We start from the raw sequence: 115,343 nt of genomic DNA, 5'->3' as shown, positions 1-115,343 counted from the left end.
TGTCAAAGAAGTTGAACGTCTGCAGCTCTCTCTCAAAGTCGAACTCTCCAAGGCTTACCGCGACTACAAGAAATCGCTGAAACAGGTCGAACGTTATCGGGAAGACATCCTGCCCCTCGCTCAGAAAAACCTCGATCTCACCACCCAGGGTTACGAAAGCCAGCAGTTTGACTTCCTGCGTGTCTTAACCGCACGTCGCACGTACTTCGAAACCAACATCAACTATGTCAACTCGCTGATCAACCTGCGACAGTCCGAAGTCCGCGTGAACGGCATGGTCCTCTCTGGTGGTTTAAACAGTGTTCAGGACATCTCACAAGGCGTGGGTGGCACCAGCAACCGCGGACAGGCTTTGAGCGGACAATAAAGCTAACAGAGCAATGTCGACGTGCAACACTACTGTTTGTTCTTCTTCAGAAAGGAGAAATTGTGGTGATGGATAAATTGAGTTAACCTTGCCCTCAACCTTACGTGAGTGACTCTACTCTAAAGTTCGTTCCCACCAGAATAATATTTTGCGCCGTTTCCGTGGGCTTTCCATTCCGCCAGATTGCTTAAATGTTGCCCCGGCGTTTTTTGCTTTTGCAAGGAAAATGTTGTATGCACACGATAATCTCGAGAATGCCAAATTTAGACTCAACCCCCACTTTCCATCCAACCGATGAAATGATAGCCTTGAATATTTAATGTGCATATATTGACTTCATTTTCGTCTTCACAGAAGGGTAGATGCATATGCAGCGGATCGGGTTGATTACTATTCTTATCTTCTCGACAGCGGTTGGGGTGTTACCCTGCCCGTTCCATTTTCAACCCTTCTCGTCATTATTTCTTGGGGTAGCTTCGCAAGCATCGATCGGTGACTTAGATTACGAGCCATGCTGCCCGATTCCGGTTAAGAAGTTACCATCGGGTGGTGGTCTACCCTCTCAGCCCAAGTGCCCGTGCGAATCTCGTGATGAGTTCACAGCATTTCCGGCAACGCGCATTCAACAGACCCATCGAGATTCCCAGGAAAATCCTGTTTTGCCGATGGTCGGTGCCAATCTTTGCTACCAGTATATTGGCTCATCCAATATCGCGCAGCTAATTTCCGATGCACCGGTGTTGTCCCTTAGGGACCGTCTTCATGTGCTCTGCATCCTACTTTGTTGAGGTTGTCTGGGTGATGCCCATCGTCCTGTACTACTCGACGGTGAAGCTTCCCCATCTCATACGAATCATCTCGCATTGACAACGGTTTAGTCACGCGCGTTCACGAGATGGGACACTCATTGGTAAATTGTGACCGTCGTATAAGTTACGTCGTCGGTTATTACTCACTCTTGACATACATCGGTCCCTTAGAGTCCTCTAGGTCACGGATCGAGTCAAACCGGACTAAGTCGGGGCAGTCACAGCCTGTCTGCCTCTGCCCAATCTTGGCGAAGGAACAGGATGTTCACATGAAGAAACTAATTGAGGGGCTGAAACATTTCCAGAACCATGTCTTGTGGGAACGACGTGAACAATACGAGCGGAGCGCCCAGAGCCAAAAACCACAAGCGTTTCTGATTACGTGCTCGGACTCCCACGTCCTTCCCGATATCTTTATGCAGGCTGATCCAGGGAACTTATTCGTTACACGGAATGCGGTCAATTTGGTTCATCCGTGCGATGGTCCGATCGGTGAAATGGCTACGATCGAATACGCCGTTTCCGCACTTGGTGTGACTGACATCATTATCTGCGGGCATTATGATTGCGGTTCAGTTCGTGCAATCCTGCACCCGGAAAAAGCAGTCAATCTGTGCAAGACGAACGAGTGGCTAGCCCGAGTCGCTGAGACTAGCGAGACGATCCGGAGGGAACACCCCAGTATAGAAGGAGTTGCCTTGTGGAACAAAGCAGTCGAGCGGAACGTACTCTTACAGGTCGAAAACCTGGCGAAACATCCAGCGGTCGCTGCTGCTTTGACTGCCGGCACCCTTCATCTGCACGCCTGGGTCTTGCGATTCGAAACAGGAGACGTGCTCGCCTACGATCAAGCAAGCAAAGCCTTCGCGCCGTTAGCGGAGACGCCGGTTGTCCACGCGGACCGGCCTGATTCTGAAACGAGTTCACGGTCGCCCGAAAACATGGGATCGCCGAAGGCTTCGCGAGTCGCTAAGCCTCCGAAATGGTTCGAGGTACTTAAGAGCGACATTCCATCTTCATTGGTGGTCTTTATGGTTGCCCTACCGTTGTGCCTGGCTATTGCCAAGGCCTGCGGTGTTCCAGCGGAAGTCGGTCTGATCACCGGCATCATCGGCGGAATTCTGGTAGGATTGATTGCCGGCAGCCCATTGCAGGTGAGCGGGCCCGCGGCGGGGCTCATTGTTATCCTGCTCGACATTGTCGAGAAACAGGGTATCGGGATGTTAGGAGTCGTTGTATTTCTGGCTGGATTGATTCAATTCGCCGCTGGACTCCTGCGGCTCGGACAGTGGTTTCGAGCCGTGTCACCCGCTGTCATACTTGGCATGCTGGCGGGAATAGGGGCCGTCATTTTCTCCCAGCAGTTCCATGTCGCGTTGGACGATGCTCCCGACCGAAATCCATTGGTGAACTTCGTGAACATTCCACGGGCTCTGACGCATGTTTTCGTCGGCCACGATGGGCACCCGGGGCACCTTTCTGCTGCCCTCGTTGGTGCCGCCACGCTGCTCATTCTGGTGTTCTGGAAGAGGATCGTTCCGGAAAAACTCAGGGCGGTACCGGCTGTCATCGTGTCGATCGTTGTTGTAACGGCTGTTTCCGCCTTCCTGGCGCTACCCATTGAGAGGGTCGAGTTTGACAGTTTGGGAGCGGCTGTCAAATGGGTTAATTTTGGTTCGCTCCCAGAGATTCTCACTAGTCCATCGGTTTGGAAGGTTGCACTGATAGTCGCCTTCGTCACGAGTGCACAAACACTTTTGACTGCCGCCGCCGTCGATCGAATGCATCAAGGCCCTCGGACCCGTTATGACCGCGAGTTAGCGGCTCAGGGTGTCGGCAACGCTATCTGCGGACTAATGGGTGCGTTGCCAATGGCAGGAGTAATTGTTCGCAGTTCGGCCAATGTTGATGCAGGTGCTCGAACCCGTTGGTCAGCAGTGTTTCACGGTGCATGGCTGCTGATATTTGCTCTCTTGTTTCCCCAATTGCTTCGAATGTTGCCTACGTCCGCTCTTGCCGCACTACTCGTGTTAACCGGCGTCAAACTGCTAGGGATTCGTGCGATTCGAGCGTTGTGGCAAGAAAGTCGGAGTGAGGGAATCATCTGTGTCGTCACGGCCTGTGCTGTGGTGACGCTGGACTTGCTCACAGGGGTATTAGTTGGAATCGGATTCTCTATCATAAAGTTAATTTATACGTTTTCCAGGCTTTCAATTTCCCATCGCTGCGACCCGGACGGTGATCGTAGAACGCTAGTGCTGGAAGGTTCGGCGACCTTCATCCGTCTGCCGAAGTTGGCGGCGGCATTGGAAGCAGTGCCGTCGGGTACAGTCCTGCACATCGACTTGAAAGGCTTGAGCTACATCGACCACGCCTGCTTCCAACACTTGATGGATTGGGAAAAGCAGCACCAAGCAACGGGCGGCGCACTCGTGCTGGATTGGGATACATTGCACGCAAGGTTTCACAGCTCCCCCCCGCGGCCGCCGCAGTCGTCTAATTTCCAACAGTTCGAGGACAACGTAGGCGGTGATGACTGCGAATGGTCGAGAGCGGCATAGTTTCTACTTGTCGGTGCTTCGACATTCGTTGTCGAATTTGCCGTGGCTGGTATTACAACGGCGACGGCTTGAAACGGATTAAGACCGGAATGGGCGCAGCATCAGCGAAGAATCAATTTAATAGGACAGTACGATGACTGATAAGATGAGAAAAAATATTGACCTGGTTCTGCCCAGTGTGTCGGATATACGAGATGCCTGTGTTCAGCGACTAACCGAGTTGTTGACCGCAAAGGAAGGTGTCCTTCCGGTGAGCGTGCAAAATCTTTCCGGTGTGATTTTTTGGTGAGCCGGTTGGGAAGCGGGGGCCAGCTGGCGGCGGGGGCTCAAGCAGCGTTGGGGAGTTCAGCGATTGTCTGGCGGTAGTTCCAGGGCAGGAACCGTTCGGGATGGGCGGCGACTTCGCCGGGATGGCGGAAGAGTTCGGTGAGATAATCGAAGGGGTTCGCCTGATTGAGCTCGCAGGTGTGGATCAGGCTCATGAACATGTCGCCGATGCGGGCCCCATTTTGCGTGCGATAGAAAAGCGAATTCTTGCGATGGCAGATCGCTTTTTTCAGAGCCCGCTCGCAGATGTTATTGTCCAGCGGGGCTCCGGCTTTGTGCAGAAAGAGCGTCAGCTTCTCCCAGTGTCTGAGCAGATAATTGACGGCGGTGCCCAGAGCCGAGTTCGGCTCGACGAGCTTTTCGTCGAACTGCCGATGCAGCCAACTCTTCAATTCCGTCATCGCCGGTTGGCTGTGGGCTTGATGTAACTCCAGACGTTCTTCGGAAGACAGCCCCTCCTTCCGGGCAGCGGCATCATTTTTATAGACGATCTTCAATGCTTCGAGCACATGGCCGCACTCTGCGGGAAACAGATCGTGAATCTCCACGAACTGCCGGCGGGCATGGGCCAGGCAGTTGGCGACGATCGTCCCCAGTTCCCGGGGCATGTTCCGCGCGAGCGCATCGCACATCTGGATCGGAGACTCAAGTTCGGCTGCGCGCTGCTTGAGTACCTCGGCCAGATTCTCGCCGGCGTGCCGATGCGAGCTGAAAAACAACGCAATGCGGCGACCATCCCGCGTGGAAATCACGCCGGACGTGAACAGACCGGTGCGGTCCGGATTGTCCACGAAGGGAATCCGGCGTTCCCCCATCAGGGTCAGAATCTTCACGGTTGTGTCGTCGTTGTAGAGAATCGTTCCCTGAGCGGCTTCTCGCATGAGGTCTTCGAAAGCCGGATTGAGTAGAGGGGCAAAAGTGGAAACCACATCCCACTGAGTCGAGGCCGGCAGAGGAATTTCCAGGTTCCCCTGCAGGCCCTGGAGGCGGTTGAAGGGAAGCCCGCTTCCATATTTTAAAAGGCCGATCATCGCACCGGCCCTGGCATCGTATTTCTCGCGGCTGGCTTCCTGGGGAAGCGCGGCCGTGAAGACCTCGCCGCACAGACCGCAGCGGAGGCGTTCCAGTGCATAGGTCCTGGCACCCAGCGGAGCCTGGCCTGTGATCCGCACCACAGTGCGGGGCGGCTTTTGATAGAGGGTTCCCTTCCCGCATTCCGGACAAGGATCGCCGACGTGAAGCGAGCGGTGAGGAATTTCGATCTGCTCGGCTCCGCGATACGCGTCGGCTCCGTTTCGACCGTGGCCTCTGGGAGGTGGTTTGCCGTTCGGCTTTTTGTCGGATTCGTCGGACTCGGTTTCGCCCGCGTCCCCGGTATGCTCCACGGATTTGCCGGAGTTCGGCTCGGCATCGGCCTGATCAGAATTTCCCACGACCTGTCTGGTCTTCTCCGTCTTCGCGCCGAACAGCATCTTCTGCAGCCGGCCGATCGACATGTTCTTTTCTTGAATCAGGCCCGCCACATATTCATAGGATTCAAAAACCCGCTCGATCAACTCCGCATCTTGAAGAGCCAGCGATTGCCTGGCGCGGTCCGCCACATCCTGGAGTCGTTTGTGATCCACTTCCATGACCTCCGGTTTCTTCCGATTCATGATCCACCATCCGTGGCAAACACAGAGCCTCCAAGTCCGTTCGCTCAGTGAAGAAATACCCTGATTATCGCAGCGTGGCAAGAGCAATTGTCTGATGCGACAATCAAGCCTGGGGGCCCACGGGCCGCCAATCGGGGGCAGCTCCCGTTCGCTCCGGGTTGCCGGCCGAGAACAGAACCGACAATTGATGAGCAGCCAGGCGTTGCGTGGCAGCATCTCGCGCATCGGGCCACCAGTGAAGGCGCCCTTCGGAAAAACGCTTGTGACAGAGCCAGAAACCCTGGCCATCATACACCAGCACCTTGATGGCCGTCTTTCTGCGATTGCGAAAGCAAAACACCGTCCCCGCGAAGGGGTCTTCACCCAGGGTGTCTTTGCATAACCGTGTTAGCCCATCGATGCCCCTGCGAAAATCCGCCGGTTGGGTGGCGACCAGGATCTTCATCTGCGGTGTAATGGCCAGCATCAGTTTGAACCTCGCAGGCTGCGTCCCACCACCGCGATATCGGCGGCCTGATAACCTGTCAGTTGGACCCGCAAAATTCCGGCATGGTCCTCCCACTCGATCACGCATGCGGAAGCCGGGGCAGAGACGGACGGTAATTCGACAAATGCCGAGCCGTTCTCCGCTGGCTGCCCTTCCGCCAGGAAAACCCGCTTCTTCAACGCATAGTAGTCAAGCTTCAACGACCGAGCGGTGCGTGTCACACCATATTTGCCAGCCAGCCTGACCGCCATTTTCCACAAGGGGGCGGGAATCCGCGCCCCGGGCTGTTTTGTCTGCCGCCACGCCGCCAGTCGCTCCCGAACCCTGGCCAGATCCGGGGGCAGTGCACGCTGATTCTGATTCGCCATCGCCGACCTCCTGAAAAGAGAAACCGCTCACGATAGCAGAATTTAAAAAAACAATCATGCACGCTTACCGGAAGGACACAAAGGAAGGGATCGAGACCACCCATGCGACGGACAACAAGGGCATGAGTCAGGACCAAATTTGCATCCACTATGATCCTGAACGACTATCCTTGGGGGAGGTGCGCGAGTTGGCCAAACGGTACACAACTCGTCAGACAGCGCGATTGAGCGTCTTTGTCTACATCGAAACGATTTATAATCGCAAGCGAAAACATTCGGCCCTGTTCCGCTACATCGAAACGTTCTACAATTCAAAACGTTTACATCAAACATTAAACTATCAATGTCCCGACCAGTTCGAGAGAATATACACTCAATAACTGGCCGCATAATTCACTCTTTGGGAGTCCGCCAGTCTTGGGCTATCGCAACTCTTAACTCGACTGGTAATTGGGTAGTATCAATCTTAGCAGATATTGTTTTGATGTTTGCATTGTTGCAGTACTGGGGACTCTGCATAATTCAACAAACAACTAAAGTAAATAGCAATTAATAATGAACCGACTGTGCTGTTTATTATGAAATCCTGATATTGTTGCGCGAGTTCTCACGCCTGAGAAAAATGCAGTCCGTTCGGCAACGAAACACAGTGAATCATCACCGTCTGAAATGACTCTTCCATATTGGGAAATTGATTTCGGGATGAATTCACTGTTGGAGATAACGAACTGCGCACGGCCAACCGGTCATAGCTGGCGAGAGAGTGGTTCTACTATACTATCAAGTTGCTCATAATATTTGTGGCAGTTTTGTGGCATTCGTTTTTGCCTTAAATGAATTAATTCCTGATAAAAGTTCTTGACGTTTGATAGAATAAGTCTATTATTATAGTCTCAAACACATGGGAAACCCGGCAACAATTCAGCGGTCAGAGAATCCCCCTCTCTCCGCTTAATTGATTGCCGTTGAGTTATCCTACATAACTCAGCGGCATTTGCTTTTTCTGGACCGCTCCAGAGCTTCTCATTTGCGACTCTTTTTGTGGCACGGGGGTTCTCTGGAAGGTTCTGTTGATGAAGCAATCATCAACAGAAAATCGGAAGTGTCACTCAATCACGGCCCCATTGTTCCACGCCACACTGATCTGACGAATGACCTCGTCGACAATTTCGCCAGGTCCCATGCCGCCTCCGGGGCGAGCTGCGGCTGGCAATAACAGAGGTGCCTGTCCTACGATTTCGCCTGTTTTGAGCTTTACCAGAAAGACTTCACTGGGTAAATCTTCCGTCGGGCGACCGTTTTCGTCATAAATGCTCGGCTTCGCCTCTTGGCTGCGTCCGATGATCAGATACTCCAGGGATAAAGTCTGTTGGAGCTTTTTTTCCATATCGAACCCATTATTCTTGAGCGCGGAAGGGATCAGGGGATTAGCATCGCCCATCCATGCAATCGTATATTGAAACTCATCACCAGAGACTGAAAAACGTTGCCGCTCGTAGTCATTAGCCGTCAGGCGACTCGATCCGCTCAGATCAGGTGTCTGATAAGTTTCCAGGTAACTTAATGAGATCATTGATGTGTTGGACCGTTCCGCATCACCCACAATCAATATCGGTTTTGGATTCAGCGTGAGATCGATTTTCGTCTCCTCAACCGTAGCGAGCCCATTAATACGAGTTACGACATCTTCCAACGTCGAATGCAGCGGCTCATACTGTGATTGATATTTTTGAATCACATCCCCGTTCGTAGGTCCGAACTGAAAACCGTGCCGCACGCCATAGCGCACGAGTGCCAGTAACATAAAGCCGATAACCAATGCTTGAGGGGCATACTTTTTCATACTGTTCTTTCTAAATCCGTAACGCAGGAGGCTATGCAGAAATCACAGCAAAGCATGTGTTCCAATAGGTCTGCTCAGTCTCTTACAGTCATCCATGGTCTGACTCACTCGCTAACGTTTGCCTGGCATCAATTGATCATGCGATATCACTGTCAGCAGCTGGAGCGCGTCACATTTTACCATAGCGTGTTTCATTCTAGTAAACCTGGTTCAAGTGGCCCTGGAGACGCTACAGTAAAACTGGACACAGTCTAAATCCGTGAGAAGTTCCATAACAGTCTGAGCGAATTGATCGTTCAAGCCTCTACTTATTATGAATTGATGTGAGCCAGTTTGTGTAACATCGAAAATCGCCCCGAGTACTCGTCGACGGGTTGCGCGAAGCGTAACCTGTCCCTATGGACGATATACGTTAGCTTACCGTTTCCCGGTGGTGATCTCTATCCTTATTTGCCAGCTTCCAGGACCGTTGGTTGATTGTCCGGCGAACGATGCGGCCTGACCGCATACACTTCTCCAGTATTCGATCAGCAACTTCGTCTCCTGCAAATTGGCAGGTCGTTGAAGTTTCTCAGAAAAAACATGGAAACTTTCTCCCTGTTCAACCGCGTTAGAAATTTTACAGGGGGAAGAGTTCGCCTCAAGCAGAAACATTTCCCTAAGCAGCTAATAATAAACAACTTAAACACATCGCCCAAATTAGATTCACCATGGTAAAACCGGCATATCTTGAAAGAATTCGGTGCATTTTTCCCACAGACGGGGCTGAAAATGTCAGGAAAACTGAAAAAAACTCGTCTGGCGTGTCACAACTCAGAGGGGGGCTTGTAAGGGAATTGTCTCAACGAGAGCAACCTTAACAACACAAACTTTTTTCTTCTGGAGCCTGACATGACATTCAACTTTAACACAAAACTGTTTCGAGAATTCTGCAACAAAACACTGGTTAAAAGCCTGCTTTGCGGACTTGTTGCTTTCAACACACTGGGCGGTCCAGATTTCGCTGTCGCAGCTAATCCGACCTCTCGTGCTTCCGAGTATGAAGAGTGGGGACTTGATTACCCTGGCAAGGGAGCACAGCAGGGATCAGAAGCACCAGTCAAACAACCTGCTCCGCAAAATCCCCCTGCCCTGTCGCCTGCATCCAACCCTTCAGACCTGATGGGGGGAACGGTACCTCAAGATATTGCCAGCTCAGTCGAGCAGGCCACGGTTCAGGTCATTGTGTTCTACGCTGATGGCAAGCACATGGTGATGCCCGGCTGGATTGTCGATACGGAACGTCGCATTATTCTTACATTCGCTCTGCTCAAAAATGCTACCGCGGTTCAAGTTGCCTACCCCCAGGTTCCTTCCCGTGACAAGGATTCGCTGGTTGGTTCTCCTGCTGTGATCCTGAAGTATGACAGCAAGATGGATGTGGCTTATCTGCAGGCCAAATCGATGCCACAGGAACTCGTCCACCTGACCCCTTCGAACGCACCACAGGGTGGGGCCACACCTCAACGCACTGTCAGCCACAAACCAGCTGTCCCAGTTCCTCCTGTCCAGGGTGGTCACAATGGCGGTCAGTTTCAGGGAAATGGAAACGGTGGATACACACCTCCACAGCAGCAGTCAAACCCGCTCGTCGGAAAATGGTATCTGCAGGATAACCTGAACGGGGTACAGATTCAGATCGCCGTCGCCTTCGGTGCTCGTGGGGAGTTTGCAATGGAAGTGGTGGCTGTCGATTCCTACGGCCAACAGAATTATGATTCCGACAATGGAACTTACCGAGTCAACGGCAACACACTGGTCGTAAACACCAGCGATGGTGTGGAACAGTCAAAGTTCTGGTTTGAAAATGGAGTTCTCTATGTGCAACTGGTTGCTAACGGAACCACCATGGCTTTCCAGAAAGTATCGTAAGTCTGGTTGAAAGAGGTTGGTTGTGGAAAGCCCTCGTTCCTTGTGAACGGGGGCTTTTTTTGTGTTCTGAAACATGCTTTGCTGAGCTGCATTCGCCGTCATCTAAAACAGCCACTTGCGAATTTTGCAGGTGGCTGTTTTTTTATCTGATCTCAGCGCCTGATCATCACTTGTCGGCAGGAGTTCTTTCTGGCTGGCCAACGATAAAGAAACTTGCCCAGTAGAACGGGTGGGCCGCTCCGCTTTGATCCCGCCTTTTTAATATGAGTTTTTGCTGGGCCCACTGCATGGATTTGACTTGATCGCCTGATTGAACGAACTTTTGATAGAACAATCCCATCAGTTCGCGCGTCTCTGTGTCCGGTACTTCGAACATACTTGTCAGAAGACTATGAGCTCCAGCTACTAAAAACGCGCGTTGCAATCCCCGGACTCCGTTCCCCAGTTCAGAATCACCCAGGCCGCTCTCGCAGGCACTTAACACAATCAGTTCCGTATTGCGAAAATCCATCGATGAGATTTCCTGGGCAGTCAGCCAGCCGTCCTCGAGATTGATACCTCGTTCCTCGCTGCTCATTGCCAGTTGATTGGCTCCCGCGAGCACGAGCCCGGATCGCAACAGCGGATTGTCAACATATCGCAGTCTTCCCAGAGCTGAACCAGATGATCGCTGAACAGATCGACTCTCGTTATAAGCTCCTGCATTTTCGAGCGGGAGGTAAAACCCATGAGTGGCGATGTGGATGATCCTGGGAGAAACCACTGTCTTGAAGACTTCTTCAGCCGCGTCCCCTCCATAGAAAACCTGCACGGGGCCATATTTGGAATCCTTCAGTTGCGTCTGAACAGATTCCGCTTCTTGCCGGGCACCCGGTAGGGGCCGCCACCGAAGCGATCTCAGTTCCATCTCCCCGGCACCGCGCAGTGCGAGGCTGACATTGGGTGACAAGTCGATTCCCAGTGTTTTCGCTGTCGTGATTCGTTCTTTGCGAGTCGCGTCATAATCCGGATCGGCCAGCACCAGAGTCCCGCGTCCGGGCGCGGCATTTTCACGGAGCAGGTCCCGACCGGAAGAGACATAGCTGATGGCCAGGTCCTCAACCAGATAATGACCATTGGCACGGTTTAATGCGGCAAACGGAATGAAATGAAGCTGTCCGTCAGGAGCGACGACAAGGTTTTCAATGTTCGTTAATTCCTCGTCAAACGGCTGCAGGAGGCTGCGGTACAGACTGGAACTCAATTCCTGATACTGAGACTCCAGTTCTTCCTCGGACATGAAACGCAGTGACCGGGGCACACGTTCAATGTGCCCCCGGAGTTTCTCAATCTGATCATTGATTTCCTTCAATCGCCCCAGATCGACGAGGCGACAGGCTCGCGTTTTATCGGATGGCAGAAAGAAGGCGAGGAGGTGCGGGTCGTCCCCGGCTCGAGAGGCTGGATCTTTCAGATCAATCAGGCCGCTGACAACAAACTCGATGAGAGCACTGCGAGGACCAAGCTTCCCGCGTATCTGCTCGACATCCACACCCGTCAATTGTAATTGCAGACCGGCCCCGCGCATGGCGAGGGCAACCTGTTCCTGCAGTTCCTGTATTCGAATGATGGCTTTGGTCTGGCGGTTCGGAACAAATTTCTCTCCGCCATCAGAGACCTGTTGTTCCTCAAACTGCTCTCCGGTGACGCTCGTCTCAGCCAGCCAGATCCTGAGCTGTTGGATTTCCTGGAGTTTGCTGGCAATGTCGGCATCATGAATCAGGGCATTTTGGGCCGCATTCATCTGACAGGCGATGTCTAATGCCAGCCCCTTGCGTCCCAGGATCCGCGAGAAGACTTCTGAAACCGAATTCTCAGGTAGCTGCCCCGTGAGTTGGAGAGTCACAAGCAGTGAATAAAGATTAAACCGGTTGTTCAAAAGTTTGGTCAGAGCGGCTTCCGGTCGCAAGACCAGATTTGTCATCAAAGAACGTTCGTCAATTTCAAAACAACGCTTCAGGAAATCAAGTGAGGCTGCAGAATTACCCCGGCGCGCTTTAACTTCAGCCAGATTATAGAAAATCAGAAACTGAAGTTCGTTCCCAGTTGCAGTGCTGCCAACCCTGGAGTTGTTTGCCTGGTCCAGATACTGCTCGGCGCGTTCGAGTTCTCCCCGATTGAGGGCCACCGCCCCGAGATTATTCAGGATCTCTAAAACTTGTGGATGATCAGGGTTCTGGTAGAACTTTTTGTAAATCTGCAGTGAACTTTGAAAATACTTTCCAGCTTCCTCATACTTCTTTTGGTTGAAGCTCAACGTGCCACGGAGTTGAAGCGCGTTCGCGTAGTCCTTCGAGTTGGGATCTGTCGACTTCAGTTTCTGGAGAAATTCATCAACAACTTCCTGCAGAAGCGGATGGGAGACGGGAAACTGCAGGAGTTGCCAGCCGGCTGCAAGGATGAATTCGGCTTCGGCACGGAGATCAAGGCCGAGACCATTGACGATTTCCATGGATTCCAGCAACGGATAGATGGCCTGCATGTCATTACCGAGCGCTGAATAAATTGAAGAAAGCGTCTTCAGAGCTTCTGCATTCTTCAGACTCATTTTACCAAAGACGGCTTCAAATCGCTGACACGTTGATTGGGCCAGTTCCAGCGCTTCGGCATACTGCCCCTGATAACTGTGATACTTCACAAGTCGATGATAACTTTCCGCCAGGGCCGGAGAGTTCTCTCCCAAAATATCTGTTTGAGATTGGATCGCCTCATCTAACCATTGCTTAGCCTGCTGAACATCTCCGGCCGCCAGTGCACCGAGTGCGGCCTCCGATTTGGCTTCCGCAGTCGCCGCATGTCGATCGCCCAGCAGATCGGCTCGTATGCGGACAGCCTCGCGATACATCTCCAAAGCACTGCTGATCCGACCAGACTCTCTCTGGAGCTGAGCGAATTCAAGGCAGGTGGTCGCGACATCGCGGTGTTTGCGTCCCAGAATCTCGGTTTTGGCAGCCAACACTTTTTCCAGCTGAGAGATCCGTTCTGCCGTGGCTTCGTTCTCGGACTCATCGAGCGCCTGTGACTCCAGATCTTCAGCCTCCAGCAATTTCTTACGTGCTTCAGGAGAAAGGCCAGCAAATGTGCGTGCTTCACGCAGTTCGTTTTCGGCATCGGCCAGATGCCATGGTTCATTTTGAGCCAACTCCCGGGCATGATCCCTGATGACGGTTAGCACACGCAAGTAGGGCTCTGAATCTGAAAACTGCCCGGTAATTCCCTTCATACTCTGAAGAAATCTCAGCCACCCCTGTGCCGTGTAAATCTGCGGACGTTTCAGTGTTGATTTTGACGAATGGTTATCCTTTAACGTCGTCTCTGAATTCGGCGGGAACGTACCCCCTGCCAGCACATTCCATAATTCCTCAAACTGCTGAACTGCTTTGTGTTGATTTTCGTCGGTCTGCTCAAGCGAGATCTGTGCCAGTCGAATATCGCACCAGAGAGAGGAAATTTTCTGATCCTGCTGCAAAGTCCGATCCAGCTGGTCGAGTAAGCTGCGTGCCTCCTCATACCGTTCCTGCTCCTGGAACATGGATGTGAGATTCAACACGGCATCAACCTGTAACCCCCGATCATATAAACCGGGTGTTTCGACCATTTTCAGAAATCGGCGAAAGAAGTCTTCCGCGGACACGTATTGCCGCTGGTTGCGATAGAGTCCCGCAACGTTTTTTAATGTGATCAGATGGGCTTGGGTAGGAGGGCCCGCCAGTTCATCGAAAATATTGACCGCTCGTAAATAGTTCTGAAGTGCCTCATCGGTCCGACCCAGAGTTTCGTAAATCGTCGCGATCTGATTGCAGGTCTGGGCGGCAAGACCACGATCGACATTCAGAAGTTCCCGTGCCAGTTTTTCTGCAATTTCGCAGTAAGGAATCGCTTCAATCAACTGACCTTTACTACGATAACAGAACAGAAGTTCGTTCACAGTGATGAGATATTCGATGCCGGTGGTGAGGCGCAGTGCGTTCAGGACATCTTCCGCTTTGAGTAGCGCGTCGAGGGCATCATCATGCTGCAGAGTATTTCGAATCCGACCGACAATTCGCAGAGCGTGTGCGTATTCCCAGGTCTGGTGCCAGGAATTCTGCTCATAGATCCCGGTAGCGGTCTCGGCCTGTTCCAGTGTTTGTGCGGAAGCCGTTCCTGTCCAGTCAGCAATTTCTACAAGAAGTTCTGCGTAAGTCGGATGGTCATCTCCCAGCACCGCGCGCATGGGCTTAAGAAGTGATTTGTACAAGGTAAGCTTTGCATTAAGTTCCTGCGTATTTTTGGCGACCTGAAACTCCGCACGGATGGCAGATGGAGTTTTCTCCCCGAACAACTTCCGGATCAACCCGTAGTACTCACGACTCAATTCCAACGCCGCGTTTCCGTCTCCCGCATTTCTTTTTGTATCAATCTGTTTTTGCAGAACCAGGCAGCGGTCCATATCCTGCAATGAATCTTGATTCATGTTTCGACAGCGCTGCAAAACCTTCAGTTCCCACTCGATATCCCGTATCTGGTACTGACTTTTCCCGGTATCGGCTTCAATCTGTTTCAGGGTAGCAAGGCTGTTTTCGAGGTAGCTCTGTGAGGTCTCCCATTTATGCTCCGGCAAAGCCTGTTGACTGAGATATTGCTCGAGACTGACGAGGTTGTACTCAAGCAGTTGTGTCTGCGAATTGATGAGACCGACTCGATTTCTCAAAAGATGGCAGGCTTTCTTCAGCACGTGATGGGCTTCTGCATACCGGCCGGTCTGGATCAGAAACAAACCGTAGTTGTTGAGAGTAATCGCATAATCCGGCTGGAAATCCAGGTCGGACTGCTCGTAGATTCCAACGGATTTGCGGAAATGATCATCGGCGAGATCGGTGGCGCCAGTATGCAGTGCCTGATTGGCCCAGACTTTATGTAAGTAACCATGTACAGGATGCGGAGTCTTCGTGACCTGAGGAATCAGTTGATCGAGCCGCTGTATTTGAGTGACCGAGGAACTCGGATCATTCATCACTGTCAACAGTTCCTGGCTTCTTAACAAAGACTCGATCACGTTGAGATGGCGATCTCCCAGCAGTTCGAGCAACACGCCGGCACGCGGGCGATTCGCCTCTAAGGCTTCACGATAGTCGTTTTTGAGCAGAGCATTCAGGAAGTCCCGTTCTGCATTCAGAAATTTCATACGTTTTGTGAGAGGTAGGTCGGAAATCGCAGTCAATGTCTGTTGAAAGCGAAGTGCGTCTTCCGTTTTCCAGGACTCGGGCTGATGCAGGCTATTGACGATTTCCAACGACTGGTTTGCATACTGTAATGCGGCTGTAGCCTGATTGTTCTCCAGAGAGTATTTGGCAAGATCGCGAAGCCTCCACGCTGCCTGGTCTGACCTGGAACCATAGATCTGCTGTTCGAGGTGGTAGACCTTCTCGGCGAGCGTGATCGCTTCCGCGAGATTCCCTTCGAGCCAAACCGCTTCCATCTCTGTCAGCAGTTTGCGTCTTTGCTTAGCAGCACTGGTATCAGAAATGATTGCAGGCCGCGGTGCAACAAGCGGCTGATCTGGTTGCTGGGCTCTTAGAAGCTCTGGTTGAAGTGCTACTCCCGGACCGGCAAACCAGGCGCAAAGCGAGAACAGGAGAATGAACCCTCCCATGCCCATGGCAGAGATTTTTGGGGATGCTGGCACGTACTAGACTCCCAGTGATTGCATCTCTGGCAGGTGTCCCATCGTTCTGAAGACTCCGCAATCGTCAAACAGTGAGAATCCGAGCTGATAAATTCATTATCGCCCTGCCTTGAACAGAGGTCAAGTTTATTTAGTCCGTCAGAATGTCACACCACAATCCAAATACCGTTTCCAGCAGAACGTCCCCGACTCAACTCCGATTTCCGGTCAACTCCCAACTTTTCGCGGAAACGCTGTTCGTTACCCGGAAAAGCACATAGAAGAACGGAAATGTGAAATCATTTCAGGGCAAGCAGAGGAGCGTTTACTCATTCTCAAACAATTGTTGAACCTCCAGAAGTCCCGCTGCGTAATTCCCGATGGCGTCTTGACTACAAAGAATCGCGACCACATAATGAACGGGAGTATCAGCCCCCCGCTGTGTTTACAGCAGGTTGCGTTCTTCGGGGTTTTGATATGATTCCAGCACCCATCGAACCACAATTCTCTCTCTGACGTTGGAACAAAAAAGGAAGGTAATATCACAAACAAACACCGGACTCAGACAATTCCGATCGAGATGGATTCTGATTTCCTGTGTATTAGCTTTTTTCATTATTTTTTTGCAAATCACCTGTCACAACTCGAGTCATCCGCTGTACGGGAGAGTGCCTGGTGCAAAGTCGAAAGTTCATACTTCGAAGTTTGCACCTGATGTTTTGCGAAATGTAAACTTCATTAACACGCAATACTGTTCCACAGCTGGAGAACATGAGCAACCCAACAGGAGATTACGATGAAAAAGATGAAAAGTTCCATTCTGACTGCATGTATCGCCGGTAACCTGGTCTACGTATCCCTGAACCATGTTACTGCTCAGGAAATTAGTTTCCCCGATGCATCGTCACGAATCACAGACCCCGTTTCAAACCTGGAAGTCTCAAAGGCTTCCGCTTCCGGAACCATTGCGAAACCGCAAGGAGCCACCTCTTTGGGGCGGCAAGATACGGCCACCCAAATGGCGGCTGGTTCCCTGAGCCGGAACAATCAATCAGACAATCGAAACGCCGTTCTGAACCAGAATGAGGCGATCGGTCAACTTGGCCGGACAACGTCGTCCATGGCGTCGACTCCCAAATCGGGTTCGTTGAATTTTTCGCTAAACACCACAAAAGCCGGGAACCAGGGCCAGATCAGTCTACCTGTCTCCCAGTCGGCAAGAAATGCTCCCGGTGTGACAGGCAAAGAGAATTCTTCGATCAATCTGGATGTCTTCTCACAATTACGTCTTGTGGACTAGTGCTACGGGCACCTTACTAAGTAAAGGGAAGACAATGATTAATCTGACAAAACCGCTGTTTTGCATATTGTTCCTGGGGATTTTCCTCGGGACGCTCCCCGAACGATCGTTCGGGGAGGTGACCGATAAGCACCGTGAGGTTGTGGATCGGGTAACAAAAAGATTGCTGGCCGTTATGGAGCAGCCAGAAGGATGGGAAGTCTGGCCGCCCAAAGTCACCGTCATCGATCCCGGATTTGCCAACGCGTTTGCGGGATTTCGAACTGAGAACGGTGTGGATGTCCCGTTTATTGAGGTGACAGTCGATACGATCGAAAAGATTGCCAAGTTTGATGAAGAAACTCTGGCATTCACGATTGGCCATGAACTGGGGCACCTTTACCACCGTCACAGTCATAAGAAAATGGAGTTTTTCCAGAAATTTGGAAACGATCTACAGGTGGTCCGACTCGCGACAGATCGCGAGAAAGAACTCGAAGCAGATCTATTCGGGATGCAACTGGCATTCAAAGCCGGTTATACCCGTCGCGGACTTGTAAGCGATCTCAATGGATGGCGCGGTAGCGGTCCGCCTTACTGCAGTTTTGAAGGTTTGAAACTGAATCACCCCTCCTGGGAAGATCGTGCGGCTTACCTGTTTGACGATGAGCGGACAAAGGCCTTATGGCAATCACTCAGTTCGTTTCAGACCGGCGTGATGTTTCTGGAAAATCAGCATTATCCGCACGCCGAAATCTGTTTTCGAAACGTCACAGAGGAGTTCCCGGAGTGCTATGAAGCCTGGGCCAATCTTGGTTATGCATTATTGATGCAGTACTGCGATGGGCTCGATGAGAAAGACTTGCGAAATTTTGATGTCGGTCATCTCGTTGTCGGTGGTTTCTATCGACGTCCGGACTCACTGGAACCTGCCGTTCGCGGTGTGGACGAAAAATTGTGGTTTGAAGCAGTCGGTGCTTTCCGCGAAGCTTTGCGGCTCAAGGAACGCTTGCAGCTGAAAGACCCATTTCTGATGGTCAAAGCCAATCTGGCAGTGGCCTATCTGATTCATCCGGGAGGAAAAGATGTTGGCCAGGCGGAACGCTGGTTTGATGAAGTCTTCACTGCACTCAAGGATGAAGACCAGGCAAAGACACTCGATCCTCTGGTCCATGCTTCCATTCTGATCAACTCCGGGTCGGCACGCGGTTTCAGTCCCGAACTGACAGCTTCGACCTTAAAGTTACTGGCAAAAGCCAGAACGGTGCGTGGCAATGGGGAAGCCGTAAAAGCGATGGAATCCGCATTGCGATTTAACCAGGCACGAACTCTTACCGTCAATGCGGAACCTGAGAAGCAACAGACGGCCCTTAAGCTGTTCGAAGAATATCTGAACGGTATGACTGCATCCAGCTCATGGTGGCCAATCGCTTATGATGATTATGTCAATCTCGCAAAAGCCGCAGGGGTCAAACCGAAAGCAAAGTCCCAGTTTCGGAAACCCGGGGTTAAGGACTGGCGACCGGTAACGGCTGTCAAACTCCCTGACGGAAAAGTGATCGGGCTCAGCCAGAGCCTGAAAATACTCAAGGATGATTTAGGACCGGCTGACGTCGAAATCCCCGTCGTCGAAGGAACGAATCTGAAGTACTACAAGTATAAAGATCTGGGCATTACCGTGCTGGCTACACGTGAAGTACTGGCAATTATTCTGGATGGTAAGGCAGCTCCTGCCATCACAGTACATCGTCCGGGACTCGGCGGAGAATCGATCGATGTTTCCGTGGGAATGCCCAGTGCTGAAATCAAGAAACGATTTGGGGATGACTGGGATGTCGAGCTGGCACATCTGTTCGACGTCAAAGAGTATCACCAGTTGTATCGCGATCTCGGGCTTGCAGTCCAGTACGATAAAGGAGTCGTTAAAGAACTTGTTGTTGCGGTCGTACCCGTCAACGAGTCGCGCTGAAGCAATACAGTTTCACACTACTATTCTTAGTCAATTTATTAAAATCTCACTTAACCTGCTCAAGAATTTACAGATTGGAAACTAAAATGAACTTGCACGTAATGATTCGATCACTGCTGGCTTTTTCCCTGATGTTTGTTGTCATGGCCGGTGGAACAGCCTTCGCTGATGAAAAAGACCAGGAAGCGGAAAAAGCACGGGAGAAGGCGTTAGAAAAATTAAAAACGAATCTGGAGAAGATGTCGAACGATGTTTTTCTGCGTGAGCAGACTCTGGATAATGGAAAGAAATTCTACCAGTTGATCTGGGAGATGGATGGAGAGACTTCCAAAATCACCTTCGAACTTCGCGAACTGGGTCATTTTAAAGGCGAACTGGTTTTCGGCATCCTGGCATACACGGTCGTCGCTGGAGTTGAGGAAGGTTCTCTGCCTCCCGCGGTCATCAAAGCTGTTGCCACGAAGAATGAACGAACCGGCCTGGGTTATTTCAGTATGCCCGAAAAGTTCGACATGGTGTTCATGAACATGACCACCCCTTCAGATACACTGACCCCCTCCCAGCTCTGGATGATTTGCGCCTACATGCATCAGAACCGGGTCGGATTCAAAAAAGAGATCGAAAATTTATTGAACGCTTCAGGGAATTAGTCCGCTTGCCGTAAATCCAGCGGTGAACATTTCGCAAAGGTTTGGTCGATTGATCAAACCTTTGCGAAATACTTTTTTGGGGTGGGGGATGAAGCCGAATTCAGAAAATCAAGACGAGAGAGAGTTACATGCTGAAACCACTTTTCTGGGTACAATTTCGGATCAGCAGACAGCCCCCCGAAGAATGGGTTCTCCCGCTCCTTTACCTGAGATTCCCGGATTCCGTCTGATCTCAATTCTCGGTCAGGGAGGCATGGGTTGTGTCTATCTCGCTCAACATCTGGACCTGGAACGGCTTGTCGCGATCAAGGTTGTCGCTGCGGCTGGCGCGGCTTCCCCTGCCCTGTTGTCGCGCTTTCGAGAGGAATCGAGAGCAGTCGCGGCAGTGACTCATCCTGGTGTCTGCCAGATCTACGAAGCCAGCGAGACAAACGGTCTGCCTTACCTGGCGATGGAATACATCGAGGGTGTGACGTTATCCGAATCTCTGCGAGAGCAATTGCCTTCCCCCACTCAGACGGCAAAGTTGATTCTCGCGATCTCCGAAGCGATCGAAGCCTGCCATCGGGCCGGAATTCTCCACCGGGATCTCAAACCCTCCAATGTCATGCGGGACAGGGACGGGAACATCAAAGTCATGGACTTCGGTCTGGCCAAACGCCTGCACGGCGGCGACGAACACAAAACACAAACCGGTGAAATCATCGGAACCCCCAGCTACATGGCACCGGAACAGGCAAGCGGTGTTGTGAAGCAGTTTTCCCCGGCTACCGATGTCTATGCCATCGGAGCGATCCTCTATGAACTTCTGACCGGACGTCCTCCCTTTCAGACCCCCGACCTGATGCAGACGATTATGATGGTCTTGACCGAGGAACCAGTCAGCCCGCGCAAACTACAACCGCGGGTTCCGGTCGATCTGGAAACCATCTGCCTGAAGTGTCTGGATAAAAAACCGCAGAAACGCTACGAATCTGCTGCCGCGCTTGCCGAAGATATTCAACGGTTCCTCGATCATCGTCCCGTTCAGGCACGGCGAACGCCTTATTGGGAAAAAAGCTGGAAATGGGCGCGCCGACATCCGGTCTACACAGTATTGGCAACGGTTTCCATCCTCACACTTGCTGCGGCAGTCCTCGGAGTCTCATTTCACGTCGAACGTCTGGAGGTTGCTTTAAACCGATCCGAACGACTGTTTCAAGGGAGCCAGGAACTCGGTCGCTGGCTGGTGAATGAGCATATTCCTCAAATCGCACGACTGCGCGGTGGCAGCACGCAGCAGGAAGAACTCGTCTCGAAAACACTCGAGCATCTAAAACAGTTGGAACAGGACGTAGCCGCCGACCGGACACTCGCCGAGTACATTGCGCAAGCCTACCTGAGAATCGCCGAAATTCAGTCCGATCCGTTCTTTGCAACCGATGTGCGACTCCAGCAGGCTGTTGAAAGCTATCGCAATACATTGCAGTTATATCAAGATCTGGAACAGCACGCGGGTGCCGACGCATCCAGTCTCAGACAACCCCGTGCCGAAATATTGATGCGGCTGGCGCAATTGAACCAGCAACTCGGCCAGGGCAGTGCCGCGCAGAAAGAGGTCCAACAGGCGACTGAGTTACTGGCTGCCATTCAGAATCCCGATCGCAATACTCGTCTTCTGATCCTGAGTGCAGACTGGTTGACGGTCCTGCTCGATCTAGATCGCCTTTCCAGTCAGGAGTCCTTCGATCGCTGCCGAAAACTGATGGATGCCTGCCGCGAACTCCAAAAATCCGGTGATGATCCTGCCGTCGATGAACTGCTGGCACAACTTTCTCTGCTGATGGTAGATGTGGTTGAAACGTCTCCACAAGGGACCTTCGAAAACAGTAAGCGTCTCGTCAGCGAATATCTGGAAGATGCCATCTCCAGTTTCGAGCAACCGGCCCAAAAAGATTTGCACATTGTCTGGCAGCAGGCCAAAACACGCTCGCGTCTGGCTCAAATCCTCGTTTCAGAGAACCAGCAGAAAAAAGCAGATCAGCTTTTGGATCAGGCCATCGAAGAACAGCGGAGCCTTGCCAGCGAAATTCCGGAGAGTCCCGTTATCATCTTGTCCCTGTTGGCGTTTCTGGAACAACGTCTGGCTTTGGAGATCGCCAGCCCCGATCTGGATGCCGCTCTGGAAACGGCACAGGTGCACCAGCAGTTTTCAGAAAAACTGTTTTTGTCTAACCCGAAAGAATTCCGGGAACAATCCCAGCACTCTCACAAACTGATGGCTGACGTACAACGGCTTCGTTTGCGCTACGAAGCAGCTGCTGACCATCTGCGTGAGGCGATCGACCTGGCCCGAAATGATGGTTCCCGACAACAAAAATTGATTCTCGCAGGTTTACTCAGATCGTACGCTGAACTGCTCGTCGAAGGCGATCGTCAGCATTCCACCGCTCCCGAACAGCTCAAATCCCTGCAACAGGCAATTGCGTATTTGAACGAGAGCCTTGAAATTTACGAAAAGCTGGACGCAGCAACCCAGAGCAGTCCCGGTTCACCTTACTGGAAAACGGTCGCATTGAAACATCAACTCGAAACAGAAATGGAACAGCTGAAAATTCGCAGTCTGGAAAGAGGACGGACTACAATACCGCCGGCAACGCTGGATGCTCCGAAATCAGTGCAACAGAAATAGCAGTATCCTCAGCCTGAAAACAAAACGTAACATTATCAACAAACAGCCCCCGGAAAATTGAGATGTCAGATCTGGAACCTGAAGAATTTGTATCCCGTTTCGATGCACAGCCGACCCGCTGGAGCGTCATCCAGCGAGCCCACGGTGAATCGCTCGCCGGTGGCGCCGAAGCAAGACAGTACCTGGTGATGAGATACTCGCCTGCAATCCGACGCTATGTCCGGGCCATTACCCGTGACGAACATCTGGCAGATGAGATTTCACAGGATGTCATGGTCCGGTTGCTCCAGGGTGACTTTGCAGGAGCAGATCCCCAGAAAGGACGCTTCCGCGATCTGCTCAAAGTAGCAGTTCGTAATATGGTTCGTAACCTGTGGGCGAAACAAAAAGTCCGCCGTACTGTCGATTACGATCTGGACCTGAATGAAGACAGCTCAAACAATGAGACCGATGCGGCCTGGACCGAGAGTTGGAAGGACCAGATCCTGAGCCTTGCCTGGACTCAACTCGAGCAGTATCAGCAGAACCACACAGGAAGTGTGGCTTACAGCATCCTGAAATTGCGGACCGATGATCCGGATTGCTCTTCCGAAGAACTCGCCGAGCGTCTGAGCCAGGAAATCGGAAAACCGGTCCGCGCTGATCAGGCACGCCAGCAGTTGCGCCGGGCACGAGTCCGGTTTGCAGAGTTTCTCGTAGCGGAAGTCGCAGATGTGGTTAACGTAACAACGCCAGAGCGACTTGAGGACGAACTGGCTCAGTTGCAGCTGTTGGATCGGATCCGCGATGTTCTGCCGGCAGACTGGTCTTCGAATTCCAGCTGAGGTCAGGGAAAAAAAGCATGCGACTGCCACAATTGCTGATGCATCTTCGTGACAATCGCACACCTGACTCTGGTAACACAGAGTTCTGAGCCACCGCAAGCAGCCCTGTTAGATCGCATCACATTTAACCATAGCGTCTCTCAATCTGATATACTCGGTACAAATGGCCCTGGAAACGCTACAATAAAACTGGACACAGTCTAGGGAGCCGCCTGCAGCGGATGCCAGTTGCCCCCAAACTGATCCTGACTCGGATTGTAGAGCGGATCGTTTGTGATGATATACTCACCCAGCCCATTCGAAAATGCATATTCATAGTTCTGAGGAAGTTCCACATCATAACCGGTTGCCGGGTCATGATAGGTTTCGACTTCACGAATGGATTCGCTGAACTCACGTGCGACATGATCGATAGACTCCTGCCGATATTCCCAGGATTCCTGCTGCGATTCTCGCATTTCTTCATACATTTGATTCATGATTTGCTGACGACGAACTGCTCCCTGCTGACGAATCTGGGCCATTTTCCTGTGGAACTGGTTGATTGCTTTGAGCCAGGCGGGATTCTGTCGCATCGAACGCATCGCGGTAGCATAAATGAGTTGATTTTCCTCCCATTCTGCTGCAGGTGCCTTGAAGAGGAACAGATTCGAAGCCGTAAAGGACTGCATGCCGGTAGAAGGAAAGTCGGACCGGAATAACTGGACCACTGCCGACTCCAGGTACCGTACTCCGTTTTGAGTGTACGCGATTTGTGCTTCGACAAAATCCAGAGTCACCCGGCATCCATTGGCTTCCAGTCTGCCCAAACCCAGTTTAATCAACTGCTGGCGAAGTGCATTGGTAAGGTCGGGACGCGGTTTTACCGAAACGATAACAGCGCCCGGCCGGTAGTTCGGGATAATGTATTCCTGCACAACTCCCGTTGCATCAAGCGGCGACGCCAGACGTGAGGCATTGCCGGTCTGGATCATCATCTGACGAATGCCAGGATCCGTAAACCAGATCCAGGAATAGGCAGGCAGCATATCAAAGCTGACCCGTCCATCAGGACTCATCGCGGAAAAACTCTCGAAATAGGCAGGCTGGTTCGGATCGTAGTGCGTGCTCCACTGAACTCCTCCGGCAACCTGCCAGTCAGCGGGCATGAGAAAAGACCGGGCGACAATTGGTTGTCCGAAGCCATTCGCATCGTAGAGTTTTATGTGTTTCATGTGAATTTTCTGGCGATAAGGAGCCGCGGTTGCTGTGTAATAGAACGAGTTCATAATCGTGACGGATACCAGGCATACGAATACAGCGAGTCTCGGTATTCTCATACAGGAAAGAGTTTTCATGGTCGTGTTCCTTAAAGAGTGAAATGTGAACGTCTTCCCATACCGGTCTGAAGGCGGTTTGTGACACGGTTCGGACAGATTTTTTTGTAGAGAAGATCTTGTCTGGATAGAAAAAAAGCCCCCGTTCCCGAGGAACGAGGGCTTTTCAAGAACAACCTCTTACTCTTTCAACTCCTTTCATGATGCCTGCTGGAAGGCGAATGTGGTTCCGTCTGCAACCATTTGGACATACAGGACACCGTTTTCAAACCAGAACTTTGACTGTTCCATTCCATCGCTGGTCTTCAGAGTCAGCGTGTTTCCCTGAATACTGTAGGTACCACTTTCTGAATTCTGATTCTGCTGGCCGTTAGCATCGACTGACATTACTTGCATGGCAAACTGTCCCTGTGCACTGAATGCTACGGCGATCTGAATCTGTGTCCCGTTCACTACATCCTGCAGATACCATTTTCCTACGAGCGGATTTGACTGCTGCTGGGGAGGAGTGTAACCACCATTTCCCTGCTGATGACCACCGTTGAATGATCCCTGCTGTCCACCGTTAAATCCGCCACCATTGAACTGTCCCTGCTGTCCGCCCCCCTGGAAGCCACCACCAGGGAAACCACCCTGCTGACCACCATTGTGACCACCCTGAGCAGGAGGCACTGGTGCAGTCGGCTTGTGGCTGACAGTACGCTGAGGAGCGGGACGTCCCTGTGGTGCATTCGATGTGGTCAGATGGACGAGTTGTTGTGGCATCGTTTTGGCCTGCAGATAAGCTACATCCATCTTGCTGTCATAATTCAGAATGACGGCCGGGGACCCTACCATTGTATCTTTTTCATCGGAAGGCACCTGCGGGTAAGCAATGTGAACCCTGGTGGCATCTTTCATCAGAGCGAACGTCAGGATAATGCGACGTTCCGTATCAACAATCCAGCCCGGCATCATCATGTGCTTGCCATCACCGTAAAACACGATCACATGAACTGCAGCCTGCTCAAAGGAGCCAGCGATGTCCTGAGGGACAGCTCCCCCCATCAATTCTGCAGGGTTCGATGCAGGTGCTTGAGAAACAGGAGCCTGCGACACAGGTCGTTCTGCTGGAGCTTCAGATTCCGAAGCGGTTCCCTTGGAAGGAGTCTTACCGGGATAATCCAGACCCCACTCTTCATACTCGGCAGCTTTAGAGGCGGGATTAGCTGCGACAGCGAAATTTGGACCGCCCAGCGTGTTGAAAGCAACAAGTCCGCAAAGCAGACTTTTAACCAGTGTTTTGTTGCAGAATTCTCGAAACAGTTTTGTGTTAAAGTTGAATGTCATGTCAGGCTCCAGAAGAAAAAAGTTTGTGTTGTTAAGGTTGCTCTCGTTGAGACAATTCCCTTACAAGCCCCCCTCTGAGTTGTGACACGCCAGACGAGTTTTTTTCAGTTTTCCTGACATTTTCAGCCCCGTCTGTGGGAAGAACGCCCTGAATTCATATTAGAAAACCACGTTACTCAGCTCATCCCCAGACCAACCACAATACGTAACCTATTACGAAATAACCATTTAGGAAACCTTACCTCGTCATAACCAACTCCCTCCCTGCAAATTTAATCAGCCCGCACAATTTATCCTGATTTCTGTCCCAGTTTCCCAGGTGCCATTCCCAGTCAGGTTCTACCTTGGTGGCACTTTTGCGGCACGGGGGTTCTCTTGTACCGAAGAGCTGCTTTGTTTTGAACGGGGCAATCGCGGGTTAGTCAAAATACTGACAGCAACAGGGAGGAAATCGGGGGCTACGAATCGTGGATATTTTCACACCATCCATTTTCAGATTGAATGTCTCAAATAAATCAAAACAATATACGAACAGTACCCCCGCGGGTGTTTCGATCTCTTTGACCTCAGCAGTTTATGATTACTGGAAACCACATCGACACTACCAGTTTGCTTTTGTTTTTTGTGAACACTGACCCTGGAGACTGCAAACCCAATTTTAAAGGGAGGGTTTAAAACTTTCGAAAATAACCATCTCCTTTTGATCACGCTCCGACAAATGAAACAACCTCAAAGGAAGTATCGAACGCCTGCTGCAGAAGTTGAAGAGCCTGCATAAAGGAGGTCACTCCGCACACTCATTATGCAAAACTTGAACGTTGATCATCGTTGTCGAAACATCTTTTCCCCTCGAACTATTTTCGCTTACCTGTCATCACGTCATACTCAGCAAATTGTCCGTTGGTCGCAGAAACTCGAACCGTTTTCCGATCAGGTGACAGATATAAAGATGGATTCAGTGCTGCCCCGAGATGATTAACCTGCACCTGCCACAACGGAGCAGGAGACTCGACTCCCCTTTTTATAAGTGAACAACTGAGGATACCCTGATCCCATTTGAGGTATCGCCCACTCTTTCCATCTAAGGGAACCGGCTGTTGATATGCCGTCCAACCTCCACTCGATTTGACAGAGGAAGAGTTACTGGAATGATTCGGTGGCGTACTGGCTGGCGCGGAACCTGGAACTCCCGTCAGCGGTATCCCACCCCCTGGCATTCCCCAGATCCAGATGGTACCGTCTGTGTGCCCTGTTGCTGCAAGCCAGCCATCAGCCGTCATGTCCGAACAGGTACACCAGCCGTTCTGAGTCAGAAACTTGTGAGTCAGCTTCCCCAGACTCAGATCCCATATCCTCAATGCAGACTTGTCCTGCTCAATTTTTTTTCCATCCGATAGATCGCCAAGATTTTTAAAAGCTTTGCTGACGGTTAAGTTCTCATAATAACTTGAAACCAGGATTCTCTGTCCGTCAGGAAATACAGAGATCCCACTCACCCAGGAATCCTGAGTATAAGGGCTGAATGCCATTTCTTCTGTTTTCAGTTTTTGAACCACACGCCCAGTATCGATATCGCAGTGAAACAGAGCTGTCTGAATACAGCGACTGGTGCCAAACACAAACTGCTTTCCATCCGGTAAGCAGGCAATAGAAGAAACATTTCGGTTAAAGCGTGGCCCGAAGGCATTGTCATCGTATTCTGCTGAAAAACTGTGTAACGGCTTCAACGTTTTAAGATCAAATACACTCACACCCTGACCATAGTTACCAACACCGGAGACCAGCAGATTCTTTCCATCAGACGTCATTTTCAGTTTTGATTGTCTGAACTGCTTTCCATTCATACGGTGGTACTCGTCTCCCGTATCAAGATGAAACCAGATCAGACTCTCTGCCGTTCCTACGATGACGCTACTGGAATCGGGAGTTGCCAGAATAGACGAAACATGCGAATTGTAGTTGTGAAAGGTATGAATCTGCTGTCCTGTCTTCATATCCCACAGTCGCAGTCGGTCATCTTCGACCACCTGATTCTTCACCTTACCAGCCAGCATATCACGAAAATCAAGAGACATCACGGCGTTGGATGGCAGGTCATCAACACTACCACTGATCAGCCGCGTTCCATCAGGAGTAAACTCGAGATATTCAACCATCAGTTTGTGACGATCCTGCATAGTGACAGAGGGGAGCCCCGTACTGACATTCCAGACAGAGATCCTGCCACTTTCATCGCCAGCTGCCAGAAGCTTACCATCCGGGGAAAACTGTAGGCATCTCACTGCTGACCCCCGACTTTTCAGAGCCAGCAGCTTTTTACCCACCATGGCCTGCCTGAGTCTGATTTCTTCCTCTTGCTGAAGTAATTTTTTCTTCTTGTCGATCTCTTTCTGCTTCTGTTCGGCCAGGATCCTCTCCTGTTCCATCTGTTTCTGCTTCTGCCTGTTAGCTTCCCGTAGTTGAACCGCAGCGGGAATCTGGTCCTTTAACCTGTCCTCGAAAAAGGCCAGCAGAGTTTTGTTGGAGATTTTATTGTTCCTGAAAGCAGCCCCCTTCTGAAACTGATTGAACTCTGTGTCTGTCATTTTCTCTAAGACGAGCAACGGGCTGTTGGGATCTGTTACGAATTGCGCTTCATCAAGCAAACTCTGCGCCTGATCGTGACAGCTGCCTTTCTCATCCGCCAGGTATTGAACCAGTTCTGTGATGGCCTGGGAAATCTGCCGTTGTTCCACTGATTGTTTTGCCGTCTCGAACAGAGCATCTGCCTGGAAAATTGCATTGCGATTCTGAAGCTGAGTGAGTGTTTCCTGAGCCTGAGTCGTATCCGTGACATGCGTGTTCTGCATAGCCGCCAGCAGGCTTTCCTCGACAGATTGAAACTGAGCAGGTGATCCGTTTTTAATCCAGTCTTTTGCACGATCTATTTCTGTCTGCAGATGATTGTCTGCGATCAAATCCTGCCTTTCAGCAGATCGCTGGCTGGTGCTGTAAATAACGAATCCTGAAATGACTACTGCGACGATGGGCGCCACCCAGAAACCCCAGACCCAAAGCTGAATCTGCTTCGCTGGTACCACTGGTTTAGATACTGCTGCCGATTCTATCGTAGATACCGGTGCTGCAGGAGGCAGAGGAGGAGCAGCGTGCGCGGGAGGAGGGGGCGGAACAGGTGGTGGATTGGCGGGGAACTTTAGTGGTCTCTGGCAGAAAGGGCATGGCGCAGTCCTGTTAAGCAGATCACTACCAAATCCGATGATACTTTGACAGCCAGGACATTTTGTTCTGTATACAGGATTCACTTACGGCTTTCCCCATTCATCAGAACGTCTTTTTTGAAGCCATCCCTGCGTCATTTTGTAAAGTAGACGACTTGTAATCACAGCTAACCAGAGTTATCCCCCGATCTATATCAACAGCAATGGAAGTGAACTGAACACAAATGAACAACCAGCCACCATACTTCTCCACATACTACCGGCTTCCCTGACTCGATGTAAAACAGAAAAAGGGTTGTTTCGAAAAACAACTGAAGCATCACCTAAATCTTTTCAATGAATGATTGCAGTATTAAAGCCCCCACGATGCAGTATGTGAGTACTTTGAAAAGTCAAATCAAAAGAAATTACCGGCATCCATATCAAGGTAAAAATCAGCGTCCGTTTTTAATTCTGGTCGGGGGAAATCTTCACTCAGCAATCCTTTATCATCAGACAGGACTTACTTAGAGATTGTCTGGTAATTAAATTGATTCACCTATCTTGATCTGGCATAATGTGTACTTAATTGCGCTAACAACTCAAAATGTCCAGTGATAAGGTGTAAGGCAATCAATGCGTTCAACGCAAAAAGATGCGCTCAAACTAGGTTTGCGATCACGAATCACCTGTCCTCACTGCTGGCAGGAATTTGCTCCTCACGAAATTCTCTGGATCGCCGTTCATCCAGATCTATGTGGTGACCCAGTTGCTGGTTCAGATGAACAACTCCGGTTTCTGCCAACCCGCTTTAATGTCAACGGACAGGCAATAGATATCAAAGGAGTGCCCTGTAATGATCTCGCCTGCCCTCACTGTCATCTGAAAATACCACGTGCGCTGCTGGAAATGAAACCGTTGCTCTTTTCAATTCTGGGAGCACCAGGTTCGGGTAAATCCTACTTTCTGGCCTCCATGATCTGGGGATTGCGGAACATATTGCGACGTTCCTTTCATTTAGCTTTCTCGGATGCAGATCCCCTGGCGAACCAGCTGCTCAATGACTACGAAGAGAAGCTGTTTCTGAACCCGGATTCGCATGAACTGGTCGCTCTGCCGAAAACGGAAAAAGAAGGAGAACTCTACCAGGGGGTTTCGATTGACCAGCGGTCCGTCTGGCTGGCCAAACCGTTTGTCTTCTCCTTACAGCCCGATAACAACCATCCGCTCAAATCAAAATCCACCCAGCTTTCCCGCGCTGTCTGTCTATATGATAATGCGGGCGAACACTTTCTTCCTGGTGGCTCAAACGCGAATAATTATGGCACTCAGCATCTGTCGCTTTCGCAAGCTCTGTTTTTCCTGTTTGATCCAACGCAACATCCCCATGTAAGAACCCGGTGTGCAGGTAAGACAGCAGATCCGCAAATGAAAGATCGTGCCTGGACTCATCGACAGGATCAGGTTTTGTTCGAGGCTGCCAGTCGCATTCGAACTCAAGCAGGAACTGCGCAGAATGCCAAATACGAACGCCCGCTGATTATCGTCGTTACGAAATACGACGCCTGGTGTTCTCTGATTGGCTGCCCTCCTCTCAATTCCTCGCATCTTATGCAGGAATCAACAACAGGGGGTTTTCAGCTTGATACAGAGCGCATTCAGAAAGTCTCAGATAAGATCAGATCCGTTCTTTCTGATCTGACCCCTGAATTTGTATCGGCCGCAGAAAGCTTTGCCGAGAACGTGACCTACATCCCCGTCAGCGCACTGGGATCGGGTCCGGAACTCTCGCCACAAGGCGGACTGGCGATCAGGCCATCACGGATCCGGCCGATGTGGACCGAAATCCCGTTTTTATTTGGACTCCACAAAGCAGTCCCCCATCTGGTGCCCTCCCTTTCCTCCCCGGCCCGACAGACCCAACCGGGAAATGGTCAGGTTTCTGAACAAGACGCGCATGTTCAGCCACAAAATCATCGAGAGGCAGGAACATGACCCAGGAGATTATCTACACTTCAGCACCGGAAGGACTCAAACCCGGCAGTCATGGATTCTGTACGGTCATCAGCACGTCTGGAATGGCACGCAACCTGGCAATGAAACTGGAGTCGATGAGTGCCTATCGACATGCTTTTCCCCCTCACACCACTGCAGCCAGATTTAATCCGGTCAATTATTCCCACCTCAAGATTCAGATTGGTGGTCGAGGTTATCATGTACTCTCCCGCATCGCTGATGCAGGTCAGGATTACACACAACGCTCGAATAAGCTTGCGCATCATGTGGCCCTGGATCAATCGGAAATCATACCTGTCGGACCAGCGGCTATCCTTGCGACTGAAGGATTTTCGTGTACACAGTGGGACGGGAAGGTCCAGCTTGTTCCCCCGCGGAAAGTGCCTGCGCCCCCGATCGCTCCTTCTGGCCCCTGTCAGGCGTGGAAACAGGTCAGTGGCGACGCCGGCTGGGCAGGTGTAGTAGCGAATCAACTACTGACAAATGCCGATAAGCCGGTCTCAGTGATTTTTCCTAAAGGAACCGATACGCTGTCACTGGTCTGTGAAGTTTTTTCCCTGCTGCCGGAAGACAAGCGGTGGCGGACCACGTTCAGTACTTACTTCACGAAACTGCCGGCAGGCCTGGATTGCCAGTTGCGATTTGTACTGGATGAGACTGGTGAAGCGACTGCATTGCGACGGCACCCCCATGCCCTGGTGATTGATCTGGCGAAACCTGCTACGGTCTCGGAAAACAATCCTTTAATTTCCCTGGCACGAACCGGCGAGATAGAACGACCGCATCCTCCCGTTGCGCCCCGACCGTCCACAGCTGCACCAGCGGTATCCCCACATACTCATTCCCCCGAAGATTCAGTTTCTCTCGAAATTACGGAAGAAGATCTGGTGTCGGACAAACCCCCTGCACCACCGGAATCGGCTGCCGGTGTCTATCATTTTCCGAACCCACAGGCTGTCACCGGCGGTCAGCAGACGCCTCACACTGCCTCATGGCAAGCGCGGCAGCAGGCAGATTTTTCGAACCGGAAACGACGGCGGACGAAGATCATCTACTTCGTGGCGGGGGGAAGCGGACTGATACTGCTCCTGTTGCTGACCTTCCTGATTGGATCCTGGTTCGGGAAGAATCAACAAGCCAGTGTGCCGTCTGAAGAAGATAAGAAAACAGCTCCAGTAACGATTGCAACCATTGAGGAAGCTGTTCCAGAGCCAGCCGCGGTGGAGACCGAAGAACAAAGCCTACCTCCCGTTGCGCCTGAGACCAGTTCAAGCGAGGAAACAGCGAAGCCCCCAAAGGCAGAGATGAATTCAGCTAAAACCAAAGAGCCGGAACCAGCAACACCACAACCCAATCCGAAAAAGCAAGAGAAACACAATCCCTTTCAGGATCCGGCTTTTCAGAAGCGGGTTCTCGCACTACCGGAATGGGAACAAAAACAAACTGGAGATCTCAGAAAGTCTGGTAAAAATGAGAAATGGTTCCCTCTGGCTAAGCTTAATCTCCTGCCGGAAGAGTCATTATTACTGGAAATTATTGGGGGCAAAACACTCTTGTCCAACAGTAATTCTGATTTTGAAGTGGTACCTGATTCAAGATCAAATGCACCTCGCAATCGTTGGATTATTCAATATCCACTACCTCCATCATCCCTAGAAAAAAACACGACGCCAATTGCAGAATTGAAATTGAATGAAGGAATTCTTTCATTTAAGTGGAATAGTAAGAATTTGCACGACGATCTCTTAAGATATGCCTCGCTAAAACTTATGGTAGGCGACCAGAGTCTTATTTGCCAATTGAGAAATACAATTAAAACTGAGCCACTCCAATTCGGAAAAGGCAAAGACCAACAACTTCTTGAAATAAATTTTCCATTTGAGCAACTCAGCACATTTAAAAAGATTGGATACAAAGTATTCATTGAAATAATTTCATGTGATTCTCAAAAAAATGGACCGGTTGCATGTCAATTTATGACAGATCCACCACACATTTTAGAATCACAATACAAACTTATTTTTCCAATGGACTTTAATCTTGATACAGATGACTCATCATTGAAAGCTCCTCCACAATTTAGAGTGGAGCTTAGCCTTGAGGAAAAAAAGAAGAAGGAATACACCTTGCTCTGCAAACTTTACGGTGCTCCCAAGTATCTTCAAAGTTCCTTTAATGAAGGTTATGACATCATATCGGCTGGAGAGGGACAGCTATGGACTAGTGAGTATGGGGATGAGGTCGTTAATCATCGTCTTGGCAAAGACAGGGAATCGAGTATAAAAAAATCTCTCGACGAAAAACGAAAACAGCTAAATGACGTATTTAAAAAATTAAATAATTCAAATGCTAACAACAAAAACGATCTTCAGAAAGAGTATGACAAAAAAGAAAAAGACCTGAAAATCGCAACCTCGATGCTTAGTCACTATCCGGAACAACGTAAGTTTTTCGAAGAAACTTTTGGTCCGGAATCGACCGGTTGCCGGATTCATTATCGACTCTTTCTGAAACTGGAAGACCATGAGATCGATTTATACCGATCACGAGAAAACTGAGAAGTACCGGCACAGCACACTGGATTCCCAATGATGCATCGTAAAAGAATATTGAATTCATGAATGAGATACAGCAACTGGTAGAACAGATTCAGACATTGCTGACCGAATCTGCCCAACCACAGTTCAAAATAATAGAAAGGCTGAATCAGAGCCTGATCGAGATCGTTACGGGCATTAACAGCCGCCTGCGCCGCTGCGACTCTCTGCTGGAGCAAGGCTTACGCTCTGAAGCCATTCAACTCGCAGAACAGGAACCGGATGTTCTGACCGCGGTCTCCTACCTGGATTTTGCAGAATGGGAGGAATGGACAGACCTCGTCCGACAGGCTGGACTGCAAGTGGCGCCGGAACCGCTGCTGGAAACCGCTGCCGAGTTGAATCAGTCTTACACGGTCGAATCGGCTCTGGAAGGTCATCTCAAGCAACACCGACTACTCGCACTCGCCCGGGCACCGCTGTCTAAACGCCTGATGGTCATGCGAAAAATCATGAATCTGGATGCTGATAATCCCGTCTGGCAGGACGATATTGAAGTCTTCGAACGGCAGCGTTTTGAACAGATTCGCGGCGAACTGCAACAGGCGTCGCAGCAGGGAGATGCAGACTGTCTGGCGAACCTGGAGCAGGAACTGACTACCACTGCCTGGTTCACTCCACCTCCGAAAAAACTGCTTTCCCAAACCAGAAACACTCATCGACAATGTCGAATCCAGAAAGCCGAACAGGAACTGAAGGAACTGGAACCCAAGCTGACAGAAGCCTTCGCAGAACTGGATCTCGAAAAAGCGCGTCCGTTAAGAAACCGCTGGAACGCACTCCTGCAGATTGCAGGTCAGAACCCCAGTGAATCATTTCGCAAAACAGAGCTGTTAGTGCAGCCGGCATTGAACTGGCTGGACGAGGAAGATCAGCTGCAGATCGAAGAACAGGCCTACCAGCAAGCCCTGTTCAATCTGGAACAGGCGATCTCCGAACAGCGCTCTGCAGAAGATCTTCAGGAACTGTATCACGCAGCCACCCGGACGGGACGGGATCTGCCGACACATCTGTATCAACGCTACACCGACTGCATGCAATATCAGGAAACGCGCTCTCGCAGACGCTTTGTTCTGATGGTAAGCAGCACGATTGTTACATTACTTTTGGTTGGCTTACTGCTGGGATATCTGATCCAGAAATCAAACCGGCAACAGGAAATCGCCACACATACTGCAACTCTGGAAGAATTGATTTCCAGAGGAAAATTGCCTCGCGCAGAAGAATATCGGACGCAGTTGCAACCTCAGGCATGGATCATGGAGAGTCCTGAAATCCAGCAGCTTTCCGTGAGGCTGGATGGCGCGCTGGAGCAGGAACAGGGAAGAGCCCGCCAGTTTCAGGCAAAACTGAATGAAATTACCGAACAGATACACCCCGAAATGAACTGGGAACAAATTTCTCAGGCCGAATCGGCAACTTCTAAAATCAGCCCTCTGGCAGTGACAGCTGAGGAAAAAGTGCAACTGGGACGAATGAAACTCTCTCTTTCCCGGGAACGTTCTCAGCTCCAGAAACAGGTAAACGATCAGTTCAAGCAGGATGTGGATAAATTCACCAGTCAAATTCAGTCACTGAATACAGAGGAAATGGTCAATATTAATAATGCCATGACCAGTCTGGATGAACTACTGGTACGCAAGCATGTTTCTCCATCACTGAAGAACGATTTACCTAAACTGAAAGTCGTTCTGCAAGAGAAGCAGAATCTCATCCGACGTAACGAGGATCTGCAGAGACAATATATGCAGATCAGCAATTCGGTTGGAAATTTCGATCGATATCAGAAAAGTCTGGAAGAGTATATCCAGAAGTTCCCCGGAACGAATCAGGCGATCGGATTCAAAAAAATCATCGAGAAAGAGCTACCGCTCTGGAAGCAGTTGAAACAGTGGGAACTGCTGCAACGCGACTGGAACCAGATTCAGATCAGGCAGCTTACACCACAGTTAGCCAGAAGTCTGCTCGACAGACTGAAAAAACTGGAAGCAGAAGAAAAAGCGTTCCCCGTGCCGGATACGATTCAACAACTGCGTCCCGCAGTCGAAGCGATCAGCGCACGCACTGATATGAATCAGGAACCAGCATACAGCGGACTTCTGGAAATACTGGAAGGCCCCCTGTATTCCAATCTGAATATGGTCCAGACTCTGGACGATAAGCGATATTACACGCTTCTGGCCCCCAGAGAGCTGGGAGCCCGGTTGATCTTTGACAAATTTAACAACATCTCATTAACCAGATCTGAGAATTTTTCCATCGATAAATCGGATGTACTACTGCCTGGAAAGCTGCCGGATAAAAAAGATGAGCTGGACTGGTCGTCTCCACAAAGTAAATTCACAAGAAAAATCAACGAACAAATTCCCCATGCACTGGATAGATCCTGGGAAACGACATTTCTCAATCTACTGGAAGAGCTGTATAACGATAAACAGATGGAACCGATTCTCAAGTATCAGCTTCTGCGTAGTGTTCTGGAAATTGGATGTCAGGGAAGCCTGCCTCTGCAACAGGTATTTGCAGCTGATTTAAAAGCCCTTTCGGACGTGAATGTCGATCCCGCAGCCAACTGGATTGATCCGGAAGATTCCCGGTCTCAGTTCTCCAGAAAACAGGTCATCAATAAACTGAAAACACTCTCGTCTCCCCTGAAAAAACAAGCGGAGATCGACAAACAACTGGATCAACTGAGCGAACAAAAACAAACTGTAGATTACGAGTGGATTGGCTGGCTCAGCCATAACGCGCAGGGAGAGCCTTTGGTCCGCTTCGATATCAGTCATCCTTCCCGTGAAACGGGAGATCTGTTGGTTATCGCAGCCGAGCCGGAAACAGATCAGATTTTTCAAACGGTGGGAACGATGACTCAGGGAAAAATCAAACTCAATTCCCCCCGAGTTGGTGCAGACATGAAACAGCCGCTCCTCTTAAATGGGCGTGCTGTTTTTTGTCAGGTTTATGTCAGCCAGGATAAATGAGTGGGGTCATGGAGCGCCAAAGTGGATGAATCACAATATTATATACGAAATCGTGGTCGCATTCAGGGCCCGTTTGACCCTCTGACCCTACAGTCGCTGGCTCGTCGGGGTCGCTTTGCGCGACATCATGAAGTTTCGCAGGACAAGCTGAACTGGTTTCAGGCCTCCGAGTACCCGGAGTTATTCCCTCAACGCACCACTCCACGGGCCAAAACGCAGGAAGCCGACCTCGAACCCGATCATTCCGCATCGGAATATTCCAATCTGTCAGACGAACCCGAAGTAGATTCCAGTGCTCCCGAAACGGTTAGTGCCGAGCCCCCTCCGCCCGTTGCCGATACGCAGGATCAATGGTATTACCTGTCTGTAGATCAGCAGGAAACAGGCCCGCTTCTGCTTTCCGACCTGCAATCGCGATTAAGAAACAATCACTTACCGGAAGACACTTACGTCTGGAATCCCGACCTGCCAAACTGGGTGCAAGCGAATACGATACCGGAGCTGTCTTTCTCACAACCAGTTCTTGTTTCGCCAACACAGCAAACTTATACATCGCCTGGTCTGGTCTGCCATCAGTGTCAGAATATTCTGGATCATTCTACCTCCTTTTGCCCGAAATGCGGCGCAGCACAACATACTAATTTCGCTGGTTCGGGTACCTCAGCGAGAGTACTCCCCCGTCGCAGCGCCACAGCTGCCCTCCTGCTCTCTATCTTTTTGGGTGGATTTGGAGCTGACCGTTTCTATCTGGGATATATCGGGACTGGCTTTTTAAAACTGATCACCTTCGGCGGACTGGGAGTCTGGGCATTGATTGATCTGATTTTAATTGCGACAGGAAAATTGAAAGATGCAGATGGTTACCCATTGGAGTGACATCGGTCAATCAATTAAGTAAGTTTCAATATCGAAGGTTCGTTGTCTGAATACACGATCGATTCAGTTTAGAAAGACATCATGCAATACAGAGATCATCAGAATTCCCCTCAACGGCTTTCCTGGGTACAGCAGGATATTGAACAGCGACTGATGTTCAAAGGAGGCAGATATACCCGCGTCAATAATTTTCTTTCTTTCCTGATCGGATTATTAATCACCATTCTCATCTACGCTGGCCTGTATTCAGTCCAGCAATCTGCCTTCGCCGTCATGTTCATACAGCGGGGCCCTATCCCTTACTTCATTATCTTTTTTTCTGCCTGGTCGTTAGTCATTCTGTTTTTGAAGTGGCGAAAACTGAGCTTTCAGAAAAAATGCCTGAAAATCATGGTGGTACCGCCGGAACATGATTTTATTCTCTCTGCTGCGTCAGTCGATCAGGTAATGGAACAGATTCAGTCTGCCGTTGATGATCCGAAACAGTTTGTACTCTTCAACCGAATCGTAGTTGCGCTTTCGAATCTCAGAAACCTGGGGCGTGTGACCGATGTCGATGATATCCTGAGGTCGCAGGCTGATACCGATGTTTCATCAATGGAGACGAGCTACAGTCTTTTATCGGGGTTCGTCTGGGCCATTCCCGTTCTGGGTTTTATCGGTACAGTGATGGGTCTCTCCGAGGCGATTGGCGGTTTCGGGTCAGTGCTCCGCTCGGCAGAAGATATGGACAAAGTGAAAGCGGCACTTCAGGATGTGACTGCAGGGCTGGCGACCGCTTTTGAAACAACTCTGGAAGCATTAGTAGCAGCACTCATCATTCAACTGCTGGTCACGTTTATCAAAAAATCCGAAGAAGAATTTCTCGATCATTGTTCTGAATACTGCACTCAGCACATCGTGAATAAATTGCGGATTATGCCCTACGAAGCAGATCCCGCACACTGATGAATATTTCTTATTGCCTATTCAATAAGACAGACAGGCTCAGATAGAGTTACTGGCTGCGCATCACGCGGGAACTGGCGCCATAGGACAAGCGTTTCTGATCGGGAAGCAGGATCAATTCATACGGATTACCACGCTTGACGAGAGCCTCTCTGACCAGATTCCATTGGATATGCGAATCCGGTGACACCCAGACGCGGATCAGATGCCGCCCGGGAATTTTCTTGGAATCAAGCCTGTCTGTTACGGGGCTGATGTCGGTTTGCTTTTCAGAGATTTTCAGACCGGCTGAAAGAACGGGGTCCAGAAACTGGGTGCCGCTTTCAGTGGATCGCCGCGACTCCGCAGGGTCGGTGAGATTACACAAGACCCCCTGTTTCAAAATGAAGTAAGCATCAGGAGCGCCGACTTCCTTTTGAGCAGTAGGCAAACGGGATTCACGGGAATTTTTGGCGACCACCCCCTTCAGCTTCACAGATAGATTCTCCAGTTCCTTTCGTAAATCTTTGAGCTCTTGAGACTGCTGCTCCAGTTGTTCGTTGATCTCATTGATCTTCTGCTGCATCTCTGCTGTCTCTTCCCCGCTTCTGGTAGTGGAAATGACCGTCTGAGAAATGTTGAGCTCAGATTCATGCAATTTTTTCGCAAGCACAATAGATTCCTGGTTGGTAAATTGCGCCTTGATCGTTTCCATCTGGGATGCTGTTTCATTCAGAGTCTCCAACTGCGATCGGGCCTGCTCCAGGTCGTGTTGCAACTGCAGCAGCTCGAGATCCTGTTGAGCACGGGACTTCTGCGGAATCTTGTTGACCTGCCTGCTGCTCATGTTTACCAGCACGATCACCAGAATGGCTATAAACAAGACACCACCAAACGTATTACAGATCGTGTCCAGTAATAGTTCCAGACTGCTCTCTTTAGCTTCAGCTGAGGCTCGGCGTGCCATTATACACCTGCCCCATCCTGAGGATCGATCACGACTTTATCCTGATCAATCGCATCATATCCAAATGAGATTCCCCGCTGATCCAGCATCTTGAAGACTTCTTCGTAAGACTTTGCCGCATCAGGTCTCAACAACAGCATGCAATAATCGGCAGAGGAAGACAGACCGGAGACCCAGCTCTGAAACTGCTGATAATTACTGAATTTCAGAGGTTTAGATATCACCCCCATGCGTGCGACCTGCACGTTCTGTTCGGAAACATCTACCAGCCATTGCGTTTTGGGTGTATTTTGAGCCGGGCGAAAAACCAGTCTCTTTCCGTCCTCCATCTTCTTAACCTGTTCCGACTTATGCGCAATTTCTTTTTTCAGTTTCTTGATCTCTTCGGCATCCTGCTTGCGCTGCGCAGCAGTCTGACTGGCAGTGTTCAGACGCTGTTCCGCCTTAGATTTCTGATCGCGCATCGACTGTGCATCTTCGGTAGCTTCCTGCTGCACTGTTTCAGCATCTGCAAGTTTCTGCTTGAGGCTGTTCGCATCCAGAAATGCATCCGGTGTGAGTTCCTGATTTTGAGTATCGATTTGCTGCTGGAGCATCTGGCTTGCCTGTTGCGCCTGAACCAGTTGCTGTTTCAACTGTTTGATCAGTTCAGCACTGTCGGCTTGAGCTGACATGGGATGTCGTTGAATCAGTTCGAGACTCATTAACAGAGTGATGAAAATGACGATTCCGGTCACGGACGTAATGATATCCTGAAATGCAAACAGCGAAAATTTATTCTGTTTTTTTCTTCGATTCATCTTGCTGGATTTTCAGTCAGGGTACGAACCGGTGCTGTCCGGAATTTTCCTGGGCGATCCGTTTTAACAGATTCTCGCCAGAACGACTTTGAAAGACAATCGTATGTATTGCGACTTTGCCGGCATTTTGTGTTTTGAGCAGGTCTGCCACCTGGGAATCAAAAGCACCGTCTGTCATCAGGAAAATCGAATCTGGTGCAAGTGATAAGGCACGTAATAAAGCAGACTTCGGATCAGTTCCTCCGCCGCTCCGAATTCCATCAACCCATTGTTCCAGTTTCATCACATTTTGATCTGTAGCCGGCAAAGGCCGTGGAGATGCTTCACCCGGATAAAACATGGGATAGTCAGTGTTTGAGAAAAAAATGACATAAAAACTCTGACTGAGATTTAACTGATTGATCGATTTCTTCAGTTCCTTTTTCGTCAAATCAATCCGTGGCCCTCTCATACTTGATGAAGAATCTACGACATAGACAAATACAGGCCCTTCTGCTTCGATACCAAAAAATCGAGCAGTTCCCACCGAATAGGCAGGAGGTGGTTCGGACGAGTTCATTGTCCCCTGCTTTGGGTCTGGTGGTTGAGACGACATCCCTGAACTGGATCTGGAAGACTGTGGTTTCACATCGGGCTGGGGAGGAACAGGCTGGCTTGACTGCTGTTGCGTTGAGCTGGATTTCTCTGTAGCAGACGCGGATTGTGGTGGTACCTCATCCTGAGACTTTCCCTGTTCGGCACCAGAAGTTTTGGAATCCGAAGACGAATTCTGATCTCCCTGGGCTGCATGACCACCTTGCCCACCACCTGCATGACCACTGCCAGCCTGGCTACTGAAAAACAACCAGTAGAGCAGACATAATATTATCAGTAACAACAAGGCTATCGCCGCTGCCAGAAGCAGCTTTTTTCGTTGATTCTCCTCAAGGGGTTGGTGGACTGTACTCGGACTGCGTCCCGGTACGATTGTCTCCAGGTATTGCGGATCAGACGAAGTCGACGTGCAGGATGTCGCATCCCCCTCAGGTACTGACTGAAGTTCGGAGGCAGGACGTCTTTTTAAACCTGTGATCTCCCGTTGAGTCTTCGGGGATGATGAAGGTGAAGTTTTCTTGCGCTGCCTGTTGTTTCCCAACAATTGAGTGGCTGGCATCCAGGTTCCCTGTTCTCCTTCCCGAACCTTCTCATCAGGATGCAATTCTCCCTGGCTGAGGAGATAGACCAGTTCTCCATGGTCATAAGGCCCCTCAATGTTATCATTTTTTTTCAGATAGAAATGTTTCATAGGAATAACATAATATCAGGTACGGTACGATCCAGATCTTTTTATTATATCTTCCCGGGTTTATGTTTCCCAGAATTGATTTCATATTCTGGATCAAGCCATTTAGAACTTTCGAAAGGGACTTCCGAATACCAGGAAACCGCTGAAACAGCTTGTGATGATAGTTTCGATACCGCTGTTATACAGACAGGCCATATCCGTCATGCTATGACTCATTACTGGATTGAAACACGGAAATTTACAGTGCCCCGATGCTGTGTTTTCCAGGAACGAATGAGAGCGATGAATCATTGGCGTTTGAGTGTAAATTCGCCGATCTTCTTTGAATGTTTAAAATTGCGATCGATAAATTCGTCGAGGCGAGTCACTCCGCTTGATTCCTTACTTTGATTTGGTTCCTCAACAAATTTTCGATTCCACAACACGACCGTATCGACCTGGTTCGATTCCAGGTCCTTTATTATTTTTTGCTGTACTGATCTGGTTGTTGTGACGCCTGGATCAAGATGGTGATAGAACGTGCCGCTTCGTCTACCCGATAAAAAGTAAATCATGATTGCATTAATAAACACTTTATCGTGACGCGGAGACCCTACGAATATCGGAGACTGCTGTTTGTCGTTTTCAAGCTCATGGACAAGAGCAACGAGACCATTAATTTCATTTTCTGGATTGAAAATCATCCCTTGTGCCCGATCGATTTTAACAGGCAAACCTTTTTGATAATTCACAACATTGATAACAAATGTCCCAGTCAGATCCAAAATAAAAAACGAAATAAATAAATACATGATCGGTCGTAGAAGTGAGGCTGCTTTTCTGAAACAGGAGATATAGAAGTGGATCAAAATCACCCAGATGGGAAGGGACACAACGAAAACAGGGAACAGATGCCAGAAATCACAGCGGTTAAAGCCATAAGGAATGAACAGGATAGACAATGCGATCAAAAACAGAAAAAGCGTTTTCTGCTGGTTGTTTCGAAATAGTTCTCCCCGTTGTTTTCGTTTTGCCAGCGGGGCCACCAGAAACAAAGTCAGAATTGGCGCGATGAAGACCAGCAATTGAGAGATCATAAATAAAGCATACGCACAACCCATCAAAATATTGTTGCTAAACAATAACGAGACTATTCCCCGGGTATGGGTGACAACAAGATCAACGGGATATGGAAGCACTCGGGATGTGAGCGCCATTGCAGGATATATAACAAGATTCTCGAATACAGAATGGAATCCCACAGTCAACAGTGCCCCGTAAATTGCCCCGGCAACGAAAATAAAACCAGTCAACAAAGATACAAATGATCGGAATCTTTCTTGAATTCCCTGTGAGTTTTCTCGGGGGCATGCAATCACTAAAACAGACGCCACAAAACCATAGACACCAAAATCATGTCTGAACACAGCAGACAGGCCTAATAATATACCCGGCAAATAGGGGCGTCGATTTTGACTCACATCCGCCGAGAGCCTCAATCCTGCAGCCAAAATCAACATCAATGCGGGAGAGATCATTTTCAGAGGAGAGCCATCCAGTGCCGCCAAATACACCAGAGGTGCAATCAGAGACCAGCGCTTTGCCAATCCAAAGATACGGCAGATCGTAAAGATCATTGTGCCCGACAAAGCACAAATAACTGCATCGTTCAACCGCGATACAATGAGTTGATCTCCAAAGACTTTAAACAGAGCAGCCAACCAGTAAAATGTCCCTGGACCATAAATGCAATAAAAATCATGGTAAGGCATGTCTCCGGCCAATACTCGCTGAGCTCCAGATAATTGAAGGCCTTCATCATACATGTCTACCACCCCGAGAGTAGTTATTGTGGGTAGTAGATAAATAAAAGCGAATAAAAACACTACCACCCCAGAAAGTAACATTGTCTGCTTCTTATTATTTTCCGAGGCGTGTATGTCTAAACCGGAAGCCTCTTGCAACTCTTCCTGATCTTGATGTTCCATGAGACTTTCGTCGCTTTCCCGCTCTTCTGAGGTTTCTAAATTTCTGCAATATCGTATTTCCAAATCAATGGAGATATGACATTTGTGTTTTGAAATGAGGATCGCCGGAGACGTTGAGTACGAACCCACTCTGCTGTGAATTCAGACTCATTTTCAATAAGCAGGTTATGGAGAGTTGAGTTGAGTATCATAGGAGGAGAAACGCTATGGATATGTGGGATCCAGTTCACTGAACTCTACAATACAATCAGATCTATCTCTTCCGTCATGGTTGAGAAGAAATCGTCGATCTCATTTTCTGGACGCAGAGAGACTTCACTCAGTGCTTCATTAAAACCAGGCAGTTTGCGAACTCCAGGATCCAGTGTTTCCTGCATCACGCCCTCAGCTTCGTGATCGACACCGAGAATGTGCCCCAGTTCGTGCAATATTACAGTCCAGAGATCAATCTGATTTGCAGCCGGTCCATCTTCTAACGCTATTAAAGTTAAATCACTGGAATATTCAAATTCGGAGTGATCGAACGGAGTCGCGTCGATAAACCATCCATATCCTGCCGCATTCACATCAATGTAAATCGTGTTGGCAAGAGCATGTCCGAGGGCATCTCCCTGCAGGTCCACAACCTTGATACTAACCTGCTCCACTGTTTCCTGCTGAACTGGGTCGAGTTGTGGCTGAATCTGATCCACGATCGAATTCAGTGTATTCTCGGCAGCTGATTGAGTTACTGTTTCAGGATCTGGCTTCGCTTCAGTCAGAGGATTAACGAGTAGTTTTTGATTCCAGGTATTGGGATAATTGGCAGGATAGTTAACACTGTTATTGTCATTTTTTCTTATGCCGTAATTGCCGACCAGCATAATTAGATCGCGATAATTGACCTTGTCGTCCTGATTCAGATCGGAGATCCAGGCAACTTGTGAATCAGACTCGCTGGGCATGTGACCATAAACGCTAACCATTAGAATCAGGTCTCGGTAGTTGATAATATCATCGTCATTGAAGTCAAACGGGTTGGCCCAGATACCGGTTTGAGAAGAGGGCGCGACTGAAGTATTGACGGGAACGCCTCCACTCAAGGACACCTCCTGAGAGCTGATTTCAAATCCCAGGTTATAGGGACCGATACTTTTACCGTTCAGGTCGACGCTCACCTGATCCGTTGTCAGTGGCTCAAATTTCAGCCGGGCAAAAAGCAGAAATCGCTCTGAACCGAGATGGTCTGCATTCGTTTCCGCATAGATCCCCGAGACAATTCCCGCCTGATCATCAATGCTTGCTGACTGATTGCTGCTGAAACCGTCTCCGAACTCAATTTCTGTGGCGGAAGTCAAAGCCGTCTCATAACGCAAATCCAATCCAGCCGAGAAAATACCCTGGTTTGCTGGTGCGCTGGTATCAATCCATAATTCTACCCAATAGGTATCCCACTCCCTGAGGTGAGTTAAATGTGGAGGTAATGCGTCCGCTTCTCCGGAGAATTCTGTAACGGTAGGTGTATCGACGACGCGAAGTTGAAGCTCAGCAGAGGCACTTGCGTCATCAATGATGGTTACTTCACCCAGACTGTCTTCTAACAGGATGCTGAAACCATTAGCATGGAGTTGCGAAAGCTGTACCTGAAAGGTTTCGTCATTTTCGTAATATTCTGAGTCGATGATTGAAACACTAATCGTTTTTAGCTGTTCCCCGGAAAGAAAAGTCAATGTGCCTGTAGTATCAAGATAATCAGAAGTACTGAGGGCTGTCAGATCACTGAGTGTGTAATCGAGACTGAAGGTACCTGCAACTGCGTGATCCAGTGTTACTGTCAGAGTGGCCATTCCCGCATCTTCAAAAACAGTGATATCATTAATGGACACCTTTGCCTGACTGTCATCCTGAATAGTGACCTGCCCCTGCGAGTCGGCAATGACAACATCCAGATTGCCGCTTTCCAGATTGGTGAGGTTGACCAGGAATGTTTCGTCCAGTTCGATTAAATCCGACTTGGTGAGGGAAACGGTAATAGTTTTCGTCTGCTCATTTGGATTTAAAGTGAGTGTGCCCGAAGTGGCCTGATAGTCGTCCGGATCACCGGCGGTCTGGTCAACTGTTGTGTAGTCAAAGCTGATAGTATCTGTCACCTCTCGGTCCATGGAAATGGTGAGCGTGGCGGTACCGTCACCTTCATTTACGATAACATCGTTGATTGAGATTTGGGCCTGATCATCGTCGAGAATCCAGACGTTCATGGAGTTATCTTCGAGGGAGACATCTCGACCATTGGCCTCAAGGGTGCCAATCGAAAATTCAAACCGTTCATCCCGTTCTACAAGATCCGAATCAACGATTGGAATGGAAATCGTTTTTTGCTGTTCACCGGGATTGAAGATCAAAGTGCCATATGAACTTAGAAAGTCATCTCTATCATCGGTCGTCACATCTTGTGCAATGTAGAAGACAGAAACCGTAGTGTCTACCGCCTTGTCCAGAGATACAGTGACCAAAGCATTTCCGACATCTTCTCTTACATAGAGATCATCCAGGACAAATCTGGCCTGATCATCATTGAGTATCGAAACCTCACCCTGGAAGTCACCCAGAATGACATTACTGTCGCTGGTCTGCAGGTTGGATAGATTGATGAAAAAAGTTTCGTCGAGCTCAACCAGATCGGAATCAATAATTGAAATATCTATGGTCTGCAACTGGACTCCAGGATCGAAAGTCAGAGTGCCGTTAACACTGGTGTAATCGGAGGCGGAGTCTGCAGTCTGATCGGCGGTCGCATATTCGACACTTACTGAACTACTAAGGGGCTGAGACAGGTAGACCGTGACTCTCGCGAGGCCGGAGCCTTCATTGATACTGATGTCGTCAATCCAGAGTGTAGCCTGATCATCATTCTGAATGGTCACTGTTGCCTGCGGATCAGAAATCTGAGCATGGCCTGTCACATTCAGTAATTCAATGCCGAATGTTTCGTCACTTTCCAGCAATGTATCGCCATAAACGCGGATGGAGATTGTCTGAGTCTGACTGGAAGCGTCCGGATCGCTATCAAAAGTAATCGTGCCAGTTGTGCTTTCATAGTCACCATCTACGACTGTGGCAGTGCCATCAACGGTACGGAAATCGACGGTTGCTCCGTAAATCAGATCACCTGGTTTTGTGGCGGTACGTGTGACACTGGCTGTGATCAGACGGGAACCATCGTTTTCCTCACTGACGCTGACATCCTCAATCGTAATGTCAGGGTTTTGGGGAAGCCCATAAACATAGACTGAACCAGCATTGAGGGCACCGTCATTATCGTACTGGGCACCAATAAAAATGGTATCATCGGCAATAGCAAAATGACGGCCGAACTGATCCCCGGTTTCTGCATCAGGGGAGCTGATTTTCTGCTGTTCGACCCAGGTCTGATTCTCCCGTTTAAAAAGATAGAGCGCACCATTGTTTGATGGTCCAGTTGGGTCAGCACCACTGTTGATCAAGATCTGCCCCTCCTTGATTTTAACATCTGCTCCGAAGAAGGCATTCTGAGTGGCGTCTGATGCTCTCAGTGTCTGGATCGGATTCCATGCACCACTCTCGAGGTCATGTCGGTAAAGTATGGCCTTACCGGCACTTGCGAGCTGATTCGTACTGGATGTCGCCCCCACCAGCAGTAGTTCACCTGCCAGGCTGACTGAAGAGCCGAATGATCCCAGATTGCTGGGAGACGTATCTTTCAATTTCAGAGTTTGTGTCCAGGAACCCGCCTGCTCGGAGAAGATGTAGACGGCACCACTGCGGTACTGCGTTTCTGAATCGAAGCGGGCACCGATGACAATTGTCGAATTTTCGATGTCAATCGCATTTCCGAAGTTTGCTGATTCGGCAGGATCGTCAGCCACAAGCTTGGCTGTCTTCGTCCAAACTCCATCGGTTCTCTGAAAAACATAGGCAGAGCCGGTATAGTTTTCTGTGGCTCTGGCTCCGACAACGATTGTGTCACCTTCGATGACAACGACATCACCGAAGAAATGGCTGTCAATCGTATCATTCACATTCAGTTCCTGCTGTAAAGTCCAGCTGCCGTTGGAACGGGTATAGACATATACCGAGCCCATGTCCTCAGCGATTCCGTCACCCAGGGGAGCTGAGACAACAGCAGTGTCACCACTGATAGCGACTGACCAGCCAAAGCGATCCGGAATATTGTCTGCATCAGGGGCCAACAGGGTGTCCTGGTAATTCCAGGTATCATCTCCCGTATATTCGGGAGTTCCCTGATCGTTTCTGACATAAATAAATGCACTGCCCTGGCCGGCATAAGTCGCATTCCAGAACAGAGCACTGGAAATCATCGTATCGCCATCAACAGCAACGCCGTAGCTGAACTGATCATTCAAATCCTGAGTTCCGACAGGATACAGTTTATGCTTGAATTCATAATCCCCGAGATCGTCGTCTTTGAGTGTGACGGCAGCCCGATCATCTGGGATGACTACATTCAGTCCGCCCGCCTGCAGGTTACTAAGTTGCACATCAAATGTTTCCGGGAGTTCTACCTGGGCGCTATCGACCAGATCGATTTCTATCGTCTGATGCATCGTCCCTGGAGCAAAGGAGAGAATGCCAGTCTGGCTGAGATAGTCGTTCGGGGAGGTAGCACTCTGATCGATGGTGCTGAAATCCACAGTGACGGTACTGTCAACCGGCTTGTCGAGGGAGACCGTCATAAGTACTTTTCCGGCTGCTTCATTGACGATCAGATCCTGTAGTGAAAGTGTAGCCTGATCATCATCCACGATCGTGACGACTCCCTGATTACCAGCAAAGACAACGTCGGCTCCCGACTGAAGCTGGCTCAAATTTACCAGTAGTGTTTCATCTGCTTCGATCAGGTCAGAATCAATGAGGTTGACCGTAATCGTTTTCGTTGTTTCACCGACGTTGAAGGTGAGGGTGCCGCTAATGTTGAGATAATCAGTACCGTCTGAGGCGGTCTGGTCTGAAGTGGCGTAGTCAACCACCACAGTTGTTTCCACAATCTGATTAAGAGAGACGGTCAACCGGGCGGTCCCCGCATTTTCGTCGACAGACACATCCTCAATCGAAAGTGCGGCCTGATCATTATCCTGGATACTGATTTCCCCCAGTGGGTCAACCAGAAATACCGAGGTTCCTGCTCCCTGCAGGTTGGACAGTTGAACCTGCAGGGTTTCGGCCGACTCGACGTAATCTGTATCCAGGATGGAGACCTGGATCGTTTTGGAAACATCACCCGGATTGAAGGTTAGCGTACCACTACTTTCGAGATAGTCAGAATTCACAATCGCGGTGCCGTCGTTTGTCTGGTAGTCGATCGAAAAAGCAATGTCCAGGGCCTTTTCCAGAGTCACAATCAGAGTAGCTGTCCCGGTAGCTTCGTTGACTTCGGCATCACTAATAGACAGGTTTGCATAATCGTCATCGAGAATCGTGATTTCTGCCTGATCTGTGATGAGATCGACTGGTGAGCCATTCGTTTGCAGGTTGGTGAGTTTGACGAAAAATGACTCTGACTCTGGCAATTCGCCGATGGTGTCATTCAGGATTGTCAGAGTGATGGTTTGTGTGGTCTCGCCTGGATCGAATGTCAGTGTTCCTGATTTAGCAGAATAGTCTGAATCGACCAGAGCCGTACCCTCAAGCGTTTCAAAATCGACCGTGATGCTGGTCAGCAGAGTCTGATCCAATGAGATGGTCAGCAAGGCCGTCCCGGCATCTTCATCGACGGAGATATCCTGGATAGAGAGGCTGGCCCGGTCGTCGTCCTGAATAGTGACCACTGCCTGGGTATCGGGGAGGCTCACATCCAGACCCGCTACCTGTAAATTGGACAAATTAACCAGGAAGTTCTCGTCGGTTTCGACCAGATCCGAATCGATCAGTGTGATTGCAATCGTCTGTGTGGTGTCACCTGGGTTAAAAGTCAGGGTGCCTGATCGGGACTGGTAGTCAGAACCACTGGAGGCAGAATCGTCAGCGGTGGCGTAATCAATGGAAATTGCCTTTGATGCTGCATGATCAAGAGAGACTGTTAATAACGCGATGCCTGCCGCTTCATCGACCGTGATATCATTAATGGAGAGGAACCCCGGATCATTGTCCTCGATCGTGACCACAGCCTGGCTGTCAGCCAGCGTGGGCTGGAACCCGGCGGACTGCGGGTCGTACAGATTGACTAGGAACGTTTCGTCCAATTCAGTCATATCAGAGTCATTGATTGTGATCTGGATGGACTGCGTGGTTTCACCGGGATCGAATGTCAGGGTACCTGTGTTGGACTGGTAGTCGGAACCACTGGAGGCGGAGCCGTCTGCGGTTGCATAATTGACAGTCAGAGCTGAAGTGAGTGCCTGATTGAGCGTCACGATGATGGTTGCGGTGCCCGCGTCTTCATCGACTGTGATATCATTGAACGACAAAGTCGGTTGATTGGCATCGACAATCGTCACCTGAGCCTGGCTGTCTGTGAGAACCACTCCCGGGATGGAGGTCTGCAGATTAAAGAGGTTCACCAGAAACGTTTTATTGGCTTCGATCTGGCTGGGGTTCAAGACGGGTATGGAAATTGTTTTTGATGTCTCGCCCGCGCTGAATGTCAGTGTGCCTGTTATTGCCTGGTAGTCGACAGTATTGAAGGCTGTCTGATCGACGGTGGTGAAGTCGATGGAGACCGGGACATCAATTTGTTTGTTTAATGAGACCGTTACATTCGCAGTCTGCGCATCGCTGTGGACAGTCAGATCATCGATAGTGATATGAACCTGATCGTCGTTTTCGATGGTCACTTTCGCTTTCCGTTTCCTTAACAAAACGGGAACCGAAGGATCCGAGAGCGAAACAAAGAAGTACTCATCCGATTCTGGATTGGTATCTCCAGTGATGTTGATCAGGATAGTTTTCGTGTACGAGGAAGCACCGGAACTGGTGTCGAAAGAGAGGGTGCCTGTTTGGGACTGGTAATCGTTGTCGGCGGTGGTTGCTGTACCATCAGAGGTCGCGAAGGCTAACGAAACATTATTCCCGGGAAATAGATCGAGGCTGCTACCTGTGAGGGTGACGGTTAACTGTAGCGACTGAGTACCAGCATTGCCTTCCACAATAGAGGCATCCTCAATCGAAATTTCAGGAAGCGGGCGCCGATTGATTACATACACTTCTCCGATGGCGCGAGGACTCCCGGTCGATGCATAACTGACGATATTATTTCCACTGACAGCAAATTCGGAGGCAAAGAATGAGCGGTACTCTCTCGCGTCGGGATTTAAGGAGAGTCTGGTTCCGTTCAGACTGTCCCAGCCAGATGATCCGTCATAGATATAGAGCCCTGCCCGGGATCCAGTAGAACCATTGCCGACAACCAGCGTTTGCCCGGAGAGGTCAATGTGATCTCCATAGTAAAGCGTAAGGTTTGTCTCGCTGGCGCTAAAAGTAGTTTGCACAGGCTGATCCCAGCCGGTACTGCTATCGAGTAGATACACGACTCCGTTTGGGGTTGAAACATCGTCATATTTAGCAGCAACGGCTACCAGGTCACCTTCAATGGAGACTGCTTTCCCCAGGCGCTCATAGGTCAGCGGCTCATTAATCGTCAACCTGCGCTGCGTGGCTGTTGTTCTCCAGCTGGTACTTCCCTTTTCGAACAGGTAGACGGCACCTGTGTCCCCTTTTTCCGGAGCGCCAACGATGATACGGTCCCCGTCGATATCGATGCTCTGACCAAAATAGTCTCCGTATGAGCCGTCATCGGCGTAGAGAACTGTTTCCACGGGGCTCAAAGTGGACCAGTCTGATCCGCGTTTGGTATAGACGGAAATCACACCCGAATTAGAAAAGTTGCCGGTCGCCTTTGGTTGACCGATGACAATCGTGTCTCCACTGACGGCCAGGGTGAATCCGTCACTGTTTTTATAATTGTATTTCGACAGTAGCGGACTGACTTTGGGGGGAAGCAGCGTCCAGTCAGCTCCGTTGCGTTCGTAGATATAAACTTCATAATTCCCTGAAGTCAGTCTCGCACCAATCAGAATCGTTCCATCGTCGATGGCGACTCCGAGTCCAAATCCAGTGACTGCAGAGGGATCGGGAGGCAGCAGGCTCCTGACAAAATCCCAGGTATCATCGCTGTCGACATCGGGAGTTCCCTGGTCGTTCCGGGAATAGAGATAGACTATTCCATCGGGAGCAAGGGATGAATCAGTGCCCGCCGCCGAGACGACCATATAGTCACCGTCGATGGCGATGTGGTTTCCGAAAAGATCATCGCCATTATGTGATGGCTGATTTTCACCTGGGAGCAGTTCATCGGACTGGGCCCAATTGTTACTGCCTGTTTTTTCGTAGGTAATAATCGAACCGCTGTTGCTGCTGACGGAATCGTCTCCCGGCGCACCAATGACGATAGTGCTGCCGGAAGTAGCCACTCCAAAACCGAATTTGGTGTTTGAACCGACTCCATGTGAGATGACCTGATCAAGCGTGGCACTGTACCAGGATGATGTGGTTTTATGATAAATATAGGTTTTCGAGTCGCCAGTGGCCCCCAAGATGTCGCCAGTGGCCCCCACGATCAGTCTGTCTGCAGTCAGTGCCAGATCACTGCCAAACTCATCATACTGAATTCCAGAATAAAATTTCACTTCAGTGGGGTCGAGAGTACTCCAGTCTGTTCCATTCCGGGTGAAAATCTGAACGGAACCGATAGCATAGCTGTTACTGTCTTTCTTAACACTGCTGATTGCCACGTCCACGCCATTCGTAGCCACCTTGGAGCCGAATCTGCCGAGTTCTGTGCCGTTTCTCGGGAGGAGTTTGGCAATGGTCGGAGACAAGGTGGACCAGTCGGCACCATTTTTGGTGACGACATAAGCGGCACCACTCCAATATCCATTCGGGCCTGCATACCTGGCGCCGACCACGATCAGGTCTCCGTGGATAGCCACGGCATTCCCAAAAGCATCTGATGAATGCAGATCAGACGGCTTTATCTCCGAGATTTTCGGGGCCGCCCAGGTCTCTCCCTGTTTTTCCAGAATGTAAGCTGCGCCGCTGTTCACAGTGCCGGTCCTGCCGCCTTCGGCTCCCACCACAATCGCATCTTCGTAAATGGCGACGGCGCTGCCGAACTGGGCGGTATTGTACAAGTCCTGGATGGTGACCGATTCCACCTGTGGGGGCTGAGAAGTCCAGTCACTTCCCGATCTGGTGAAGATGTACACGGTTCCCGCAGATTCGTGTTTGGCTCCCACGACAATGGTATCGCCCGACATGGAAATGGAACTCCCGAAGGAGAAATGATTTTCCTGAAACGGATCTGGGGTGAGTGCCGTCTGGAAGTCCCAGGTATCATCGGTCTTATCAGTGGCGGTTCCGTTTTGATTCCGGGTGTAGACATACACGGCCCCTGGACCAGAATCGGGATATATCGTCGTGCTCGACAGCAGGAGATCTGGAACTCCCACCACCATTGTATCTCCGTCGATGGCGACAATGCGTCCGAAATAATCTTGGGAGTGATTGGCATTAGCCGGATCGGCAGACAGGCGCTGCTGTAAAACAAAATCACTGTCATCACTGATTTTCAAGGGGGGCGTATCATCGTCTTCGATTTTTACAAATGCCTGGTCATCCTCGAATTCGATCAGATAATCTAAAGACTGAATGTTCTCGAGTGAAACCAGAAAGATTTCATCCGGTTCGATCACGTCATCATTGACGAGGGGGATCGTAATGACTTTTGTTGTTTGTTGGGAAGCAAAGAAGAGAGTGCCTGATGTTTCAGTATAGTCACTTGTGGGAAGCGCAGTATGTGAATCTGTATGGAAGTCGACACTGAAGGGGCTGTCGATCGCCTGGTTAAGGGAGACATACAGGGTCGCCGTTCCCTCGGCTTCATCGACCATGACATTGTCAATCGACAACCTGAGCGCAATGGAATCGATGATGGTGACCTCGGCCTGGCTGTCTGCGATCGTGACGATCATGCCGTTCGACTGCAGATGGCCCAACTTCACCAGAAACGATTGGTATGCTTCCAGGGGGGTCGAATTGACAATCGGGACGGTAATCGTTTTCACCTGCTCGCCGGCGTGGAATTGCAGCGTGCCTGTGGTCTCTACATAATCGTCTGAACTGGTTGCAGACTGATCAGCGGTTGCAAAATCCACAAACACATCTCCATCGACCGGGGCACTCAAGGTGACCTGCAACACAGCGGTACCTGCGTCTTCGTTGACTGTAATATCATCGACCGAGATCGTGGCCTGGTCATTGTCCCGAATCGTGACCCGGGCCTGACTGTCCAGTACACCCACATTGAGTGAGCCGTCCTGCAGATTGAACAGGTTAACCAGAAACGATTCATCAACCTCCACAAGATTATCATTGGTCAGAATGATCTCAATCGTCTTCGTAGTTTCTCCGGCTGCAAATGTCACGAGGCCGGTGGAAGATTCAAAATCGGTTGTTGAATGGGCGGAATCGTCGGCGGTGGCATATTCGATGCTCACTGCTTCTGCCTGGGCCTTCGACAGGTTGACCGCGAGTGTAGCGGTGCCCGCACCTTCATTGATCGAGAGATCGCTGATCGTCAGTCGCGGCCGGGTTTTTTCCAGAATCGTAACCAGTGCCTGATCGTCATTCATCAGGACCTGATAGACTCCCGACTGAATGTTGTCCAGAAAGACAAAAAATGTTTCGTCGTCTTCGACGATTGCCGAATCGAAAATGGGGATGGTGATCGTTTGGGAAGTTTCCAGGGGATTAAACGTGACCGTACCGGACCGGGCCAGATAGTCATTTGAGGAGACAGCCGTGCCATTGGCCGTGATATAATCGACCGACACAGTCGTAGGAATGGCTGAACTGAGCGAGACATGCAGCGTGGCGGTTCCCGCGTCTTCATTCACAGCCAGATCATCGATTGACAGGAGCGGGATGATTGTCTGGTCATCATCCTGGATGGAAATCTCGCCCTGGCTGTCACTGAATGCGACATTTGCTCCCTCTGACTGGATATGGCTCAGGTTCACGTAGAACGATTCTTCCGCTTCCACCTGACTGTTATTCACAATCGGGATTGTGATGGCCTGTGATTGCGTACCCGCGGTAAACGTAATTGTGCCCGATAAGCTGATGTAATCAGCTGTGGCATAGGCGGTGCGGTTGGCAGTCGAATAATCGATATTGACCGTGGCATTGACCGGCTTATCCAGTGAGACGTAAATCGTTGCCGTACCGTCATTTTCATGGACGCTGATGTCGTCGATCCGTACCAGTGACTGGTCGTCCTCGATAATGGTTATCGTTGCTGTTCTTTCCAGTAATCGAGCACTCCCCAGTGAATTTGAAAGCGTGACCAGGATCGTTTCATTTTTTTCAACAAATGTATCGCCGAAAATTTGAATTGTGAAAGTTTTTGTTTGTGAAAGAGCATCGGAGTCACTTTCAAAAGTCAAAGTCCCCGAATTTCCCAGATAGTCCCCCGTCGTAATTTTGGCATCACCATCCATCGTGGCGAAGTTGACCTGCGCAGGGATACTCAAGTCGCCAGGAGTTGTACTGGTGCGAGTGACCTCGATCGTCACGTATTTCGAACCCGTATCACCTTCTGTAAAACTCATGTTGTCAATGGAGATAATCGGGAGGTCTGTCGGGCGGTAGACGTAAATGGCCCCTGCCGCTTCAGCCTGTTCACTGTCTCTCATTGCATTGATCATGATCAAATCATTGGAAATTACTGAATCTCGACCATAATACGAAAATGCGTCGATATCTATATCTCCCAGACGATCTACCTGAATCCAGGTCTCTCCCCCTTTTCTGAAAACATAAGTTGCACCATTATAGGTTCCGGTAAGATAAGCCGGGTCTCTTTGTGAATTGACCAGGATTAAATCATCCTGAATATCGACATTGAGTCCGATTCCTAAACTAGCTTGAAAATCGTCAGGCAGGATTGTCAGCATCTGGGTTTCCTGCCAGACATCATCGACCCTGGTAAACACAAACGCGGCACCAATATTTTCCAGCTGGCCGAGCTCAGGATGTAACACATCTTGAGAGTCTGCACCAATAACCAGATTGTTCCCATCCAGCGCCACACTGCTTCCGAAGTTTGCGAGATCCTGTATCGAACTGGCATGTAACTTTTGGACTTCGATCCAGTTCCCATCCTGGAGTTCATACACATAAACAGCACCACTGGCGTAATGCGTTTGATCATTTGAATCAGAATCTGCACCTACAACCAGAATTGAACCTTCAACATCTATCGAAGATCCGAAGTGTTTTTGTTGTTCAGGATCGGAGGCAGTGAGTCTGACAGATTCTGACCAGGTGTTTCCAGAGCGGGTAAAAATATAGACTGCCCCCTGTTCTTGAGTAGAATAGGGATCATAATAACCCGAGAGATTTTCTCCACTCGCAGTTTCGACACCGACGAAAATAGTGTCGTTTTCTACCACCAGTGTAGTACCGAATCTGGAATATTCCTCGGGATCTGACGCTTTAAGTTTCTGCTGGAAAGTCCAGACATTATTTGAACGTGTATAGACATAAATGGCACCGCTGTTTTCGGCCCCTTCATCATCGAGGTAATCCGTGACAACAGCAATGTCACCAGCAATGGAAACGGTAAATCCAAATCCATCTGTTGTATAGCCGGCTGGAGGCAATAATGTCGCTTGATAACCCCAAGTGTCATCTGAAAAAACAGCAGGGGTTCCCTGGTCGTTCCGAGTATAGATAAAGGCAGCGCCTGCATTCTCTCCCGCTTCATCCCAGCCTCTACTACTGACAATCATAGTGTCATTATCGACAGCAAATGATCTTCCATATTCATCATAGGAATTGGATATTCCCGGCGTAAAGAGTTTTGACTGCAGTTCAAACTGATGAACAAAATCATCATCCGGTTCAATTGTGACGACTCCGAGATCGTCAGCAATGAAAACATCGTAAGTGTTAAACTGAAGACCAGTCAGTTGAACCTGAAAAGACTCTTCCGATTCATATAGTTCATCATCAGTAATATTAAAGGAGAGAGTTTTTGACTGTTCTCCGTTATCAAAGTTAATAAATCCAACCTTACCACCGAAATCATCGTTGGTTGCTGTGTCTGCAACAGTCGCATAAAATACTCTAACAAAATTATCTACAGGCTTATCAATTGAAACAGTCACTTCAACTGTCCCGGCAGCTTCATTGACGGTCACGTCGTTAATCGAAATCCGTGCCTGGTCGTCATTCGCAATCCGTAGATCCCTGGTCGACGAACTGATCGTTGTACCCGAGCTATTATTCGAAAGGATACCCTTAAATTTTTCTTCTTCTTCGACCAGAAGATCTCCATTGATGATCACCTCCACGGTCTGGGTCTGTTTCAGGGATGATGAATCTGCTCCAAAAGTGACTGTGGTCGAGACCGGAACGTAGTCACCCTCTCCGGACAGGGCTGTGTCGTCTTGTGTATGGAAATTGACAGAAGCGACTGAATTGAGGCTTCCGGCATAACTGCCTTCTCTCGTAATAGTGAAGGTAGCAATTGTGTCTCCTGAATCGCCTTCATCAATCCTGAAATCAGCACTGATAGAAAACTCCGAAGTCAGCAGCGTCCGATCTTCCAGCACTTCTGTTTGAGTGATGGATTCCCGGGTCGACAGCGCGTGTGACAGGGAGGCGGCGGACAGACAACGCAACCTTCGTTGCTGTGATGTTTTTCGTTTGCGTAAGGGGCGACAACGGTTTGAGATCGACCTAAGCCAGTTCGTCAGGAGCATGATGCAAAAGACCTTTAGCCAGACTGAGCAGGTTCAGTTTGATTATCGAATTCAGTGATTTCAAAGATTGAAATTTAAGGTTGGATTGAGTTGAGAATTGGATTGGGTTGAGTGTTCGCGTACAGCATCTATACAAAATTACTATTGAACACAACGGTACCAGAGTAATGACTGTAAATCCAGTTAATTAATTAAGAATCAACAGGAATTGGCATTTTACAAAAGAGAGGAAATGCCACGCATTTATGGTTGGTCTCGGGGAGATAAGTGTGTAGATCCGACTGAGACTTTCGAAAATGTATTTCTGGTGATCGAGACGTCTTTCCAACAGCCTTGTCATGGTGACATCTCCCCGCAAAAGGTCATTGTCTCAAGACATGACCTGATCACTGGTTCAAACGATTGTAGAACCAGGAAGTGACAAAGTGATAGAGATACTGACCGATCGAGTAATTGTTCGGTTGGCAGGTAACGTCCAGGCGCTGTCCTGCCCACAGTTCTTTGGAATTGCCTTCTGCAATGGATAGAATGAGATTGAAGTGAGGTTCGAGCAACTCGTAATCGGATTCTGAATCTTCGGAAGAAACAGGTTTGACCGGCAGTTCACCGCCATAAGCGGCTGCCAGTGCTGGTTGATTTAAGGTCACAGTGGCGCGGGGAATCACTTTTTTCACTGGGCAGGGCAGCAGTGATTTCTGGAGGACATGGACCAGCACCTTCTGCTCCGGCGCATTCATAAAATGATCCAGATCATACTGTGAAACAATAACGTGCAGTTCCTTCTGACTGTCATCACCAATGGTAATGATCGTCTCCCCCTGCCTGACAAAAGTGCCGCGTTTCGATTTGAGGTTCCGCGTTAAGACGCGGCCATTGATTTCGGATCGAACCGTCAGCTGTTCAAAGAGGTTCTGCTTTTCCTTGAGTCTGGTCTGCAATTCTCTCAGGGTTTCCTGTTCGACCTGCTGATCGGCAATCTGTCGTTTCTGTTCGTGCTGATGGACGCGTAATTCCGATTGCTGAATCTCAATTTTAAGCTTCGCAATTTCGACTTCCAGTTCTCGATTTTGTAACTGGATGAGCAACTGACCCTCCTGGACTTGCTCGCCACTCTCCACATATATCTCTTGAACAAATCCGGGAAGCTCCGCGTGCTTAATACACAAAGGAGCAAATTCCACAATCGCAGGTGCATGGAATTTTCCAAACCAGGGAACATCCAGCAGTATGAGAACAGTCAGCGACAGCGTTGTTCCCGAAACCAGTATGAATCTGATGCGATTAGGAACTTCGCCGGCATTTCCCAGGAGGATATATTTTGCGCAGCGGCAAACGGGTTGAATCACCCAGAGCCCGATCGCAAAGAGAGAGAGAATAAGGCCGGCCCCCTCGAATAACGTTGCGGCTGTCACAATCAGACTGATACAGACAATGAAACGCCAGAGAAACGATGCGATTCCAAAGGTGGCTATGATCAACCGGATGCGCAAAGACCAGTCAGGGAGCATTGTCTCGACGCCCAGGAAAATCCGTTTCAACCACTGCCGTAACCAGAGTTGTCCGTTTGTGTAAAGATTAGGAATACCGAGAAGATCTACCAGAATGTAATAACCATCAAATTTCATCAAAGGGTTCAGATTAAACAGCAGGCTTGTGACGCTCGCCGTGAAAACAATATTAAAACAGACATGATTCAGCCATGCCTGTGTCGACTGCCCCCAGAGACAGGCAGCGATCGCCGCGATCCCCAGTTCGATATACAGTCCCGCAGCAGCGACGCGGATTCGTGCCCATCGAGAAGGAAAACTCCAGCTGGAGGTCACATCAACATAAGGGAGCGGTGCAAACAGAACAAACAGGAAACCCGCTTCGCGAACGGTCCCGTTATTTCTTTTACAGACGATCGCATGCGCAGACTCGTGGCACAATTTGAGAATCACCCAGCAAACCGCCAGCCAGAACCAGTTGTCGGTAGAGAGAATCGTCTTTGATGAATCATAGAATTCAGTGTAATGCAGGCCGATGCGAAATAGAGCCCACACCAGCAGTAATCCCCAGACGAGAACTGCCGGCATTGAAAACAGCCAGTCCCAGATCCGTTCCATCCGGGAGAATAAACGGTTCGGATTGCCGATCGGACAGCGAATCACGATCAGATTCCATTTGGAAAAGAACGAAGCCGCTTTGTTGTTATTGTCATTCTGAGGGCGGAGACGTTCGTCCTGGCTGTTGATCAGATCGCTTCGAAATGCCCATTGGCAGAGGCTCACGATGTCAGTCTGTGACAATTGATGAAAGGGGAGCGCCGTTGAGAGTCTGCTATAACATTCCTGTACCGTGGACCGTCCGTCGAGCAGTCTCAGGAACGTATACTCCGTCGATCCGACTCGGTGATAACGCGAATGCAGCGAATCATTTACCGTATAGTAATCCTCTCCATTCGCATGCTGAAATGTGAATGTAAGATCCTCTCGCAATTTGAAATAGCTACTGAAAAATTCGCGGATACTTAAATCAGCATTCATGATCTACCTGAAACATGAGATAACGACAGTAATTTTTGACCGCCTCTCTCGAGCAGTCTGGTCAGAACAGATATTTCCTGATCAGATTCCACGGTTTGTGAAACAGAATCCAATAAACGGGTTGATCGACCGTCGTGATCCTGGCTCGTCCTTTCATGCCGGGGCGAAGAACTCCAGCGTCGTTTTCCAGCATGGCTTCTGCGATGAAGATGTTGGCCTCATCTCGAATTTCTGCGCGGGGATGAATTCGTGCCAGGGTGAGTGTCTGATCGGAGTCTGGTAATGCTTCCAGTCGTATCTGGACGTTCTGGCCTTCCCTGACATGGCTGATTTCAGAATCAGGCACCGCCACTTCAACGATCATCCTGTCCAATGGCGCAATCTCAAATAGTGCTTCACCGATTTCCAGTGGAGCGCCTTCAGTCCAGTTCAAAGAGCCGGCAACAACAATACCGTCAACAGGACTTTTAATCTCAAGATGATTGATGCGATGGTCGATCAGTTCGAGTTCCAGACTCACTCGTTCGGCTTCCAGACGCGCAAGTTGCTGTGTAGTGTAATCACGGACGGCCTGTGCAGAATCTCTGCGTTTGACTGCCTGATTCCGATCCGCAATCAGACCGGAGCGTTTCCACTGCAGTTCCCGTGGATCCATTCTGGCCAGGACATCACCTTGATGGACAAGATCACCCGGTTCCACCAGCATGGTTTCCAGAGTTCCCTCAAAAGGAGCCACGATGAAACGCTGCTTCACCGGCTCCAGCTGGCATTCGCATGCAACCTGATAAGGCCACGGTACAAACAGGATTGCGGAGAGAATAAGACATGTCCCAAGAACTACAAGCCGGATTCTGTCCTGCAGCAGTTTGCGTAACGCCGTCTTCCAGGTCCCTGTCATCCCGGACTGTCGTTGAGACGCTGTAAACGTATTCGCCAGTGGTGTCGCAGCAGCTTCGAGCAGACGGCGGGTCTTCTCCATTTTGTCAGCAGCGATTTCAATGGCGCACAGTGCGCCTCGTAATTCGTGTTCCGTACAAGTGAGTGGAACACAGATTGCGGACTTAGCATTCTGCTGCGTACAAACGGATCGAAGTGACAGGGAAACAGAATCTTGTCCGTTTTCCTGCTCCGACCAGCAGGCTGTTTCATTTCTCTGAATGGTTTCTTCCAGCGCAGTTTCGATCGCCTGAGCAGCCGGAGAGGCTTTGTCGAAATGTTGAGTGTCTGAAATTGCGATGAGCCGACATCGTGAGTTCGGCGTTGATTTGATTCCAATGGCGATCTGGCGACAGCCCAGATAGTCAGCGAGTTCTCGGGCAGCATGTTGAGTAGCCTGAATCAGGTCTGTTTTCCGGGCAATACCTGAAAGTAATTCGACGATGGCGGCAGAATCCCGGGCCTGTTCCTCGCTCTGCAATCCATCCCGTAGAACGCGCCACAATTCAATATGACTGACCAGTGTCTGCAGCAGCAGAGAAAAGGGCTCGGTCGAGCTTGAAGAGGGGTAGACCACACCCAGCGCTTCAGCTTCCACTCCCCTGATAGTGACAGGAGCCGCATACAGCGTTAATTGAGCATCGATGCTTGCCTGAATTTCGACTTCCTTACTCTGCACGCTTTTCGTGCAGGCCAGTTTCAGCTGAGACAAGATGCCAGCATCGGGAACAACTGTCGTCTGCTGATAGAAAAGACGCCCGTTATCGAGTTGGCTGGATGCATCTCGGCTGTAATAGACGATCGCAACCGGCTGACAGTGGTGTGTCAGTTCTTCGATAAGTGAATTCAGCAGCTGGTCATGCGTCAGAGAAGTTAATGTGCAGCGCAGCATCGACTTATGCAAACTACGATGTCGACGTCCCCTGTTCGTGTGGACGCGAATCTGCTTAGTTTGTGTCGGGCGAGTGCTATCCGAAGGCATGCGAATTAACTTTCGTGTTGAATCGTACAACGTTCGCCGCTGCGAAATTCGCCATTGCGATTATCAATCCGGATTTTCACCAGTACCGTTCCACTCTGCGCGTCTGTGACAGGCGAAATGTATTCAATGGTCCCCTCAGTTAAGGAATTGTCATGTTTGAAAGTGACTTCCAGTTTGTCATTTATTTTCAGTTGAGAGGCCTGCTGGCTGGTCAGCGTAAAGTAAGCCAGCAGCTGGTCAATCTGCACAAGAGTCAGTGTTTCCGGACTGTTGGGAGCGACAAATTCTCCCTGTTCTTTTTGAATCAGATGGACGACTCCTGTAATGGGAGCACGAATGGTTCGTCGACTGATTTGTGTTTTGATTTTCTGATATTCGAGCCGACGGGCGATGAGATCTTCCTGGACAGTCTGCACGTTGGCTTTGGCGACGGCGGCTTCATACTTTGCCCGATCAACTTCTTCCTGCCGCGCGTTACCTTCCAGTCTCAGCGATTGCAGAATCTTGAACCGTTCATTTTTTAATTCCAGTTCTGCTCTGGTACTCTCCAGACGGCCCTGGGCATTCATGTTCTGTTCTGCTACCGCCAGTAATGCATTGTGGACATCGTTATTGAGTCGCATCAGGGGAGCCCCCTTGTCGACAGCCTGCCCCTCGCTGATAAAGATTTCGTCAATGATTCCCGTTTCGTCCGTCGCAACTCGAATGGTTCGATAAGGCTCGGTATATCCTTCCAGCTCAAGAGCCAGCACTGATGGTGTTCTCCACAGCAACAGAACTGCTATGGTCATCATCCAGAGTCTGGTTTGTTTTACGTTCATCTGATCTCAACCTCAATCGGGAATAGAAATCATAGTGCTTTAAAACATTTACTTTTCAATCTCAGGTACCACAGGTAGCAGTACAAAGCCAGTCATCATGCTGCACGAGATGCTTACGTTGATTTCTATTGGTCCGTTCGGCTTCGTGTTGCAATTTTACAATCCTGTTAAGGATCTGCTTCGTCACGTAAATTTCTCCATTTACATCTGCCCGTCGTTTCCAGGACCGGATTCCATACGACCTGGTCTGCAGAAAGAAAGGATCATCAATTGCTGCAAAGATCTGGCTGGAACCCGGCTCTCCCTTTCGTGCAGCACGTCCGATCAATTGCCGGTCGATGCGTGCCGAGAGTTGAAATTCCGATGCGATAACATGCAAGCCCCCTGCCCGAACGGTATCCGGATCCAGTTTGATATCAGTGCCACGGCCTGCCAGATTGGTGGCGATCGTGATGCTTCCGCGTTGACCGGCAGAAGCAATGACAGTTGCTTCTGCTGCATCCTGCAAGCCATTGAGCAGATGATGTTCAATCTGCCGCTCATGTAGTTTTCGCGAGAGTCGCTGGCTGCTCTCTATGTTAGAGGTTCCCACCAGTACCGGTCGCTGAGTGGAATGCAGCTCCAGGATCGATTCGATCAGTGCCAGTTCCCTGGACTTCTGGTCAACAAACAGACGGGGCGGGAGTTCGTTTCGCTGACAGAGCCGATGCGGGGGAACGACAGAATAATCAGTCCCATAGACTTCATAGAATTCCTGATGACATCCCTGGACCGTGCCTGACATCCCGCAAAGCAGGTCATACTTTTGAAAATATTTCTGTCGTAAGATTCGCGCAAGTGGCTGGCTTTCCCGCGTAATCGTTTTACCTTCTTTGGCCTCTACAGCCTGATGCAATCCATTTCGCCAGTTTCTGTCCGCAAAAATACGACTGGTATGAGGATCGACAATCTGAACCCGGTTATCAAATACAACGTAATGAATATCGCGGTGATAGAAGTATTCAGCCCGCAATGCCTGATCGACATACTGCAGCCACGGGTGATCGAGCCTCTCGTTGGGAATATGACTGATATCGGTCGACAGACGAAGGATCCCCAGATCCGTGATTAGTAGATCGGAAATGCGATCATTCACGACAAAGTCCCGATCAGCTTTGAGCGTGAGCGCAACCTCACGCGCAGCGTGATAGACGTCCGGATTGTCAGCAGGCTGCCCTCCCCGGGATGAGAGGACCAGCGGTACCGTTGCCTCATCGATCATGACACTGTCTGCCTCATCGATAATCGCGGCCGCATGCGATCGCTGGACGGTTCGCGGCGGTTCAACAGTTTTACTGCCACATAAAGTACTGGCAAATTGATTTCCCAGTCGGGAGGGCTGCTGAGATTGCAATGCCATCTGATCTCGCAGGTAATCGAATCCGAATTCGTACCCCGGGCCATAGGTAATATCAGCAGCATAAGCATCTCGCTTCGCTTCAGGTGCGAGACCGGTTTGATTCAGACCAACAGACAGCCCCAGTCGTTCGTAAACCGGAGACAGATCCTGAAAATCACGTTCCGCAAGATAACTGTTGACTGTCATGACATGCACGCCACAACCTGTCAGCGCAAACCAGCATGCGGGAAACACAGCCGCTATCGTTTTTCCTTCCCCGGTCTGCATCTCGACAATCTCGCCACGGATCATCGCCAGTCCGGCCAGCAACTGTTCCGGGTAGCAGGTCAGACCGAGTACCCGGCGTACTGATTCAAAAGCCAATGCAAATGACCGGACGATAAGTCCATCTAGTCCATCGCCGGGATGCTGACTTAATATTTTTAACCGGTGACACTGATTTACCAGATCGGCATCGCTCACATTCACGAGTGACCGGGCAATCATATTGATTTGTGATAGCAGTTGGCGGTCGTGATCTGGATGTGGTCTCCTTGACCAGAGTTGCTGCAGCTTCATCAGTTTGCCCCCTGTTGACTGTTCTGTACCGCAGGTGGCAGAGGTATTGTCTGATCACTCGCCCGGCTGAGAACAGGTTCTTCAGGCATTGGGTCTAAATCGGAGGGCAGGTTGAGTTGCTCCTGTCGGAGAATGGTTCCAGTAGCCCGATTCAGTTTTGTCAGGCTCATGACATGATCAACCTGAGCGGTGGCAAATGCGTGTTCTGTTTCTGCGCGACGATCCTGTGCATCGATGAGATCCTCAAGCAAAAAGCTGGAAGAGCGATCGAGGCCAGGCAGCATTTCCCAGCGACGCTGCAGGAATTCAACATCAGCATTGGCGGCGATGAGCGACTGGTACTGACTCTGTAAATTTCGATTGGCTGTTTTAACGTAACGCACCGCAGTTTCGACTTCTGCGCGCAGATTATCGACCGTGAATTCGAACTTACTGATTAAGCGGCGCAGTTCCACGGTACGCTGAAGATGACGCGATCTCGCCTGCTGCCTGTATAACGGGACTTCAAAGACAATCCCGGCTGTATAACTTGGCTCTCCCACACTGAACTGATCAACCCAGGCCCTGGAGACATCAAAATCCCCTTTCAAACCACTCAGGTAGGTTTCCAGTACCAGGTCAAGTTTGGGGAGCAGGTCATTACAGGCAACTCCCAGGCGAACCCGGGCTGCCTGTATTTCCCGGGATGCAATATCGACTTCTGAACGGCACTCCAGCGCGGTGGCAACCGCATCTTCAATCGTCACGGGAATATTGACATCAACCGGCTGCTGCATGGAGATTAATTCCAGATTCGGCCTGGAATCCATCTGAGGCGAATTAACCAGAGCACGCAGTCGCGTTTCGGAATTACGAACAGAGGCTTCCGCCCGGATCAGTTCGGATCGTCTTCGGGCAACAGCAGCACGAGCCCGGGCAATCTGACTCTGAAGCGAATCGATGTTGTAGCGTTTTTCCAGATAGGTCAGAATCTGCAGGCCGTCCTGGAGGTGTTTCTGTTTCTGGAGAAACAGCACCCGGTTCAAATAAAGTTCCCAATAGGCTTCCGTCACATTCAGGAGATGGTCCTGTAATGCGGCCTGGGTTCGATCCGAGGCAATGTCAGTATTGAGTTCCGCCAGAACAATCAGACTCTCATTATAGGCTTCCCCTCTTCCGTTCAGGAGAGGCTGGTTGAAACTCAATGTGAGCCGGGCATCGCCCTGATTGGGTGGGACGAAGAAAATCGAATTGCTGGTATTCATGCCAAACTGCTGCGAGAGCTCAATCTCACCCCCCTGCAGATTTTTTCGTCGAACGCCGAAGTTCGAATTCCAGTCGTTTTCTCTCAACCGACTGAAATTTGTCCCCGTGTCGAGAGTACTGCTGGAAGGAATGCTGATACGGTTGAATTTCGACTCGATAAACAGTTTGGGATCGAATTCTGCCATCGCCTGGGTAATGGCAGTTTCAGCAATGATGGGATCGTCGTTGATGATCCGAACCTGTGAAGAATTCTCCAGAGTTTCCTGGATCAGCATATTCACATCAACCAGGCTTTGAGGTGCCCCGGGACGAAACTGCGTTGTGACGATATTGGACCACCACGGAGAGAAATTCACGGGAATGACCTGAGCGTCTTGCGGTTCTCCTGCTACGGCATCGGGTAAAGGAGAGGGAGTTTCCAGTGGAGGCGGAGGCAACGGTGTGTAAGGGACAATCGCCTGGGCTTGCTGGTAATGCGGGCTCACAGTGGTATATGCCACCTGCTGTATCGGTGATGTGTCCAACTCCGGAGGTAACAGTTCAACCGGGGTGTTTGCACTCTGTTGAGACCGGAATCGGGTCTCTCCTGTGACATCCGAGAGTAGTGTGGCTGCCTGATCGTATCTCACCGGCACGTCTGGCTCTGAATCGCTGTGTGACGCAGGCAACAGATTTGAGGGAGATACCTCAGACTTAACGGCTTCCCTTTTGGCTAACGCCTTCAACTGCACCGTGTTCGGCAGCGCGCACCCGGAACATCCCCAGACGACCAAGGCAAAAACTGGCCAGTATCGACTGAATAAGTTTAGTTGACAGGAGGGAAAAGCCTTTTGCATTACGTTACACCATAGGCATAAAAGATCATGTAATCGTTATCTCTCATTTAAACTCCTGAACTTAATCTCTTCACCTCCCTTTCCAGTCACTTAAGGTATTTGTCCTACATCTGAATGAGGGAATAACAATGCAATGCACAAATCTGCGCAGGGGGGACAGTCATTGGTTCCGACCAGTCAGAAATGCGGAACCTATATTTGCCGTGTTGAGTTAAAGCATCTCATACCGGCTGTCATTGGTCATCAACCTGCAGGACGAAGAGATTCGCCTGCAACGGTACTAAGCCCCAGAGAAGGTTCTCAGAAGTGTGTTGGAATCTCTTTCCCTACTTTAAGAGAAGGTCTGTTAAGAAGCGCAATCTCGGCGGAGCAGTCAAGGCATTTCAACTGGAGGAACTGCTGATGTTGAATGCGTCTCCCGTTGCAGCTGCGGTGATTGACCCGAACCTGACATCCGACGCCGGCATGATCGATTCAGGCAGCCCCCTGTATCCCACGGCAGAAATGACAGCAGAATCGACGACTCAGGTCGTTGATGTACCCCAGGATAATTCGCCCCCTTCCAGCGATTCTGAAAGTGATCTCCTTCAGCAGTTTGGTCTGACGGAAGCAACCGATGAAATGCAGCAGAATCTGGATCTGGTATTCATTGATGAAGCGACTGATAACTACCAGCAGTTGATAGAAGATCTGATTGCGCAGGGAAATGAGCAGCATCGGATCGAGATCATTTTGCTGGACAGCGAACAGGATGGGATTCTCCAGATCAGTGAAGCGTTGGAAAATTATTCTGAGATAGATGCAGTCCATTTCGTCTCTCATGGTACCGATCAATCTGTCAAACTGGGACCAACCTGGCTGAGGCTGGACAACCTGGAGCGATACGTGAATGAAATCAACGGTTGGAGCAACTCATTCACTGCTGAGACGGATCTCCTGTTTTATGGATGTAATCTGGCAGGCAGCGACTCCGGACAGGAACTGCTCAAGCAGATACAGATACTGACAGGAGCAGACCTTGCAGCAAGTACTGACGACACCGGTGCAGCAATGCTGGGAGGCGACTGGGATCTGGAATATGAACTGGGAGAACTGGAGACGGGGGCACTATTTTCATCGAAGCTGCAAGACGAGTGGCTGGGACTGCTTGCCACTGAAACGGTGCTTGATCAGTTCAGTTCCCAATTATACAGTAATAATGATGGCACCCAGAACTGGAGCAGCAACTGGGTGGAAAATGATAATTCCGGTAGTTCTCAGAGTACCACTTCCGGGGATGTCAGGATTACAGGGGGAGAGTTGAGGATGGTCGGCGAAAGCGGGGCATCCAACAGTGTGACTCGTGAAGTCAACCTTTCCACAGCCCATGATGCCACTTTGTCATTCGATGCGTTTTCCTCCGGGACGGAAGCGAATGACTCCTTCTCTGTTCAAATCTCCGATGATGGCGGCAGTTCGTGGACGGTCCTGGATGTCCTGACCGATTTTAGTGGAACTTACAGCCAGGATATTTCAGCATGGATGGCTGCCGATACTCAGATCCGCATTCAGATCGACACCGGATATGATGGCGGCTTGCTGGGAATTCTGTTTGTCGAGTACTTATACATCGATGATGTGCAGGTCAGCTATACGGTCAATAACCTTCCCGTCATCACTTCAGACGGGGGAGGCTCCGCAGCAGCAGTCAATGTTGCAGAAGATACGACCGAAGTAACCACGGTAACAGCGACCGACCCAAATCTGGATACACTGAATTATGCAATCACAGGTGGAACTGATGCCGGAAAGTTTTCTATCGACAACGCGACGGGGGCTCTCTCCTTTTCAGTCGCTCCCGATTTTGAAAATCCGACGGACAGTAATCTTGATAATGTCTATGAAGTAATCGTCGGAGCCAGTGACGGTTTTGGGGGAGCTGATTCACAGACGATACAGGTTACCGTGACTCCGGTAAATGAAGCACCTGCAGCAGCCAATAATACTGTGACCACCAGTGAAGACACACCTTACACTTTCACCGCAGCCGATTTCAATTTCAGTGATATTGACGGGGATACGCTGGCGAGCGTGAAGATCACCGCATTGGAAACAGTCGGTGCGCTGCAGCTGTCCGGCGTGGATGTAACTTTGAACCAGGTGATCAGCAAAGCAGACTTAGACGCCGGTAATCTGAAATTTGCGCCCGTATCCAATGCTCATAGTACAGCTTATGACAGTTTTGGCTTTTCCGTCAACGACGGAACGGTGGACTCTTCTTCTACCTATACCATGACCGTTGATGTGACCTCAGTGAATGATGCACCGACCGCTGCAAACAACACGGTAACAACCAGTGAAGACACCCTTTACACTTTCACGGCGGCCGACTTCAACTTCAGTGACATCGACGGTGATACGCTGGCGAGCATCAGAATCACAACGCTCGAGACCGTAGGAGACCTGCAACTCTCTGGAGTCGATATCACGTTGAACCAGGTGATCAGCAAAGCAGACATCGATGCCGGTAATCTGACTTTCACCCCGGTTCCGAATGCGAACGGCACCAGTTATGACAGTTTCGGTTTCTCTGTGAATGACGGGACCGCAGACTCTGTTTCGGCCTACACGATGACCGTAGATGTCACCTCACTGAATGATGCACCGACCGCTGCTAACAACACGGTAACAACCAATGAGGACACACCTTACACTTTCACCGCAGCAGACTTCAACTTCAGCGACACCGACGGGGATACGCTGGCAAGCGTGAAGATCACCGCCTTGGAAACTGTTGGTGCGCTGCAGCTGTCCGGCGGGGATGTGACTTTGAACCAGGTGATCAGCAAAGCAGACATCGATGCCGGCGATCTGACTTTCACCCCGGTTCCGAATGCGAACGGCACCAGTTATGACAGTTTCGGTTTCTCTGTGAATGACGGGACCGCAGACTCTGTTTCGGCCTACACGATGACCGTAGATGTCACCTCACTGAATGATGCACCGACCGCTGCTAACAACACGGTAACAACCAATGAGGACACACCTTACACTTTCACCGCAGCAGACTTCAACTTCAGCGACACCGACGGGGATTCGCTGGCGAGTATCAGGATCACAACACTTGAAACCATCGGAGCTCTGCAGCTCTCTGGACTCGATGTCTCCCTGAACCAGATCATCAGTAAAGCAGACATCGATGCGGGCAATCTGACTTTTACTCCGGTTGCAAACGCAAATGGGGTTAGTTATGACAGTTTCAGTTTCACTGTGAATGATGGTATCACAGACTCTGTCTCCACATATACCATGACCATTGATGTAACCTCAGTCAACGATGCACCGACTGCTGTAAACAACACAGTCACAACAAGTGAAGACACGCCTTACACTTTCAATGCAGCCGACTTCAACTTCAGCGATATTGACGGTGATACGCTGGCAAACATCAGGATTACAACACTAGAGACCGTAGGAGACCTGCAGCTCTCTGGACTCGATGTCTCCCTGAACCAGGTCATTAGCAAAGCAGATATCGATGCCGGGTATCTGACTTTCGCTCCTGTTGCGAATGCGAACGGTACCAGTTACGACAGTTTTGAATTTACAGTCAACGACGGTGCGACAGACTCTGTCTCCGCCTATACGATGACTGTCGATGTCACCTCAGTCAACGATGCACCGACTGCAGCAAACAACACGGTGACAACCAGTGAAGACACGCCATACACTTTCACTGCAGCCGACTTCAACTTCAGCGATATTGACGGTGATACGCTGGCAAACATCAGGATTACAACACTAGAGACCGTAGGAGACCTGCAACTCTCTGGAATCGATGTAACACTGAACCAGGTCATCAGTAAAGCGGATATCGATGCCGGGAAACTGACTTTTACTCCGGTGGCGAATGCAAATGGCACCAGTTATGACAGCTTCGGGTTCACTGTCAATGACGGCACAGTAGATTCTGTCTCCACATATACGATGACGATAGACGTGACTTCTGTAAACGATGCGCCAACCGCCGCGGATAATACAGTTAGCACTGTTGAAAATTCGATTTATACTTTTACCGCTGCTGATTTCAGTTTCAGTGACATCGACGGAGATTCACTCGCCAGTGTAAAAATCACATCTCTGGAGATGGTTGGTGCGTTGCAACTGTCTGGCGCTGATGTCACTTTGAATCAAGTGATCAGCAAAGCGGATCTCGATGCGGGCAACCTGACGTTTACTCCGGTTGCTGACACGAATGGTGTCGCCTACGACAGTTTCGGGTTTGTGGTGAATGACGGTACCCTGGATTCGATCTCGGCATATGCGATGACGATCGACGTGTCACCGGATCCCGGGAACATGATCCTTGATCAATTCGGATCTGTTTCTTACGGCAATAATGATGGCACAATTAACTGGAGCAATGACTGGGTTGAATTTGACAACGCGGGCAGTCCTCAGAGTCCCGGCAGTGGCGATGTGAGAATTACCGGCGGCGAACTGAGGATGGTTGGCGATAACGGCTCGAACAACAGCGTAACCCGTGAAGCAGATCTTTCTACAGCACACGACGCCACACTCTCTTTCAGTGCATTGTCCAGCGACACGGAATCCGGTGACACATTCTCCGTTCAGATCTCAGATGATGGCGGCAGTTCATGGACGGTCCTGAATGTCCTGACCGATTTTACCGGTAATTACAGCCAGGATATTTCATCATGGATGGCTGTCAATACACAGTTACGCATCCAGATCGATAGCGGATATGATGGCGGACTGCTGGGGCTGCTGTTTGTCGAATATCTCTACATCGATGACGTGCAGATCAGTTATACGGAAAACATTCCTCCCGTCATTACAACGGATGGAGGAGGAGCGACGGCCTCGCTGAATGTGGCCGAAAACACGACCGCAGTAACCACGGTTGGCGCCAGCGATGCCGAGCTGGATACACTTCAATATACGATTACGGGGGGAACCGATGCTGGTCTCTTCTCGATTGACAATGGGACCGGTGACCTGTCTTTCATCTCCCCTCCCGACTACGAAAGCCCCCTCGACAGCAACCTGGACAATGTCTATGAAGTGACAGTAACAGCGAGTGATAGTTTTGGTGGATCTGATTCACAGACGATACAGGTTACCGTGACTCCGGTGAATGAAGCACCTGCAGCAGCCGATAATACCGTGACGACCAGTGAAGACACGCCTTACACTTTCATGGCTGCTGACTTCAATTTCAGTGATGTCGACGGTGATAGTCTGGCAAGCATTCAGATCACCACATTGGAATCGGTCGGTAGCTTGCAGTTATCGGGTGTCGATGTGACTTTGAACCAGATCATCAGTAAAGCGGATCTCGACGCCGGTTACCTGACGTTTACTCCGGTCGTGAATGGCAGTGGAACCAGTTACGACAGCTTCAGTTTTACGGTGAATGATGGCACGACGGACTCTGCCTCTGCTTATACGATGACGGTCGACGTGACAGGCTCTAATGACGCACCGACTGCATCAGACAACACGGTGACGATGAACGAAGACACGCCGTACACGTTTACTGCAGCCGACTTTAATTTCATTGATGTCGACGGTGATACGCTGGCAAGCATTCAGATCACCACCCTGGAATCAGTCGGTAGTCTGCAGTTATCGGGTGCGGATGTGGCTTTGAATCAGGTCATCAGCAAAGCGGATCTCGATGCCGGTTACCTCACCTTTACGCCGATTGCGAATGCAAACGGCACCAGCTATGACAGCTTTGGCTTTACGGTGAACGACGGAACGTTGTATTCATCTTCCGCTTATACAATGACTGTAGATGTCACCTCGGTCAATGATGCGCCGACCACTGTGGATAATACGGTAACGACGGATGAAGACACGCCTTATACATTCACTGCAGCCGACTTCAATTTCAGTGATGTGGACGGCGATACTCTACTCAGCATCAGGATCACAACACTCGAGACTGCCGGATCTCTGCAACTGTCCGGCGTCGATGTGACACTGAACCAAGTGATCAGCCGCGCGGATATCGATGCCGGAAATCTGACGTTTGTACCTTTCGCCGATGAAAACGGTGTGTCGTATGACAGCTTTGCTTATGTGGTCAATGACGGAGCTCTGGATTCTCTGGTTCCCGGTACTATGACAATTGATGTGACTCCCATTGATGACGCTCCGACTGCAGTCAACAGTTCGGTCACCACTGACGAAGATACGCCCTATACATTTACGGCAACGGACTTCAATTTCAGCGATGCCGACGGCGACTCATTGGAAAGTGTCAGAATCAGTTCATTACCGACGGTTGGTGCACTGCAGTTGTCCGGCACGGATGTGACGCTGAATCAGGTGATCAGCCGCGCGGACATTGAAGCTGGAAATCTGACGTTTGTGCCCCTCGCTGATGAATATGGCACGTCTTATGACAGTTTTGGGTTTATCGTCAGTGACGGCAGTCTCGATGCAACTGTCCCCAGTACCATGACAGTCAATGTGACTCCCGTAAACGATGCTCCCGTCATCACATCCAGCGGAGGAGGACTGAACGCGATTCTGCACACCACGGGAAATGTATTGTCGGTTGTCGTCGTAGAAGCAGCCGATCTGGAACTCGACACACAACTGCTCAGTTTCTCGATCAGCGGCGGGTTGGACGCGGGACAGTTTTATATTGACGTATCTACCGGCGAACTGTCGTTTCTCATCGCTCCTGGTAGTGCATCGCCTCTGGATGGAAATTTGAATGACATTTATGAAGTCATGGTTCAGGTCAGTGATGGACTGGGGGGAATTGCAACACAGCTGATTACCATCGTGGTTGATCAGGTCAATGAAATTTTCCCATCGGATCAACAACCGCCGGACGAGACCGATAATCCGGATCCATCAGATGATCCCACAGAGACTGAGGGAACGGACCACAATCCAGTTTCAGGGAATGAGGACATTATCTATTCTCAGCTTCCCACTGCAGATCCTGAACTGTTTCCACAATCGCTCAACAGAATCTCACTACGTGACGAGGGGGGACTGAATTCTAATACGTCATATCAGCAGTTCAATCCACTTAACCTGCAAACGCTGAATCAGTCATTGGCGAATGCAACAGACAACACATTGACCTGCTATGAATACGAAGGGGGTGGCGGGCAGACAACCAGAACTGCGCTGCTCCAGTTACTTCCTGCTGAACCGAAAAGTCCTCTGGAATTGGAACCCGTCAAATTTGTCCATACAGAATTGAAGTGGGCCAGATACAAAGAAATTGAAGAACAGGTGACTCTGACTGCTGATCAGCAGCAGCGTCTAATCAATACAGCAGCTGTAATTACCACGACGGTTTCGTCCGGGTTATTGCTCTGGGCATTACAGGGTAGTTATCTGTTAGCGGGATTAGCCAGCAGTCTGCCGACCTGGCGGTTTATGGATCCCGTCGCGATTCTCGATCAGTTTGGTGAGGACACTAATGATGAGGGTGACTCACTGCAAAGTATTATTGAGCAGGCTGAAGCAAAGACTCTCGATCCATCTGTGACTTCTGATGAAAGCGAGATCCTGTGATGCGTATCTCCGTTACCACTCGGATCGTGGCTGGTCTCGTGCTGCTGACTCTCAGTACGATGCTGATTGCCTGCAGTCTGAAAATGGTGCCTGATCAGAATCGAGTCCATATGCAGGATCGAGCCAGATATTGTGAATCGCTGGCAGTCAGCAGTTCACTCTTTCTGACACAAGGGAACATCGAAACCTTACAGAGCTACCTGAATGCGGTTGTGAAAAATCAATCCGATATCAGTGCAGCCATATTAAGACGCAAAGATGGCAGCATATTTATCCATGCTGGAAAAATGTTCAATCTTTCAGGAAAGCCTGAGGAAGACCTGTTCAACAAAGTCCGGATTGAACTCCTGGAACAGAATCAGCCTTGGGGACAACTGGAAATCTATTTCCCGGCAGAGAAACAGGGGCTGCTTTCACTCTGGCAGATGCCTATGACCCGGTTCATTCTCTTTGTCCTGGCGTGTTGTTCAATCGGTTTCTATTTATTTCTACGCAAAAACTTACAGTCGCTGAATCCATCCAAAGTAATACCGGGGCGTGTGCAGGAGGCACTTGACACCCTGGCAGGTGGGCTGTTGATTCTCGATACGAAAGAACAAATCGTTCTGGCTAATAAAACCATTGCCCGGGTGCTGAAAACTGCTCCCGAAGAACTGCAGGGACGAGCAATGTCACAGCTACCGTGGGTTCTTCCCCCTGAATTCGAGACGGACGATGAATTGCCCTGGAGACGTGCATTAAGCGAGGGGACGATACACAAAGGCATCACACTCTCACTGGAAAACAATTCGACAGTGGCGGACACTTTTGTTGTCAGCTGTGCTCCCGTGCTGGACGATCACGATCACTTACGGGGTGTGCTGGTCAGCTTTGAAGATGTGACCGAGCTGGAGAAAAAGAAATCAGAATTGCGAGAAATGCTGCATGCGTTGCATGATTCGCGTGAAGAAATACAGAAAAAGAACGATGAGCTGCAGTACCTGGCTACCCGCGATCCTCTGACATCCTGCCTGAATCGACGTTCGTTCTACGAACAGTTGGAATCGCTATGGGAAGAGGCTCAACAACAGCAGTCAACACTGGGATGTGTGCTGCTGGACATCGATCATTTCAAGTCGATCAATGATAATCATGGTCACTCTACAGGAGATCTGGTGTTGAAAGGTATTGGAAGTACCTTGATGGAGCTGGTCCAGGAACCTGGTGTGCTGTGCCGCTACGGAGGCGAAGAATTCTGTATCCTGTTACCGAATCATGACATTGATGAAACCGAACAGGTTGCTGAAAGTTACCGACAGGCAGTAGAACGTCTGGAGTTCGAGGACTTGAAGGTCACCTCCAGTTTTGGCGCAACCGCATTCAGTCTAGGTGCCAGCAGTCCTCAGGAACTGTTGGACGAAGCTGATAAATGTCTATATGTCGCAAAACGGGGTGGACGAAATCAGGTCGCCCGCTGGGACCGCGTTCCCGTGGATACTGATTTCAGGGAACCAATCGCGCGCGAACCCGCGCCAGCGTAGCAGACGGCGAATACTTACATCGAAAAACGGATTTGAGTAATAAGCAATCAATACAGGTAGCAAGAATTCTTATTTCTCTCCCCTCAACACTGAATACCTTTGAGTTGTAAGCCAGCAACTTAAAGGCATTTACTACCCCAGGTGTCTTCTGCTCTCACTGCAGTTCCTCATTGTCAATTCTGACAGGCTCAGTCGAATTCCCCCGCTCTTTGCTGTCGATATTTTCGACCGAGGTGTCGACTTTTCCTCATCCCCATCTGGACTGATTTTTATTATAACGGGAATTGTTGCATGAATTCGCTTGAGTGATATTTGGCATGTCTCTTGCTCCAGCAAAGATCATCACAAATTGATTCCTTAAGCTTTTCAGGAGAACAGACGCCGTGGCCAGACAGACCACCCGAAAGCATTACGCCGGATTTACGTTGATCGAATTACTTGTTGTGATTGCGATCATCGCGATTCTCATTGCGCTGCTTCTGCCGGCAGTACAACAGGCGCGTGAAGCAGCCCGACGGATGAGTTGTAAGAATAATCTGAAACAGATCGCGCTGGCCGCTCACAATTACGAATCGGCTTTTCGTGTCATGCCACCACGCAGAATTACCACGAATGGCAATCGTCGAGGCTGGGGGCCGTCCATTCTCCCGTACCTGGATCAGGCAAACCTGCAGGGACGTTACGACTTCAACAAGAATTTTTATGATCCGGAAAACGAAGCAAACATTCGTGTTCCACTCGCCGTTTTCATGTGCCCGTCGGCTCCCGGTCCGCGACTGGTAACCGTCATCCAGAGTGGCGTGACGTCCGAAGGTATTGCGGGAGACTATTTCGGGCCGAACAGTTTTCGCTCAGACGAATACGGTGTGTCCTCTTTAAGTGGAAACAATCAGATCACCGCTATGGACGATCTGCCCCGCACACGGCGTTTTCGCGACATAACCGATGGCACAACAAATACCATGCTCATCACCGAACAGGCAGGCCGTGCAGACTATTACATAAAAGGGATTAAACAGGCTTCCAACGCCGGTCTGAGCCAGGCGACCAGTTGGGGCTCGTGGCCTTCTTATCAGGTCTTTCAGGTGCAGGTCTTTGGCGCGGATGCGGTAACCAGAGATGGCCCGGGGGGCACCTGTTCCATCAACTGTAATAACAGTCAGGGTATTTACAGTTTTCATACGGGTGGTGCACACGCTTCGTTCGTGGATGGCTCGGTGCACATGCTGTCTGAATCGATCGACGCGAACGTCCTGTTTGCGCTGATTACCATTAATGGCGGAGAAATCATCAATCAGGATTTCTAAGAGATATATGACTTGTAATACGAAAATGAAATAACCTGGAAGCAGGACTACTTCTTCCAATTAATGCGTCGCGATATTTAACCTGCAGGCCTTTTAATCGAGAAAACCTATGCGAGACTGGCTGAATCCCCTTGAAGTCGTCGTGCTCACTGTCTGTTTATTAATCTTTTCGAGTCTGTTACTGCCTGGACTGCTCGTCGCGCGGGACACGGCACGCGAACAGTCGTGTCAGGATCGTATGCAGCAGATGGGTACTGCCTTCCTCCAATACGAAAAAGTTCATCGAGGTCTGCCACCGCGACGGAGCGGGTTCAATGATGGAAACCCGTATGGCGGCTGGGGAGGCTATATTCTCCCTTACCTGCAACTGGCAGACCAGTACGATACGCGCTATGACTTTTTTGATCCCAAAAATAAATCGATTGTCGAAACACAGTTGCCCGTCTTTCTCTGTCCGGCAAGCCCTGCAGAGCGGTTCGTGCAGATTCAGTCGCAGGCTTCTACCAAGTCGCTCAACCCGGACAAGTCGACCGTTTATACCTGCAAAGCCGCTGCCGTTGACTTTATTACCTCTAACGGCGTGCAGATGGCCCGAAACGGATATGGGATCAACGCGATGGGAAAAGAAGGCCGAATCGGAAACCAGCGTCAGCCGATGACCGACAATGAAGATCTTCCGATATCGAAAATCACGGATGGTCTCTCCAATACCCTGCTGCTGATTGAACAGGCCGGTCGACCTGCTGCCTGGCGAAATAAAACAAAAAAGCCAGGAGATGGACAGTTCGGCATGAGTCCCAATGCCCGCGGTGCCTGGGCAGGCTGGGGATCGATTTCCTTTGGTGCCGTGAACCCGGAAACAGGCGAAAGGCCACCACGGGGTGACAGCACAGACTGCAGCGTCAACTGCAACAACTGGCTTGGGATTTACAGCTTTCACAAGGACGGCGGGTACGTGCTGTTCTGCGACGGCAGTGTCAAATTCTTCGGCACTAAGCTCGACCCCCTGACATTCGCTTATCTGACAATTCGTGATGATGGGCATTTAATCGAACATGACGATTTTTAAAATCAGCGATCTCTACCCCTTACTACGCCGTGCATTCACCAGGAACGAGCTGTGGTCCAAATTAAAAATGAATTCCGATCGAAAATGCGATTGCTGGCTGGCTGGCTGTGTCTGCTGATCCTATTGACTGCTGCAAACGCCAGCCGCGCAGCCGAGGTCAGCCCACTTACCATTTCCCGCCTGATCGATCAGCGGCTGGGAATTGACGCTGCCAATAACAGTCAGTTTGCCAGTGATGCCGAATTTCTGAGACGTGTCACTCTGGATCTGGCCGGCCGCATTCCTACGATCGTAGAAGTGCATGAATACCTGAGTAACACTTCAGAGTCGAGGCGTATCGAAGCCATTGATCGTCTGATGCATTCAGGCGTGCATTATCGCAACATGGCAACCTTCTGGCGACGAGCCTGGGTTCCGCAGGCAGACACGCCCGAATTCGATTCGGTAACGGATGACTTTGAACGCTGGCTGATCCATCGCCTGCAGAAAGGAGCCCGTTACGATGAACTGGTTGTAGAAGTCCTCACGCTGGACCACGCAAACAATCTCCCGGCGAGTACCACACCGATTGGATTTTATGATGCCAACCTGGCTAAGCCGGAAAATCTGGCAGCCAGCGCCACCCGTGCCTTTCTGGGAATCAATCTCGACTGTGCCCAGTGCCACGACCATCCTTTTTCCCGCTGGACTCGCGAGCAGTTCTGGCAAACAGCCGCGTTTTTTGCCGAACCACAAGTGAATGACAAGTCGCAGACTCAACCCCCGAAAGTTCGCGTTCCCGATACGGAAATGGAATACGAACCAGCATTGCTGACAAAATCCAAAATCGAATGGCCTCAGAAACTGGATTCTGTAAATCTGCGTCTGATCCTGGTTGACTGGATGAAAGTGAATGAGGATCAGCTGCTGGCAAAGAACGCCGTCAATCGACTCTGGGCACATTACTTTGGAGAAGCCATCATTGAACCCGTCGATGATCTCAGCCGAGACGAAGTACAGACCGGCGACCGTGCCCGGTTGCTGAATGATTTGTCTGCTGCTTTCATCGCCAGTAATTACGACCTGGATATGCTGACCGAGGGAATCGTCAGTTCCAATGCCTATCGTCTGTCTTCGTCTCCGTCTGGCACCATATCACAATCTGAGTCTGATCCCGATGCCCCTGGTCCTTTCAGAATCACCAGAGCCACCGTGCGCGGATTAACGGGCGAACAACTGTATGACAGTCTGCAGACGGCAGCGAACCTGCCTTCCGAACGCAGGGATGTGGGAGGGCGTTCCGATCGCAGCCAGATGAACGAGTTCGCTTCCCGCTTTTACATCGAAAATGCGTTCAGCGCGGAACGATCGATTACCCAGGCACTGACATTAATGAACGGTTCGTTCGTCAATGAACTGACAACGAAGCAGGGAAACATGATGCTGGCCTCTCTGCTCAGTTCTCCCTTCATGAGTTTTGACGAAAAAATCGATACCGTCTTCATTGCCGTTCTGGGTCGTCACGCGCGGGCTGATGAATTGCAGGTGGTCAAACAAAGCTTCGAATCACATAAGAATACAACGCCTGAATCACATTTAGGCAATCTATTCTGGGTACTTGTTAATTCTTCCGAATTCAACACCAATCACTAATTGAGGTAAAGGTTTTTATGTCGAACAATTTTCTTTCACGACGCGCTGCCTTACAAAACATGGCGCTGGGCATCTCTGCCTGGTCCACATCCAGCTGGCTGCCTTCCCTGGTAACCGCAGCTGCAGAAACAGGTAGCAAACCCAAGTCGGTGATACTGATCTGGCTGAACGGTGGACCGGCGACAATCGACTTGTGGGATCTGAAACCCGGAAATAAAAATGGCGGTCCGTTTCAGGAAATTGAAACACAGGTTCCCGGCATGAAGATCAGCGAGCACCTGCCTTCCCTGGCAAAACAGGCGTCTGATTTTTCTATCATCCGTTCCATGTCCACCCGCGAAGGGGATCATTCCCGCGCCCGCTTTGTGACGATGACCGGATACACGCCTCAAGGCGCGATCAAGTTTCCTGCGCTTGGGTCGCTGGTGGCTAACGAGTTCAATGTCGAAAACGACATCCCCTCTTATGTGCATATCGGCGGACAGCCGACGGTCAGCGGAGGAGGTTTCCTGGGACCCCAGTTCGCCCCCTTCGTAGTCGGCGGACGCAGTCGGCGGCGCGGACCTGACAGCTCGGATCTGAAAGTCGCCGATCTTGCCCCCGCGTCTGCCGAACAGCAGGCAGAACGACTGCAGCTGCAATCAGGTTTGAAATCGTTGTCCACCCTCCCCGCTTCCCTGGTGACAGACACACTCGACTCGTCCCGCGACCGGGCACTGCGGTTGATGAACCCCAAGGCAGCGTCGGTCTTCGACCTGGAGCAGGAAGATGCCTCACTCCGCGATGCCTATGGCAGAAGCTCGTTTGGACAGGGCTGCCTGATGGCACGTCGGCTGGTGGAACGAGGCGTGAGTTTCGTTGAAGTCTCGCTCAATGGCTGGGATACTCATTCCGACAACTTTGAACGGGTCAAGGGGCTCTCGCAGCAACTGGATCAAGGTTGTGCCTCTCTGATAAATGATCTGCGTCAGCGCGGATTACTGAAAGACACCCTGATTGTCTGCCAGGGTGAGTTTGGCCGAACCCCCCGGATCAATGGTCAGTCAGGTCGCGATCACTGGCCGGCCTCCTGGTCGATGATGCTGGCAGGCGCAGGAATTCGCGGCGGTCAGGTGATCGGTAAAACGAGTGAAGACGGTACGAAAATCGAATCCAAACCAACGCGAACAGCGGACCTGATGGCCACCGTCTTCCGTGGGATTGGTCTCGATCCCAGAAAACAGAACATGTCCAACGTGGGCCGACCGATTCGTCTGGCCGATCCAGATGGCAATGCGATCGAGGAGCTGCTATGAGAATCGTCTTGATGGTAATATTCTCCCTGCTGGTCACCGCTCTGGAGGCATCAGCGCAGGACAAACAGAATTTGAATCCAACGACACTGCTCTCACTGAGTGAAGGCGACCAGACGCGTTTGATTGATCTTCAAGTGACTGTAGATAAGCTTCCCTACGAGACCTACTGGACGAAGACATTTGACGCGATCTTCGATTTCGCGGACAGTAATTCCGATGGTGTATTAAGTGCAGAAGAACTTCGACTGGTCCCTTCCGCTCGCGCAGTGAGGCTCTCGCTGGGCAGTTCCTTTACTCCCCCGGTCGCGGCAATTCAGTCTCTTAAAGAAATCGTCTCCGATGAGGCGCAGAAGTGTACCCGGGAACAACTCCGAGAATATTATCTGAACCATGGTGCCGGCAGTCTGCAGATCGGCTCCGGTCAACTTGCTAATACTGCAGCCATTACAGCAGCGCTGGTCCGGACACTCGATACCGATGGCGACGGTAAACTTTCGCAGGTCGAATTAAATCAAGCGGAAACAGCACTACGTCGGCTCGACACAAACGATGATGAGCTCATCGGTGCCGGTGAACTGGTTCCCAATGCAACCTATCCGGGTCGCTGGGCAGCCAGAGCACTGCGTCCTTCCACAGACATTGATCTTTCTGCCTCAGGTGATCACAGTCTTGTATTAAAACAGTTACTGACTCGCCCTGCAGAGAACACCACAGAAGAAACAGTCTGGCATATCAATCTTGCCGACCAAGTAACTGATCGACCTCTGAAGGTAGCAACACATTCATTATGTAAAAGCTGGAGCGTGCCCGGTCCACAGCAGGAACTCTTTCAACAGTTACGTGAAGAGATTAACAATGCCGCAGACGAAGCACCTGAAGCATCGACAGAACAGAGTTCACGCAACCGACGTTCCTCACGCGCCTGGCTGAAACCTCTGGCCGACCGTGATTTGAATGGAACACTTACTCAACAGGAAATTGATCGCTGGCTGGATCTGCAGCAACAGTTGATTCACGGACAACTCCTCATCAGCGTGTACTACGGAGGGGGGCTGTTCGAGTTGCTCGACACCAATCACGATGCCGGTTTATCCATTCGCGAATTGAGGAGTGCCTGGAAGACTCTGGATTCGGCTGCATGTACCTCGGAAAAGCATGTCGAACTGGACCGGGTTCCGAACGTTGTGCTGTTTGTCGTAAGTCAAGGCTACCCTGACAGTCTCGCCAGAACTTCCACATCAGAAATCGAATGGTTTCAATTGATGGATCGCAACAGAGATGGAGATGTCTCGCGCCGGGAATTTACCGGATCCCCCGCCGCCTTTGATCGACTGGATCAGGATCATGACAGCCTGATTTCCCCCAGTGAAGCAGAGAAAGCCAACTGAGACCGGACAATCTTTTACTTAAAGAGATCTCCGGAATCAGTTGATTCTTTCTCCGTTGACTTCACAGTTTACATATTAATTTCGTACCCCTTGCGGTTTTCACGCGAGAGAAACGCGTTTGCCTGAGCGTCGTCAATGATTTCCCGTTTCACGGGATCCCACTTCAGATCACGTCCCAGTCGCATCGAGATATTAGAGAGATGGCAGATTTCCAGCATGCGGTTATGCGACCAGACATCGGAGATCGGCTGCTTGCGTGAGTTCATGGCTTCAATGAAGTTGGCAGTATGATTCTCGCTGACTTTGCCGCCATATACTTTCTCGATCGCATCTTCGGGGAGTGGATTGTCTTTCAGAGCTTCCACTGGTGCCCCGACGATTTTGCCGCGATTGACGAAGAACCGGCCTTCGGTACCTTCGAAGAGAATTCCATTATCACCTTCACTGGTGATAATCATCTCTACGTCGTCAGGCATATCGACTTTAATTTTAAAGTCTGTGGCGGCGTTATACTGATCGTTTACCGTCGGCCAGCCATCCTTGTATTCAACGGGTAACTTGTATTCCAGCGGAGAAATTTTGCTGGGACCTGTATCGCTGGCGCCGAGTGCCCAGCAGGCAATATCAACATGATGTGCGCCCCAGTCGGTCAATTTTCCACCAGAGTATTCATGCCAGTTGCGGAACGAGTAATGACAGTTGCTGTAAAGCGGAACGCCGCCGCCGTAACCTTCGCGCATTTCAGGAAGGGCACGGTAATCAACCTTGGGAGCCGGTCCCAGCCAGAACTCGTAATCCAGACCTTCAGGAACAGAGGCCACGGGAATGACAGGCGAAGCCTCCATTCCATTGATGCCACACGTTACTTTTTTGACTTTGCCGATACGTCCATCGCGGATGAGTGCGATCGCCTGCAGGAACCGCTGTCCCGATTCGGACCGCTGCATGGTTCCCACCTGGAAAACGCGACCTGTTTCTTTTACCACTTTCTCGATGAGCTTGCCTTCATCAATTGTGAGTGTCAGCGGTTTTTCACAATAAACGTCTTTTCCGGCATACATGGCTTCGACTGCGATTTTAGTGTGCCAGTGATCGGGGGTCGCGATCATGACCGCATCGATGTCTTTTCGATCCAGGACTTTTCGATAGTCCTTGTAAGCGTCAGGCTTCTTGCTTTGTTTCTTTTCTGTTTTCTCGACATTCGCGCCCAGCACATTCGCATCCACGTCAGCCAGTGCTGCGAAATCAGCAAATTTGAAAGACTTCGAAGTAATCGCCCAACCCTGATTTCTCAATCCGATCGTCGCAAAAACCGGTCGATCATTAGGCGACTCATATCCGAATGCGCGATGTGTTGAAGGACTCAGAACGGAAGCGGCCCCTGCAAAGGCGACTCCCTGAATAAAATTGCGGCGCGTAATTTTTTTGGATATTGACATCGAGCGATTTCCTCTTGGAGATATTTATCAGAAGTCCTGTGTATGAAAGTACGTTGACACCCTTAAAGGCGTTGGATGCGTTACAAAAACAGTACGCATCAGTAGGAGTTATTCTATACGAAGCACCCTGGTGAGTACACCTTAAACTGGTAATCTTCAGTACATGTGCCAGCTGCAATCTGTTGGCGATAATTGCTTTAGCACACAGGTGATCTCTGACTTTCAGGAATTTTGTACCAAATTCCAATTTGATACATTGCCTTGTTCACCCAGCAAACATAGACTACATGTAAATTATCACCACAAAGACCATTAGTCAGGCTTACGATCTGACAAATTCCCGCCCGCGCAGCTCACCAGAGTGCAGTGAAATACGACATAACACGACATCCAGCAGGCCCTCCCTGCTGACAGGAGGCATAGTTACCTTGAAAAGTCACCTGAAATCTCTGCGACAATTAATGTCGTATTTCCTGTTTTTCTTATCTATCTGCCTGTCTGGATGCAACCAGCAGAACCCCGCTGCCACACAGAAAGTTTTGCCAGTCGTCACTGTGGCAAAACCAGTCACCAAGCAGATTGTCGAGTGGGATGCCTACACGGGGAGGCTCGAAGCAATTGATTTTGTGGAGATCCGGGCACGTGTCAGCGGCTATCTGAAATCCACACATTTTGACGAAGGACAGATCGTCAATAAAAATGATCTGCTGTTCATTATCGACCCGCGTCCTTATCAGGCGGAGCTCAACGGAGCCCGCGCCGCTTTGAGTCAGGCAAATTCGCAGCTGGTTCAGGCAAAGGCACAGCTGGAAGAAGCGAAAGCACAATATCAGCAGTCAGAAGCACAACTGGTACTTTCGACGGCACAGTTGAAACGGGCACGCTCTCTAAAATCGAAAAATGTGACTACTCAGGATGAACTCGATCAACAGGAAGCTGCTTACCTGCAGGCGAAAGCGGACCACGAAGCCAGCCAGGCGGGAATCAGCTCTGCAAAAGCGACGATCGAAACGGCGATGGCGGTGATTGAAGCTGCGAAAGCCGGAATCGAAACGGCGCAACTCAACCTGGATTACACGAGAATTTATGCCCCTGTCTCCGGTCGCATCAGTCGTAAACAGGTATCTGAAGGAAACCTGATTAATGGCGGCACAACCAGCTCGAGTCTGCTGACCACCATTACTTCCGTTAAGCCGATCTACTGTAATTTTGACGCGAACGAACAGGACGTCTTGAAATACATTCGACAGGCTCAGGCCGGCAAACGAGCCAGTTCGCGCGAGGCCAAAAACCCGGTTTTCCTGGGGCTGGTTGATGAATCCGGTTTTCCTCACAAAGGTCATATGGACTTTGTCGATAATCGATTTGATGCAGACACCGCGAGCATGCGGGCACGATGTGTGTTTCCAAACAAAGACCAGGTTCTCGTACCGGGCATGTTTGCACGCATTCGTATTCCCGGCAGCGCCTCTTACGACGCAGTTCTGATACCGGATTCGGCGGTTGGCACGGATCAGTCGGCACAGTATGTCTATCATGTCGTGGATGATGTTGTACAACGTCAGATTGTGAAACTCGGGCCCATCGTCGATGGATTACGTGTGGTACGCGAGGGATTATCGGGAAATGAATCGCTCATCATCGAAGGGCTGCTGCAGGTGCGCCCTGATATGAAAGTCACTTCCCAACAGGGAACTATCGAAGTCATCGAAGACGGATTACCTGATGACTATGAACCACTGCCTCCCGAGCAATGGATCTCACCTGCCCCCGATCCGCTCCCCCAGACGGGAACTCAAAAGGTCACTTCGCTGGACGGGCTGTCTGGGGACGCTCAATGAAGTTTCCCCATTTCTTTATCGAACGTCCGATCTTCGCCTCCGTCTTATCGTTCATGGTCGTATTGATTGGAGCGATTGCCTATATCGCTCTGCCGGTATCTCAATACCCGAATGTGGCACCGCCTACGATTGTCGTTCGCGCGAGTTATCCCGGAGCGACGCCCCAGGTCATTGCCGATACAGTCGCCACGCCGATCGAACAGGAAATGAACGGCGTAGACAACATGCTTTACATGGAATCGTCATCCAGCAGTGACGGCACCATGCAGCTCACCGTGACCTTCAAACTGGGTACAGATCTGGATGACGCCCAGGTGCTGGTACAGAACCGGGTCGCGGTAGCCGAAGCGCGGTTGCCTGAAGCAGTACGACAGATTGGAGTGACAACCCGCAAACAGATTCCCGACATGCTGATGGTGGTACATTTGAATTCACCCGACAATAGTCGAGATCAGCTATATATCAGTAACTTTGCCTTTCTGCGAATTCGCGATGCACTCATGCGACTGGATGGTGTCGGAGATATTCGCGTAGCCGGTGGTAATGAATACTCCATGCGGGTCTGGCTCGATATCGAGAAAATGACCCATGTCGGTCTCACTGTCGGCGACATCGTGCAGGAAGTGCGTCAGCAGAACGTGCAGGTGGCAGCCGGCGTGATCGGTCAGCCCCCTATCGATAACAGTGGCGCATTCCAGTTGAATGTCACAACTCAGGGACGGCTACAGGAAGTCGAAGAGTTCGGCCAGATCGTCGTGAAGCGAGGCGACGATGGTCGTGTGACACGATTGAGCGATGTTGCCCGCATTGAGCTGGGAGCGCAGGACTACTCGCGAATCAGTTATCTGGACGGGAAGCCTGCCGTCGCGATTCTGGTCTATCAACGACCAGGGACGAATGCCGTGGATGCGGCTGAAGAAATCAAGCAGACGATGGCCAACCTGAATAAAGATTTTCCGGAAGGGGTCGGCTATGAGATCGCTTACAACCCCACCGACTATGTAGAAGAATCGATCGCAGAAGTATTCGAGACGTTATACATCACGACTATCCTGGTAGTGCTGACCGTGTTTCTGTTTCTACACGGGTGGCGTCCCACGATCATCCCCGTCATTGCCATTCCGATTTCACTCATTGGTACGTTCGCCGCCATGCAGCTGTTTGGTGTGACACTCAATACACTGTCACTGTTTGGGCTTGTACTTGCCATTGGTATCGTTGTGGATGACGCAATCGTGGTTGTTGAAAACGTGGAGCGGCTGATTGCCGACGGTCTTTCTCCGCGCGAAGCAACCCATAAAGCGATGGATGAAGTCGGTTCAGCCCTCATCGCCACGACCCTGGTTTTGATTGCAGTTTTTGTTCCCACCATGTTTGTTCCGAGTCTCAGTGGCCGGTTTTATCAGCAGTTTGCCCTCACGATCGCCATTTCCACCGCGTTCTCCACGTTTGTCTCACTGACGTTGAGCCCTGCCCTTTGTGCACTATTGCTCAAACCGAAAAACTCAGAGCGAAACCGGATGGGCAAAATCGTTGATGTGTTATTTGGCTGGTTTTTCCGAGCGTTCAATCGCTTTTTCGACTTCACGGGAAATATTTACGCAGGTATCGTTTCGCGGATCATCAGAGTCTCTGGAGTTTCGCTGCTGATTTATGGAGGACTGCTGGTTGCCACCTGGTTCAGTTTCGGTATGGTCCCGTCAGGTTTCATTCCGGCCCAGGACCAGGGATATATTATTGTAAGTATCAGACTGCCTGACGGAGCCAGTCTGGCGCGAACCGATGTGGTGACGCAGCGCGTCGCTGCGATTGGCAGCAAGATTGATGGCGTCGCGCACTCTGTGGGAATTGCCGGCCTCTCGGGTTCGACCTTCACCATCAGCCCCAATGCCGCTGTCTCGTTTCTGCCACTGGAAGATGCCAAGGAACGCGCTGCGCGAGGACGGGGCGTCAATGCGATTATTGAAGATCTGCGTCGCGAAGTTGCAGTAATCAACGAAGCACAGGTTTTCATCATTCCCCCACCACCGGTCCGTGGCATTGGACGCGGGGGCGGATATAAAATGTACGTACAGGATCAGGGGGGCGCCGGTATTGAAGCGCTGAACCAGGTTACCGAAACCATGCTGGCGAAGGCGAATGAACAGCCGGGACTGGTTCAGGTCTTCTCCAATTTCCGGATCAGTGTGCCCCAGATTTATGCAAACGTGGATCGTACTAAAGCCCAGATGCTGGATATTCCCATCAGTAATATCTTTGAAGCACTTGAAGTCTATCTCGGCTCGGTCTATGTGAATGATTTCAACTTCCTCGGCCGAACATACCGTGTGACGGCTCAGGCAGAACCGGAATTCCGTGATGAGCCGGATGATATTCTGCGTTTGCGGACACGCAGCGCACGTGGCACGAGTGTACCTCTCGGATCAGTCGTAGAACTGAAACGGACAGCGGGACCGGATCGAATCGTCCGTTTCAATCTGTTCCCGGCTGCAGACCTCAATGGAAATACCGTGCAGGGTTACAGTACAGGACAGTCATTAACGACGATGGAACAACTGGCTGACGAGAATCTGCCTCCCGGATTTGGTTATGCGTGGACAGAGATCGCCTTTCAGGAGCGCCAGGCGGGGAATACAATTGTCTTTCTCTTCCCGCTCGCTGTTTTATTCGTATTCCTGACCCTGTCTGCCCAGTACGAAAGCTGGATTTTACCCTTGGCAATTATTTTAATCGTACCTCTCTGCCTGTTGTTTGCCATCATTGGGATCTGGTTTCGCGGCATGGACAATAACATTCTGACACAGATCGGTTTTATCGTTCTGGTAGGTCTGGCCTGTAAGAATGCGATTCTGATTGTTGAATTCGCGAAAGCGGAAGAAGACGCCGGCAAGGACCGGTTCCAGGCCGCCGTCGACGCCTGTCGATTGAGATTACGACCAATTCTGATGACGGCGTTCTCATTCATTCTGGGTGTCATTCCCCTGTTGATCGCTACCGGTGCCGGATTTGAAATGCGACGCGTGCTCGGAACAGCGGTGTTCAGCGGCATGCTGGGAGTTACGCTGTTCGGTCTGTTTCTCACCCCGGTCTTCTATGTTGTGCTGCGACGTTTCGCCCGCAAGCCGAAATCAGACAAAGTGATTGAAGCAGCGACTACACAGGAACCGTCAAAACTGACAATAACGTAAGTCGAACAGGATTTTAACGCTCACTCCAGACCGGACTGACGATTCACTTAACCGGCAATAACTGCAGGGCATCCAGAATGACAAACCCTTCTGTATTGTCATTGGTTATCCTGATGACGGTTTCCTGATCGGCATCGAGATTGACGATCTTCAGCGGACGGAATCGCTTGCCCTGGGGCAAAGCTTGAGTCTGATCGACGATCATCGACGACTGGTTCTTTCCGGAAGAAACAAACAGGGGGATATTTTTCGCACGAGTCTCATGAGCCGAGTAAGCCATCAAAAGCTGGTAGCGACCACTCTGAGGAACTCTAAATCGAAACACAGCGGTTGCCTTTCCATCTCCGCGCTTGGCATCATGGAGATAACCGTTACCGATATGTGGTTTAAAATTGGTTGAGTGACTCCATTCACCTGTCAGCTCGGCACTCGTATTATCCAGAACCAGCCCGGGCAATGTTCCGGGATCGATGGAAACTGAAACCTTGGGAGCTTCTGACGGAGGAGGCAATTCGAGTACCTGTCCCTGTGCCAGGAGTCGCTTACGAAGCTGTTTGTAAGGCAGTTCCTGAACTGGCACTTTTTCCCGGGCAGACAATGCTGCAGCAATACCGGCACTTTGTCCCAATATCATCCACGTCGGTTCAACACGAATGGATGAAATACCGACGTGCGTGCAGGAGAGCGCTACAGGTACCAGTAAATTAGAACACTCTTTCGACAGTGGTAAAATTGAACGGTAAGGTACGTGATAAGCATAGCCTTGTTTCGGGCTGGTTTTTCTGACGGGAAAGATTGTCCCTTCATTAATCACACATCCGTCTTTCAATGCTATCCGCTGGCAGTCGTGGGAATCGATCGGGAATGATGAAACTGCGATGGGGTCCTGCTTAACAGGTTCTTCCAGAATGTCTTTCTGACTGAGAACATATATGCCTTTCATGCGTCGTCCCTCGCGCACATACAAGGCAGGAGAAAAGTGGTCGTAATCCTGGAACTCATCCTTACACAACCCCAAACGGGCATACGATTTCCGAACTGATTCCGGCACTGCAGGATCTGTCGTGAGAAAATGATAGAACTCCAGTGTATATTGTTTATGTTTTTCCCAGATGATAGCCCGCTCCGCTGCGTTGGCTTCACTCCAGCCGTTACCGCCACCGACCAGACCGAGTGAGAACTGACCACCGATCGAATTGTTGCCATCAAACTTCCCTCCCGGCAGCGGATATAGATCCCATCCCAGACGGCCTCCGGATTTCGCGAAACGCCGCATCACTTCGAAACGGGCAGGATCATAGTGGGCAGGTTTTGGAAAGGGGACGCGGTTTCCTGGATTATCAGTGAGACAGAGACGAAAACTGTATACCATTACATTGGTATCTCCTTCGTCCTCTGGACCGGCATCAGTCGTGGTAATCAGGGGTAATATTTTACCATCATTGTCGAATCCGTTGATCTTCATTCTTTGTTTCGGGTAACGCTTGCCCGCGAGAGATTCATCATATTCTGCTTTCCCTTCCCGACCGATCGTCCAGCTGACTCCAGCAGATGCCAGCAGGTCGCCTTCATAAGTGGCATCGACAAAAGTTTCAGCCTTAAAAATTCCATGGCCAGTAATCAGACTGGTTATTCGAGCCCCCTCTTTTTTAACCGATTGAAGGGAATGTTTCGTCAGAACTTTAACGTGTGCTTCATTGAGCATCTGATTGGTCACGCGTAAAGCCACGTGTGGCTCATAAGTCCATTTAGACTGATCTTTTACGCGAACCTGATAAGGCAATTTGATTCCACGGGAAGCATAATCCTGCTCAATACGCGTGTGCCATTCATCAAACAGCCCCATGACTGTACTACGTACGGTCTGATTTGAGTCACTGAAACTCAATCCGCCCGTATTCAAGCCACCGACATGGTCGGTCGGTTCGAGAAGAATGACTGACGCCCCCTCGCGAGCTGCCGCAATCGCCGCGCAGACCCCACCCGGTGTAGAACCATATACGACGACATCAGTCTGGGTGGTGTTATCTTCTGACTGGGCGCAGACACGGGAACCCGTTGAAAGTATCAGGAGGCACAGAGCGCTGAGCAGTATTTTCATTTGTCATCATCTCTCATATTAAACTTAATCAGAATTCTGATTCTTGACGATTCCTGTTCACTTTCAGTTTAGTGAGTCAGCGAAAAAGTGAAAATTGATTTCACCTTTTGAAAACATGTCTTTCGAACTGTTCACTATACTGATTACCCGGGAATTTGCCCAGTCGGCTTAACTTCAATCCAATCACCGGATCAGGGGTCATCACGAAATATTGTCGCACCCCTGCAGATGAATTCTGACTCAGCCTTCCATTGATGCAGGAATTTGACGACAATAAATTTTATACACCTGTTATTTTCAACGAAGCATACTTCCCTACCATTCTCGGAGGTCATACTGATGAATGCGAATCAGCAACTTAACAACCTGGGACAAAGTCTCTGGCTGGATAATATCACCCGCGACCTGCTCTCCAGCGGGACCCTGCAGCGTTATATCGATGAACTTTCGGTAACCGGACTAACTTCGAATCCGACCATCTTTCATCAGGCAATCAAAAACAGCGAATCTTACGACAGCTCCATTCAGGAAAAATTTAAGAACGGCAAAGAAGGTGAAGCGCTGTTCTTTGAAGTGGCCCTGGAAGACATCACGCAGGCTGCTGATCTGTTTCGCCCGGTCTGGGACCGCACGGATGGCGTGGATGGCTGGGTCTCCCTGGAAGTCTCCCCCCTGCTCGCTTACGACACCGAGAGTACTCTGGCGGCAGCGAAAGATCTGCATGAACGTGCCGGTCGCCCGAATGTGCTGATCAAAATTCCCGGCACGAAAGAAGGACTCCCCGCAATTGAAGAAGCCACCTTTGCCGGGATCCCTGTGAATGTCACGCTGTTGTTCTCCAGCGAGCATTATGTCGACGCTGCCGAAGCTTATTTGAGAGGCGTTGAACGACGCATTGAAGCGGGACTCAATCCTGCCGTCGGTTCCGTAGCATCCCTGTTTATCAGTCGCTGGGACCGCGCCATTGTTGACGAAGTTCCTGAAACACTTCACAACCGTCTGGGAATTGCCATCGGTCTCAAAGCTTACAAAGCTTATGTAGACCTGATCAATTCACCCCGCTGGCAGCGGGCTCTGAACTTCGGTGCCCGTCCGCAGCGACTGCTCTGGGCCAGTACCGGATCGAAAGACCCCAATGCATCCGACGTATTATATATCACATCTCTCGCATCTCCGTTTACTGTCAACACGATGCCGGAACAGACTCTGAACGCCTTTGCCGATCATGGTGAAGTCGGGGACGCTTTGCCGGTAGATGGAGGTGACAGTGAATCCCTGCTTAACGAATTCACTCAGGCAGGAGTTGATAATCAGGCTTTAGCTGCCCGACTGCAGAAAGAGGGAGCAGAGTCTTTTGTGCAATCCTGGAACGAACTGATGGAAGTGATTACGACCAAAAGTGAATCACTGGTACAGGCAGACTGATCAACCAGGGTCAACATTAAAACAGACATTCACCAAAGTCAGGTCTCTCTCATCAACAGTGGCCTGACTTTTTTCTTTGCACACTTGTTTGTATATCATTTCGAATATCGAAGTCGGATTTCATTCATTTTTTTACCTGTAAATAAATGGTGTACTGTGGAATCAGCAGGCTGATTTCGATAACTTCGACTGGTCAATCACATGGTTCAATTAATCATTTTCCAATTTATTCTGAGGTAGAAGACGCTCCTGATGAAAATTGATGCTCAACTTCGTGTTATTGTTTTACTGGTATGCGGCATTATTTTGTGTGATGGTTGCAGTTCTGGTCCCGATGACGTGCCGGAAACAGGAACCGTTACAGGAACAGTTACTCTCGATGGCTCACCCCTTGCCGAGGCACTCGTTATTTTCCAGCCGGAAAGCGGAAGGTCTTCATCAGCAACCACTGATTCCACAGGGAAATATGAGTTAGATTATACGTCGACGCTCAAAGGGGCCAAACTTGGTAAACACACTGTGAGCATCACCACGTTCAAAGCTCCTGAAGGCAACCTGGAAACGAAGGAAGCACAAAAGGATGTTCCCAAAGAAAAAGTCCCTGCCCAGTACAATAAAGACACCACACTGACGGCTGACGTCAAAGCGGGTGAAAACACCATCGATTTCGATCTGCAGTCAAAATAATCAATCCGGCTGGAACCGCTCGCAGCTCAAAGTGAAGTAACTCAATTCTGTTCTTTACTGCGTCGGGTCGCTATTTCAGCCAGTTGCAATGCGTGCTTCTGGAATGGCTTGCGCCCGGTCTGTTCATAGAACCGGGCCAGTTGTTCCAGACTACGGGCTGCAGCCTGAAACTCTTCGGCAGATAGTTTTGAATCTGGTGAAATGACCAGCGGCTCCAGCCCCTGTTCTGCCAGCTCAAACCCGGGATGCTCTTCCAACAGTAGATTCAGATCTGCCAGTGCCTGGGAATCCTGATTCAGACGAATCTTATTTCGAGCAAGATTGTATCGGGCAAATGCACTCTGTGGATCAAGGCTGAGTGCCTTCTGCCAGTAACGGGCCGCTTTATTGAACAGTTCTGCGGAGTTTTCCGGCTGAGAAGTTTCAGCAGCTTTCTCGTACGCACTTCCAAGATTGTTACAGATCTCTGCATCCTGGGGATCCAGTTTGTGAGCCTGTTCCAGATGCGCAATAGCTGCCTGCCACTCCCGGGTCTGCGTCAGGATACTGCCGAGAAATTTCTGAACCTGTAGATTATCGGGATCCTTATCCGCCAGTGGCAGTAAGAGATCGCGTGCTTCTTTAAATCGTTCCAGTTGCATCAGCGCGGATGCCAGTGGGATGGCGCTACCAGTGTCATTCGATCCCATCTGTTTTTTCAGGCGGTTCACCTGTTGCAGTATCTGCTGTCGCGACTGTAGAAACTGATCATAGGCGGCTTCGTCTTCCGGGTAACCGGCCTGAATTCTTCCCGTTTGCGGCAGCATGCAGAACAGAGTCATCAAGATCACAAACGGCACGGCAGCCAGCCTGGGCCAGCGATTGACGGCCGGTCGCGTCCAGGCAGTCCACAACCAGTCAATTCCCACTGCAGAAAACAGCATCCAGAGTGGAAGCATCCCTGCGCGAAACCGACCAAAATTATAGATGAGTAAAATTGAAATGATGTGTACCAGCAGCAAACCTAGCGGCAGCAGCAACTGCTTTCGACGAGAGAAGGAGACGATCAGCCCCAGACATCCCAGCCCGCTGAACAGTCCGAAAGTGGGCAGATAAGGCAGCGGTGCAATCCATTCTCGCGTCGTCTGAAAATAGGCACTATCCGGTACTTCGTAGTCATTCAACAGAATCTGTAATTTCGTGAGTGTCAGCTTCCCACTTCGCAGAGGATCAGCGGCGGCACTTTTCATCCCCTGCCAGAACCAGTAACGCGAACATTCCGCGGGTGACAAAGCGGGTTGTCCGGTTCGCTGCCGGGCTTCTAATCGAAAGTCCTCATGTTCAAACATCGGATGCGTACGAATGAATGGAGGGGGTGAATAATAACCGTTTGCGTCTGGCCCCTGAGCCATGTAAAAGACCTCGCCGCCGCCTGTGGTCACCGCGACAAACTCTCCCGTTACCAGAGCATTTCGAATCGTTACGGGGGCAAGCAAAATTACACAGGCAGAGATCAACACGAGGACTGACTGGTAACAAATCTTTTTAGAGGCACGCTCAGCGTCGGGGTTCTGCCAGAGAAACAGCAATACCGGGATCATCAACAGGATATGATTCTCACGAACCAGAACTGCCAGACCAATTGATATACCTGCCAGCCACAACCAGCGCAGGTGATATTGCTCTCGAAATCGGAGACTGGAATATAGTATCAGCGCGGTAAAAAACGGGCTGAAAAATGTTTTCATCAGCATGATATCGTAAAAGACCAGCGGGCCGAATCCTGCAGTCAGAACTCCGGCGATCAGGGCCACTCTTTGAGTGAACAGTCTCTGCGCTGAAGCATAGATTAGCAGGCAGGTTCCACTGCCTGCAAAAGCCTGTAGTGTCAAAATCAATGTTTCCGGACTGTCAAACAGCCAGTACCAGAAGCCAAGGAAATACGCGTACAACGGCCCCTGTGTAAACGCTGCGGTTGCATTTCCCGTTCCCTGAGCAAGATCCAGACCCCAGTCACGATAAAACTGGTGATCGGTACGATAATGCCCTGCCAGCGGGGAATTGAGATACGAAACCAGATAAAACAGACGCACGCCGAGCGCCAGACAGAAAATCCCTGCTCCCTGCCACCTGCCTGTAACTGGTTTCGATGTCTCGCTGCTTTTCAATTTCATACGTCTCTGACAACTCGACTGCAGTCTGATTCACCGTCTGCAAAATACAAAAAAGCCCGACTTCCCAATTATAAGAAGCCGGGCTATTTTAGATATACCTGATCAGGTTAAACAGTCACCTGATTAGACTGTGTCCAGTTTTACTGTAGCGCCTCCAGGTTCATTTGAACCGAGTAGATTAAATTGAGAGACGCTATAGTTAAATGTGACGCACTTTAGAATTCGCCGAGTACATTTCCATCATCGATGGAAGCGAGACGGTCGTAGGTTACCTTGTCGATATTTTCGCTCAGGAAACGAATCCGACCATCACCCAGCAGGAAGTGGGCTCCGCCGACATGCGCACTGCTGAAGCCGTATTGTGCGTTCGTCGTTCCATTGATTTGTGTCGACATCAGATACTGAGAGGGATCGGACTCACGCAGGAACTGAGGAGCACCATGGATTTTGTAACCGGAACTCGCACCTGTTGCACCGATCCAGATTCCACCGATATTTGATCCCTGGGTGGTTCTTTCGCCTCCCAGCATGGTGTTACTCACACCATCGGTCAGGTCACGAATGCGGATTGCACTGTTACGACCAAAGGCAATCACGGGAGCGGAAGCAGGATACTTTGAACCCACCGTCAGGTAATTGGATTTTCCATATCCGGAAAGGTCGGAGTTCGTTCCCCCCATCGGATCGGAAGGACAGATATAAGCGGGAAGAACTGTTTTCGCTTCGTTCGCTCCAATTGTGGAGAAGGTGGAATCGTACCACTTATTATCAAAGCCACCCTTTGACTGGATCTGGTTATACAGGTTTGCCTGATCCAGGAAAGGCAGAATGAAGGTACCCCAGCCGATGAAGTTGTTGTAAATATCGGTTCCTGCACGGCAGTAACCGGGAGGAAAAACGCGATGCGTATCATGGTAATTATGAAGCGCTAAACCGATTTGTTTGAAGTTGTTTTTACAACTGCTTCTACGGGCAGCTTCACGCGCCTGTTGCACTGCAGGCAGTAATAAAGCAATTAAAATGGCAATAATGGCGATCACAACCAGAAGTTCAATTAACGTGAACGCCCTTCTACGTAGAGTCGTTTTCAACTGAGTCTCCCTGAATATTAAGATCTTAAGACGAACATGTGGTATCAGCGACAATGCCAATACCGGGTAGATGAATCTATAAAATCACTGTTTTTACATAGAGAATATGTAAAAGATTTGAATATATTATTTTCAGGTTAATTGATTAAGAAAGGCAGGCTATTTCATATATCTTCTCAACACCAGCGTTGTCTATTGAAAAGGCACTGAATTATCCCAACTATTTTAAATGTCCTGTTTAAAACAACACGAATAGAGATAATAAGCCCTTAAACGCATATCAACACTGGCTTTATAAACAGTATATGAATATCTACTATTAAATCATCTCGCACCTCTTAATACGCTCTTAACGTGAAGATAGCTGGCGCTGAAATGAGATTGGACTGACGCGAGAGGCCTCAAGCAGCACATAGACAATTCAGAGAGAATCAGAAATCAATCCCGAAATCGAGCTGCCTGTTCCTGACGTTGAGCCTGGAGTGCGTCTGCGGAAACCTCTTCGGAGTACCGCCAGACCATCTCAACCATCTGCGCGTGATCGATGGGTTTTGACAGGTAATCATCGCAGCCTCCCTGCAGGCAGCGTTCGCGGTCCCCTTTCATGGCATCGGCAGTGAGTGCAATAATCGGTGAATCCAGGCCAGCCGCCCGCAGTTCTGCAATTGCCTGCAAACCGTCGACGTGAGGCATCTGCATATCCATCAGGATTACATCAAACGGATCACCTGCATCACGGGCAATTAACGCCATGTCTATTCCCTGTTGACCATCTTCGGCTGAGACGACCGTAGCACCTGCTTTCTCCAGAAAATGCTGGCTGATATGCCGGACCTCGCGTCGGTCGTCTACAACCAGTACACGACAATTGAGACGATGTGCATTGGGAGACTGCTCGGTGCCATCTGCTTTTCTTTCCAGAATACCGGATTCAATCAGAGGAATTCCTTTTATGGAGCCGGTGGGAAGGCGTACGCGGAAGATGGATCCCTGACCGACTTCACTTTTAACTTTCAGCTGGCCTTTCAGCATCTGTACCAGTCGTTTACTGATCGCCAGACCGAGTCCGCTACCTCCATAGGCCCGTGTAACCGAAGTATCTCCCTGCGAGAACGGTTTGAACAGTCGCTGAATCTGGTCTTCACTCATGCCGATACCAGTGTCCTGAACTGCAAATTCAATGGTCGGTTTATCAGAATCTGACAGCAGTCTGATCACCAGTCGGACCTCACCATGCTCGGTAAATTTGATGGCATTACCAACCAGATTGATCAGAATCTGCCTCAGTCGGGTCGCATCGGTCACGATCGTCTCTGGAACCTGTCCGGTGAACTTGACATTCAACAATAGGTTCTTTTCGTCGGCCCGTACCTGCATGAGTGCCTGCACATCAGAAACGAGCTCTCGGAGTTGCGTTTCCTTCATCTCCACTTCGAGTTTACCGGCTTCGATGCGTGATAAATCAAGAATGTCATTGATCAGGTCCAGCAGATGCTCTCCATTTCGCTTCATGATCATGACGCAATTCAGATTATCGGGATCAGTCAGATGCCCGAGCAGAACGTCGGCGTAACCTAAAACCGCAGCCATCGGAGTGCGGATCTCGTGACTCATATTCGCCAGAAATTCACTCTTGGCCAGGTTGGCCTGTGAAGCCTTCTGTTCGCTTTCACGAATCGCTTCTTCCATCTCTTTGCGGGCCGTGATATCCTGCACGGTCGAACTGACCCCCCAGACCTCCCCATTCTTATGCGTCATCGGGTGATAGTTCACCAGCCAGCAGCGTTCTTTGTCACTGGCGGGAGTCTTACCGCGCACTTCGTGATTTTTCACTGCCTGACCAGTCTGAAACACCCGTTCGTAAAGCGGTTTGAGTCGATCCGCAATCCCTGGAATTAGCTCAAAACAGACGCGTCCCAGATGTTCTTCCCGGGGAATCCCATTGATGCGGGCCAGTGTATCATTGATTCGCAGATAACGGTATTCGCGATCGACCAGTCCCATCCCGACCGGAGCAGTATCATAAATCAGTTCGAGTTCCCGTTTCTGACGACTGGATTCCGCCTCGGCGGCGCTCAGGCTCTCTTCTGCGATCCGCTGTTCATGAATATCGCTGACCGTTCCCACCCATTCCAGAACCTGTCCTTCCTGATCAAAAACGGGAACAGCTTCTGTTATCACAGGACGGTATGATCCACTTTCCGCATGCCAGATATGACCATGCACACGATAGCTGGACTGCTTACCCGCGGGTTTACTCCAGAGTGCAGCCAGTTCGGCGCGATCTTCAGGCAGTACCGCCTTCAGCCAGCCTTCTCCCTGGTGATCTTCCCAGGTCTGACCGGTAAAACGCTGCCAGGATACCTGGGCGACAATAAAATTCCCACGCGGATCGGTCGTCCAGATAATGCTGCTGGTACCGGTTAAGAACGCCTCATATCGAGACTGCATCCAGCGCAGATCATGTTCGATTCCTTTTCGCTGCTCCACTTCTTCCAAAAGTCGCGCATTGGTTGCCGCGATTGAAGGGAGCTGCAACAGACGGGGCATATATTTGATTAATACAATTACCGTTGTCCAGGAAACGACAGCAGTCGCCAGCTTTAATACTCCCGAGATCCGATAAATCGGATTCCAGAAAATGATAGCTTCAACCAGATGGACGGTACCACATAGCAGAATGAAAGCAGCAAACAGGCCGAAAAGCTTTGTATAGGGAACGTCGCGCCGTTTATAAGTGAAATAGATCAGTACAATCGGGATTGCTGTATAAGCAGACCAGGTACCGATATCGGACAGAATATGTAACCAGCCCTCACCACTCGTCCAGTTGCCACAATTCCAGCGAGCTGGATAGTCCGATGTATCAAAGAGCTTCGAAAAGAACTCAATCATCCACTCAGCCTTCTCCCCTGCTACCCAGGAACGCTTTCATACTGATGTTTTTTACTCAGGACTGACCAATGAAGGGGATACTTTAACGATCATTTACCCACGAACAGATCTGTTTCAGATAACTGACGTCACCTTTGCGACGATGATTGAAAGGAAAGGTACAGCGCAAGACTTCATTGTCTTAACGTTGCCCGAACTTTTCCATTCTCTGGCTGGCATTAACTTGAGATATGTTTATCGTTAATTCAGTTTATACAGTCGTTTTGATTTTCTCAATACTGATCTGATCAGACAACGGGAGAATGATTCGGCATCTATTAACTGATCCTGTTTTCTAAACGATCTTTATTCATATAGACTCACTCAGGCTCATTAAGTGTTTCTACCCCGATTACCATCCCCTCCAGTTCACTGACGATCTCGCATAAAGTTTTCCAGAGATAGACTGCGTAACTGCAGTCAAACCAGAGTCGGTATGCGGGAAATCCCTGACACGAGTACGACAAAATGCCGCAGCTGACACCTGCCAGACGGGTAAACACCCAGGTATGATTCGACACTTCGCGAAAATTCACACCACACGTCTGCACTAAGACCTCATGCGCATGAGAACCAACCAGTAGAATACTGGCATCCTGGCGTTCGACTCGAATCAGTTGATTCCCTCGTGATGTCAGCAGCGTATCCAACTGAGGAACTACAAGGTCCAGTAAACTACTCTCCAGGAGAAACTCGACCGTTCCCAGTCGGACAATTAATCCTCCGTCCGACAGATGCTCCAACGCATAGACCTGTTCGGGAACCGGCAAGCCCTGTTCACTTAACCAGCTGGCAGCAGCCGCACCTTTCAGGCCCAGTCGAGACAAACCGCTCAAATCACACAGCCCCAGCTTCTGCATTGCCGCCTGTTCCTGCTCGCGACTTCTGTACCTCAACACGATCGGCAACTGTGAGTCTGGCAACCAGACTGGTTTCAGCGGCTCCAGCAGATGCTGAATCGGTGTTCGGCGGAAGATTGTTTCAGGCATCACTTTCTCCCACAGGCAGGTTCTGTCGCTGATGATCGGGATCGTAAAAAGGCATCTTTGTCACTTCAGCGGCAATCATTGTTCCCTGCTCCCCGCGAATTTCCACACGTGTTCCAGGCGTCGCCAGATCGGGCCGTACAAATGCCAGTGCAAGTGGCGGCCCCCAGGTAGACCGTCTGGCGATACTGGTAATCCGTCCGACAATTTCCCCGGCCTCAATAATCAGATGACATTCTTCGGGCAGTATTCCCGAGCTGGTTTCGGGAAAGGACAGTCCCACCAGGATTCGAGTCAGTTCAGAGCGTGCAGCAATTTCCAGACTGCGACCTCCCACAAAAAAGTCTTTCCCATTACCGATGGCCCAGGCTGCATTTGCTTCAAACGGATTAGTTAACGCATCGGTATCCTGGCCTACAATCAGATGCCCTTTTTCCAGCCGCAGTAAGCGTTGTGCTTCCATACCAAAGGGCTTGATTCCGAACTGTTGCCCCGCCTCTATTAATTGATTCCAGACATGCAGCCCCGAGGCAGCGGGGACATGAATTTCAAATCCGAGTTCTCCGACAAATCCCACTCGCAATAACAATGCAGACACTCCGGCGACGTTCGCAGGCTGCACACTTAAATAAGGGAACGACTCTGCATCGAGATTCAAATCGGTCAACTGCTGCAAAACTGCGCGGGAATGGGGGCCAGCAATGTTCATTGCAGCCAACTGCCCGGTCGCATTCACCAGCGTCACATTCATTTCCCAGATTTGTGCCCAGCGTTGCATTTCACGATAAAATGCCGCGGCTCCACTACTGGTTGCCGTCACATAAAAACGCTCATCGTCGAGTCGAGCGATCACTCCGTCTTCGATGATGACCCCGGTTTCATCACAAGCCAGACCGTAACGCAGGCTGCCTGGTTTCTGTTTCACAAATCGTCCGGTATAAATGCGTTCCAGAAAACGGGCTGCGTCGGGACCACAGATCTCCAGTTTTCCCAGCGTGCTCACATCAATCAGCCCCACATTCTGCCTGACGTGACAGGCTTCATCATAGATACAATCTTCCCGTGTTTTACCGGTATGCTGATAATACTCGGGCCGCAACCAGGCTCCGGCGTGAATCATCAGAGCGCCAGCCTGGTTGTGCCATGCATCGAGAGGTGTGCGTCTCTGCGGGTGAAACCGTCGTCCTGCCAGATGTTTTAAAGGGACAGGCTGATAAAACGGGCGGGCTGTCGTTGTACCGGTCTCATTGATGTCATTCTGGTTCAGCCGCGCCAGAATTCGCACAGCGTTCATATTTGACAGTTTTCCCTGACTGGGTCCCATACCTACCGTCGTGTAGCGTTTCAGCAGTTCGATATTATCGAAGCCTTCCTGGTGTGCATTTTTAAAATCTGCCAGATGCAGATCTTCATCCAGGTCGACGAAGTTTTTCTTTCCCGGATGTGCTACAATCGGATAAGGATGACTGGGTGCTGTTCCCCGATGATCAATCGCCGCAGGCAGCGAACCCGAGTATTTTCCGAGAAAAGAAGCCGCTTCCAGGCCCGCTCGTATCCCGTCCGCAACCTGTTCGATCCAGTCATAGACACCGTTGAGCCGGCCGGCTGCAAACAGTCCAGCAGGGCTATCGGCCTTGGGAATCAGCTGCTCAACCTGTTCATTGTATTCAAAGCGTCCCCCTGCCTGATAGTAGATACTCGCATTCGGTGCCCAGCCGACACTCATCACAATCGCGTCGCATTCAATCGACATTCTTGAAGACAGATCTGCATTCCCCGCGTCATCCAGTCGACAGACAACAGCCGCCCGCACACCGGTCTTACCGGCTGTCGGGAGTGCTTCATAAATCGCATGTTGCTGATAGACAACAATCCCCTGTTCTACGACATGATCTCGATACAATGTATCTTCCGGACTGCTTCTTAAATCGATAATAGCAGCCACCTGAACCCCTGCCTGATCCAGCTCCAGAGCAAGTCGGTAACCATCACTGTTGGCCGCCAGTACGACCGCTCGCTCACAGGGTTTAATGGCATACAGATGCATTAACCGCTGCGCTGCCGAACCGAGCATCACTCCCGGCAGGTCATTATTCTGAAACACCGCAGGCTGTTCGAAACAGCCGCTTGCCACCAGTGTGGCTTTCGAACGTAATTTTGTCAGCTTGCAGTCATCGACCAGAGCAGCCCAGTGATCCGCATAACAGCCGGAAACCTGGGTACGACTGCGCAGCTCAATATTTTCCATTGACCTGATCTGCTGCAACATTTGCTGTAACTGCGTTTGGGCCAATTCATCAGTAATCCACTGCCAGCCAAAACTACCGCCCGGATATTGTTGCTCATCGACAATTATCACCTGCAGGCCCTGCTCGGCCGCTGCGATCGCACCTCCCAACCCCGCCGGCCCTGCCCCGACCACCAGCAGATCACAGAAAGCATAGTCTTTCGGCGAATGCGGAGAACGTGCGGCGGCATCGATTTTGCCGAGCCCGGCCACTTTGCGCATTTGATTTTCATAAAACGGAAACAGCCAGCGCGGCGTGTGAAACGCTTTATAATAAAAGCCAACCGGCAGGAAACGACCGAACCAGTCCATGAAACGCAATCGATCGCGTTTCACACCCCCTTGTGTATTGACGGCCTCGTATTCTGCTCCCGGTTCCACCAGCAGAGTATCACCCCGCAGATTGAACTGATCCTTCGTCGCCACCATCACATTCACATCGTGGCTCATCAGACTATAAATCCCGCGGGGCCGGTGATATTTGAAGCTGCGTCCCAGCAATCGGACATCATTCGCCCAGAGCGCACTCGATAATACATCCCCTTCGAACGCGGCAATCGTTTCGCCTTCGAACTGAAACTCCAGCGGGCGACTGCGATCAATCCATTCCCCTGGTTGAGGCGGCAGACGTCTATTCATTGCTGGAACTCTTTCCATACAGGTAGGTCTGCAAGAACTCATCGGTCCGGTTATCCCGCTCGGCGATAAACCACACGCCACTGGGAACGTGATACCACCACTCGCGTTTTACCGCAGGTCCCCCTGCTCGATGGAACACGTAGTCGGCCCATTGTTCGTCCGTCGATTCCCGCGGATCAGGCATCTCACGAACTTCGCCTCCAAAATGAAATTCCTGCAAGGGGCGCGGGCCATTAACGGGACAGTGAATCAGTTTCATAAGTTAGTGTCCGACCGAAGCCGCTCCTTTCTCACCAACCAGCTGGAAACGACCGAAGCGCGACAGATTGAACGCCTTGATCAAATCGTGATTTCGTTCCTGTGCCAGCGTGAACGCCATCGTCATACCGCTGACAGGCGTCGCTTTGAATCCCCAGGTTCCCCAGCCACAATCAATATAAAATCCCTCAATCGGGGTGGTACCCATGATGGGCGAGAAGTCGGGTGTCATGTCACAAAGACCGGCCCATTGGCGCAGGACTTTCGCTTCCCCCAGACAGGGAAACAGATCGAGCATGTGGCTGCCCAGCCCTTCAGCGAAATCAAGTGTCGAACGCATCGAAATCAATTCGTAGGGATCCAGTGAAGCCCCCGCTACCAGTTCGCCCCGCGACGACTGACTCACATAAAGATGCAGACTTGCCGAGACCACTATGCTGTTCAACCACGGTTTCACGGGTTCTGTCACCAGGGCCTGCAGCGGATGTATGACCAGTGGCGTCCGCAAGCCAACCATGTCCGTAATGTGGGTTGTCCAGCCGGCCACCGCGGACTGCACCTTCTTCGTTTTGATAAAACCGCGATCGGTGTGCACACCAGCGACTGCCCCGTCGCGGATTTCGATATCAGTCACTGCTGTTTTCTGATGGATCTCGACTCCTCTCTGACTGGCACCGCGGGCATATCCCCAGGCAACCGCATCGTGCCGCGCGATCGAACCGGTGGGATGATACAGGGCACCATGAATGGGAGCCTGATGGCCGCCGCAATCAAGGTCGATTTCGGGAACCTGTTCTTTCACAAACTCAGGTCCTACCAGTCGACTGTTGATGCCCAGGTGCTGATTGACTTCCGCCCGCCAGCGCTGCGTCCGCAAAGATGCTGGCGAATGTGCCAGAGTGAAATGTCCCCGCTCGGAATAAAACAGGTTCAGATTCAAATCCCGTGACAGATCCTGAAACAGATCGACGCTGGTCTGATAAAAACGGGCTCCCTCGGGTGTCAGATAGTTCGAACGGATAATGGCCGTATTGCGCCCGGTCCCTCCTCCTCCGAGATATCCCTTTTCCAGCACTGCGATATTCGTAATGCCATGATCTTTCGCCAGATAGTAGGCTGCCGCCAGCCCATGTCCCCCGCCACCAATGATCACCACATCGTATTCCGACTGCAGTTTGTCGGGTGTATTGAACATCCGCGGTTCGGAATATTCTTTACTGAATCCAAATTTTAATAATCGGTGAGGCATATTTGGATAGCGTGTTACAAGGAAGGTAAATCAGGAAGTCAAATCAGCAGACAGCGTCTCAGAAAAATGTCAGGTACTCGTCAATCTCCCATTGTGTCACCTGTCCATCATAGGTTTCCCATTCGCGGATTTTTAGCTCGATGAATTCGTCCGCAATCACTCCCAGAGCGTTTTGGATCACACTATCGTTCCGCAGTGCGCTGATCGCCTCCCACAGGGATTGTGGCAGGATCTGCGTTCCTGTTTCCTGGATTTCACTCAGAGATTTTTCGTACAGATTGCCCAGGTTCGGTTCACCCGGATCGATTTTATTTTTAATCCCATCCAGCCCCGCTGCCAGGTAAGCCGCCAGAGCCAGATAAGGATTGCAACCAGCCGATACCGTGCGATCTTCAAAATGCCCGGGACCTGCCGTGCGGATCATCTGGGTCCGGTTATTGTCACCATAAGAAATAAATGCCGGCGTCCACGTGTAACCACTGCGGCTGGAATACAGGCCCGAACCGAGCTGCAGACGTTTATAACAGTTCACGGTCGGACTGGTGACAGCACACAACGCGGGTGCATGCTGAAGTACGCCCCCGATAAAATGATACGCGAGTTCCGAACAACCCAGCCCCCGGCGATCGGATTTATCCTCAAAGACACATTCCCCCGTTTCTGCATCCGCCAGATGAAAATGGACGTGCAGTCCACTCCCCGTGCGGTCAGCAAACGGTTTGGGCATATGTGTGGCAATCGCACCATATTTTTTCGCGATCTGAGAAGTTGCCATTTTGAAAAACGTGATGCGATCCGCGGTCACCAGCGCATCCTGATAATCGAAGTTGATCTCATACTGTCCGTTGCCGTCTTCGTGATCGGTCTGATACACACCCCAGCCCAATTGATTGAGGGCGGTCGTCAGTTCCTGCAGATAATCCATCGCCGGTGCCATCGATCGAAAGTCGTAACAGGGTTTGGCCAGCGAATCGACGTCGTCCGGATTCCAGGGCGAAATACTCCCGTCCCCGTTTTTCGTAACCAGAAAGTGTTCCGGCTCCATCCCCACATTGAAACAATAACCCAGCTGTTTTGCTTCGGCCAGTACCCGTTTTAAATTGGTTCGTGCACAGAAGGGATATGATTCGCCATCGACAAACAGATCCGCAGCGAAGCGTGCCGTGTTCGGTTTCCAGGGAAGTGGCGTGAAGGTATCCAGGTCAATTCGAGCCAGCATGTCATGAGAACTGGGGCCCTGGCCGACTCCCCAGACCGCAGCTCCCGCGAAACCGGCACCGGTATCGATCATGTCATCCAGAGCCGACCGTGGCACCATCTTGACTTTCGCCGTTCCGTGGATATCCACGAACTGAGCCAGCAGAAAATCGATCCCTGCCAGTTCCAGTTGCGTGCGAATTTCTTCACGGTCACTCATTGTTGTTCCTCGCTGTCAGATTCAACTCCTGCGGTCACACATTCGAGCACTTAAACGGAACCAGCTCCCGGGATCCAGCTGGTTCCCGCCAGAGGGACTTTTGCCATCGCTGCTGCTTCGACAGTCAGCGCAGCCAGATCTTCTTTCTCCAGATGATGTACGTTCGACTTGCCGCAGGCCCGTGCCAGGGTCGTCAGTTCCATATTCAGAACCTGCAGATAATTCTTCAGTCGCTTCGCCCCGACCTCCGGAATCAGCCGCGGTTCCAGTGCGGGATCCTGCGTAGTAATGCCTACCGGACATTGACCCGTATGACAGTGATGACAATACCCGGGCGCGGTCCCCAGTTTCGCATAGTCTGCGGTGACATCGACCTCTTCGCCGTCCGCCCGCTGGTACGCATGATGGTTGCAACCCAGCGCGACGAGCACGCCCTGTCCGATTGAAACCGCATCCGCACCCAAAGCGAGTGCCTTGGCGACGTCGGCTCCCGTGCGAATGCCTCCCGAAATGATCAGTTGCACTTCACCCAACACGTTCATATCGCTGAGGGCTTCCACTGCCAGCGGTAATGCGGCCAGCGTCGGAATGCCCGTATGTTCGATGAAGACCTGCTGCGTTGCGGCAGTCCCCCCCTGCATACCATCGATGACAACCACATCTGTGCCAGCCTTTACTGCCAGCTTGACATCCTCCCGCACGCGCGTCGCGCCCATCTTCACGTAAACCGGAATCTTCCAGTCGGTGATTTCGCGCAACTCTTCAATTTTGATTTTCAGATCATCGGGCCCCGTCCAGTCCGGATGCCGACAGGCCGATCGCTGGTCAATCCCTTCAGGCAGCGTCCGCATCTGTGCCACACGGGGAGAAACTTTCTGCCCCAGCAGCATTCCGCCGCCCCCTGGTTTCGCGCCCTGACCGAGCACCATCTCAATCGCATCCGCTTTCCGCAGATCGTTGGGATTAAAACCGTAACGCGAAGGCAGACACTGATAGACCAGTGTCTGCGACGATTCGCGTTCTTCCGGCGTCATTCCGCCGTCGCCCGTCGTCGTGGACGTTCCCATCTGCGTCGCCGCCCGGCCCAGCGCTTCCTTCACATTCGCGGAGAGCGAGCCAAAGCTCATCCCGGCAATGGTGATCGGAATCTCCAGCTCGATCGGCTGCTTCGCATACCGCGTGCCCAGCACCGTTTTCGATTCGCATTTCTCACGGTAACCTTCCAGCGGATACCGTGACGCGGACGCGGAGAGGAAAATCAGATCGTCGAAGCTGGGCACACGCCGTTTTGCACCCATGCCGCGGATCTCGTACAGCCCGTACTCAGCGGCCTGCCGGATGTAAGAGAGGGAATGCTCGTTAAAACTGGCACTCTCTTCGCGTTGAATCGACTTGTCCGAACTCACACTTGCTCTCCGCTGCTGTTTTCGTTGCAGTATGTTGTTTAATATTCCTGATGGGCGTCCGCATTCCAGTGATACAGACTGCGGGCCGAACTGACCCGCTTGAATTCGCGGGGATCAAAATTCATCTCCGCGCGAGACAGCAGTGCTGACACCTTTTCAAAATCGTCGTCCTGCATCTCTTGCTGTTGTGCGTCGGCACCAAAACTGTGAATCTTACCTCGCACATAAATCGTCGCTTCATACAGCGAATCTCCGAGATTCGGCCCGGCGTCGCCACAGACCACCAAAGTCCCCGCCTGTGCCATGAAGGCAGAGAAGTGCCCCACACTCCCCCCGACAACAATCTCGGTCCCTTTCAAAGAAATGCCGCAACGGGATGAGGCATCCCCTTCGATCACTAACAGCCCCCCGTGCCCCGAAGAGCCTGCACATTCTGAAGCGTGTCCTTTCACACGGACCAGTCCGGACATCATATTCTCGGCAACACTCCAACCAACATTTCCATGTACGGTGACCTGCGCCCGCTGGTTCATACCCGCAGTGAAATAACCGGCGTGACCCAGAATGTCGACGTGGACTTCCGCATCCAGTCCCGCAGCGATGCTGTGCAGGCCATCCGGATTCAGTATCTCGATCCGTACAGACTGCTCTTCCAGCAGTCCCTGATGCAGGTACTGGTTCACCTCACGAACGCTCAACGTTGTCAGATCCAGTTGTTTCATACTGTCCATGAATAAATCTGTTCCGGTGCCGGCTCATACACGTGAGCCTGTTTGATATCGGGCAGATGCGCCAGTGAGCGAAATTCGGAACTGACGGCGACGTAATCATCTGTCTCGGCGACCACAGCTGGTTTACAGGCAAAGGCATCCCGGACCAGAACCATCCGGTCCGCGGTTGCCATCAGAAACGTGAAGAAACCGTCCAGCTCACTCTGCGCGACGGAGATCGCTTCTTCCAGCGTATCCCCTTCCCGCATCCGCCATTCCAGGAATCGGCAACCGGCTTCGGTATCGTTGTCGGTCTCAAAAGCGATCCCCAGCGCTTCCAGTTTCCGCCGCACACTGTAAGGATTAGAAAGCGAACCGTTATGTACCAGGCAGAAATCTTCCCCCGCGGTAAAGGGATGCGCATGCGCGGGAGAGACGGCTGATTCCGTTGCCATGCGTGTGTGTCCCACCGCATGTGTGCCGGTCATCTCGGGAAAATGATACCGTCTGGCAATCTCGGCAGGATGTCCTTCGTCTTTATAGATTTCAATCGACTGACCTACCGAGAGCAAATGCACTTCAGGAGCAGTCCGCTTCAACCAGGCTTTGAACGTGTTGACTGTGACCGGTGAAACCAGGGCGGCATGATTTTCGACAAAGGTGAGACTGACCTGCGTCTCCAGTTCACTTTGACAGCGATCGGCGAGAGTCTGCCAGTCGAATTCGATATCAGCCGCATAGAGAGCGAACCGGCGACTGGTCGTTTCAAGTGGACTGCGAAACAGAGCCAAACCTGCGGAATCGGGTCCGCGGGTCGCCATGCAGTCGAGCATGGGAGTGACCAATTTCCCCAGATCGTCACGATAATCGCTCCGTCTGGCCAACAGTCCAACAATGCCGCACACAGGCAATCGCCTTATTTAAAAAACCACTTCATGCGAGCGAATCACGAAAGGGTCAGCAGGAACCAGGCAGGTTCTTAAGATTGCAAGATACCAAACCCGCACGGGATAACCAACTGAATCGGGTTTGATTTATACTTTTTTCAAAACCGGGAAAAGAACAGCACCGACGGCAGCACACCTGAGACAAATGGGCATTAACTGACAGTTGTCGCGCGGGTGCGCAATGCATCAACCAGTTTACGAATCAGGGCGTCTGCCTCTGCATCCGCGGTTTTAAAGTCGGCTCCCTGATTGAGGGCAACGATCTGGGTATCCAGCTTCCCCGCCCAGATCTGGCAACGCTCGACCAGCCAGGCGCGATCATCCGCTGATAACTGAGGATGAGGGGCATTGATCAGCGTTTCGCAGCCGGCACGAAACTGCTTGAGTCTCGTCTCCAGAGCTGCTTTGGTGTCCGTCGGTTTGTTGAACCACTCTTCTGCAGAATCGGCCAGCTTATTCAAATATTCCGACGCGGGGACATCAGCCGTCAATGCGCCGGGACGATTCCAGCCCCACCCGGGTGCCGGCGCAGGCTCCTGGTTTAAAAAGACTGCCAGTAGAATCAGCGCAGCAGAGACAAATCCGAGGAGACCAATTTTTCTATACGACACCGTCTTATACGCGGGTGCCTGCTGCACCGTTTTCTCTTCAGCAGACTGTGTCTCTCCCACTTGATCCTGCAGCCATTGCTGGCTTTGTGAAACTTCAGCAGCATCACTTTTCGCCAGGATGCGATCCTGCCAGTATGCGCCCCCTTCCAGAAACAGTCGTTCCTGTAATTCGAGTAAGCGTGCCGGATGGGTTAATAACTGCTGGATCTGCTGTGATGACAGTTCCCGACAACCCTGCTGCAAAACCGCATCTGCCTGTTCCTGCAGGATCTGTTCCAGTGACAGTTCGGTATCACTGGCATTGGCGTGAACGGCTGACAGTTGAGAGACAACTGAAATCAGTTCCGGTTTGATCAACAGCTCATCGAGCCACTGCTGCAGTTCGTCTGTTTCTTCTGGTAAATCGAAGGCGGTAAGCATCATGCTGGCTCCTTCTGTGCAGATTGAACACAGTCTTCCAGAAACTGTTTTGCTCGGTGAAAACGGGTTTGGACAGTGGTGTAATCCACCTGCAGCGTTTCGCTGATCTCCCGATGGCTCTGACCGGACAGTCGCAGACGAACGATCTGCTGACGAATGTCGTCTAACTTGCTCATGCAATCCTGTAACTGCTGTTGCTCTTCCCGATCAATAAACGCCTGGGTTGCGTCATGCAGTTCCGGCGCATCCATCTCTGCAGAAAGTGAAGTCATCTTTTTTTTTCGAAATTCATCCAGTAACAGGTTTTTGGCGATCTGAAACAACCAGCCTCGAAAATGGGTGCCATCAAAATACTCGGGAATTTTCTGCCAGGCCCGTAACCAGGTCTCCTGGGCAATATCAACTGCCTGCAGATTCGAATGGCAGCGTGTTTTCAGAAAAGCCAGCAGGATGGGAGCATGGCGTTCATATAACACATTGAATGCGTTTTCCGCTTTCTGTTTTTGCGCAAGAGTCTCGTCCTGACCTTTGATGAGGTCAGCCAGTACTTCATCAGACTGGGGATCGAGATTCTCACATGTAGACATTTCATTACGATACAATGGATAGAACTGAATCTCAAGCAGATTTTCAGGCCAGCGTATCTCCCAGGCTGATTCCATAATTCCGGGCAGACTGCCCCCGGAGCGGGGACAGTCTAGTAGCATACCTTGACCCATTTTGTGACGGGCACTTTGACGGTTTTGTAACAGACCTGGCGTACACGATAAGGATGGCCATGATGATCGTACCGCGTCACAAAATGGACAAAACTGCGATTCTGGTACTGATACGTGACGACTGGTTTCCACATACAGCGGACTGGTGGTTGAGCATAGGACCGGGCCGAAACTTCCTGAGCTGATGTGAACACGAACAGACAGCTGGCACAGATCAAAGCAAACGGGATTAATTTCTTACGTAACATGATCATTTCTCCTGAAAATCCGAAGGGATAAAAACGAATGTGACTGACTAGAGATCAAGAATGAATCAGACGAGATTGCTGTATTTTTCCAGCGTTCTTTCGTCGACATCGACTCCATAGTGAATCACGTTGTTCTGTGTGTTGATGGTTTCCCCAAGCATTTGAACTTGAGAGACATCACAGTCAGCAGCCAGGTACAGGTTGCTCATGTTTTCCTGATGTTCTGCTCCGGTTACGACGAGGGTCACGTGCAATGCGAATGTGAAGAGAGTTGACATGGTTCTGCCTTTCAATTGATTTCTGTTTTCCTGCCAGACTCAACATTGTTCCGGCTTTCAACAGGAGAACGGGGCAGCCCGGGATTTCTTCCGCGGTTTTCTCAAAAAAAGTTGAAAGTCTGTAAAACAACTGAAAAAAAGGGGTTTTATTATTTCGGGATCACAGAATCTCTCGGAAATCCGGCTCAATATATATGAGGTACGGTCGATTGTCCCGAAGACAGCTCAAACTGAAACGCCCCCGATCGGGACTACTTCTATCTCAACATGGAAATGGATCAGGAGGGAAACGTCCGATTCGCTCTGTCTGAATTCTGTAAAAAAATCAGAAACACGGGAAGATTTTGGAAGCATGGTCGTTTACATTGATAAATGCCCATTTTGAACCGTCGCATCCTGAGAAAAATAGAGAGGTCAGGCATGAGCCACACCCGCCTTCTAAAATGGATTACGCTATCTTTTATTATTGCCGTATTCTCAATTAATATTCCGGCTCCTGCTGTCGCGCAACAGGATAATCTGGCTGCCGAAGTCAAACAGATCTTCCGTACCCGTTGCCTGGAATGTCACGGCGATACACGGCGCGAAGCAGACATCAACATTCTCGACCTCAGTACATTTGTCGGTGCAGAAAGCTCTGTTGTTCCCGGCAACGTCGATGAATCGGTGCTCTACGACTATATCGCGTCAGACGATGAAGACTTCCGCATGCCGGAAGCCCCCCGTCCTCCGCTCACGACGGGTGAAATAGAAACCATTCGCAAATGGATCGAAGCCAAAGCGCCTGCGTTTCCCAGGGATGTTCCGCTTCCCGAAGAAGCAAAGCAGGACCCGGCTCTGGCAAATACCATCGGCACAGAATTCGTACTGACCGAAATCCTGAAGTTCGTAGAAGCGACTCCCCGCAAGGATCGTCCCTTCCTCCGCTTCTTCAGCAGCAACCATCTCCTGGCATCCGGAGTGACGGCGGAAGAACTGGTAGAGCAGCAACACGCACTCGCCAAAGCGATCAACCATCTCTCGTGGATGCGTGATATTGTCAAACCGATCTCTGTAGATAAAAAATCCAATACCATCTTTGCCGTGGATATTCGCAAACTGGGTTGGCAAAAATCCGATGTAAATCCTGTCTCCCAGCAGGTCCTGCCCGGGAACGAAACGGTTGACAAGTATGATCTGATCTTACTGGAATACCCTTATGGAATCGCATTCGAAAACTCTGAAACGTTTGACCGCCTGTGGGACGTCTATCTCAAACCGGCTGGTCTGATCAGACCCATCCCCTACCTGCGGATCGACTGGTTCATCAGCGTTGCCACCCAGTCACCACTTTATGAAGATCTGCTGGAGCTACCACATGAGCTGGATCAGCTCGAACAGTTGATCGGCGTCGACAGTGAATCAAATTTATCCAGCTTTACGGCTGCTCGGGCCGGCATGACTCTTTCGGGAGTCTCCCGCAATAATCGCATTGTCGAACGGCACCCATCCCGCAACGGTGCCTACTGGAAAAGTTATGACTTTCAGACCAGCAAGGGGCTCCAGAACATGTTCGCCGACCCGCTCGACTTTCATTATGCCGGCGGTGAAATGATCTGGAACCTGCCGAACGGTCTGCAGGCATATCTGATCACCGATAACGCCGGCAAACGAATCCTGGAAGCCCCCACCACCATCGTGACCGATAAATTTTCTGAAGATCGAGTTGTTCGAAACGGTTTGGCCTGCATGCGCTGTCACGACCGGGGGATGAAACGTTTCGCCGATAACATTCGCCCTGCCTTTCAGTCCCTGCCTGACAGAACGGGTATGAACAAGCAGGAGATCCTCAAGCTGTACATTGACAAACCTGCAATGGACGAATTGCTGGACCAGGATGAACAACGTTTCCAGACCGCGATGGAACAGGCATTGGGAGGTACCGTGAAACACGAACCTCTCACTGCCACCACCCGTAAATTCCTCGATGCACCACTCACCCTGACTCAGGCAGCAGCCGAGTTGGGTCTGAAAGAACCCGGACAACTGAGCGCCGTTTTCAAACTGCCTCAGTTCACACAACTGGGACTGGCTGGTCTTTCCACCGGCGGAGTCATCCGCCGCGACACCTGGGAAGATTATTATGACCGTGTCGTCCGTCAGCTGGGGATTGGCACTCCTGTCGCAGCCGTTGATGGTCTGACTCGCCCCGATCATCTGGCTGAAGGACTGGCCCAGAATCTGAAAGTCAGCACCAATAAAAAAGGGAATACCTTCTCACCCGGCGACGAAATGGTGATCACCATTAAGAACGAAACCGGCGTGGATCTGTTTATTGAACTCGTCGGAACCAGTGCTCGCGGCCGCAAAGTGGCGCTCACGAAACAGGTGCTGCCTTTGAAAAACGGAACCGTTTATCGCTTCCCGGAAACAGGTGCGATCAAAATTCAACCTCAGCTGGGGACGGAATTCATTACCGTATTTGCCAGCCCGCGCAAATTTGCACCGGGAGTTCTCCTGCGAGGAGAGAATGTCGGCGACCGCTTCATCCATGATTTTTACAACTACGATCACAATCAGAGTCGTTTCAAAAATAACCCCAGTCAACTGATTAAAAAAACGCTCAATATCGAAACCCGATAAGCGTAAGTCAAGATTCACTTAAGTCGGTGTCAGCGAACACCTCCGTCAAGGCTTGGAAGGAATAGATAAGATGAAATCCCTGTTCAGAATGAATCGATTTTTCATAGCATTTCTCTGCTTCTGCTCGCTGCTGGCAGTGCAGGCAATCGAACTACAGGCGGGTACCATTCCGGAAGAAATACAGAAACAGATTCCCGCCGTGCTTGATTACCTGAATCAGCGTCAGCTCAAAAACGTAGGTGTCTTGAAATTCCGGGTCAAAAAACCGGGTGAGAAAGTCAGCAGCGCTGTCGGTCCGTTGAACTCTCTGCTTGCAGATCGACTTGAGGTCGCGCTGATCCTGGGGAATCCCTTCGATGCAGACCAGCAGATCAATATCATCAAAGATGCCAGTAGTCAGGTCGCTGATATTGAAAACGCCAATCACTTGAATGCCACAGGCCGTGCGGTTTTGTTCGGACCAGAATTTAAGCTGGCTTGGGGAGACAAAACTGTCAAAGCTGATGCCTTCCTGACGGGCGTGGTACAGATTCATGAAGATCGCAAACGCGCGACTATCGGCATTCTCTGTTTCGATAAAAAGGGAGGAGACCTGGAAAAGGCCTGTCCGCTGATCGAAGCAGACCTGGACCCGACCACCCTGGGTGAGCTCGGCGAAAGTTTTGTACTCCGTGGTGCCTTTGACGGCGGTGCGCCACAACTGACTTTCAAACAGAGTCAGGAGAGAAAAAAGAACGACGCATTAACCCAGACGGTTCGCGTCAAAACCGGACAGAACGAATTCCCTCTCATGGACGATTCTGCCCCCATCAATCTGGAAATTCTCTACGACGGACGGCCCGTTGATATCGAGTTTCGCAACGGGCAGGCATTCGTCATGGAACCGCGGGAAGGACAGGAAGTACAAATGATTCTGAAGTACTCCGACCTCGCGAAGCGACGCGTCGGTGCTGTTCTGAAAGTGAATGGCGAAAATACTCTGTATCGCCAGACACAGCGTGATATTGACTGTTCCAAATGGATTCTGTCCCCCGAACATCGCAAAACCATCGTCAAAGGATATCAGCTCAAGAATAACCAGGCCCAGCAGTTCAAAGTTTTGAGCCAGTCAGAGTCTCAGAAACGGGCCATGGACTACGGACGCCAGGTGGGACAGATCCAA

The 115,343-nt window shown here is 50.5% G+C and carries 61 protein-coding genes (2 of these 61 running past the window's edge); 26 read left to right on the top strand and 35 right to left on the bottom strand.

The annotated features are described in order from the left end of the window. Both ACN0YN_RS18175 and ACN0YN_RS18170 read left to right on the top strand, forming a co-directional pair. Positions 1-367: the final stretch of a TolC family protein gene (locus ACN0YN_RS18175; protein ID WP_145190867.1), read on the top strand. It extends 1,253 nt beyond the left edge of the window; the window shows 367 of its 1,620 coding nt (coding positions 1,254-1,620); its start codon lies beyond the left edge, outside the window; its stop codon occupies positions 365-367. A gap of 1,078 nt (positions 368-1,445) precedes the next feature. Continuing rightward, a complete protein-coding gene (locus ACN0YN_RS18170) occupies positions 1,446-3,737 on the top strand; it encodes a SulP family inorganic anion transporter (RefSeq protein ID WP_194242511.1) in 2,292 nt (763 codons plus the stop codon). Between the two features lie 326 nt (positions 3,738-4,063). On the opposite strand, the gene tnpC is transcribed toward ACN0YN_RS18170, so the two are convergent. From tnpC to ACN0YN_RS18150, 4 genes are all read right to left on the bottom strand, one after another. Continuing rightward, complete coding sequence (gene tnpC, locus ACN0YN_RS18165) at positions 4,064-5,719, bottom strand: IS66 family transposase (RefSeq protein WP_194242510.1); 1,656 nt, start codon at positions 5,717-5,719, stop codon at positions 4,064-4,066. 103 nt (positions 5,720-5,822) lie between these two features. Continuing rightward, entirely contained in the window at positions 5,823-6,164 is a 342-nt protein-coding gene (tnpB, locus tag ACN0YN_RS18160) for an IS66 family insertion sequence element accessory protein TnpB (RefSeq protein ID WP_409999488.1), read from the bottom strand. 20 nt (positions 6,165-6,184) lie between these two features. Continuing rightward, positions 6,185-6,574, bottom strand: coding sequence for a hypothetical protein (locus ACN0YN_RS18155; protein ID WP_145190855.1), 390 nt, complete (start codon positions 6,572-6,574; stop codon positions 6,185-6,187). Between the two features lie 1,105 nt (positions 6,575-7,679). Beyond that, the gene (locus ACN0YN_RS18150; protein ID WP_417386448.1) at positions 7,680-8,417 is read right to left on the bottom strand and encodes a hypothetical protein; all 738 of its coding nucleotides are present in this window, start codon (positions 8,415-8,417) and stop codon (positions 7,680-7,682) included. A gap of 891 nt (positions 8,418-9,308) precedes the next feature. On the opposite strand from ACN0YN_RS18150, the gene ACN0YN_RS18145 reads away from it, so the two are divergent. After that, a complete protein-coding gene (locus ACN0YN_RS18145; RefSeq protein ID WP_417386447.1) occupies positions 9,309-10,328 on the top strand; it encodes a hypothetical protein in 1,020 nt (339 codons plus the stop codon). A gap of 166 nt (positions 10,329-10,494) precedes the next feature. Here ACN0YN_RS18145 and ACN0YN_RS18140 read toward each other — a convergent pair whose 3' ends face one another. Next, positions 10,495-16,035, bottom strand: a complete 5,541-nt coding sequence (locus ACN0YN_RS18140; RefSeq protein ID WP_417386446.1) for a CHAT domain-containing protein — start codon at positions 16,033-16,035, stop codon at positions 10,495-10,497. A gap of 775 nt (positions 16,036-16,810) precedes the next feature. Here ACN0YN_RS18140 and ACN0YN_RS18135 point away from each other — a divergent pair. The 5 genes from ACN0YN_RS18135 (at position 16,811) to ACN0YN_RS18115 (ending at position 23,407) form a co-directional block, all read left to right on the top strand. Further along, a complete protein-coding gene (locus tag ACN0YN_RS18135; RefSeq protein ID WP_417386445.1) occupies positions 16,811-17,314 on the top strand; it encodes a hypothetical protein in 504 nt (167 codons plus the stop codon). Between the two features lie 34 nt (positions 17,315-17,348). Next, positions 17,349-19,262: a M48 family metallopeptidase gene (locus tag ACN0YN_RS18130; protein ID WP_417386444.1), complete on the top strand. Its 1,914-nt coding sequence runs from the start codon at positions 17,349-17,351 to the stop codon at positions 19,260-19,262. A gap of 86 nt (positions 19,263-19,348) precedes the next feature. Next, positions 19,349-19,912, top strand: a complete 564-nt coding sequence (locus ACN0YN_RS18125) for a hypothetical protein (protein WP_417386443.1) — start codon at positions 19,349-19,351, stop codon at positions 19,910-19,912. 88 nt (positions 19,913-20,000) lie between these two features. Next, a complete protein-coding gene (locus ACN0YN_RS18120; RefSeq protein ID WP_417386442.1) occupies positions 20,001-22,583 on the top strand; it encodes a protein kinase domain-containing protein in 2,583 nt (860 codons plus the stop codon). Positions 22,584-22,645: 62 nt separating this feature from the next. Then, complete coding sequence (locus ACN0YN_RS18115) at positions 22,646-23,407, top strand: RNA polymerase sigma factor (protein ID WP_417386441.1); 762 nt, start codon at positions 22,646-22,648, stop codon at positions 23,405-23,407. Positions 23,408-23,607: 200 nt separating this feature from the next. On the opposite strand, the gene ACN0YN_RS18110 is transcribed toward ACN0YN_RS18115, so the two are convergent. The 3 genes from ACN0YN_RS18110 to ACN0YN_RS18100 form a co-directional block, all read right to left on the bottom strand. Next, positions 23,608-24,621, bottom strand: a complete 1,014-nt coding sequence (locus ACN0YN_RS18110; RefSeq protein WP_417386440.1) for a hypothetical protein — start codon at positions 24,619-24,621, stop codon at positions 23,608-23,610. Positions 24,622-24,921: 300 nt separating this feature from the next. Then, positions 24,922-26,052 (bottom strand): lipocalin family protein, encoded by a 1,131-nt coding sequence (locus tag ACN0YN_RS18105; protein WP_417386439.1) that lies wholly within the window; start codon positions 26,050-26,052, stop codon positions 24,922-24,924. Positions 26,053-26,906: 854 nt separating this feature from the next. Further along, the gene (locus ACN0YN_RS18100; protein WP_417386438.1) at positions 26,907-29,087 is read right to left on the bottom strand and encodes a hypothetical protein; all 2,181 of its coding nucleotides are present in this window, start codon (positions 29,085-29,087) and stop codon (positions 26,907-26,909) included. Between the two features lie 798 nt (positions 29,088-29,885). On the opposite strand from ACN0YN_RS18100, the gene ACN0YN_RS18095 reads away from it, so the two are divergent. The 5 genes from ACN0YN_RS18095 (at position 29,886) to ACN0YN_RS18075 (ending at position 38,667) form a co-directional block, all read left to right on the top strand. After that, positions 29,886-31,244, top strand: a complete 1,359-nt coding sequence (locus ACN0YN_RS18095; protein WP_417386437.1) for a hypothetical protein — start codon at positions 29,886-29,888, stop codon at positions 31,242-31,244. Continuing rightward, the gene (locus tag ACN0YN_RS18090; RefSeq protein ID WP_417386436.1) at positions 31,241-33,823 is read left to right on the top strand and encodes a hypothetical protein; all 2,583 of its coding nucleotides are present in this window, start codon (positions 31,241-31,243) and stop codon (positions 33,821-33,823) included. Before ACN0YN_RS18095 ends, ACN0YN_RS18090 begins: the two co-directional genes overlap by 4 nt. Positions 33,824-33,882: 59 nt before the next feature. Further along, entirely contained in the window at positions 33,883-36,843 is a 2,961-nt protein-coding gene (locus tag ACN0YN_RS18085; RefSeq protein ID WP_417386435.1) for a hypothetical protein, read from the top strand. Further along, positions 36,844-37,719, top strand: coding sequence for a GYF domain-containing protein (locus ACN0YN_RS18080; protein WP_417386434.1), 876 nt, complete (start codon positions 36,844-36,846; stop codon positions 37,717-37,719). An 81-nt stretch (positions 37,720-37,800) separates the two neighbouring features. Continuing rightward, positions 37,801-38,667, top strand: coding sequence for a MotA/TolQ/ExbB proton channel family protein (locus ACN0YN_RS18075; protein WP_417386433.1), 867 nt, complete (start codon positions 37,801-37,803; stop codon positions 38,665-38,667). A gap of 49 nt (positions 38,668-38,716) precedes the next feature. Here ACN0YN_RS18075 and ACN0YN_RS18070 read toward each other — a convergent pair whose 3' ends face one another. The 10 genes from ACN0YN_RS18070 to ACN0YN_RS18025 all read right to left on the bottom strand — a co-directional run bounded on the left by ACN0YN_RS18070 (position 38,717) and on the right by ACN0YN_RS18025 (position 66,559). Then, positions 38,717-39,613 carry a hypothetical protein gene (locus ACN0YN_RS18070; protein WP_417386432.1) on the bottom strand — a complete coding sequence of 299 codons (897 nt, stop codon included), beginning with the start codon at positions 39,611-39,613 and terminating at the stop codon, positions 38,717-38,719. Further along, on the bottom strand, positions 39,613-40,413 hold the full coding sequence (locus ACN0YN_RS18065) for a hypothetical protein (RefSeq protein ID WP_417386431.1): 801 nt from the start codon (positions 40,411-40,413) through the stop codon (positions 39,613-39,615). Before ACN0YN_RS18065 ends, ACN0YN_RS18070 begins: the two co-directional genes overlap by 1 nt. 16 nt (positions 40,414-40,429) lie before the next feature. Then, positions 40,430-41,698, bottom strand: a complete 1,269-nt coding sequence (locus ACN0YN_RS18060; RefSeq protein WP_417386430.1) for a VWA domain-containing protein — start codon at positions 41,696-41,698, stop codon at positions 40,430-40,432. A gap of 287 nt (positions 41,699-41,985) precedes the next feature. Next, complete coding sequence (locus ACN0YN_RS18055) at positions 41,986-43,665, bottom strand: hypothetical protein (RefSeq protein ID WP_417386429.1); 1,680 nt, start codon at positions 43,663-43,665, stop codon at positions 41,986-41,988. Between the two features lie 236 nt (positions 43,666-43,901). Further along, on the bottom strand, positions 43,902-57,464 hold the full coding sequence (locus tag ACN0YN_RS18050; RefSeq protein ID WP_417386428.1) for a Calx-beta domain-containing protein: 13,563 nt from the start codon (positions 57,462-57,464) through the stop codon (positions 43,902-43,904). A gap of 386 nt (positions 57,465-57,850) precedes the next feature. Beyond that, positions 57,851-59,989 (bottom strand): HlyD family efflux transporter periplasmic adaptor subunit, encoded by a 2,139-nt coding sequence (locus ACN0YN_RS18045; RefSeq protein WP_417386427.1) that lies wholly within the window; start codon positions 59,987-59,989, stop codon positions 57,851-57,853. A 61-nt stretch (positions 59,990-60,050) separates the two neighbouring features. Then, positions 60,051-61,907, bottom strand: a complete 1,857-nt coding sequence (locus ACN0YN_RS18040) for an efflux RND transporter periplasmic adaptor subunit (protein ID WP_417386426.1) — start codon at positions 61,905-61,907, stop codon at positions 60,051-60,053. 5 nt (positions 61,908-61,912) lie between these two features. Continuing rightward, the gene (locus ACN0YN_RS18035) at positions 61,913-62,728 is read right to left on the bottom strand and encodes an efflux RND transporter periplasmic adaptor subunit (RefSeq protein WP_417386425.1); all 816 of its coding nucleotides are present in this window, start codon (positions 62,726-62,728) and stop codon (positions 61,913-61,915) included. A 61-nt stretch (positions 62,729-62,789) separates the two neighbouring features. Then, positions 62,790-64,685: a preprotein translocase subunit SecA gene (locus tag ACN0YN_RS18030; protein ID WP_417386424.1), complete on the bottom strand. Its 1,896-nt coding sequence runs from the start codon at positions 64,683-64,685 to the stop codon at positions 62,790-62,792. Next, a complete protein-coding gene (locus ACN0YN_RS18025) occupies positions 64,685-66,559 on the bottom strand; it encodes a TolC family protein (protein ID WP_417386423.1) in 1,875 nt (624 codons plus the stop codon). Before ACN0YN_RS18025 ends, ACN0YN_RS18030 begins: the two co-directional genes overlap by 1 nt. Positions 66,560-67,168: 609 nt before the next feature. Here ACN0YN_RS18025 and ACN0YN_RS18020 point away from each other — a divergent pair. The 7 genes from ACN0YN_RS18020 (at position 67,169) to ACN0YN_RS17990 (ending at position 82,525) form a co-directional block, all read left to right on the top strand. Next, entirely contained in the window at positions 67,169-74,314 is a 7,146-nt protein-coding gene (locus ACN0YN_RS18020) for an Ig-like domain-containing protein (RefSeq protein ID WP_417386422.1), read from the top strand. Further along, positions 74,314-75,834 (top strand): diguanylate cyclase domain-containing protein, encoded by a 1,521-nt coding sequence (locus tag ACN0YN_RS18015; RefSeq protein ID WP_417386421.1) that lies wholly within the window; start codon positions 74,314-74,316, stop codon positions 75,832-75,834. Before ACN0YN_RS18020 ends, ACN0YN_RS18015 begins: the two co-directional genes overlap by 1 nt. Before the next feature lie 383 nt (positions 75,835-76,217). Beyond that, a complete protein-coding gene (locus tag ACN0YN_RS18010) occupies positions 76,218-77,141 on the top strand; it encodes a DUF1559 domain-containing protein (protein WP_417386420.1) in 924 nt (307 codons plus the stop codon). A 109-nt stretch (positions 77,142-77,250) separates the two neighbouring features. Beyond that, a complete protein-coding gene (locus tag ACN0YN_RS18005) occupies positions 77,251-78,210 on the top strand; it encodes a DUF1559 domain-containing protein (protein ID WP_417386419.1) in 960 nt (319 codons plus the stop codon). 51 nt (positions 78,211-78,261) lie between these two features. After that, the gene (locus tag ACN0YN_RS18000) at positions 78,262-79,842 is read left to right on the top strand and encodes a DUF1549 domain-containing protein (RefSeq protein WP_417386418.1); all 1,581 of its coding nucleotides are present in this window, start codon (positions 78,262-78,264) and stop codon (positions 79,840-79,842) included. Positions 79,843-79,859: 17 nt separating this feature from the next. Continuing rightward, entirely contained in the window at positions 79,860-81,137 is a 1,278-nt protein-coding gene (locus tag ACN0YN_RS17995) for a DUF1501 domain-containing protein (protein WP_417386417.1), read from the top strand. After that, positions 81,134-82,525 carry an EF-hand domain-containing protein gene (locus tag ACN0YN_RS17990; RefSeq protein ID WP_417386416.1) on the top strand — a complete coding sequence of 464 codons (1,392 nt, stop codon included), beginning with the start codon at positions 81,134-81,136 and terminating at the stop codon, positions 82,523-82,525. The genes ACN0YN_RS17995 and ACN0YN_RS17990 overlap by 4 nt, the downstream gene beginning before the upstream one ends. Positions 82,526-82,593: 68 nt before the next feature. Here the strand turns inward: ACN0YN_RS17990 and ACN0YN_RS17985 are convergent, their stop codons facing one another. Further along, a complete protein-coding gene (locus ACN0YN_RS17985) occupies positions 82,594-83,964 on the bottom strand; it encodes a Gfo/Idh/MocA family protein (RefSeq protein ID WP_417386415.1) in 1,371 nt (456 codons plus the stop codon). Between the two features lie 461 nt (positions 83,965-84,425). Here ACN0YN_RS17985 and ACN0YN_RS17980 point away from each other — a divergent pair, with 461 nt between their 5' ends. Together ACN0YN_RS17980 and ACN0YN_RS17975 are read left to right on the top strand one after the other, a co-directional pair. Next, entirely contained in the window at positions 84,426-85,805 is a 1,380-nt protein-coding gene (locus ACN0YN_RS17980; protein ID WP_417386450.1) for an efflux RND transporter periplasmic adaptor subunit, read from the top strand. Next, entirely contained in the window at positions 85,802-88,993 is a 3,192-nt protein-coding gene (locus tag ACN0YN_RS17975) for an efflux RND transporter permease subunit (protein ID WP_417386414.1), read from the top strand. Before ACN0YN_RS17980 ends, ACN0YN_RS17975 begins: the two co-directional genes overlap by 4 nt. A gap of 43 nt (positions 88,994-89,036) precedes the next feature. Here the strand turns inward: ACN0YN_RS17975 and ACN0YN_RS17970 are convergent, their stop codons facing one another. Then, on the bottom strand, positions 89,037-91,094 hold the full coding sequence (locus ACN0YN_RS17970) for an FAD-dependent oxidoreductase (protein ID WP_417386413.1): 2,058 nt from the start codon (positions 91,092-91,094) through the stop codon (positions 89,037-89,039). Positions 91,095-91,433: 339 nt separating this feature from the next. On the opposite strand from ACN0YN_RS17970, the gene tal reads away from it, so the two are divergent. Next, the gene (gene tal, locus ACN0YN_RS17965; protein WP_417386412.1) at positions 91,434-92,519 is read left to right on the top strand and encodes a transaldolase; all 1,086 of its coding nucleotides are present in this window, start codon (positions 91,434-91,436) and stop codon (positions 92,517-92,519) included. A 252-nt stretch (positions 92,520-92,771) separates the two neighbouring features. Next, entirely contained in the window at positions 92,772-93,206 is a 435-nt protein-coding gene (locus tag ACN0YN_RS17960) for a carboxypeptidase regulatory-like domain-containing protein (RefSeq protein ID WP_417386411.1), read from the top strand. Between the two features lie 41 nt (positions 93,207-93,247). Here the strand turns inward: ACN0YN_RS17960 and ACN0YN_RS17955 are convergent, their stop codons facing one another. The 15 genes from ACN0YN_RS17955 to ACN0YN_RS17885 all read right to left on the bottom strand — a co-directional run bounded on the left by ACN0YN_RS17955 (position 93,248) and on the right by ACN0YN_RS17885 (position 111,559). Further along, positions 93,248-95,359: a glycosyltransferase family 39 protein gene (locus tag ACN0YN_RS17955; RefSeq protein ID WP_417386410.1), complete on the bottom strand. Its 2,112-nt coding sequence runs from the start codon at positions 95,357-95,359 to the stop codon at positions 93,248-93,250. Between the two features lie 215 nt (positions 95,360-95,574). Next, positions 95,575-96,450 carry a DUF1559 domain-containing protein gene (locus ACN0YN_RS17950; RefSeq protein ID WP_417386409.1) on the bottom strand — a complete coding sequence of 292 codons (876 nt, stop codon included), beginning with the start codon at positions 96,448-96,450 and terminating at the stop codon, positions 95,575-95,577. Positions 96,451-96,888: 438 nt separating this feature from the next. Then, the gene (locus ACN0YN_RS17945; protein ID WP_417386408.1) at positions 96,889-99,345 is read right to left on the bottom strand and encodes an ATP-binding protein; all 2,457 of its coding nucleotides are present in this window, start codon (positions 99,343-99,345) and stop codon (positions 96,889-96,891) included. Positions 99,346-99,704: 359 nt separating this feature from the next. Continuing rightward, positions 99,705-100,373 (bottom strand): hypothetical protein, encoded by a 669-nt coding sequence (locus ACN0YN_RS17940; RefSeq protein ID WP_417386407.1) that lies wholly within the window; start codon positions 100,371-100,373, stop codon positions 99,705-99,707. Continuing rightward, positions 100,366-103,296 carry a 2Fe-2S iron-sulfur cluster-binding protein gene (locus ACN0YN_RS17935; RefSeq protein WP_417386406.1) on the bottom strand — a complete coding sequence of 977 codons (2,931 nt, stop codon included), beginning with the start codon at positions 103,294-103,296 and terminating at the stop codon, positions 100,366-100,368. Before ACN0YN_RS17935 ends, ACN0YN_RS17940 begins: the two co-directional genes overlap by 8 nt. Then, positions 103,289-103,555 (bottom strand): sarcosine oxidase subunit delta, encoded by a 267-nt coding sequence (locus ACN0YN_RS17930; protein WP_417386405.1) that lies wholly within the window; start codon positions 103,553-103,555, stop codon positions 103,289-103,291. Before ACN0YN_RS17930 ends, ACN0YN_RS17935 begins: the two co-directional genes overlap by 8 nt. Positions 103,556-103,558: 3 nt before the next feature. Next, on the bottom strand, positions 103,559-104,803 hold the full coding sequence (locus tag ACN0YN_RS17925) for an FAD-dependent oxidoreductase (RefSeq protein ID WP_417386404.1): 1,245 nt from the start codon (positions 104,801-104,803) through the stop codon (positions 103,559-103,561). Between the two features lie 58 nt (positions 104,804-104,861). Further along, positions 104,862-106,220: a type III glutamate--ammonia ligase gene (gene glnT / locus ACN0YN_RS17920; protein ID WP_417386403.1), complete on the bottom strand. Its 1,359-nt coding sequence runs from the start codon at positions 106,218-106,220 to the stop codon at positions 104,862-104,864. A 50-nt stretch (positions 106,221-106,270) separates the two neighbouring features. Next, positions 106,271-107,626 (bottom strand): FMN-binding glutamate synthase family protein, encoded by a 1,356-nt coding sequence (locus ACN0YN_RS17915; RefSeq protein WP_417386402.1) that lies wholly within the window; start codon positions 107,624-107,626, stop codon positions 106,271-106,273. 38 nt (positions 107,627-107,664) lie between these two features. Next, entirely contained in the window at positions 107,665-108,357 is a 693-nt protein-coding gene (locus ACN0YN_RS17910; protein WP_417386401.1) for a protein glxC, read from the bottom strand. Then, the gene (locus ACN0YN_RS17905; RefSeq protein WP_417386400.1) at positions 108,345-109,241 is read right to left on the bottom strand and encodes an amidophosphoribosyltransferase; all 897 of its coding nucleotides are present in this window, start codon (positions 109,239-109,241) and stop codon (positions 108,345-108,347) included. The genes ACN0YN_RS17910 and ACN0YN_RS17905 overlap by 13 nt, the downstream gene beginning before the upstream one ends. Positions 109,242-109,435: 194 nt before the next feature. Next, on the bottom strand, positions 109,436-110,317 hold the full coding sequence (locus tag ACN0YN_RS17900) for a hypothetical protein (protein ID WP_417386399.1): 882 nt from the start codon (positions 110,315-110,317) through the stop codon (positions 109,436-109,438). Then, positions 110,314-111,021, bottom strand: coding sequence for an RNA polymerase sigma factor (locus ACN0YN_RS17895; RefSeq protein ID WP_417386398.1), 708 nt, complete (start codon positions 111,019-111,021; stop codon positions 110,314-110,316). The genes ACN0YN_RS17900 and ACN0YN_RS17895 overlap by 4 nt, the downstream gene beginning before the upstream one ends. Further along, positions 111,012-111,281, bottom strand: coding sequence for a hypothetical protein (locus tag ACN0YN_RS17890; RefSeq protein ID WP_417386397.1), 270 nt, complete (start codon positions 111,279-111,281; stop codon positions 111,012-111,014). Before ACN0YN_RS17890 ends, ACN0YN_RS17895 begins: the two co-directional genes overlap by 10 nt. Positions 111,282-111,346: 65 nt before the next feature. Beyond that, a complete protein-coding gene (locus ACN0YN_RS17885; RefSeq protein WP_417386396.1) occupies positions 111,347-111,559 on the bottom strand; it encodes a hypothetical protein in 213 nt (70 codons plus the stop codon). A gap of 420 nt (positions 111,560-111,979) precedes the next feature. Between ACN0YN_RS17885 and ACN0YN_RS17880 the strand changes: the two genes are divergently transcribed. Both ACN0YN_RS17880 and ACN0YN_RS17875 read left to right on the top strand, forming a co-directional pair. Beyond that, the gene (locus ACN0YN_RS17880; RefSeq protein WP_417386395.1) at positions 111,980-114,181 is read left to right on the top strand and encodes a c-type cytochrome domain-containing protein; all 2,202 of its coding nucleotides are present in this window, start codon (positions 111,980-111,982) and stop codon (positions 114,179-114,181) included. Between the two features lie 70 nt (positions 114,182-114,251). Then, positions 114,252-115,343, top strand: the 5' portion of a protein-coding gene (locus tag ACN0YN_RS17875; RefSeq protein ID WP_417386394.1) for a hypothetical protein. Its footprint extends 282 nt past the window's final position; the window shows 1,092 of its 1,374 coding nt (coding positions 1-1,092); it begins with the start codon at positions 114,252-114,254; its stop codon lies off the right edge, out of view.

This window comes from Gimesia sp. (assembly GCF_048260065.1).
Lineage (GTDB): Bacteria > Planctomycetota > Planctomycetia > Planctomycetales > Planctomycetaceae > Gimesia.
This window is presented reverse-complemented; position numbering and strand designations above follow the sequence as displayed.

Coding starts and splice junctions, on each gene's coding strand:
- ACN0YN_RS18170 (WP_194242511.1), top strand. CDS start 1,446: ATGAAGAAACTAATTGAGGGGCTGAAACATTTCCAGAACCATGTCTTG.
- tnpC (WP_194242510.1), bottom strand. CDS start 5,719: ATGAATCGGAAGAAACCGGAGGTCATGGAAGTGGATCACAAACGACTC.
- tnpB (WP_409999488.1), bottom strand. CDS start 6,164: ATGAAGATCCTGGTCGCCACCCAACCGGCGGATTTTCGCAGGGGCATC.
- ACN0YN_RS18155 (WP_145190855.1), bottom strand. CDS start 6,574: ATGGCGAATCAGAATCAGCGTGCACTGCCCCCGGATCTGGCCAGGGTT.
- ACN0YN_RS18150 (WP_417386448.1), bottom strand. CDS start 8,417: ATGAAAAAGTATGCCCCTCAAGCATTGGTTATCGGCTTTATGTTACTG.
- ACN0YN_RS18145 (WP_417386447.1), top strand. CDS start 9,309: ATGACATTCAACTTTAACACAAAACTGTTTCGAGAATTCTGCAACAAA.
- ACN0YN_RS18135 (WP_417386445.1), top strand. CDS start 16,811: ATGAAAAAGATGAAAAGTTCCATTCTGACTGCATGTATCGCCGGTAAC.
- ACN0YN_RS18130 (WP_417386444.1), top strand. CDS start 17,349: ATGATTAATCTGACAAAACCGCTGTTTTGCATATTGTTCCTGGGGATT.
- ACN0YN_RS18125 (WP_417386443.1), top strand. CDS start 19,349: ATGAACTTGCACGTAATGATTCGATCACTGCTGGCTTTTTCCCTGATG.
- ACN0YN_RS18120 (WP_417386442.1), top strand. CDS start 20,001: ATGAAGCCGAATTCAGAAAATCAAGACGAGAGAGAGTTACATGCTGAA.
- ACN0YN_RS18115 (WP_417386441.1), top strand. CDS start 22,646: ATGTCAGATCTGGAACCTGAAGAATTTGTATCCCGTTTCGATGCACAG.
- ACN0YN_RS18110 (WP_417386440.1), bottom strand. CDS start 24,621: ATGAAACACATAAAACTCTACGATGCGAATGGCTTCGGACAACCAATT.
- ACN0YN_RS18105 (WP_417386439.1), bottom strand. CDS start 26,052: ATGACATTCAACTTTAACACAAAACTGTTTCGAGAATTCTGCAACAAA.
- ACN0YN_RS18095 (WP_417386437.1), top strand. CDS start 29,886: ATGCGTTCAACGCAAAAAGATGCGCTCAAACTAGGTTTGCGATCACGA.
- ACN0YN_RS18090 (WP_417386436.1), top strand. CDS start 31,241: ATGACCCAGGAGATTATCTACACTTCAGCACCGGAAGGACTCAAACCC.
- ACN0YN_RS18085 (WP_417386435.1), top strand. CDS start 33,883: ATGAATGAGATACAGCAACTGGTAGAACAGATTCAGACATTGCTGACC.
- ACN0YN_RS18075 (WP_417386433.1), top strand. CDS start 37,801: ATGCAATACAGAGATCATCAGAATTCCCCTCAACGGCTTTCCTGGGTA.
- ACN0YN_RS18070 (WP_417386432.1), bottom strand. CDS start 39,613: ATGGCACGCCGAGCCTCAGCTGAAGCTAAAGAGAGCAGTCTGGAACTA.
- ACN0YN_RS18065 (WP_417386431.1), bottom strand. CDS start 40,413: ATGAATCGAAGAAAAAAACAGAATAAATTTTCGCTGTTTGCATTTCAG.
- ACN0YN_RS18060 (WP_417386430.1), bottom strand. CDS start 41,698: ATGAAACATTTCTATCTGAAAAAAAATGATAACATTGAGGGGCCTTAT.
- ACN0YN_RS18055 (WP_417386429.1), bottom strand. CDS start 43,665: ATGGAACATCAAGATCAGGAAGAGTTGCAAGAGGCTTCCGGTTTAGAC.
- ACN0YN_RS18050 (WP_417386428.1), bottom strand. CDS start 57,464: ATGCTCCTGACGAACTGGCTTAGGTCGATCTCAAACCGTTGTCGCCCC.
- ACN0YN_RS18045 (WP_417386427.1), bottom strand. CDS start 59,989: ATGAATGCTGATTTAAGTATCCGCGAATTTTTCAGTAGCTATTTCAAA.
- ACN0YN_RS18040 (WP_417386426.1), bottom strand. CDS start 61,907: ATGCCTTCGGATAGCACTCGCCCGACACAAACTAAGCAGATTCGCGTC.
- ACN0YN_RS18035 (WP_417386425.1), bottom strand. CDS start 62,728: ATGAACGTAAAACAAACCAGACTCTGGATGATGACCATAGCAGTTCTG.
- ACN0YN_RS18030 (WP_417386424.1), bottom strand. CDS start 64,685: ATGAAGCTGCAGCAACTCTGGTCAAGGAGACCACATCCAGATCACGAC.
- ACN0YN_RS18020 (WP_417386422.1), top strand. CDS start 67,169: ATGTTGAATGCGTCTCCCGTTGCAGCTGCGGTGATTGACCCGAACCTG.
- ACN0YN_RS18015 (WP_417386421.1), top strand. CDS start 74,314: ATGCGTATCTCCGTTACCACTCGGATCGTGGCTGGTCTCGTGCTGCTG.
- ACN0YN_RS18005 (WP_417386419.1), top strand. CDS start 77,251: ATGCGAGACTGGCTGAATCCCCTTGAAGTCGTCGTGCTCACTGTCTGT.
- ACN0YN_RS17995 (WP_417386417.1), top strand. CDS start 79,860: ATGTCGAACAATTTTCTTTCACGACGCGCTGCCTTACAAAACATGGCG.
- ACN0YN_RS17990 (WP_417386416.1), top strand. CDS start 81,134: ATGAGAATCGTCTTGATGGTAATATTCTCCCTGCTGGTCACCGCTCTG.
- ACN0YN_RS17985 (WP_417386415.1), bottom strand. CDS start 83,964: ATGTCAATATCCAAAAAAATTACGCGCCGCAATTTTATTCAGGGAGTC.
- ACN0YN_RS17980 (WP_417386450.1), top strand. CDS start 84,426: ATGTCGTATTTCCTGTTTTTCTTATCTATCTGCCTGTCTGGATGCAAC.
- ACN0YN_RS17975 (WP_417386414.1), top strand. CDS start 85,802: ATGAAGTTTCCCCATTTCTTTATCGAACGTCCGATCTTCGCCTCCGTC.
- ACN0YN_RS17970 (WP_417386413.1), bottom strand. CDS start 91,094: ATGAAAATACTGCTCAGCGCTCTGTGCCTCCTGATACTTTCAACGGGT.
- tal (WP_417386412.1), top strand. CDS start 91,434: ATGAATGCGAATCAGCAACTTAACAACCTGGGACAAAGTCTCTGGCTG.
- ACN0YN_RS17960 (WP_417386411.1), top strand. CDS start 92,772: ATGAAAATTGATGCTCAACTTCGTGTTATTGTTTTACTGGTATGCGGC.
- ACN0YN_RS17955 (WP_417386410.1), bottom strand. CDS start 95,359: ATGAAATTGAAAAGCAGCGAGACATCGAAACCAGTTACAGGCAGGTGG.
- ACN0YN_RS17945 (WP_417386408.1), bottom strand. CDS start 99,345: ATGATTGAGTTCTTTTCGAAGCTCTTTGATACATCGGACTATCCAGCT.
- ACN0YN_RS17940 (WP_417386407.1), bottom strand. CDS start 100,373: ATGCCTGAAACAATCTTCCGCCGAACACCGATTCAGCATCTGCTGGAG.
- ACN0YN_RS17935 (WP_417386406.1), bottom strand. CDS start 103,296: ATGAATAGACGTCTGCCGCCTCAACCAGGGGAATGGATTGATCGCAGT.
- ACN0YN_RS17930 (WP_417386405.1), bottom strand. CDS start 103,555: ATGAAACTGATTCACTGTCCCGTTAATGGCCCGCGCCCCTTGCAGGAA.
- ACN0YN_RS17925 (WP_417386404.1), bottom strand. CDS start 104,803: ATGCCTCACCGATTATTAAAATTTGGATTCAGTAAAGAATATTCCGAA.
- glnT (WP_417386403.1), bottom strand. CDS start 106,220: ATGAGTGACCGTGAAGAAATTCGCACGCAACTGGAACTGGCAGGGATC.
- ACN0YN_RS17910 (WP_417386401.1), bottom strand. CDS start 108,357: ATGGACAGTATGAAACAACTGGATCTGACAACGTTGAGCGTTCGTGAG.
- ACN0YN_RS17900 (WP_417386399.1), bottom strand. CDS start 110,317: ATGATGCTTACCGCCTTCGATTTACCAGAAGAAACAGACGAACTGCAG.
- ACN0YN_RS17895 (WP_417386398.1), bottom strand. CDS start 111,021: ATGCTACTAGACTGTCCCCGCTCCGGGGGCAGTCTGCCCGGAATTATG.
- ACN0YN_RS17890 (WP_417386397.1), bottom strand. CDS start 111,281: ATGTTACGTAAGAAATTAATCCCGTTTGCTTTGATCTGTGCCAGCTGT.
- ACN0YN_RS17885 (WP_417386396.1), bottom strand. CDS start 111,559: ATGTCAACTCTCTTCACATTCGCATTGCACGTGACCCTCGTCGTAACC.
- ACN0YN_RS17880 (WP_417386395.1), top strand. CDS start 111,980: ATGAGCCACACCCGCCTTCTAAAATGGATTACGCTATCTTTTATTATT.